The organism is Shewanella salipaludis, assembly GCF_012911865.1.
In the GTDB taxonomy this organism is placed as follows: domain Bacteria; phylum Pseudomonadota; class Gammaproteobacteria; order Enterobacterales; family Shewanellaceae; genus Shewanella; species Shewanella salipaludis.
Genome location: NZ_JAAXYH010000014.1, coordinates 1 through 101,596 on the forward strand (window position 1 = coordinate 1; position 101,596 = coordinate 101,596).

Annotated in this window: 88 protein-coding genes and 2 pseudogenes; 51 read left to right on the forward strand and 39 right to left on the reverse strand. The window is 55.5% G+C overall.

Annotation, left to right across the window (positions count from 1 at the left end; translation table 11 throughout):
• Positions 1 to 180: 180 nt before the first annotated feature.
• Positions 181 to 642, reverse strand: coding sequence for a hypothetical protein (locus HC757_RS15620; protein WP_169565317.1), 462 nt, complete (start codon positions 640 to 642; stop codon positions 181 to 183).
• A gap of 910 nt (positions 643 to 1,552) precedes the next feature.
• Here HC757_RS15620 and HC757_RS15625 point away from each other — a divergent pair.
• The 4 genes from HC757_RS15625 to HC757_RS15640 all read left to right on the forward strand — a co-directional run bounded on the left by HC757_RS15625 (position 1,553) and on the right by HC757_RS15640 (position 4,465).
• The gene (locus HC757_RS15625; RefSeq protein ID WP_169565318.1) at positions 1,553 to 2,059 is read left to right on the forward strand and encodes a hypothetical protein; all 507 of its coding nucleotides are present in this window, start codon (positions 1,553 to 1,555) and stop codon (positions 2,057 to 2,059) included.
• 121 nt (positions 2,060 to 2,180) lie between these two features.
• Positions 2,181 to 2,486, forward strand: coding sequence for a GrpB family protein (locus tag HC757_RS19120; RefSeq protein WP_280520985.1), 306 nt, complete (start codon positions 2,181 to 2,183; stop codon positions 2,484 to 2,486).
• Positions 2,487 to 2,754: 268 nt separating this feature from the next.
• On the forward strand, positions 2,755 to 3,435 hold the full coding sequence (locus HC757_RS15635) for a hypothetical protein (RefSeq protein ID WP_169565319.1): 681 nt from the start codon (positions 2,755 to 2,757) through the stop codon (positions 3,433 to 3,435).
• Positions 3,436 to 3,682: 247 nt separating this feature from the next.
• Positions 3,683 to 4,465, forward strand: a complete 783-nt coding sequence (locus HC757_RS15640) for a TIGR01458 family HAD-type hydrolase (protein WP_169565320.1) — start codon at positions 3,683 to 3,685, stop codon at positions 4,463 to 4,465.
• Here the strand turns inward: HC757_RS15640 and HC757_RS15645 are convergent.
• Positions 4,439 to 4,651, reverse strand: coding sequence for a hypothetical protein (locus HC757_RS15645; RefSeq protein ID WP_169565321.1), 213 nt, complete (start codon positions 4,649 to 4,651; stop codon positions 4,439 to 4,441). The two genes, HC757_RS15640 and HC757_RS15645, sit on opposite strands and share 27 nt — an antisense overlap.
• A 71-nt stretch (positions 4,652 to 4,722) precedes the next feature.
• Between HC757_RS15645 and HC757_RS15650 the strand changes: the two genes are divergently transcribed.
• Positions 4,723 to 5,925 carry a tetratricopeptide repeat protein gene (locus HC757_RS15650; RefSeq protein ID WP_169565322.1) on the forward strand — a complete coding sequence of 401 codons (1,203 nt, stop codon included), beginning with the start codon at positions 4,723 to 4,725 and terminating at the stop codon, positions 5,923 to 5,925.
• Positions 5,926 to 6,196: 271 nt separating this feature from the next.
• Here HC757_RS15650 and HC757_RS15655 read toward each other — a convergent pair whose 3' ends face one another.
• Entirely contained in the window at positions 6,197 to 6,529 is a 333-nt protein-coding gene (locus tag HC757_RS15655; RefSeq protein WP_342343076.1) for a DUF1840 domain-containing protein, read from the reverse strand.
• Between the two features lie 505 nt (positions 6,530 to 7,034).
• Here HC757_RS15655 and HC757_RS15660 point away from each other — a divergent pair.
• The 4 genes from HC757_RS15660 (at position 7,035) to HC757_RS15675 (ending at position 10,519) form a co-directional block, all read left to right on the forward strand.
• A complete protein-coding gene (locus HC757_RS15660) occupies positions 7,035 to 7,676 on the forward strand; it encodes an outer membrane beta-barrel protein (RefSeq protein ID WP_169565323.1) in 642 nt (213 codons plus the stop codon).
• A 287-nt stretch (positions 7,677 to 7,963) separates the two neighbouring features.
• Entirely contained in the window at positions 7,964 to 9,448 is a 1,485-nt protein-coding gene (locus HC757_RS15665; RefSeq protein ID WP_169565324.1) for a hypothetical protein, read from the forward strand.
• Between the two features lie 60 nt (positions 9,449 to 9,508).
• Entirely contained in the window at positions 9,509 to 9,748 is a 240-nt protein-coding gene (locus HC757_RS15670) for a RebB family R body protein (protein ID WP_169565325.1), read from the forward strand.
• A gap of 81 nt (positions 9,749 to 9,829) precedes the next feature.
• Positions 9,830 to 10,519: an arginine N-succinyltransferase gene (locus tag HC757_RS15675; protein ID WP_169565326.1), complete on the forward strand. Its 690-nt coding sequence runs from the start codon at positions 9,830 to 9,832 to the stop codon at positions 10,517 to 10,519.
• Positions 10,520 to 10,555: 36 nt separating this feature from the next.
• On the opposite strand, the gene pdxR (HC757_RS15680) is transcribed toward HC757_RS15675, so the two are convergent.
• Positions 10,556 to 11,947 (reverse strand): MocR-like pyridoxine biosynthesis transcription factor PdxR, encoded by a 1,392-nt coding sequence (gene pdxR, locus HC757_RS15680; RefSeq protein ID WP_342343077.1) that lies wholly within the window; start codon positions 11,945 to 11,947, stop codon positions 10,556 to 10,558.
• A gap of 110 nt (positions 11,948 to 12,057) precedes the next feature.
• On the opposite strand from pdxR (HC757_RS15680), the gene HC757_RS15685 reads away from it, so the two are divergent.
• From HC757_RS15685 to HC757_RS15710, 6 genes are all read left to right on the forward strand, one after another.
• Complete coding sequence (locus HC757_RS15685; RefSeq protein ID WP_169565327.1) at positions 12,058 to 12,666, forward strand: FMN-dependent NADH-azoreductase; 609 nt, start codon at positions 12,058 to 12,060, stop codon at positions 12,664 to 12,666.
• Between the two features lie 34 nt (positions 12,667 to 12,700).
• Positions 12,701 to 13,180 carry a carboxymuconolactone decarboxylase family protein gene (locus HC757_RS15690; protein ID WP_169565328.1) on the forward strand — a complete coding sequence of 160 codons (480 nt, stop codon included), beginning with the start codon at positions 12,701 to 12,703 and terminating at the stop codon, positions 13,178 to 13,180.
• A 95-nt stretch (positions 13,181 to 13,275) separates the two neighbouring features.
• Positions 13,276 to 14,193: a redoxin family protein gene (locus HC757_RS15695; protein WP_169565396.1), complete on the forward strand. Its 918-nt coding sequence runs from the start codon at positions 13,276 to 13,278 to the stop codon at positions 14,191 to 14,193.
• A gap of 252 nt (positions 14,194 to 14,445) precedes the next feature.
• The gene (locus HC757_RS15700) at positions 14,446 to 14,880 is read left to right on the forward strand and encodes a hypothetical protein (RefSeq protein ID WP_169565329.1); all 435 of its coding nucleotides are present in this window, start codon (positions 14,446 to 14,448) and stop codon (positions 14,878 to 14,880) included.
• 77 nt (positions 14,881 to 14,957) lie between these two features.
• Complete coding sequence (locus tag HC757_RS15705) at positions 14,958 to 16,298, forward strand: amidohydrolase (RefSeq protein ID WP_169565330.1); 1,341 nt, start codon at positions 14,958 to 14,960, stop codon at positions 16,296 to 16,298.
• Between the two features lie 207 nt (positions 16,299 to 16,505).
• Positions 16,506 to 17,030, forward strand: a complete 525-nt coding sequence (locus HC757_RS15710) for a DUF3087 family protein (RefSeq protein WP_169565331.1) — start codon at positions 16,506 to 16,508, stop codon at positions 17,028 to 17,030.
• Positions 17,031 to 17,255: 225 nt separating this feature from the next.
• On the opposite strand, the gene fre is transcribed toward HC757_RS15710, so the two are convergent.
• Together fre and ubiD are read right to left on the reverse strand one after the other, a co-directional pair.
• Positions 17,256 to 17,954 carry an NAD(P)H-flavin reductase gene (fre, locus tag HC757_RS15715; protein WP_169565332.1) on the reverse strand — a complete coding sequence of 233 codons (699 nt, stop codon included), beginning with the start codon at positions 17,952 to 17,954 and terminating at the stop codon, positions 17,256 to 17,258.
• A gap of 53 nt (positions 17,955 to 18,007) precedes the next feature.
• Entirely contained in the window at positions 18,008 to 19,489 is a 1,482-nt protein-coding gene (gene ubiD / locus HC757_RS15720; RefSeq protein ID WP_169565333.1) for a 4-hydroxy-3-polyprenylbenzoate decarboxylase, read from the reverse strand.
• Positions 19,490 to 19,685: 196 nt separating this feature from the next.
• On the opposite strand from ubiD, the gene HC757_RS15725 reads away from it, so the two are divergent.
• Entirely contained in the window at positions 19,686 to 20,321 is a 636-nt protein-coding gene (locus HC757_RS15725) for a hypothetical protein (protein ID WP_169565334.1), read from the forward strand.
• 9 nt (positions 20,322 to 20,330) lie between these two features.
• Here the strand turns inward: HC757_RS15725 and HC757_RS15730 are convergent, their stop codons facing one another.
• The 6 genes from HC757_RS15730 to arfB form a co-directional block, all read right to left on the reverse strand.
• Positions 20,331 to 21,161 carry a hydratase gene (locus tag HC757_RS15730; protein WP_169565335.1) on the reverse strand — a complete coding sequence of 277 codons (831 nt, stop codon included), beginning with the start codon at positions 21,159 to 21,161 and terminating at the stop codon, positions 20,331 to 20,333.
• A 48-nt stretch (positions 21,162 to 21,209) separates the two neighbouring features.
• Positions 21,210 to 21,875 (reverse strand): SDR family NAD(P)-dependent oxidoreductase, encoded by a 666-nt coding sequence (locus HC757_RS15735; protein WP_169565336.1) that lies wholly within the window; start codon positions 21,873 to 21,875, stop codon positions 21,210 to 21,212.
• A gap of 51 nt (positions 21,876 to 21,926) precedes the next feature.
• Positions 21,927 to 23,279 (reverse strand): acetyl-CoA carboxylase biotin carboxylase subunit, encoded by a 1,353-nt coding sequence (accC, locus tag HC757_RS15740; RefSeq protein ID WP_169565337.1) that lies wholly within the window; start codon positions 23,277 to 23,279, stop codon positions 21,927 to 21,929.
• A 37-nt stretch (positions 23,280 to 23,316) separates the two neighbouring features.
• The gene (gene accB / locus HC757_RS15745) at positions 23,317 to 23,745 is read right to left on the reverse strand and encodes an acetyl-CoA carboxylase biotin carboxyl carrier protein (protein ID WP_169565397.1); all 429 of its coding nucleotides are present in this window, start codon (positions 23,743 to 23,745) and stop codon (positions 23,317 to 23,319) included.
• Positions 23,746 to 23,788: 43 nt separating this feature from the next.
• Positions 23,789 to 24,241: a type II 3-dehydroquinate dehydratase gene (aroQ, locus tag HC757_RS15750; RefSeq protein ID WP_169565338.1), complete on the reverse strand. Its 453-nt coding sequence runs from the start codon at positions 24,239 to 24,241 to the stop codon at positions 23,789 to 23,791.
• A gap of 116 nt (positions 24,242 to 24,357) precedes the next feature.
• Positions 24,358 to 24,774, reverse strand: coding sequence for an alternative ribosome rescue aminoacyl-tRNA hydrolase ArfB (gene arfB / locus HC757_RS15755; RefSeq protein ID WP_169565398.1), 417 nt, complete (start codon positions 24,772 to 24,774; stop codon positions 24,358 to 24,360).
• Positions 24,775 to 24,927: 153 nt separating this feature from the next.
• On the opposite strand from arfB, the gene HC757_RS15760 reads away from it, so the two are divergent.
• From HC757_RS15760 to HC757_RS15780, 5 genes are all read left to right on the forward strand, one after another.
• On the forward strand, positions 24,928 to 25,293 hold the full coding sequence (locus tag HC757_RS15760; RefSeq protein WP_169565339.1) for a SpoIIAA family protein: 366 nt from the start codon (positions 24,928 to 24,930) through the stop codon (positions 25,291 to 25,293).
• 94 nt (positions 25,294 to 25,387) lie between these two features.
• Complete coding sequence (locus HC757_RS15765; RefSeq protein ID WP_169565340.1) at positions 25,388 to 25,582, forward strand: DUF3012 domain-containing protein; 195 nt, start codon at positions 25,388 to 25,390, stop codon at positions 25,580 to 25,582.
• Positions 25,583 to 25,673: 91 nt separating this feature from the next.
• On the forward strand, positions 25,674 to 26,051 hold the full coding sequence (locus tag HC757_RS15770) for a hypothetical protein (RefSeq protein WP_169565399.1): 378 nt from the start codon (positions 25,674 to 25,676) through the stop codon (positions 26,049 to 26,051).
• Between the two features lie 144 nt (positions 26,052 to 26,195).
• Entirely contained in the window at positions 26,196 to 27,308 is a 1,113-nt protein-coding gene (locus HC757_RS15775; protein WP_244623579.1) for an efflux RND transporter periplasmic adaptor subunit, read from the forward strand.
• Between the two features lie 9 nt (positions 27,309 to 27,317).
• Positions 27,318 to 30,572 (forward strand): efflux RND transporter permease subunit, encoded by a 3,255-nt coding sequence (locus HC757_RS15780; protein ID WP_169565342.1) that lies wholly within the window; start codon positions 27,318 to 27,320, stop codon positions 30,570 to 30,572.
• Positions 30,573 to 30,729: 157 nt separating this feature from the next.
• Here the strand turns inward: HC757_RS15780 and HC757_RS15785 are convergent, their stop codons facing one another.
• Positions 30,730 to 31,290 (reverse strand): phosphatase domain-containing putative toxin, encoded by a 561-nt coding sequence (locus HC757_RS15785; protein WP_211164454.1) that lies wholly within the window; start codon positions 31,288 to 31,290, stop codon positions 30,730 to 30,732.
• A gap of 84 nt (positions 31,291 to 31,374) precedes the next feature.
• Between HC757_RS15785 and HC757_RS15790 the strand changes: the two genes are divergently transcribed.
• Positions 31,375 to 33,063, forward strand: a complete 1,689-nt coding sequence (locus HC757_RS15790) for a hypothetical protein (protein WP_169565343.1) — start codon at positions 31,375 to 31,377, stop codon at positions 33,061 to 33,063.
• A gap of 247 nt (positions 33,064 to 33,310) precedes the next feature.
• Positions 33,311 to 35,620, forward strand: a complete 2,310-nt coding sequence (locus HC757_RS15795) for an isoamylase (protein WP_169565344.1) — start codon at positions 33,311 to 33,313, stop codon at positions 35,618 to 35,620.
• A gap of 64 nt (positions 35,621 to 35,684) precedes the next feature.
• On the opposite strand, the gene HC757_RS15800 is transcribed toward HC757_RS15795, so the two are convergent.
• Positions 35,685 to 37,637, reverse strand: a complete 1,953-nt coding sequence (locus tag HC757_RS15800) for a hypothetical protein (protein WP_169565345.1) — start codon at positions 37,635 to 37,637, stop codon at positions 35,685 to 35,687.
• A gap of 225 nt (positions 37,638 to 37,862) precedes the next feature.
• Complete coding sequence (locus tag HC757_RS15805; protein ID WP_169565346.1) at positions 37,863 to 38,882, reverse strand: response regulator; 1,020 nt, start codon at positions 38,880 to 38,882, stop codon at positions 37,863 to 37,865.
• A 164-nt stretch (positions 38,883 to 39,046) separates the two neighbouring features.
• On the opposite strand from HC757_RS15805, the gene uvrD reads away from it, so the two are divergent.
• The 3 genes from uvrD (at position 39,047) to HC757_RS15820 (ending at position 42,969) form a co-directional block, all read left to right on the forward strand.
• Entirely contained in the window at positions 39,047 to 41,224 is a 2,178-nt protein-coding gene (gene uvrD, locus HC757_RS15810) for a DNA helicase II (protein ID WP_169565347.1), read from the forward strand.
• 110 nt (positions 41,225 to 41,334) lie between these two features.
• On the forward strand, positions 41,335 to 42,204 hold the full coding sequence (gene ubiA / locus HC757_RS15815; RefSeq protein ID WP_169565401.1) for a 4-hydroxybenzoate octaprenyltransferase: 870 nt from the start codon (positions 41,335 to 41,337) through the stop codon (positions 42,202 to 42,204).
• A 468-nt stretch (positions 42,205 to 42,672) separates the two neighbouring features.
• Complete coding sequence (locus HC757_RS15820; RefSeq protein WP_169565348.1) at positions 42,673 to 42,969, forward strand: hypothetical protein; 297 nt, start codon at positions 42,673 to 42,675, stop codon at positions 42,967 to 42,969.
• Between the two features lie 28 nt (positions 42,970 to 42,997).
• Here HC757_RS15820 and HC757_RS15825 read toward each other — a convergent pair.
• Positions 42,998 to 44,066 (reverse strand): annotated as a pseudogene (locus HC757_RS15825) (IS3 family transposase).
• 313 nt (positions 44,067 to 44,379) lie between these two features.
• Positions 44,380 to 45,261 carry a LysR family transcriptional regulator gene (locus HC757_RS15830; RefSeq protein ID WP_169565349.1) on the reverse strand — a complete coding sequence of 294 codons (882 nt, stop codon included), beginning with the start codon at positions 45,259 to 45,261 and terminating at the stop codon, positions 44,380 to 44,382.
• A 115-nt stretch (positions 45,262 to 45,376) separates the two neighbouring features.
• Between HC757_RS15830 and HC757_RS15835 the strand changes: the two genes are divergently transcribed.
• The 5 genes from HC757_RS15835 to HC757_RS15855 all read left to right on the forward strand — a co-directional run bounded on the left by HC757_RS15835 (position 45,377) and on the right by HC757_RS15855 (position 53,116).
• A complete protein-coding gene (locus HC757_RS15835; RefSeq protein WP_169565350.1) occupies positions 45,377 to 46,066 on the forward strand; it encodes an FMN-dependent NADH-azoreductase in 690 nt (229 codons plus the stop codon).
• A gap of 545 nt (positions 46,067 to 46,611) precedes the next feature.
• A complete protein-coding gene (locus tag HC757_RS15840; RefSeq protein WP_169565351.1) occupies positions 46,612 to 49,449 on the forward strand; it encodes a TonB-dependent receptor domain-containing protein in 2,838 nt (945 codons plus the stop codon).
• Between the two features lie 872 nt (positions 49,450 to 50,321).
• On the forward strand, positions 50,322 to 50,711 hold the full coding sequence (locus tag HC757_RS15845) for a VOC family protein (RefSeq protein ID WP_169565352.1): 390 nt from the start codon (positions 50,322 to 50,324) through the stop codon (positions 50,709 to 50,711).
• A 117-nt stretch (positions 50,712 to 50,828) separates the two neighbouring features.
• On the forward strand, positions 50,829 to 51,872 hold the full coding sequence (locus tag HC757_RS15850; protein WP_169565353.1) for an NAD(P)H-dependent flavin oxidoreductase: 1,044 nt from the start codon (positions 50,829 to 50,831) through the stop codon (positions 51,870 to 51,872).
• Between the two features lie 239 nt (positions 51,873 to 52,111).
• A complete protein-coding gene (locus HC757_RS15855; protein WP_169565354.1) occupies positions 52,112 to 53,116 on the forward strand; it encodes a LysM peptidoglycan-binding domain-containing protein in 1,005 nt (334 codons plus the stop codon).
• Positions 53,117 to 53,215: 99 nt separating this feature from the next.
• On the opposite strand, the gene pdxR (HC757_RS15860) is transcribed toward HC757_RS15855, so the two are convergent.
• Complete coding sequence (gene pdxR, locus HC757_RS15860; RefSeq protein WP_169565355.1) at positions 53,216 to 54,670, reverse strand: MocR-like pyridoxine biosynthesis transcription factor PdxR; 1,455 nt, start codon at positions 54,668 to 54,670, stop codon at positions 53,216 to 53,218.
• A gap of 191 nt (positions 54,671 to 54,861) precedes the next feature.
• On the opposite strand from pdxR (HC757_RS15860), the gene HC757_RS15865 reads away from it, so the two are divergent.
• Both HC757_RS15865 and HC757_RS15870 read left to right on the forward strand, forming a co-directional pair.
• Positions 54,862 to 55,443 carry a GNAT family N-acetyltransferase gene (locus tag HC757_RS15865; protein WP_244623580.1) on the forward strand — a complete coding sequence of 194 codons (582 nt, stop codon included), beginning with the start codon at positions 54,862 to 54,864 and terminating at the stop codon, positions 55,441 to 55,443.
• Positions 55,444 to 55,486: 43 nt separating this feature from the next.
• Entirely contained in the window at positions 55,487 to 56,167 is a 681-nt protein-coding gene (locus HC757_RS15870) for an FMN-binding negative transcriptional regulator (RefSeq protein ID WP_169565357.1), read from the forward strand.
• On the opposite strand, the gene HC757_RS15875 is transcribed toward HC757_RS15870, so the two are convergent.
• Together HC757_RS15875 and HC757_RS19205 are read right to left on the reverse strand one after the other, a co-directional pair.
• The gene (locus tag HC757_RS15875) at positions 56,164 to 56,742 is read right to left on the reverse strand and encodes a nucleoside triphosphate pyrophosphohydrolase family protein (RefSeq protein ID WP_169565358.1); all 579 of its coding nucleotides are present in this window, start codon (positions 56,740 to 56,742) and stop codon (positions 56,164 to 56,166) included. The genes HC757_RS15870 and HC757_RS15875 overlap by 4 nt on opposite strands.
• A 1,593-nt stretch (positions 56,743 to 58,335) precedes the next feature.
• Positions 58,336 to 58,629, reverse strand: a pseudogene (locus HC757_RS19205) (winged helix-turn-helix domain-containing protein); the annotation flags it as partial.
• 311 nt (positions 58,630 to 58,940) lie between these two features.
• Between HC757_RS19205 and HC757_RS15885 the strand changes: the two are divergent.
• Complete coding sequence (locus HC757_RS15885) at positions 58,941 to 60,500, forward strand: peptide MFS transporter (RefSeq protein ID WP_169565360.1); 1,560 nt, start codon at positions 58,941 to 58,943, stop codon at positions 60,498 to 60,500.
• A gap of 23 nt (positions 60,501 to 60,523) precedes the next feature.
• Here HC757_RS15885 and HC757_RS15890 read toward each other — a convergent pair whose 3' ends face one another.
• Both HC757_RS15890 and HC757_RS15895 read right to left on the reverse strand, forming a co-directional pair.
• A complete protein-coding gene (locus tag HC757_RS15890; RefSeq protein WP_169565361.1) occupies positions 60,524 to 62,143 on the reverse strand; it encodes a methyl-accepting chemotaxis protein in 1,620 nt (539 codons plus the stop codon).
• Between the two features lie 187 nt (positions 62,144 to 62,330).
• On the reverse strand, positions 62,331 to 62,984 hold the full coding sequence (locus HC757_RS15895) for a cytochrome b/b6 domain-containing protein (RefSeq protein ID WP_169565362.1): 654 nt from the start codon (positions 62,982 to 62,984) through the stop codon (positions 62,331 to 62,333).
• A gap of 128 nt (positions 62,985 to 63,112) precedes the next feature.
• On the opposite strand from HC757_RS15895, the gene HC757_RS15900 reads away from it, so the two are divergent.
• Positions 63,113 to 63,628, forward strand: a complete 516-nt coding sequence (locus HC757_RS15900; protein WP_169565363.1) for a helix-turn-helix transcriptional regulator — start codon at positions 63,113 to 63,115, stop codon at positions 63,626 to 63,628.
• Positions 63,629 to 63,802: 174 nt separating this feature from the next.
• Here the strand turns inward: HC757_RS15900 and HC757_RS15905 are convergent, their stop codons facing one another.
• Positions 63,803 to 64,180: a SirB2 family protein gene (locus HC757_RS15905; protein WP_211164455.1), complete on the reverse strand. Its 378-nt coding sequence runs from the start codon at positions 64,178 to 64,180 to the stop codon at positions 63,803 to 63,805.
• 331 nt (positions 64,181 to 64,511) lie between these two features.
• Between HC757_RS15905 and HC757_RS15910 the strand changes: the two genes are divergently transcribed.
• The 3 genes from HC757_RS15910 (at position 64,512) to HC757_RS15920 (ending at position 68,419) form a co-directional block, all read left to right on the forward strand.
• Entirely contained in the window at positions 64,512 to 66,635 is a 2,124-nt protein-coding gene (locus HC757_RS15910; RefSeq protein WP_169565365.1) for a M13 family metallopeptidase, read from the forward strand.
• Between the two features lie 415 nt (positions 66,636 to 67,050).
• The gene (locus tag HC757_RS15915) at positions 67,051 to 67,755 is read left to right on the forward strand and encodes a hypothetical protein (protein WP_169565366.1); all 705 of its coding nucleotides are present in this window, start codon (positions 67,051 to 67,053) and stop codon (positions 67,753 to 67,755) included.
• 145 nt (positions 67,756 to 67,900) lie between these two features.
• The gene (locus tag HC757_RS15920) at positions 67,901 to 68,419 is read left to right on the forward strand and encodes a hypothetical protein (RefSeq protein WP_169565367.1); all 519 of its coding nucleotides are present in this window, start codon (positions 67,901 to 67,903) and stop codon (positions 68,417 to 68,419) included.
• A 177-nt stretch (positions 68,420 to 68,596) separates the two neighbouring features.
• Here the strand turns inward: HC757_RS15920 and HC757_RS15925 are convergent, their stop codons facing one another.
• Positions 68,597 to 69,037, reverse strand: coding sequence for a hypothetical protein (locus tag HC757_RS15925; RefSeq protein WP_169565368.1), 441 nt, complete (start codon positions 69,035 to 69,037; stop codon positions 68,597 to 68,599).
• Positions 69,038 to 69,748: 711 nt separating this feature from the next.
• Here HC757_RS15925 and HC757_RS15930 point away from each other — a divergent pair.
• Both HC757_RS15930 and HC757_RS15935 read left to right on the forward strand, forming a co-directional pair.
• Positions 69,749 to 72,277, forward strand: coding sequence for a putative bifunctional diguanylate cyclase/phosphodiesterase (locus HC757_RS15930; protein ID WP_169565369.1), 2,529 nt, complete (start codon positions 69,749 to 69,751; stop codon positions 72,275 to 72,277).
• 112 nt (positions 72,278 to 72,389) lie between these two features.
• Positions 72,390 to 74,492, forward strand: coding sequence for a COG1361 family protein (locus HC757_RS15935; RefSeq protein ID WP_169565370.1), 2,103 nt, complete (start codon positions 72,390 to 72,392; stop codon positions 74,490 to 74,492).
• Positions 74,493 to 75,009: 517 nt separating this feature from the next.
• Here HC757_RS15935 and HC757_RS15940 read toward each other — a convergent pair.
• Entirely contained in the window at positions 75,010 to 77,001 is a 1,992-nt protein-coding gene (locus HC757_RS15940) for a TonB-dependent copper receptor (RefSeq protein ID WP_169565371.1), read from the reverse strand.
• A gap of 522 nt (positions 77,002 to 77,523) precedes the next feature.
• Here HC757_RS15940 and HC757_RS15945 point away from each other — a divergent pair.
• From HC757_RS15945 to HC757_RS15960, 4 genes are all read left to right on the forward strand, one after another.
• Positions 77,524 to 78,465, forward strand: a complete 942-nt coding sequence (locus HC757_RS15945; protein ID WP_169565372.1) for a multicopper oxidase domain-containing protein — start codon at positions 77,524 to 77,526, stop codon at positions 78,463 to 78,465.
• Positions 78,466 to 78,563: 98 nt separating this feature from the next.
• Entirely contained in the window at positions 78,564 to 79,262 is a 699-nt protein-coding gene (locus HC757_RS15950) for a cytochrome c family protein (RefSeq protein ID WP_169565373.1), read from the forward strand.
• An 11-nt stretch (positions 79,263 to 79,273) separates the two neighbouring features.
• On the forward strand, positions 79,274 to 79,636 hold the full coding sequence (locus tag HC757_RS15955; protein WP_169565374.1) for a c-type cytochrome: 363 nt from the start codon (positions 79,274 to 79,276) through the stop codon (positions 79,634 to 79,636).
• Positions 79,636 to 80,697 (forward strand): multicopper oxidase domain-containing protein, encoded by a 1,062-nt coding sequence (locus HC757_RS15960; protein WP_169565375.1) that lies wholly within the window; start codon positions 79,636 to 79,638, stop codon positions 80,695 to 80,697. The genes HC757_RS15955 and HC757_RS15960 overlap by 1 nt, the downstream gene beginning before the upstream one ends.
• A 31-nt stretch (positions 80,698 to 80,728) precedes the next feature.
• Here the strand turns inward: HC757_RS15960 and HC757_RS15965 are convergent, their stop codons facing one another.
• Positions 80,729 to 81,766: an MBL fold metallo-hydrolase gene (locus tag HC757_RS15965; RefSeq protein WP_169565376.1), complete on the reverse strand. Its 1,038-nt coding sequence runs from the start codon at positions 81,764 to 81,766 to the stop codon at positions 80,729 to 80,731.
• A 193-nt stretch (positions 81,767 to 81,959) separates the two neighbouring features.
• On the opposite strand from HC757_RS15965, the gene HC757_RS15970 reads away from it, so the two are divergent.
• Together HC757_RS15970 and HC757_RS15975 are read left to right on the forward strand one after the other, a co-directional pair.
• The gene (locus tag HC757_RS15970; RefSeq protein ID WP_244623581.1) at positions 81,960 to 82,802 is read left to right on the forward strand and encodes an AraC family transcriptional regulator; all 843 of its coding nucleotides are present in this window, start codon (positions 81,960 to 81,962) and stop codon (positions 82,800 to 82,802) included.
• Positions 82,803 to 82,980: 178 nt separating this feature from the next.
• On the forward strand, positions 82,981 to 83,652 hold the full coding sequence (locus HC757_RS15975; protein ID WP_169565377.1) for a LysE family translocator: 672 nt from the start codon (positions 82,981 to 82,983) through the stop codon (positions 83,650 to 83,652).
• Between the two features lie 101 nt (positions 83,653 to 83,753).
• On the opposite strand, the gene HC757_RS15980 is transcribed toward HC757_RS15975, so the two are convergent.
• The 6 genes from HC757_RS15980 to HC757_RS16005 form a co-directional block, all read right to left on the reverse strand.
• Positions 83,754 to 84,335 carry a NapC/NirT family cytochrome c gene (locus HC757_RS15980; protein ID WP_425313982.1) on the reverse strand — a complete coding sequence of 194 codons (582 nt, stop codon included), beginning with the start codon at positions 84,333 to 84,335 and terminating at the stop codon, positions 83,754 to 83,756.
• A gap of 47 nt (positions 84,336 to 84,382) precedes the next feature.
• Positions 84,383 to 84,979 (reverse strand): c-type cytochrome, encoded by a 597-nt coding sequence (locus HC757_RS15985; protein ID WP_169565378.1) that lies wholly within the window; start codon positions 84,977 to 84,979, stop codon positions 84,383 to 84,385.
• A 36-nt stretch (positions 84,980 to 85,015) separates the two neighbouring features.
• Positions 85,016 to 87,136: an MtrB/PioB family decaheme-associated outer membrane protein gene (locus HC757_RS15990; RefSeq protein WP_169565379.1), complete on the reverse strand. Its 2,121-nt coding sequence runs from the start codon at positions 87,134 to 87,136 to the stop codon at positions 85,016 to 85,018.
• Between the two features lie 40 nt (positions 87,137 to 87,176).
• Positions 87,177 to 88,094 carry a DmsE family decaheme c-type cytochrome gene (locus HC757_RS15995; protein ID WP_169565380.1) on the reverse strand — a complete coding sequence of 306 codons (918 nt, stop codon included), beginning with the start codon at positions 88,092 to 88,094 and terminating at the stop codon, positions 87,177 to 87,179.
• 148 nt (positions 88,095 to 88,242) lie between these two features.
• Positions 88,243 to 90,420 (reverse strand): OmcA/MtrC family decaheme c-type cytochrome, encoded by a 2,178-nt coding sequence (locus tag HC757_RS16000; RefSeq protein ID WP_169565381.1) that lies wholly within the window; start codon positions 90,418 to 90,420, stop codon positions 88,243 to 88,245.
• 371 nt (positions 90,421 to 90,791) lie between these two features.
• Positions 90,792 to 91,271: an aminoacyl-tRNA deacylase gene (locus tag HC757_RS16005; RefSeq protein ID WP_169565382.1), complete on the reverse strand. Its 480-nt coding sequence runs from the start codon at positions 91,269 to 91,271 to the stop codon at positions 90,792 to 90,794.
• Positions 91,272 to 91,507: 236 nt separating this feature from the next.
• Between HC757_RS16005 and HC757_RS16010 the strand changes: the two genes are divergently transcribed.
• Entirely contained in the window at positions 91,508 to 92,299 is a 792-nt protein-coding gene (locus HC757_RS16010; protein WP_244623582.1) for a phosphatase PAP2 family protein, read from the forward strand.
• Positions 92,300 to 92,485: 186 nt separating this feature from the next.
• Here the strand turns inward: HC757_RS16010 and HC757_RS16015 are convergent, their stop codons facing one another.
• From HC757_RS16015 to HC757_RS16035, 5 genes are all read right to left on the reverse strand, one after another.
• Positions 92,486 to 92,692, reverse strand: a complete 207-nt coding sequence (locus HC757_RS16015) for a hypothetical protein (RefSeq protein ID WP_169565383.1) — start codon at positions 92,690 to 92,692, stop codon at positions 92,486 to 92,488.
• A 56-nt stretch (positions 92,693 to 92,748) separates the two neighbouring features.
• Complete coding sequence (locus HC757_RS16020; protein WP_169565384.1) at positions 92,749 to 92,967, reverse strand: hypothetical protein; 219 nt, start codon at positions 92,965 to 92,967, stop codon at positions 92,749 to 92,751.
• Positions 92,968 to 92,991: 24 nt separating this feature from the next.
• On the reverse strand, positions 92,992 to 93,210 hold the full coding sequence (locus HC757_RS16025; RefSeq protein WP_169565385.1) for a hypothetical protein: 219 nt from the start codon (positions 93,208 to 93,210) through the stop codon (positions 92,992 to 92,994).
• Positions 93,211 to 93,234: 24 nt separating this feature from the next.
• Positions 93,235 to 93,453 (reverse strand): hypothetical protein, encoded by a 219-nt coding sequence (locus HC757_RS16030; protein WP_169565386.1) that lies wholly within the window; start codon positions 93,451 to 93,453, stop codon positions 93,235 to 93,237.
• Positions 93,454 to 93,544: 91 nt separating this feature from the next.
• Positions 93,545 to 94,810, reverse strand: coding sequence for a DUF6895 family protein (locus HC757_RS16035; RefSeq protein WP_169565387.1), 1,266 nt, complete (start codon positions 94,808 to 94,810; stop codon positions 93,545 to 93,547).
• Positions 94,811 to 95,099: 289 nt separating this feature from the next.
• On the opposite strand from HC757_RS16035, the gene HC757_RS16040 reads away from it, so the two are divergent.
• Complete coding sequence (locus tag HC757_RS16040) at positions 95,100 to 96,389, forward strand: DUF6895 family protein (RefSeq protein WP_169565388.1); 1,290 nt, start codon at positions 95,100 to 95,102, stop codon at positions 96,387 to 96,389.
• A 10-nt stretch (positions 96,390 to 96,399) separates the two neighbouring features.
• Complete coding sequence (locus HC757_RS16045) at positions 96,400 to 97,317, forward strand: hypothetical protein (protein ID WP_169565389.1); 918 nt, start codon at positions 96,400 to 96,402, stop codon at positions 97,315 to 97,317.
• 455 nt (positions 97,318 to 97,772) lie between these two features.
• Here HC757_RS16045 and HC757_RS16050 read toward each other — a convergent pair whose 3' ends face one another.
• A complete protein-coding gene (locus HC757_RS16050) occupies positions 97,773 to 98,366 on the reverse strand; it encodes an acyl-homoserine-lactone synthase (protein ID WP_169565390.1) in 594 nt (197 codons plus the stop codon).
• 238 nt (positions 98,367 to 98,604) lie between these two features.
• Here HC757_RS16050 and HC757_RS16055 point away from each other — a divergent pair, with 238 nt between their 5' ends.
• Positions 98,605 to 99,555 carry a hypothetical protein gene (locus HC757_RS16055; protein ID WP_169565391.1) on the forward strand — a complete coding sequence of 317 codons (951 nt, stop codon included), beginning with the start codon at positions 98,605 to 98,607 and terminating at the stop codon, positions 99,553 to 99,555.
• Here the strand turns inward: HC757_RS16055 and HC757_RS16060 are convergent.
• Positions 99,552 to 100,292, reverse strand: coding sequence for a LuxR family transcriptional regulator (locus HC757_RS16060; protein ID WP_169565392.1), 741 nt, complete (start codon positions 100,290 to 100,292; stop codon positions 99,552 to 99,554). The two genes, HC757_RS16055 and HC757_RS16060, sit on opposite strands and share 4 nt — an antisense overlap.
• A gap of 254 nt (positions 100,293 to 100,546) precedes the next feature.
• Here HC757_RS16060 and HC757_RS16065 point away from each other — a divergent pair, with 254 nt between their 5' ends.
• Positions 100,547 to 101,458, forward strand: coding sequence for an ATP-binding cassette domain-containing protein (locus tag HC757_RS16065; protein ID WP_169565393.1), 912 nt, complete (start codon positions 100,547 to 100,549; stop codon positions 101,456 to 101,458).
• The last annotated feature ends 138 nt before the right edge of the window (positions 101,459 to 101,596 follow it).

A 101,596-nucleotide genomic window follows, 5' to 3' on the forward strand; every position in this document is an offset into this window, starting at 1 on the left:
TCGCAAGACCGCCAACCATTAACAACCACGCCCTATTGTGAAAGGTGAACTATCGAACGACGCAAACGGATTTGGACAAGAAATGGACATTAACCTTGCTAAACCCAAGGTGACCATATATGTCCCGCCTTTCTATGCTGTGTTGCGCTGTTGTGTGAGTTGAATTCGTGCCTGGCGCTATTAGTTACAGGCGCACTTGGCGGATTGTTCGCAGGGCGGCGCCGCGGCGACGGCACAGACGCCACCTTTCTGGCCCTGGGCGATGCACCAGACATGGCAGTCGAAGGTATCAGGATGGCCAAGATCATCACTGTGGCTATGCAATTCATCCTTTCCCGGGTTGGATTCGACCAACAAGCCGCTGGGTAAGCAGGCTTCACCGAACATGCGACCGTTGGGTACGCCTTTTTCATCTGTGCCTATGTGGCACCCCGCGACACCGGGGGCAATCCCATCGGTGTCTTTCCACCAACTTCTTTGACCCTGAAGCCAATCGACGGGTTTAAATGCAAAGGTGCCTTCGGTGCCGGCCATTTCCCTGGCGCCGCCGGACGGTTCACCTATCTCGCCATGGGCGCGTACCTGACTTGCGAACAGCAGGCAACAGGACACGAGTAAAACCAAGCCATTAATTTGTTTCATACTATCTCCTTATAGTCAGCGGGATTAAGCTTAGTCGCAGCGACGGCTTCCGTCACTTTTTGTGTCCATGCTGAGCACCCACTGGTTATGAGGCGATCTTCTATGTGCCGTCTTTCTTTCGCTGGACTCAGATTAATTCCTAATGGCTGGGTAAATTTGTCCTTTAGAGTGATGTATACCGCGGTTGTTGCACACAGGAGAGCATTCAGCCCCGGGTTACCCAGGCAACTGCCGACAGTATATAGGATAGACCCCGTTGGACTATATGCGAGGATGACAAGACATGGGACGTATATGGTCACCTTGGGTTGAGCAAGGTTAATGTCCATTTTTTATAGGCGAGTGTGTTTGAACAGTTAGCCATTGAGGTGTAAAGGTTTTACCTGTATCGTTGGAGCAGACTATTGTGCCTAGAAGGCCTTAGTCGGGATGAAGTTGTTTCCTTTTTCATTGTGATGATTAAGTTAGGTTTTTGTATTCAGTTTTAACACAGGGAGGTGGTTATGAACAAATGTTCACCGATTGTCGGACTCAAGTTTGATGAGGAAAGTAAAAAGGGCATTGAGGAAATTAATGAGATTTACGATCTAAAAAAAAATTGGTAGATTTGCTTTGCTAATTGGGCAGTTTTACTCAATTTTTGGTGGGCTTAGTGTTCGAGGTGCATCAGGTTCGGGAGTCAGGTTTCTGGATGATACACTTGCTTTTCAAATTGCTGGTTCTGATGCCGCTCAAACTGAGTATGCAGTTAGCCAGGCTAATTGGCAGTATTTTTTTGAGTCATTCGGAGCGTTTGACTCTATAGCCATGGAGTCAATAGAAAAAGTTGCATATCTCCAGGCCAGGAAACATCAACGCAGTCCTAAAGAATATATGTTCTGGAAATCTATTTATGCGGGGTGCAAACCTTATGTTAAGTAGACTCCTCATTCTTTGTTTTATGTCGACATCGGTCTCAGCAGCTGTATCGGAAGATGGTAAGTTTGCTTCACTCATGGTGCAGGTTAATTTGACCAAATATGAACGTAAGAGTGGCTTATGTCATCAGCAGATGAGGAACTTTAAGCTTAGAGAAGAAGATAAAATACAACTTAAAGCTCTTCCTCATGAAGCCAGTGATGCTTTGGGTAAACTCCTTGATGATGCGCTTAATAGTTGCGCTCAACCAGAACTGTTTAATTTGTCAAAATCAATATTAGTACTGGAAGAGCAAAACAAACTTGATAATTCAACAGCCATAACCAGTCAGATAGAAGGGATCCGTAAACTTATTTTCTCAAAAAACATAATCGCAGAAGAACGTGCATATGATAACCTGCCAATAAGTCTAAAGGAAAAGTTGGAAAAAATTGAATTCTTAAAAAAGCCTTTCGATTTATTTGAGGTTATTGAACAGGCTTGGGATGCTCCTCAGTAAATAGTTAGAACAAGAGGTGTATTTTTTTGATTCAGTTAGCAATACAACAATTATTGCTAACCATTAAAATACACCTGGCAAACTCAAACAGCACGCGTGCACTGAACCTGGCTACGCTCGGATGCTATGTTGCGCGGGGAGAGAATGGCATTGGGGGGCGTCGTTATTTTCACAAAGGCGGGGAGCAACGCAGTCATCATCTCCATGCCTTCAGGCGTGGGGATATCTCATGCGCCACAGGGCCTTTCGAGACTATTTGATGGCACATCCTGATGTGGCCCAAGCGTATGGGGCAATCAAACGAGTGGCTGCCATCGAATGTAAAAATGATATGGCTGCCTATATGCAGCACAAGAATCGTTTTATTCAATATCACCAACAGCAAGCAATTGCATGCTATGGCCCTATGGCTGGGGCAAATCTTTAACGTCGAATCCTATGCGGAACAGCAGGTTTTATTTGTCATTAGATTGATAAATAATGAAAATTCTTTAGTGCCTCCATCTAATGCTCAGGACGGAGGCGCGAGGGAGTTCGATTAGGCTATGCTTCTCTTGCAGCTGTAAACTGAGTGACACCAGGGGCAGCAATATCTCAGCTAGGTTTCCGCCTATGAGGCTTGCATAAGGATTTGGGCTAACCCGGTTTATTTCCGGCTGGCCCATCGATAACATTGAACTTTCAAGGATCCAGAAATGAGCATGCAATATAGAATAAACGTGACCAATAAGTCATCCAGCACTCAATCTTTCTTTTTCTTTCAGGCGCAGGGGCGCTATAAAGGCGATCCTACCGTCTATTCGAATAGTCTCTACCAGGCTTCACTACCACCCAGCTTCGGATCCGGTGCTGTACTCACGTTTGAGATAAATGCGCAGCCCTGCGCCGGAGCCCAAACACAAGTCAGCGCACCGACCCTGGGCCGCGCCTCCGGGAGTACTACAGCCTGTCAGCCGATTGAGCTGGCCACAGCGTCGGGGGCCAACACCAATGACTGCACCTACCTGAGCGTCTCGCCACTGGGCTTAAGTACGCCAGAGCCGGCATCCGGGGTCCAAGCCGGGGCATTCCGTATCGTTGCGCCTGTCTATAATCCCAATACTGTCGGCAATTTCAACATAGGCTTGGCAATGCAAGATACCGACGGCGGCCCGGCCATTATCTCGAACTTTGTGGTGGCACAACCTAATCAATCGATCGATTGTCAGCCAGTGTCGAGCTTCTACGTTCAGGTTGGCAAATATGCCCCGGGTCAAATATTCGACTTCGCCTCCGAGTCTATCTCAGCGGCAAGGTGCGACATGTCCATGGGGTATACCAGCTTCAATGTGGTCTACAATGTCGATGGCACTTGGGCTGTCATGCCCGCAAAATAACCAACGGCCTTATCAGCTTACTCATGGTTCAACTTGCAGCCAGGTATCGAGTCCCGATAGGCAAGTTGAGCCTGCGAGGCACTCGGTGCATGAATATTGGCGTGCAGCTTACTCGCTCCATCGCTCTATCCCCCAGATTTAATACCGCCGCAGTGAGTCCCCTTCCTTGGCAGGTGCACGGGAGTTTGGATCGGCTTGGCCGCCGAGCCTATATACTCAAGAGAGATGGGAGTTGCGGGAGACGGGCATGTTCAAGGCGGTATTTGTTGATTTAAGCGGCGTGCTGTACGAAGGCAAGCGGGTGCTGCCGGGTGCGGTGGCAGCGGTGAACAGGCTGCAGCAAAGCCCATTGACAGTCAGGTTTGTCACTAATACCTCCAGAATGAACCGTGGGCAAATATTGCACGGATTGCAGGAGATGGGATTCAGCCTCGAATCTCGGCAGTTGTTTACGGCGCCGGATGCGGTCAAAGCGCTGGTGGAGGCCAACAACTGGCGTCCCTATTGTGTGGTACACAGCAATATCGAAGCCGAATTTTCGGTGTTGGACAGGCAAAATCCCAATGTGGTCATCATAGGGGATGCCGCCGAGGGCTTCAGCTACCCGAGCCTGGATCTCGCCTTTCAACTCTGCCAGGCCGGTGCGCCGTTAATTGGCATAGGTCGCAACCGTTATTTCAAGCTCGATGGCAGTTTACACCTGGATGCCGGCCCTTTTATCTATGCTATCGAATATGCCGCCTCGGTCACTGCGCTGATAGTGGGAAAACCCTCCCCCGAGTTCTTCGCCCAGGTGATAGCTTCTACCTCGGCCAAGGCGAGCGAGATCTTGATGATAGGCGATGACATATTCGGCGATATCGAAGGCGCGATAAAAGCGGGAATGCAGGGATGCCTGGTTAAAACCGGCAAGTATCAGAGGGGCGATGAAAGGTTAATTGGCGAAGCTTGCCACTGTGTGGCTTCCATAGTGGAAGCCGTCGAATTGGCCCTCGGCGGGAGTTCACCGCAGCCTGTGTCGCATAGATAGCGAGCTCCAGTGCGAGGCCGGTGGTTCTGCCATGAAGTCGAGGAAGGCCCTGGCACTGCCCAGGCGCCGGCTGGCATGCTGCGCCCACACCTCCACCTCCTGGCCGGGCAAGCGGCCCCAGTCTGCCAGCCGGCCGCAATTCCGCCGGGCCTTGGGGAATAGGATGCTATGCTTGGATTTATCCATTTCGCGCCTTGTCCCTTGTTCCCAGTCCCTGAGGTTGCAGGCCAATGCGCCAACGCCACTAAGGAGTCTCTATGCTCGACGCGCGCACGGGTAAGCCATTATCGAGTGAGTCTGCAGAGGCCGCCAGGCTCTACCTACAGGCAGTCGATCTCATTCTGGGATCTGAATCCGGTGCGGCCGCAGCCCTGGACAGGGCGCTCGAGCTGGACAAGGATTTTGCCATGGCCGCCGCGGCCCGCTATTACGTGGCGCTGGATGTCGGCGAGACAGATGCCGGGGTGTTTCGGGAGTGGGCGGTACGGGCAGCATTGCAGGCTAGCGACTGGGAACGTGAACATATAGAAGTGCTGATCGGCCTGATGGCGCCGACCGCGGCGGCCAGGGCGAGGGCGCTGAGCTACATAGAAACCATGCCTGGTGATCTGTTGGTGATATCCCAGCTGACGCGAAATATGTTTTTTTACGACGGTCCAGAGAAACTGCAAACAGTGCTGGCGGTATTCGAGTCCGTCGAAGCGACGTTAGCCCATGATTGGGCCTTCCTGGCGCGGCTGGGGTTTGCCGCCAGTGAAGCCGGACAGCGCCGGCGTGGGCGCGCGCTTATCGAGCGGGCCTTGGCTATTCGCCCCCAGGCGCTCTATTCCATTCATGCGTTGGCGCACCTGCTCCATGATGAAGGCGCCGCCGCAGAGTCGGCGGCGCTGCTCCGGGACTGGCTCAAGCGCCATGAGGCCGGAGCCCGCAACGGGCAGATGTATGGCCACGTTCAATGGCACCTGGCCTTGTCCGAATGGCAGATGGGCGATCGCGACGCCGCCATGGCACGCTACCTGGCCTATTGTGCGCCGGCCACCACCACCTGTGGCCCCATTCTGACGTTGGCCGATTGTGGCGGTTTCCTGCTCAGGGATTACCTCAAGAGCGGCCAGCCGAGGCCCCTGGGGAAGGATGTGCTGGATCACATAGAGACAGTCTGGAGCATGCTGGGCCATCCCTTCGTCGCACTCCATGTCGCCGCTCTCTATGCATCCGCAGGCGATATCGCCGGACTCAAACGCTGTGAGGCTGGCATTGCTGCCGCAGCCGAGGGAGACAAGCTGGCTGTGTCACTCGCCCTGGTGTCTTCATTGTTGTATTACGTCAAGGGTGAGTATCTGCGCGCGGCGCAGACGCTGGCGGGCATTTCCCCCGGGGCGCGCATAGGCATCGGCGGCAGCAATGTCGAGCGCATACTGGTCGACTTGCTGGAGGCGCGTTGCCAGGCGCGCCGCTGAAAACTGTCTGGCTATTCAGGGCCAGAGCAAGCTTGTTTATGCCTTTGATTGTTAAGATGAGAGTCAGAGAAGTCATGGCTCGCCGCCATTGAGCCGTAGCAGAGTCCCGTCATGCCCTTGGGCGCGCTGTCGGCAGCGTGGCTCCAAGTAAAAGCCACTCTAGGTAAAGCGCTCTAAGTAAAAGCTGATCTAAGCCAAGCTGCTCTGGGTAACAGTTGCTCTAAGTAACAGTGACTCTAAGTAAAAGCTGCTCTAAGTAAAAGCGGCTTGGTTATTCCCACATCACGTTCGATGCCGACGCCGCGGCGGATTTCAGCAGTTCTATGAGCGGCAGCGCCCTATGCCTCAGGCTCACCAGGGGGGCCTCGTCGTCTTCATCCGTTTCTGTCGGCGCCGGCGGAGCGCTCGGCTCATTTTCGATCGCCTTGGACAATCTTTGCAGCGCGGCGGGCACATCGGCCGCCAGTATTGCCCCCGGCACGGCACCACTATGACCCATGATCTTCAAAAATGTGCGCGCTATGTCTCCAAACATGGTGATGTCTGAATAGTACTTAGTCTTGAAGGTGACCAGCATGTCGCGTTCCTCTTCTATGGACCACATGGCCGAAGCCCGGGTGCCCAACTGCTGTTTGTTGCCTTAGTTTCATTGTAGTCAGGCCGGCGCCATTGTCGCAGGGCAGTGACGCATGTCGGAGGAGAGCCTGTGGCGAGGATGCCCTGATGGTGACGGGTTTGGGTTAGCCATTTTAGCGAGCTTGATGCTGATGATTAGCCGTTTTTTGTCCGGGTTTATGGCGGGCCGACCTGAGTGAGTGACACCCTTGCAAGCAGCATCCTCCGGCAAACAACTGGGCGCTTTTATGTTTTTCATGCTCAAAAAGCTTGAAAATATCCATCAACACCAGTAGCTTGACGCACTTCGTCGGCTGACGCCGCGCATGTGCAGCATGCTGTTGTTCCAGGGAGTACGAAAGTATTCCGGATAGCATTCCATGCAGCGATTAAATAAAAAAGCAACCAGGACAGGTTGGACTCTCATTGGAGTGAGCAAGGCTTTTGCGCATTATATCTGCGTTGGGCCTGATGCATTTCCTATAAGGATATCAATGAAACTATTAGCTAGTACTATCGTCGGGGCACTCGGTATTCTGTCAATGAACGCCTTCGCAAGCGAACTCAATGAGTTTGACTATCTAGGCATCAATCTTCAGCATAACAGCTATGACAAGCTCAATTTCGCCCCCAATGTTGATACCGCCGGGTTAACCCCTCTTGTATATGATGCAGATTCTGCGGCGACAGGTTTTCGTGGGTTTGTCGGACATCAATTCAACCGCTATCTGGCCGTTGAGGCCGGCGTGACTTCATTTGGTGAGGCAAGCTTTGCTGTCATGGAAAAGCAGACGGATTCAGCCGGCAAAACCAAGAATAAGACAATTCACAGCGGCGATTTCAGTACGTTAGCCGGGGATATTCGTATGATAGTCACCTATCCCTTGAGCGGCAGCCTGTTTCTGAAAGCCCATCTTGGGGCTCTGGTATGGGACAATGAATTCAGCACTCTGGTGCAAGGCAGCGACGGACTGGTGGTACAAAAAACGAGTGACAACGGGGTGTCGCTACTGACAGGCATTGGTGCTGGATACGGTTTTAATAAAAAGTTCGCCATGTCTCTGGACTTTGAAAGAACTGACATTGCCAGCATAACCACCCAGAACTTGAGCCTGGCGTTTATCATGCGCTTTTAAATAAAATCCACACTCTAACCTTGTCGTCATGAGGCGTGCCAGACACGCCCATGCCATCTGCCTTAATGTCAAACGCGCTCATGTCAGAATAGCGGCAACCAGGGGCAGGCGTACTTTTTTACTTCCAGTTTATCCTGTCCTGTCTGATCCCTGTTCGATCTAAAATTCCCCCGATGCCAGACGTATGTGCGCCGGCCTGTGAGGCGTAATGGAGTGTAATATCTGAAGTCGCATAAAAAGGCTAGGCTCTGGACTCAGGAAATAATCAGGATCCTATGGAGAGCCCCATGAGCAAAATCCATTTCGCCCTCAGTGCCGTGTCGGCATGCCTCTTGAGTCAGGCCATAGCGGTAACTGTCTCGGCAAAAGAATTCATTCCCGCGAACGTAACACACAGCTGCTATATAGCCAAAAGTGAGCTGGAGACCTGGTCCGGCGGCAAGGCGCTGCGGCCGGACAGTGTCTTTACCCCGGCAGACAGCGTGACATTCGATGATGCCACCGTGTGTAACTTTTACAAATGGTCATGGCAGATGTTTCTCTGGCTGACCTCGGCCGACAGCCGTTATGGCGCTGCCGAGGATCTGGTCTTCGATGGCCAGTTATTCTTCGATGTCGATGCAAACAGCGGCAAGATCTTCGCGCAGGATTCGGATGTCGGCCTGCTGCGCGGCGGCAAGAGTGTCAGCACAGAACAGGCGGGCTCTCCCAGCGGGGTATTGCTGGCACAGGACGGTTCTCTGGTGTATTACACAGTGCATATCAACAATGTGTATGACGCCATGACTCGGCTGCAGGCCAAATACGCTTCCGGCCCGGCTTCCGCCAGCGGCGCGCTGTTTGACGAATTTCCCACCACCCAGAAGCAATTGGATGCCCTCGCCGCCGCGGCCGGGGTGACAGCTTTTGCCGAAGGTCAGGCCTTGACCATGGAAACAAAGGTCTCCTGGGTCGAAATAGACAAACGTGATAAAGACAAGTATCTCACCATGATGGCCTCTATCCCGGATTACCGGAAAAGCGCCGCTAAACCCGACGATATCTGGATCTGGGACGGCAAAACCCAGAGACAGGCGCTGTTGGGGCTGGTTGGTTTCCATGTGGTCTCGCCGGTCAAGGGCCACCCCGAGCTGGTATGGGCCACGTTCGAGCACAGCGACAATTCCCCCAACAATGGTTTCTATTACACCCCCACGGATTCCGGCACGCCCGTGCTCTATTCCTCTTTCAACGACCAGGGCACCCTGGATAATGCCATGACCTTTTTCGCCAAGGGTGGAGCCCAAGGCGCGGCCAACAGCCAAATGGCCAGTCAATGCAGCCAGGATAGCGCGCACAAGTACAAGGTCGCCGCCTGTATCCAGGCCGAAGCCGGTGAAAACATAGCCCCAAGCGACACCTTCCGCGAATACGCCTGGGGTAGCTCGCCAGGGCTCGACGGACTGGACAACAACAACGACGTCTTGTCTGCCAATCTTGGGGTGCAGCAGAATCTGGCCAAAGGCGATGTGCGCAAAAACTATTCGCTGATAGGCGGCATCTGGACCAACGATGGCAGCATTCCCACCTACAGCAGTGCACTCTATGATCCCCATCTGCGCGGCTCTGTGCATCTGGCCAACTCGACCCTGGAAACCTATACCCAGAACGATAACTGCTTCAGCTGTCATGCCCTGTCCGAATCATCCGACATCGCTTATCCCGCCAATCCAGGGACAAAGATCAGCCATATCTATGGTGAGATAGTGGACTATTATCAGAGCCAGCCCTGAGCCAATGCCCAGAGGCGTTACAAAAAGCGTGTTATTCAACCATGAATAGAGGAAGAGACCATGCCCGTTAATGTTAATTCACAAATTACAGATTCAGTCACTCAGGTAAACACCAAGGTTTTAGGTGATACTCCGGCAATGGCCATGGGCAATCTGATGCAGACCCCGAGTCAGGCCCCTGTCAGTGATAGGCAATATCAGGGGCTGGCCCCGCCATCCGCCACCGCAGGGAGTCTGCCTGAGGAAATCAGTCTGCCTGAGGAAGAAAGTCTGTCAGGGGTGAAAGTGGCGAAGCCCTAGGTCAGGCAATGAAGTCTTTGCCTTTACTGCACCGGCCACAGTACCATTCAGTCAAGAAGCAGACTGAATAGAGGCGAGCCAATGCGGCAATTTCCTTCCAATCCGGGCCAGGCACAATCCAGACAAGGCGGTTTCAGCGGCGTGCAGTTGTTGCTGATGCTGTTGCTGACGGTGTTGCTCAGCGTCGGGGCGAGCTTTTTCATTATCCGCACCTACATCTTTCCGGCGCCGCTGACGCCCGTGACCCTGAGCGCCAAGGAGCAGCAACGGCTGGAGCATAAGTTGGGTCGATTGGGCTGGCAGGGGGAGGCAGGCCCGCGCGCCGCAGCCAATGCCGAAGAGGATTTTGCGCCCGAGGCCTACAGTGAATCGGATGCCGCCCGCCGGGTGACCTTCAGCGAGAAGGAGGTCAATGCCATGATAGGCCGCAGCCCAGATTTCGCCCACAGGATCGCCATCGACTTTGCCGATAACCTCGCCAGCGCCAAGATTTTGCTGCCTATCCCTCAGGATTTCCCCATCATGGCGGGGCAGATCTTGCGGGTCAATGCCGGCCTGGACATACATCTGGATCGGCACCGCCGCCCCGTGGTGGCCCTGGTGGGGGTCAGTCTGATGGGGGTACCCATTCCCAATGCCTGGCTGGGCAACATGAAAAACGTCAACCTGGTCAGCGAGTTCGGCGATCGCGGTTTCTGGAATACCTTTGCCGATGGTGTCGAGGACCTGCAGATCCGCGACGGCGAGCTGTATATCAAGCTGCGCCGGTAGGCCAAGACAGAGACAGAGAAGCCGAGCCACAGCGCGCTAGGCCGTCGCCAGCAGCGCCATGGTTTCCCGGTAGGGCAGGGAGACGAGCCGCACCGCTTCCTGCTCCGAGGGCACATTGGTATAGCCCATGATTAAGCCGTAGCGGCGGCTGGTGCCGGCATACCAGGCCGATAAGGGGAATACCATCAACCTATGTGCCTGCCAGAGGTTGGCGAGCCTGTCATCCTGGGTGCCTTGCTTCAGGTAGGCGATGATGTGCATGCCGCCATCCGTCTGCTCAAATTCAAACAGATCCGGGTAGACCCGCTGCAGGGCGTGATACAGCATCATCCTCCTGGCCTGGTACAGGGAGCGCATGGTTTTCAGGTGTTTGAAGAAATGCCCGTCGGACAAGAAGGCGGTCAGTATCTTCTGTGGCAACAGCGGCTGGCCGGTTTCCACTATTTCGCCTGTCTCGGTAAATTTGCCTACCAGACTCTTGGGGAGCACCAGATAACTGACGCGTATCGACGGCATTATGGTCTTGCTGAAGGTGCCGACATAGATGACCCGCTCCTGGGTATCCAGGCTTTTCAGCGCCGGCTGCACCTTGCGGGTGTAATGAAACTCGCCGTCATAGTCGTCTTCAAGGATCCAGGCGTTCTCGCTCTGGGCCCACTGCAACAAGCGGTTGCGCCGCGGCAGTGACAGGGTGACGGCCAGCGGGCTGTGATGGGACGGGGTGGTAATCACCAGGCGGGCATCGGCGTGGTGGCGCAGCAGGAAGTCGACATCCAGCCCCTGGTCATCCACGGGCACATAGTGCAGGTTCTGCACCATGCGTTTGAGCAGTTTCTGACCGAAGAAATAGCCGGGCTCTTCGAACAGCACCTTGTCCCTGGCGCCTGTCATGGCTTGGAGGATCAGCGCCAGACTGTGTTTGTAGCCACTGGTGATGAATACCTGTGCGGCGCTGCAGTTCAGGCCGCGGGAAATGTTGACGTAATTGGCTATGGCTTCACGCAGCGGCCCATAGCCCATGACGGGCGGGCTCATCATCTCTTCCGGGCGCATGGCACGTATCGCCTTGCCCGACAGCAGCAACCACTTCTTATGGGGAAAGGCGTCCAGCGCCGGAATGCCCAGCCGCAGGAAGCCGGGGTTATCCCTCAACTCGAGCAGCTCTTGCAGCCGCGGATCCTCCAGTGGTTGCGGCGCCTCTGGCGGCGTTTCCCTGAACTTCAGATCCGGGTTGACCAGGGTGCCCTTGGCGCCGCGGCTGACCAGATACCCCTCGCCAATCAGAATGTCGTATGCCGCCTCCACGGTTTTCTTGGCGACCCCGAGATCCTGTGCCAGCACCCGGATTGAGGGCACCTTCTCGCCCGGTTTCAGACTTCCCGACAGAATGCTCTGGGTATAACGTTGGTATATGTCTTTATAGCCCACGCCTATGTCCTACCTGTTTTTTGCTTTTTTGTATCTTTTTAATATGGCATAGAAGCCTAGACTGGGCCACATGAAACACAAGGCGCCGGCGCGGCGCACCGGAGTCGAGTATGAAACTGTTGCATCTTACCGTCAGCCCGAATCTCGAAGGCTCATCCTCGAGAAAGGTCGCGGCCCGACTGCTGGCGCGGCTGGCAGACAGTTACCCCAGGCTGGAGGAAACCCTGTTGGACCTGTCGCAGCAACCATTGCCGCATCTGGATGAGCTGACCACCAGTGCCTTTCTGACCCCGGTGGCACAACGCACGCCGGCGCAGCAACAGGCGGTGCAACTGTCCGATCTCATGGTCGACATGCTGCTGGACTGTGAGCTGCTGTTGCTGTCTTCACCCATGTGGAACCTGGGGTTGCCGTCGGTGTTGAAGGCCTGGTTCGATCATATTACCCGTGCCGGTCGCACCTTCGGCTTCACCGACCAGGGTACCAAGGTGGGACTGGTGCCGAACAAGAAGGTGTATCTGGTGGTCTCCAGTGGCGGTGTGTTCTCCAGCGGCCCCTGGGCACAGGATGACTGCTTCACCCCCTATGTCAGAAAGGCATTGGCCTACATAGGGATCACAGATCTGACTGTCATCCGGGTCGACGGGACCCATGACCCGCTCACCCGTGACACAGCACTGCAAAATGCGTTACAGGCAGTAGATTCACTCCATCTATAAATGTTTTTCACATGTACCAGCAGAGGATAAGACCATGAGCAACAGACTGAACCATTTCGTTACCGCCCCCAAGCTGACTCAGGCACTGAGCGACGCCTCCATGGCAGGTTACAAGACCTCGATCGACCCGCTGATCAAGAGCCTGATAGATATCCGCGCCTCGCAGCTGAACGGCTGTGCCTTCTGTCTGGACATGCATGTTAAACAGGCAAAGATAAAAGGCGAGCGTGAATTGCGCCTGTATCATCTGGCTATCTGGCGTGAATCGCCGCTGTTTACCGCCAAAGAGAAAGCGGCACTGGCGCTGACCGAGGCGCTGACCAAGCTGGCAGACACGGGTGTCAGCGATGAGCTGTATCGTTCGACGCTGGCGCATTTCTCCGAAGTGGAGATCTCCGAGCTATGCTACCTGATAGGCATCATCAATATGTGGAACCGGCTGCAGCTAGTGTCGCTGGCGGAACCCGGCTCGGCGGACGCGGCCTTCGGTCTGGCCAAGGCAGATCTTAACTAGGCTGATCTTAACCGGACTGGGATAACGGCGGCAGTAACAACGACCCCAGGGGCGTTTTTCTGTTGCATCAAGTTGTGTTAACGAGAGAAAAAATGATGATATTGAATCGATTATGCCTATCTGTGTTGCTGCTGTTGTGCCTGTCTGTGCAGGCAAAGCCACTGGATTACCGTGAGGTGCAACTGGGGCAGTTAGACAGTACGGACACTGTCAGCCTCGCCGACCTGGGTACAGGCAAGCCCAGCTACATCAAGCTGTGGGCGACCTGGTGCCAGCCCTGTATGGCGCAGATGCCGCACTTCGAGGCGCTGCAGCAAGAGTTCAAGGATAAGCTGAACTTTGTCGCGGTCAATATCAACATCAATGAGAGCCGGGCGCAGATCGATGAGGTGATCGCGCGCCATAAGCTGAGCATGCCCGTGTTGCTGGACAACGAGGGTCAGCTGGCGCAGGCGCTGGGGCTGGTGGGCACGCCCTACAGCGTGCTGATCAACGGCGACGGTGAGCTGGTGTATACCAGCCACGAGTCCGACGCCAATCTCGAGCGCTTCCTCGGCATGCTGGCCAAGGGCCAGAAGCTGCATGCAGCCGCCACGGAGGCCATGGATGAAGCACAGCAACAGGCCCTGTTGGCTCCCTGGTTGCAGGGCGAGCAGCTGCTGTTCTTCACCGCCACCTGGTGTGACTGGTACCTGCTCGATACCCGACCCGAGATGGCGAAGCAATGCAAGTTGGCACAGGCTGGTTTGAACGGTTTGCAGCAACGGCTGGCCAACAGGTCCTGGCATGGTTTCGTCAATCACCTCTGGACCGACGGGCAGGCGCTGGCCGAGTTCAATCAGCTCTATGACATGCAAGTTCCCTTCAGTGTCGATAATGGCGGCGTCTTGTTCACCGAGTTCAACATCAGGAGTATTCCGACGCTGCTCAGGCTGAAGGACGGCAAGGTCACGGCCCGTATCAGCGACTTCAGCGATCCCGACGCCGTGGTCAGGCAGTTGTCTGCCGAGTAAAGGCCTGGCCTGGAAGCTGGGGGAACAGGGTAAAGCAGCATGGCCAAGTGACATTAAAATAACCTGGCCATGCCTATCGACTCTTGTTAGCCGGCATGCTGAGGCGCAGTTGTTTTTATACTGCCGGCCTTTCGCTGCCAACCAAGGTCTTTATTTATAAGTCAATTGTGTTTTTTTCGGACGAGGCATGACGTATGCTTGGTTTTAATGGCATAGATAAGTGACTTAGGGATGACAATGAATATACAGGGAATGAGACAGAATCTTGCCGTAGCTATCGGCGGCACCACAGAAGCGAAGCAACAGCATGACATGGCGGGTCAATACGTTGAAGCCGGCGTCGGTGCCAAACCGCCAAGCTCGGGCAACCAGGCCAAAGTGAGTATCGACATGCACAACATATCGGCCAATGAATACAATGAACTGGTCAGATCCGGGATCACTGACTTGCCCGTGCCACTGGTGCTTCCCGGTGGACGTGTGCAGCTGGATGGTCAGCAATCGGAGATGGGCGAGGTCAAGACGGATTATATTGCCCAGATAACCCAGTCGATAGAATTTAAAAAAAGTATCGGAGATATCAGTGGCGTCGACTTCTTGATGAAGCGGCTGGCACAGGTCGAGGAGCTTCATGGCAAGGAATATACCCCCACCCAGGCCGGCACGGGCATAGATCAACTTGCCTGATCTAATCAAAGCATGAGTCGCTTGCTTGTTAAGCCGGCTGTTGAACACCATTCGCCATCGAGAACAGGAATATCCCCATGAGACTGACAAAAACTGCCGCACTGGCCCTGCCGTTTATCTTGGCGACGGCCCCCTGGCTGACGTTCAACAGCCAGGCCGGCGAACTCGATGCGTCCGTGACCCAGGCACTGCCGGCGCTGGAGCGACTCTACCTGGACCTGCATCAACATCCCGAGCTGTCCTACCGGGAGCAGGCCACGGGCAAGCGCATGGCCGGGGAGCTGAAGCAGCTGGGGTTTGAGGTGACAGAAGAGTTCGGCGGCCATGGGGTGGTGGGGATCTTCAACAACGGCGCCGGACCCGTGGTGATGATCCGCGCCGATATCGATGCCTTGCCTGTGACGGAGGAAACGGGCAAGCCCTATGCCTCGACCGTCACCGCTTTGGATGCCGACAACAAGCGCGTCGGCGTCATGCATGCCTGTGGCCACGACATACACATGACCAGTCTGATAGGCACGGCCCAGCAGTTGCTCAAGCATAAGGCGCAATGGCAGGGCACCCTGATGCTGGTGGCCCAGCCCGCCGAGGAAGTGGGCGGCGGCGCCAAGGCCATGCTCAAGCAGGGGCTGTTCAGCCGTTTCCCGACGCCGGACCAGGTACTGGGGCTGCATGTGAGTGCCGCCATTCCCGCCGGCAAGGTGGGCATAGTCTCGGGTTATGCCCTGGCCAGTGTCGACTCGGTCGACATCAGCATCAAAGGCAAGGGCGGCCATGGCGCCTATCCCCAGCTCACCATAGATCCCGTGGTGCTCGCCGCCCGTACCGTGTTGGCGCTGCAGACCATAGCCAGTCGCGAGGTGTCGCCGCTGGAGCCCAATGTGGTGACCGTCGGTTCGATTCACGGCGGCGCCAAGCACAATATCATTTCCGACGAGGTCAAGTTGCAGCTCACCCTGCGATCCTACAACCCCAAGGTGCGCGAGCAGCAGATTGCCGCGATAAAACGCATCAGCAGGGGGATCGCCATCAGCGCCGGCCTGCCCGAAGAGCTGATGCCGGTCGTCTATGTGCATGAGGATGAGACCATTCCCTCGACCTACAACGATCCCCGGCTGGCCGCCAGGGTCAAGGCCAGTATCGAGGCCGAGCTGGGCGCCGACCAGGTGCTGGAGGTGCCGCCTGTGATGGCGGGCGAAGACTTCGGCCTCTACGGCCGTACCCAGGAGCAGCTGCCTATCACCCTGTTCTGGCTCGGCGGGGTCGCCCCGGCGGCCTATGCGGCCAGCCAGGCCTCGGGTGAGAGCCTGCCGTCGCTGCATTCGAGCAAGTTCGCCCCGGATTACCCGCTCACCATAAGCACAGGGGTGCGCGCCATGAGCCGCAGCGCCATGGATCTGTTCAACGCCGCCCGTTAACGCCGGCTGCTGGCAGAGGCGGATCTGGTAGCGCCGCGGCACAGCGCCCTGCAAGGTGCGGCAGCTAAGACCCGTCACGACGAAATTGGGCGCCGGGTCACTGTGGCTGTGATGCTTGCCCCGGCGCTATAGGGTACACTGCCGGGCTTGAGCCAGCCGCTATTCCGGCGGCGTGTTTTTGTCCGTCAGCGAACCGAGAGCCGTAACATGAAATTGATATCGATAGATAAACAGCTGTATCGCAAGCGTACCAATAGGTTGCTGCTGGGGCTGGTGGCGAGCCTGAGCCTGTTGTCGCTCTCGTTTGGTGCCGGCCTTATCGCCGCCTTCGGCGCCGCGCCGGTCGCGGGCGAGCCGACCGGCAATTTCCACTGGAATTTGCTCGGGGTGATACTGGCGCTGCTGTTGCTCTCTTGTGTGCTGCACGGCCAGAGGAAACGCCCCTGGTTGAAGGAAATCTATTATGTTTGGCAACTCAAGCAGTTGCAGAACCGGATTTACCGCAAGTTGGCCAAGATCAAGCTCGCCGCCGCCAGACAGCAACCGCAGGCACTGATTATCCTCAGCTTCTACTATGCCAGTCTGAAACAGGTCTATCTGCTGGATGACAACACCCTGACACTCTCGACCCTGGAGCAGGACATGGCCACCCTGGCCGAGCTGATAAGGCAGCAGGACAGCGAAGTGTCGCCGGCCCTGTTTGACGTCGGTATGCTGAAGTCCATCGGCTAGCGCCCGGGAGAGACGCCCCGGCCATCCTCTGGTAAGTGGCCGGAGAGCCAAATTCTGCGCTGATTGAGCATGCGCCCCGAGAATCCGAAGTTCCGGGCATTTACAGCGCTGCAGCTTTGGAACGCCATGGCGACGGCGGCTAAAAATAAACCCCGGCATCGACCGGGGTTTATTTTTGCCTATCGCTGGCCAAAGAGCCGCTTGCGCCACGGGTGGCGCCGGCTGTTACTTGATGAAGGCGAAGGCATCGCCATAGAGATGGGCTTCTTCGACGCCCATCTGGCGGAACATTTCCCTGGCGGCCCCTACCATGTCGAAGCGGCCGGCGATATAGATGTCATAACCGCTGAGGCCGATGAAGTCCTGCTTGAGTTGCGTCAGCAGGTTGGCCGTCTTGCCTTGCCATTCTTCGGAAGCCTGCTCGACCACAGGCACGAAATGCAGCCAAGGGTGGGCCTCATGCCAGTCGCGAGCCAGGCTCTCGTAATACATGGCATCCTGGGTACGGCAACCCCAGTAGAGCAAGGTTTCTACCTTCTGCCCCAGGGCGATTTGCTGCTCGACCAGGCTCTTGATATAGGAGAAGCCGGTGCCGCCGGCGATCATCAGCCTGGGTCTGTGGCTGTCACTGCGCAGGAAAGCCTCGCCGCCCGGGGCTTCTATGTCGATATGGCTGCTATTCTGCAGGCGCTCGACCACCTGCATAGGGTAGCTCTCGTTGACGGCGGCGCCTATGTGCAGCTCCAGGGTATCCTGGTTGGGAGCAGAGGCGATAGAGAAGGGACGCTTGTCTTTTTCTCCCATGACGACGCATAGATATTGTCCCGCCTGGAAGTCGAGCGGGGTTTCGGGCTTAAGGATCACCCGGTAGACGGCGTCATTAAACGGGGTAACTTTCTCAATCTGGCAACGTATGCTATTCATCTAACTTCCTTTTCACCTCTGTACTAAGCTTGCACTCTCTTAAGATAACGGGATTATAGGGTAGGGCTCTCGTCTATGCCTAATTGATCCCAAATCGCATCGATTTTTTGCTTAACCGCCTCATCCATGACTATGGTGGTGCCCCACTCGCGGTTGGTTTCGCCTTGCCACTTGTTGGTGGCATCCAGGCCCATCTTGGAGCCCAGGCCCGCCACGGGGGAGGCGAAGTCCAGATAGTCTATCGGGGTGTTGTCTATCATGACGGTATCCCGGCTCGGATCCATGCGGGTGGTGATGGCCCAGATCACGTCCTGCCAATCGCGACAGTTGACGTCCTCATCGACCACCACGATAAACTTGGTGTACATGAACTGGCGCAGGAAGGACCAGGCGCCCATCATGATCCGCTTGGCGTGCCCTGGGTACTGCTTGCGAATGGAGATCACCGCCATCCTATAGGAGCAGCCCTCGGGTGGCAGGTAGAAGTCGACTATCTCGGGATATTGCTTGCGCAATATGGGCACGAACACTTCGTTGAGCGCCACCCCCAGCATGGCGGGTTCATCGGGCGGCCTGCCTGTGTAGGTGCTGTGGTAGATGGCATCTTTCCTGTGACTTATGTGAGTCACGGTAAACACGGGGAATTTGTCTGTCTCGTTGTAATAGCCTGTGTGATCCCCATAGGGGCCTTCCTCGGCCATTTCATCCGGATCTATGTAGCCTTCGAGAATGATCTCGCTGGTGGCCGGCACTTCGAGATCGCAGCTCAGCGCCTTGCAGACCTCGGTGCGTTCGCCCCTGAGCAGGCCGGCGAAGGCATATTCGCTCATGGAGTCCGGCACCGGGGTCACGGCGCCGAGAATGGTGACAGGATCGGCACCCAGCGCCACCACCACGGGGTAACGCTCGCCCGGGTGCTGTTGCTTGAAGTCGGCAAAGTCCAGCGCCCCACCCCTGTGGGACAACCAGCGCATGATGAGCTTATTCTTGCCGAGCAGCTGTTGGCGATAGATGCCCAGGTTCTGCCGCTTCTGCCGCGGCCCCTGGGTGATGGTCAGGCCCCAGGTGACCAAGGGGGCCACATCGCCGGGCCAGCAATGCTGGATCGGCAGCCGGGTGAGGTCCACCTCATCGCCCGTCTTGACCACTTGCTGGCAAGGGGGATTGCGTACCGTCTTCACCGGCATGTTCAGTGCCTGTTTGAACAGAGGCAGCTTGGTGAAGGCATCCTTGAAGCCGCGCGGCGGCTCAGGCTCTTTCAGGAATGCCAGCAGTTCGCCCACCTCCCGCAGCGCCATGGGATCTTCCTTACCCAGCGCCATGGCGACCCGCTTGGGAGTGCCGAACAGGTTGACCAACACGGGCATATCATGGCCCTTGGGATTTTCAAACAGCAAGGCGGGACCGCCGGCGCGCAGCACCCGATCTGCTATCTCTGTCATTTCCAGGTGAGGATCGACCGGATAGGCGATACGCCTCAGCTGACCATTGGCCTCCAGATGCTCGATAAAGCCGCGTAAATCCTTAAAGCTCATGGGGAAATAGCCTCTGTAATGAAAATCCATGAATGGCGCGCACTATAACATTATTCCCATTGAGGGTTAACCTATTCGCCTGTTCCGGCGTTTGGCTCATGGGCCTGGGCGCCGCCCATGTCTTTGGCACGCGGGCGGGTTATACTCAAAATATGGGTTCCTGAAGTGTATGCCAAGCGGGGCAGGACGGAGGCAGATGATGGCGAATGACGGTAAGGGTCTGTGGCTGAGCCTGGGTTTTTGCGCCTTGGTGCTGCCCTTGGCCGTGCAGGCCGGGCCACAGCAGGGCTCGCATCCAGGCAGTCAACATAAGCCAGGTCAACATCAAGTTGGTCAACATAAGGCAGGGCAGCATCAGCCTGGACAGGGGCACCAGTGGCGCAATCAACAAGGGCGGCAGGATCCGCAGCACCTGAGCCATAGGGATAGACACAGTGGGCATGGGCGACACTTTGCCTCCCACAGGCGACACGCCTGGTACCCCTGGGGTTTGGGTTGGAATAGCGGTTGGGGCTGGAATGCCGGCTTGGGATGGAATAGCGGTTGGGGATGGAATGCCGGCTTGGGCTGGCATGATGCCTGGGGCTACCCTTATTCTGGGATCGCCTTGTCTGTCCCCCTCAATTATGGCATGGCGCGGCCCGAGCCGGGCGCCGCGCCCAGGGCCCTGCCCGCGCGGGTGACCACCAGGGTGCAGCAGGCGCCGCCCGGCCTGAAGCGTTTGCCCGACAACGCCAGGGTGATACAGCAAGATGGCCGCACCCTGTATGAGTGGCAGGGGGTGAACTACCGTTTCGACTGGCAGACCCAGACCTACCAAAGCGTTAAGTGAACCGGCTTGTCAGCGAGTTCTGGCGGTGAAGCTCAGCTCGAAGCTGCCAAGTTCGCCGTAGCTCAGCTGCAGTCGGGTATCGAGCGGCAGTGTCAGCACCCCGGCGTAAGAGCCGGTGATCACCCTCTGTCCCGCCTGCAGGCCTATGCCCCTGGCCGATAAGAAGTTCACCAGCCAATAGAGCCCGGCCCTGGGATCCCCGTTGGGGTGCCTGGCGGCCTGGGTCCGTATGCCGGCGGCGCCCCCCTCGGCTGCATCGACACAGGCAACAGTGAGTTCGAAGCGACCGAGAATCAGCCCGGCGGCATCATTCAGCCTGGGTCCCAGCCAGAGCCCCTGGTTGACCAAGCCATCGGCCAGGGCGTCGAAGAAACCGGCTTGCGCCGGATTTTGGTAACGGCTCTGGATAAGCTCGAGTGCCAGCCGGGTCTCGGCTATGGCGGCATCTATCTCGGCCTCGGTATAGGGCTCAGGCCTGGGCGGCAGTTCGTGCCCCAGGATGAAGGCCAGTTCCGGCTCGACCCGCGCCAGCCCCTCGGGCGATGGCCAGAGTGGGCATGACTCGCCGCTGTGGCAGGTGCCGGCATAGATTGGGGCGACGACAGTTTTTACCTGCATGGCATCATCCGTGCTCGGCAGCAGGCATTTCCAGCCGGCTATGGCATCCGAGTGTTCTCTGGCGTAGATGTCGGCCACGGCCTGCTGAATGGCGAAACCGGAGTCGAAATCTTCCGGCCTCAAATGGGGCGGCAGCAGGGGGCCTGTGCTCCCCGAGCTGCGTCTGGCGGCGAGTATCCGGGCGGCCTCTGCCACCTCGGCTGTGTGAATGGATAGTGACACTGAATGCTCCTGAAAAGCTGTGGGGTTGCGGGATGATACCGGCTGGCATTAGCCCCGGCTGATGCCTATGTCCGAGATGTAGCCGTGTTCGCTGCTCTGCAGCGCCTGTTTGAGCATGGTGGCGGCTTCGTCGGCGCTCATGAAGCCCGAAGTATCCTGGGGCTTGCCGCTGGTTTCCCAGAACTCGGTAGCCATGCCACCCGGATAGACGGCGATGAGCTTCATTGGGCTGCCCTTGAGTTCCAGGCGCATGGATTCGATGAAACCGCGCACCGCCCACTTGGCGGCGCAATAGGTAGATTCGCCCGCCTTGGCGACCTGGGCCGCCGTCGACATGACAACGACCAGCTTGAGCTGTTGCTCCTTATAACGCTGAACCAGCGCCTGGATCAACAAGATGGTCGAGGTGACATTGTTGTCCAGCAAGGCTCGAATGGCATCTGGAGTTTGACTCTCGAGCGGACCGAAATAGCCGCTGCCGGCACAGTGGATTACTGTCTTGGGGGGACGGGGCAAGCCATCGAGCAGATCGCCAACCTGCACAGGATCTGTCAGCTCGGCGGCCTTGGCCTGTGTGCCGGCCGACAGCCCGTCGGCGACCCGGCGCAGACGTTCCCGGTTGCGCCCCGTGATGACGACCGCCTGACCATCCTGATCATAGTGCCTGGCCAATGCCGCACCCAGGCCACTGCTGGCTCCCGTGATTAATATCATGCTGTTTTCCTTGTTGATTATCCGGCATGCCGCGTGCTCAGCCCACAGGCTCTAGCGGCTGGCCTCGAGCCCGAGCATGTGTTCCAGATAGTGAATGTTGCAGCCGCCGGCGATGAAGTTGTCATCCCGCATTATCTCCTGCTGCAACCCTATGTTGGTTGCTATGCCGGTGATTTTCAGTTCGCTCAGCGCCTGGCGCATCTTGGCCATGGCACTGGCCCTGTCGTCGCCATGGCAGATGAGCTTGCCGATCAGCGAGTCATAATGGGGCGGCACCCGGTAACCCGCATACAGCTGTGAGTCCCAGCGTACCCCGTTGCCGCCCGGGGCATTGAAGCTGCGGATCTGTCCGGGCGAAGGCAAGAAGGTGTGTCCCGCTTCGGCGTTGATCCGGCATTCTATCGCATGGCCGCGGATCTGTATGTCCGCCTGGCTGAGGCTCAGTGGCTCGCCCGAGGCAATCCTGAGTTGTTGCTTGAGCAGATCGACCCCGGTGATCATCTCGGTCAGCGGGTGCTCGACCTGAATGCGGGTATTGACCTCGATGAAATAAAATTCCCCATCCTGGTAGAGGAATTCGAAGGTACCCACGCCGCGGTAGCCAATCTCCAGGCAGGCCCGGACGCAGCGCTCGCCCAGATCGCGGCGTTGCCGCTCATCTATGCCGGGGGCCGGCGCCTCCTCTGTGACCTTCTGCTGCAGTCTCTGCATGGAGCAATCGCGCTCGCCCAGATGGATGGCCTTGCCTTGACCATCGGCCAGCAGCTGGAATTCGATATGCCGCGGTTGCTGCAGAAATTTTTCCATGTAGACGACCGGGTTGTTGAAGGCCGCCGCAGCCTCGGCTTGGGTCAGTGCTATCGCCTGCAACAGCTCGGCTTCTTCCCATACCTGGCGCATGCCCTTGCCACCACCGCCCCCTGCGGCCTTGATGATGACCGGATAGCCCAGGCGGCGGGCCAGCGCCAGGTTGGCCTCGGCGTCGGTACCCAGGGCAGCGTCCGAGCCGGGCAGCGTCGGCACGCCGGCTTGTCTCATCAGCGCCAGGGCCGAGACCTTGTCGCCCAGCAGGCGTATGACCTCACTGCCTGGGCCTATGAAGTTGAGGCCGCAGCGCTCGACCAGCTCGGCGAAGTCGGCATCTTCGGCCAGGAAGCCGTAACCCGGATGTATGGCATCGGCGCCACTGAGATCTGCGACCGAGATGATGGCATCGGCCTTGAGGTAACTGTCTTTGGCGGCCGGCGGGCCTATGCAGTAGCTTTCATCCGCCAGGGCCACATGCGGCAGCGCCTTGTCGGCGCTGGAGTAGAGGGCAACCGTCTGTATCCCCAGCTCGCGGCAGGCCCGCAGAATACGCAGTGCGATTTCGCCGCGGTTGGCTATCACCACTTTCTTCAGCATGGACTCAGCCTCCGCCCCGACCGGCATTCGGCCCGGGTTATTCCAGGATGAACAGGGGTTGGTCGAACTCGACCGCTTCGCCGCTCTGCACCAGTATCGCCTTGACCGTGCCGGCGGCGTCGGCCTGGATCTGATTCATCATCTTCATCGCCTCTATTATGCCCAGGGTGTCACCCTTGTCGACCTTCTGGCCCACTTCGACGAATGCCTTGGCCTCTGGGCTCGGCGCCAGGTGGAAGGTGCCGACCATGGGCGCCAGCACCCTGTGGCCGGATGGCATGGGCGTCGCAGGCCGGCGTTGCTCGTCCGCCTCCTCCCTGCCGTCCTTGTCGCCTGTGGCCGCCACCGGCTTGAGGCCATTGCCGCTGCGGATCCGAATCGAGTCTTCGCCTTCGGTGATCTCCAGCTCGGCAATGCCGGATTCCTGTACCAATTCTATGAGTTTCTTTACTTTACGTATGTCCATCGTCATCGATGCTTTCCTTGTGCGGCAAAATGCCAGCCTGCTTTCAGGCCGGCGCTTGGGTCTTGAGATGGGCCAGTGCCGCATCCAGCGCATACTGGTAGCCCCTGGCGCCCAGGCCACAGATCACTCCTATTGCCTTGTCGGAGAAATAGGAGTGCTGCCGGAATGGCTCGCGGGCATGCACATTCGACAGATGTACTTCTATGAAGGGCAGGGCGACGCCGAGTAAGGCATCCCTCAGGGCCACGCTGGTGTGGGTGAAGGCCGCCGGATTGATGATCACGAAATCGGCCTGGGTAGCATGAATGGCGTCGATCAGTTCATGCTCGGCATTGGACTGGATATGTTCCAGGCTGGCGCCGGCTGCCGTCGCCGCCTGTTGCAGCTCGGCCACTATCTGCGCCAGGGTGTGATGGCCATAATGGCCCGGCTCGCGGCGCCCGAGCAGGTTGAGATTGGGGCCGTTGACTAAGAGTATCTTGGCTTGGCTATTCATGTTCTATTTCCTTTCAAAACCTATTCGTTGGCTGATGTGGCGCCGGCTGTGGCGCTGTCTTTGGTTGCAACAAGACCCGCCCCTCTGTCGCCTCCCAAGCTTAGTGCCGATAGCCTTCAGTCATGGGATTTCTGTTGGCGCATGGCCTTGGTGGCCCCCCTCTGCTTCTTGCTCTCCAGTCGCCTGAGCTGGCTGCCGCGGGTCGCCTTGGTGGCGAGGCGTTTCTTCTGCACTTCGCCGACGCTGGCCACCAGGGCGATAAACTGCTCCAGCGCCGTCTGGCGGTTGGCATCCTGGCTGCGACTGGCCTGGCATTTGATGATGATCTTGCCGCTCTTGGTGATCCTGTGATCTGCCTTCTGCAGCAGCCGGGTCTGGTAAAACTCGGGCAGAGACGAGCCCTTGATATCGAAGATCAGCTGGGCGGCGGTGGAGACCTTGTTCAGGTGTTGGCCACCGGCACCGCTGGAGCGGATGAATTGCCACTCTATCTCATTGTCCTGAATCTCTACCCGGTTGGAGATTTTTATCATGGTCATCTTAAACACTTTTTTCGGTTAACGGCTATCGGGTGCTGCTGGATGATTTATGCTTATGGCCCGCAAGCGAATTTGCTATCATCCGCCATGGGTTGCTTGCTTATGTCTCTGAGCGGCACGGCCAATTTTCCGATATGGAGTCGCCCTATGTTATGCCAAATCCCGGATATTGCTAAGGGAGTTATCAGTCTTTTTGCCAGTGGTCGCCTTTCCGCCGCGGATTACCGCACCCGCTTGCTGCCTGCCATCAAGCGCTATCGTGAGCATTGGGGCCAGGTCTGTCTCTACATAGAGGCGGATGTGTTGCTCGAAGGCTGGGAGCTGCAATCGCTGAGCGGTTGTGGTGAAGTCCAGCTGCCCGACTTCGATGTCCTGGTGTTTGTCGGAGGTCCGGACTGGGTCGGCAATGCGGTGCGCTTGCTCGGGCCTTTCATTCAGGCCGAGGTCGCCTGGTTCCCGCTGGAGCAGAAAAATCTGGCCTTGAGCTGGCTTGCCAAGCGATCCCGGGTATAGTTTTTCATTCAAGGGTGTTATTTTATGGCTGGCGCATCCGGCCCCATTTTATTTTTTCAGCTATTGATAGGCTACCAAGCCATGAGGATTTTTTATGAGATTATTTAACCTGGTTTCTGGCGCCCGGCTGGGCACTGCGGCATTGGCCCTGACCCTGGTTGCCGGCCTGAGCGCCTGCGCCCCCGAAGTGGGCAGCGATGCCTGGTGTAAACAGATGAAGGAAAAGCCGTCCGGTGACTGGACGACCAATGAAGCCAAAGATTACGCCAAGCACTGCGTCTTTAAATAATTCACCCGCATCATGCGCTGCCGGTGGCGGTGCATAGATGCCAGGAGGGGGCTGTTTGCCAAGGTTGTTTTCGAGGTCATTCCACTCTAGCATCAGCATGCTGCTGCTCGCCCTTGTGCTGCTGCAATTTGCCGGCGCCAATCTGGGCGCGCATCAGCTGCATCCTGGAAATGCCCGGGAAGAGGCCGACAACCACCCTCATCTTCAGTTCAGTGTCCTGACGGACGGTCAAGCTATCGCCCTTGCCGGCCAGGCCGCTAGCCATGAGCCCGGCAATGGGGCTACTGCACAGACAGCAACCCAGGTGTACGATCTCTGCCTCGACTGCCAGTGTCATGGCGGTCATGTGACCCTGGTGTCCGCGCCGGCCCTGGCCTTGAGCCAGGTCCCCCTGGATAATCCCAATGCCAGGGTTGAAGCTTACTTACCCCCGGACGCGAGTCCGAGTTACCGCCCTCCCATCGCCTGAGTTTTCATTTCCACGTATTTCGGCAGGCATCCCCGCCGACATTCTTGTCGTTACTCGCCATGAATGTCCGGACTGGGCCAGGTTTGTTGCCCAGTTCCCAGCGGCTGCCTGTCATCACCCAGAATTGAATTTTTAGGATATGCGATGAAATACCTTATTCTCGTCGGTGGCTTGCTGACATTTCCCGCGCTGGCGGCACAAGAACACGCCGATGTCGGGCCAGCAACCGCCCACGCGGCAGCGAATGATGAACAACCCCATGCCCTGGTGCTCTCGGCGCAACAACGTGAACTCGCCGGCATCAGGGTGCAGGCGTTGGCGCCCAGGGCATTCAGCCTGGACAAGGTTGCCAGCGTCACCCTGGTGGCCGACAGGGACGCCACCCTGACTCTGGCGCCCCAGTTGGAGGTGCGGGTGTTGGCGCGCCATGTGGTGCCGGGCCAGGAGGTGAAGGCGGGCGCGCCTCTGCTGACCCTGGGCGGGGCCGCAGTGGCGCAGGCGCAGGCCGATTATATCAACGCCGCCGCCGAGTGGGACAGGATACGCCGCATGGCCGAAGGGGCCGTCAGTGCCAGCCAGCGGATGCAGACCCGGGTCGATGCCGAGCTGAAGCGGGCCATACTCGAGGCGCTCAAGATGACGCCGGCACAGATAGCCGCGCTGGCGCTATCCCCCGAAAGCATAGGCCAATACCTGTTGTTGGCGCCGATAAGCGGCAGGGTGCAGCAGGACAAGGCCGTTTTGGGGCAGGTCAGTGCCGCGGGCAATGCCCTGCTGCAGCTGACAGATGAGTCCAGGCTCTGGGCCGAGGCGCAGCTGAGCGCCAGCCAGGCGGCCGATCTCAGGATAGGCACCGAGGCGCTGCTCAGGGTGGGCGACGCCAGCCTGACGGCCAAGATCATCGGTCGCTCCCATGAGCTGGACAGTCTCACCCGCACCGAGGCCGTGCTGCTGAGCCTGGCCAACGCCGGCCATGGCCTGCATGCCGGGCAGTTCGGCGAGCTGTATTTGCCGGGTGCCGAACGCGAGGGCCTGGTGTTGCCGGATGCGGCCCTGACCCGGGGCGGCGATGGCGACTGGCAAGTCTTCATAGAGACGGCCGAGGGCTTCGAAGCGCTCGAGGTCGAGGTGCTGCAACGCCAGAGGGGGATGAATCTGGTGACCGGCCTGCCGCCGGGCAGCAGGGTGGTCATGGCCGGCGCCTTCCTGTTGGCGTCCGAACTGGCCAAGGCCGGTTTCAGCGTACACAACCACTAGGAGGCGGCCATGTTGCATCAAATCATAGCGGTCGCCATCCGCCAGCGTCTGCTGGTGCTGCTGGCATTGGTTGCCATAGGACTGGGTTGCGGTTTCATCTTGCCCAGGCTCAATCTGGATGCCTTCCCCGATGTCACCAATGTGCAGGTGACGGTCAACACGGCCGCCGAAGGCCTGGCGGCCGAGGAAGTGGAGAAGCTCATCAGCTACCCGGTAGAGTCGGCCATGTATGCCTTGCCGGCCGTGACCGAGGTGCGCTCCCTGTCGCGCACCGGCCTGTCGATAGTGACTGTGGTGTTCGCCGAAGGCACAGACATCTACTTCGCCCGCCAGCAGGTGTTCGAGCAACTGGCGAGCGCCAGGGAGATGATCCCCCGGGGACTCGGGGTGCCAGAGATAGGCCCAAATACCTCGGGCTTGGGGCAGATCTACCAGTACATACTCAGAGCCGCGCCCGGGTCGGGAATAGATGCGGCCGGGCTTCGTAGCCTGAATGATTACCTGGTGAAGCTCATTCTCATGCCTGTGTCCGGGGTGACGGATGTATTGTCATTCGGCGGCGAGGTGCGCCAATACCAGGTGCGGGTCGATCCCAACAGACTGCGCAGTTACGATCTGACCCTGGCCCAGGTGACTGAGGCGTTGCAGAGCAATAACCGCAACGCCGGCGGCTGGTTTATGACCCAGGGCCAGGAACAGCTGGTCGTGCGCGGCTATGGCCTCTTGCCCGCCGGCCAAGCCGGGCTGGATGCCATAGCCCAGACTCCCCTGACTCAGGTGGATGGCACCCCCATCAGGATCGACGATGTCGCCCGGGTGGAATTCGGCAGCGAGATCCGGGTCGGCGCCGTGACCATGACCCGGCGCGATGGGGCCGGTGTGCCCCAACAGCTGGGGGAGGTGGTCGCCGGCGTGGTGCTCAAGCGGATGGGGGCCAATACCAAGGCCAGCATAGAAGATATAGACGCCAGAGTCGCCATGATAACAGCGGCCTTGCCCCAGGGGGTGTCGTTCGAGGTATTTTACGACCAGGCCCGGCTGGTGGAACAGGCGGTGGCGACGGTGCGCGATGCCCTGTTGCTGGCCTTCGTGTTTATCATAGTCATACTGGCCTTGTTTCTGCTGAATGTCCGCGCCACCCTCTTGGTGCTCCTGTCCATCCCTGTCTCCATAGGCCTGGCCTTGATGTTGATGGCCTATTTCGGCATGTCGGCGAACCTCATGTCACTCGGTGGCCTGGCGGTCGCCATCGGCATGCTGGTCGACGGCTCAGTGGTCATGGTGGAGAATATCTTCAAACACCTGACGTCGCCAACCGGGCCAAGGCCAAGCCGTGATTCCCTGGGTTCCGGCGTCGTCATGGGCGTCCTGTCGGCGGCGAGGGAGGTCTGCAGCCCCATCTTCTTCGCCACCGCCATCATAATACTGGTGTTCGCCCCCCTGTTCGCTTTGGAAGGGGTCGAAGGCAAGCTATTCCAGCCCATGGCCGTCAGCATAATACTGGCGATGATATCCGCGCTGCTGGTGGCCCTGATTGTTGTCCCCGCCTTGGCCGTGTACCTGTTTCAACCCGGCCGCTTTGTGGGGGCCGTGGTGGCAAGGGAGAGTCCGTTGCTGAGGCCGCTGGAACTGGGTTATCGCCGCCTGCTGAGCCTTACCCTGGCCAAGCCCAGGCTGGTGAGCCTGGTTGCGCTGATCGCCTTCGTCGGCGCCATGGCGCTGGTGCCGCGTCTGGGCACTGAGTTTGTTCCCGAGCTCGAGGAAGGCACCATCAACCTGAGGGTCACCCTGGCGCCGACCGCGAGCCTCGACACTTCGCTCGAGGTGGCCCCCAAGCTGGAGGCCCTGCTGCTGGAATTTCCCGAGGTGGAGTATGCCCTGAGCCGCATAGGCGCGCCGGAACTGGGGGGCGATCCCGAACCTGTGAGCAACATAGAGATCTACCTAGGCCTCAAGCCGCTCGCCGACTGGCAATCGGCCAAGAGTCGGCTCGCGTTGCAGCGGCTGATGGAGGAGAAGCTGAGCATTTTCCCCGGATTACTCTTCACCTTCTCCCAGCCGATCGCGACCCGGGTCGATGAATTGCTGTCCGGGGTCAAGGCCCAGCTGGCGATCAAGATCTTCGGCCCGGACCTGGCGCTGCTGTCGGAGAAGGGGCAGCGGCTGACCGAGCTGGTCAGGGGGATTGCCGGAGCCGTCGATGTGTCTCTGGAGCAAGTCAGCGGCGAGGCCCAGCTGGTGATCCGCCCCAGGCGTGAATTGCTCGCCCGCTACGGCATCAGCGTGGATCAGCTGATGAACCTGGTCAGCCAGGGCATAGGCGGGGCGAGCGCCGGCCAGGTGATAGAGGGCAACGCCAGGTATGACATCAATGTGCGCCTGGCGGCCGATTATCGCAGCGCCCCGGATGTGTTGCAGGACCTGCTGCTGACGGGGGCCAAGGGCGCGAGTGTCAGGCTGGGGGACGTGGCCAGCGTGGCGGTCGAGATGGCGCCGCCCAACATCCGCCGCGACGATGTGCAGCGCCGGGTGGTGGTACAGGCCAATGTCGCCGGCCGCGACATGGGCTCTGTGGTGCAGGACATCTATGCCCTGCTGCCCAAGCTTGAGCTGCCTGCGGGTTATACCCTGATGGTCGGTGGCCAGTATGAGAATCAGCTGCGGGCGCAGCAGAAACTGATGTTATTGGTACCCGTGTCGGTCGGCTTGATCGCCCTCCTGCTGTATTTCTCCTTCGGATCGCTCAAGCAGGTGGGCCTCATCATGGCCAACGTCCCCCTGGCCCTGATAGGGGGCGTGCTCGCCCTGTATGGCAGCGGCACTTACCTGTCTGTGCCCAGCGCCATAGGTTTCATCACCCTGTTCGGGGTGGCGGTGCTGAATGGGGTGGTGCTGGTGGATGCGATCAACCAGCGCCGGCGCAGCGGCGAAGCCCTGGTTGTCAGCGTATATGAAGGCACGGTCGGGCGGCTGCGGCCTGTGTTGATGACGGCACTGACCTCGGCATTGGGGCTGCTCCCCATCCTGGTGTCTTCCGGGGTGGGCAGTGAGATCCAGCAGCCCCTGGCCGTGGTGATCCTGGGTGGCCTGCTCAGCTCGACCGCCCTGACCCTGCTGGTGTTGCCTACCTTGTACCTCAGGCTCTATCGCGGCGCGCAGCACGCGCACGCGGCCGAGCCTGAGCTTAAACAAGAGCTTAAACAAGAGCTTGAGCCAGGAGCTAAGCCAGAGCCTAAGCCAGAGCCGGCCGCAGTCCAGGCCTGAGTCTCAAGCCGGCATTGAGCCGAGCGAACCGGAAGCAGAAAAGGAGCCCAGGCTCCTTTTTTCTTGCCTGACAGGCGAGGGCGCCGCTGCTGCCGATCACAAGCACAACTCAGGCCATTCATGTGCTCTATGGCTGAGGCAGGTGTTTGGGGCGCTATCAGAGCCGTTCCAGGGTGTCGACCAGGTTCGAGTAGATCGAATGGAAGCCATAACCGCCATGGAGCAACTCATCTATGGCCACCTGCTTGCTCCAGCCCTGTTTCAGGATGCGATAGGCGGCGACTACGGCACCGGTTCGGTCCGAACCATGCCAGCAGTGGACCAGGACAGGGCCATCCAGACTGTCTATCAGGGCAACGGCCTGGCGTAATTGTGTGGTGCTGATGTCGCCGGCATCCATCGCCAGTTTATGGAGTGTCAGCCCGCTGCCTTGGGCGGGTTTGGCATCCGAGTGATAATTTCTCAGATTCAGTACATGTTTGATGCCCAGGCGCTGCAATTGTTGAAAGCCGGCGGCGGTAGGCTGGGCGCATCTCAGCAGTTTGTCATCCACGGTGAAACAATTTTCCAGCGCTGTCATAGGCAGAGGCTGAGCCCATTGCTGTGGTCGGTGCTGCGGTGCAATGGCCTGGGTGCTGCATGCGTTCAGTATCAGACAGGACACCAGGCCGAACAGGAGACAGCAAAGCGGATGCCGAGATGCCAAGATATTGATCAAAATAAGGATCCTAAGAGGCCAATGCTATTTACCTCGGCTCGCTAGCCTGGGTATACTCCCGTGTTAAATTAAAGTTAATTGGCTATGAAATCAATGATTATCAATACAGGCTACCCTCGACTGGGCGCCATTTTGCTCAGTACGCTGTTGTTATGCTCGATGGCCGGCTGCGCCAGCAAGGGCAAGCAGCCCAAGGCGATGCCACCCACGCCGAGCTTTGGGCCGCCCAAGATCATCCAGATGCGGGATATAGGGGCCATAGCTCCGACGGGAAATAGCGTCGCCGACATGGCTTCGGACGGTAACATCTACCCGGGAGAATGGCTCGCCATCGAGGGGAAATTCATAGCCGAGAGCCAATTTCAGATAGATGGCCAGACCCTGGTGCCTGCACACCTCGCGGCCAACGCTATGTTGGTGCGGGTGCCCGCCGGCCTGTCACCGGTCAAGCTGCATAAGCTGGTGCTGAGCAATGCACATGGCACAGCTACGAAAGAGTTCCATACCAGGCACTATATTGCCGCCACAGACACGGACGAGAACCGACTGCACTTTTTGCGCACAGATCCCGCCACCAGGGGCTACATAGAGATGGACAGCGCCTACGGGATGGAATTGACGCAGAAGCGGGCGCTGTTGTCGCAGATTTCCCCCAGCCATGGTTTTCTCTACTCCTTCGGCATAATCTCGAAAGAAAAAGTCTCGAAAGAAAAAGTCTCGAGGGAAAAAGCCTCGAAAGAAAATACTGCAACGGGAACAGGCATGGCTTACAAGGTGTCGTTGCAGACGATTCATCTGGCGGCTGCCGGTATGCCGGCGGTCATAGACGAGACTGAAATAACCCTGTCCTCGCAGCCGACCTCGGTCAGCATGGACGACAAAGGGCGCCTGGTGTTGCTCGGCGCCCGGGATCTGGTGTTTATCGATGTCAGTGAAGAAACCCATCCCAAGATCATGGCCAAACTTGCCTTGCCTGCGACCAGCGGCAAGGAGCTGTATATGGATGCCTTATTCCTGAACCAGGGCAAGCATCTTGCCCTGATGGAGACGACCCAGAACCGGCTGCTGATCTATGACATAGCAGATCTGGCCCGGCCTGCTTTAGTGGCACAGCAACGAGTGTATCCCAAGGCAGATATGCCCATGTTGGTGGATATTCTGGCCGATCCTGCCCGGTCCAATCGCTTCTGGGTACTGGCCGGTGCCAATCTGCGGATCTTGGACGAACAGCTGCGAGACCTCTATAGCCGGGTAATGGATGGCTCTCAGGCCGATGAGGCGCATGAGGTGTCGGAGCAGCTCATCGCCTTCGAATTCGAGGACGGTGCGCTTATCCAGGGGAAAACCCTAGACTTGCCGGAAAATTTCGTGCCCTTCTTCGGCATATCCGGCCCGGATAAGCGCCTCTATGTGTCGGGTTTTAACGGTGAATTTTTGGATTTCAAAACCCTGACCCTGGACATGGCACTGGTGAAGAATATGTTCTTGAGCCTGGTTAACACAGTGCAGTTCGGCCGCATTCTGGCGATCGATCCTGAGTCGGGGCAGATACAAAATCAGGCGCAGGGGCTGGGGCTCTACTATCACCTCGATTATATGCCGGATCTTGGCCCCGTATATGCGCTGTATAAGCTCTCGGGGAAGATGTTTGCGCCCTTCGTCAAGGTCAAATGGGGCATAGGCGTCAGCAGCAGGGGCACCTTCTCGATCCGCGATGGCAGTGCCAACTCCATCTTTCCTCCCTATTCCGTCGGCTATATCAGCCTGCAATAAACCCAGCCTGATCTGCACGCGGGATAACTTAAGCCCGCCAGCCGAATCATCGCAATTTGCCTTGATTCGGCTGCGCCCGTGCTCCTAGCACAGGCGTATGAATCTATTGTGATTTCTTCAGGTTCTATCCTTGTTTTCCTGCGCGCACTTCCTGGTTTCTGCGTATGAATACGTATGCAGTAGATTGTGGTTGTTTATTTTTTGTTAAATATTGGGCCCAGGTAATCAACAACAAGAGATAATAATAATGCCTGCCTTTACCCCTGAGTTTTGTGTCCGCCTCTGCCTGGCACTGTCCCTGATGCTGGTTTCATGGACAGGTTCCGCCGCCATCGACTCCCATGCGCTGGGGGCGAGTTACAGCCAAGATCTGCAACGCATAGATTTCAACCTCTATTCGGCCAACGCCAGCCGCATCGAGCTGGCGCTGTTCAATCAGGCCAGTGGTCAGGCCGAGGTCGCCACCTATCTGCTCAGCAAGGATGCGCAAAACATCTGGTCGATTTCCCTGCCGGTGGCGCAGCTGGACCCGCGCTTGAGTGGCACCATCTACTATGGCTATCGGGCCTGGGGCCCCAATTGGCCCTATCAGGCCGGCTGGCAGAGGGGCAGCCTGACGGGTTACATAAGTGATGTGGATGCCGATGGCAACCGCTTCAATCCCAATAAGTTATTGTCGGATCCCTATGCCAGGGAAATCAGCCATGATCCGGCCAATCCTGTCTGGCAGGATGGCACCGTCTACGCCAGCGGCGCCTTTCGCCAGCTGGACAGCACCCTGGTCGCCCCCAAGGGGATAATACTCCAGCCGGACGGCCAGAGCGTCGGGGTGAAACCTGCCAGGGCCTTGAAAGACGACATAGTCTACGAGGTCAATGTGCGCGGCCTGACCATGGAGGATCAGGCCATCGCCGCCCAATATCGCGGCACCTACAAGGGCGCGGCGCTCAAGGCGGATTATCTGGCGAGCCTTGGGGTCACGGCCGTGGAGTTCCTGCCGGTGCAGGAGACCCAGAACGATACCAACGATCTGGACCCCAGCTCGACCCAAGGGGATAACTACTGGGGTTACATGACCTTGAATTATTTCGCGCCGGACAGACGCTACGCCAGCGACAAGTCCGCCGGTGGCCCGACCCGGGAGTTCAAGGCCATGGTGAAGGCCTTCCACGATCGCGGCATCAAGGTGATGATCGACGTGGTCTATAACCACACGGGGGAGGGCGGAGCCTGGTATGCCGGCGACAGCAGCACCTATAACTTGTACTCCTGGCGCGGGCTGGACAACAGCAGTTACTATTCTCTGACTGCCGACAAACAACATTCCTGGGATAACACCGGCGTCGGCGGTAACTACAACACGGTCAACCCAGTGGCCCAGGATCTTATCGTCGATTCTCTGGCCTACTGGAGCAATGATCTGGGGGTCGATGGCTTTCGTTTCGACCTGGCCTCCGTCTTGGGCAATACCTGTGAGCATGGCTGTTTCAACTTCGACAAGATGGCGCCAAACAATGCCCTGAATCGCATCATAGCCGAATTCACCGAGCGGCCGTCGAGCGGCGGTGCCGGCATAGACTTCATCGCCGAACCCTGGGCCATAGGCGGCAATTCCTATCAGGTGGGCGGCTTCCCTGCCGGTTGGTCCGAGTGGAATGGTCTGTATCGCGATACCATACGCAAAGATCAGAACCAGCTGGGGCTGGAGGCCGTTACCCTGGGTCAGCTGGCCGACAAGCTCAGCGGCTCGGCCAGCCTGTATCAGGACGATGGCCGCAAGCCGGGCAATTCGGTCAACTTCCTCGTCGCCCACGATGGCTTTACCTTGAAGGATCTCTATTCCTGCAACGACAAGAATAACCTCCAGCCCTGGCCCTATGGCGAGTCGGATGGCGGCGACGACAATAACCACAGCTGGGATCAGGGCTGGGTCAACCAGGCTCAGCAGCAGCGCAAGGCCGCCCGCAACGGTTTCGCCCTGTTGATGCTCAGTGCCGGTACCCCCATGATGACGGGCGGCGACGAATATCTGCGTTCGCTGCAGTGCAACAACAACCCCTACAACCTGGATTCCGAGGCCAACTGGCTGAACTTCAACTGGAGCTCAGATCAAGCCAACTTCAATACGTTCGTTAAACGTTTGCTGGCCTTCAGAAAAGCCCATCCGGCGCTGCGTCCGGCCGACTTCTATCGGTCCTCTGACACCAATGCCAATGTGATGGAGCAGTTGCGCTGGTTCATGCCCAATGGCGCCGTGGCCGATGGCAACTACTTCAACGATGCTAACAACCATGCCATCGCCTATCGCATCGACGGCAGCGAATTCGGTGACAGCGCCTCCGCCATCTATGTCGCCTATAACGGCTGGTCGGATACGGTTAACTTCAGCCTGCCTTGGCCGGGCAATGGCAAGCAGTGGTACCGGGTGACAGATACCTCAAACTGGAATGAAGGCGCCGACACGGTCAAGGCGGCCGGCAGCGAAGACTATGTCGGCGGTGAATACAGCAACTATGGCCTCAACGGCCAGGCGCTGCTGTTGTTGATCGCCAAGTAGTGGCTCAAAAAACCTGAATAAAAAGCGCCGGACAGCGGAGGATGCTGCCCGGCAAAAGCCGATTTTATTGTCCGGCCGGCGTCAGCTCGCTCTGCCATAGAGACAGGTTGCCTGCGGCCCTCGTCAGTCCCAGCAGGACCCTGAGGTTGCCGGCGCCGGCATCACCCGTCAGGGGCGCCAGCGTCATCTGATGTGTACTGCCGTCCAGGTAGCTCAGCTCCAGGGTGCCGGCCGTGTTGATCCGCCAGCTGGCGTCGAACTGCGCCTGGCTGTAGATGTCGGTCACTGTGGCCGTCCCCTCAGAGTCTTCGCCCGGGGCGCTCGGGAAGGCGAGCTCCAGCGTGCTGCCGCACTCAGTCTCGCTGAAGTCGACCCGGCAACGTGATTCCGTGTCCTGGCCATAGATCAGATCCAAGCGCCAGGGGTGAGTCATCAGCATCTCGGCGCTGAAGCCGCTGAGATCCCGATTGGCGAAGATTTGCCCCAGGCTGGTGCCGGCCGCTTCCTTGGGTTGGTCTATCAACTCAGTGGTGAAACTGCCCACTCGGCTGAGGCCGAAGGCGTCCTCATCTGCTTCGTTGAACAGCAGATCGCCCCAAGGGGTGAGTCTCAGGGTGCCCTCGCTCTGCTCGGCCGTTTCTCCGGCGTCGAACAGACCATCTGGGCCATCGGTATCGACACTGGCAGAGAGGGTTCGATAGGCATTGCCGGTCAGGCTATAGCGGCCATATTCGCCGGACAAGGCCTGTGGGTTCAGGCCCTCATAGGCTTCGAGGTTGTTGGTATGCGCCAGCACATATTCACTGTCGGACAGGAAGATGACTATGCTGAGGTTGTCATCTTCGGGTTCGAACAGATGCCAGGCACCTACGAGGGGGTTGAGCGGGTCTATGATGCGACTGAAATCGACCGTATCGGCGGCCTCGTCAGCGAAAGTCAGGGTCAGGGTGCCGAGATCGACTTCGGCCTTGGTGACCGAGCTGCCGTCATCGTAGAGGCCGCCGGAGGCATCCGATTGGGCCAGCAGGCCGATGCCGATGGCCCCGGTATCGGGATCCCAGTCGTAGTGGCCATACTCCACCGAGCCGGCGGTCTGATCGCCGTCAGCGTCGGCATCACTATGCTCATGTATGATGAGGTAGCGGTCGGCGTCTATGAAGGTCAGTATGTTGCGTTTGCCTTCACCTTCGGATAATAACCAGCTGCCCAGCAACAGCTGACGCCTGGAGGCCTGATAGTGGGCCTTGGCCTGCTCCTCACTCACCAATGTCAGGCCGGTATTGGCAGCGGCCAATGCCGTATTCATGGCCGCATCGAAGCCGGCACTGGTGACATCGGCCTGGACATTGGCCAGGGCCAGGGCCAGTGTGAGCTCGGCCGGGATCTGGATGCCATTTTCCGGATCGCCGTCACCATCCAGGGTTTGCAACAGCTGGAGTATGTTGGTTTCTGTGACTTCCTCTCCGCCGGCGAGTTCGGTCGGGGTGATGAGTGCCGCGGCGGGAGCCGCGGGCAGGGTTATGCCGCCTATGTTGAAACTGATTTGTTCACCGCCCAGGAATTCAAATTCGCCGCTGGCCGAGGTGGTACCCGAATGACTGGGCGTTTGATAGCCAATACCCGCCACCGGACTGTCGCGAAATACCCCTGTGAGCACAGTGTCCTGGCAGCTGACCTCGGCGGCCATGGCATTGTCGGCGCTCAAATTGCCGCTGCCGTTGTTGACCTCGCAGTGCTGGCCGCTGGGTTGGGTCTGCACGCTGATCCCGAAGCCTGTGCCCTCATCCAGGGCCTGGGTGAAGCTGAAGTTCAGCGCTGCACCCGTGCCCGTGACTTCCTTGGACTCCTGAGGCTGCCCATTCTTGCTCAGCAGCAGTGTCATGGTGCCATTGAGGCCCTCGATCGTGCCGCCCAGGGTGAAGAGTTGGGTTTCATTCGATTTTCCATCGCTGCCACCGCAGCCGCTTAGGGTTAAGCTGCCGAGCAGCGAGAGTGTCACAAGCCGATTTACACGCATGGCGGGTTCCTTCTTTTAGTTTGGAATGTTCCTCGAGCATTGGCCTGTACCGGCTAACACTGTCCGCAGCAAGGTATAGCCCTTGACGAATCCAGTTGTCTTTGAAACCTTTTGATAAGAATTGAAACCATTAAAAATCAGCTAATTGCAGTTTTTTCTGGCGGGCGGAGACAGGCACGTTAGCTCTGGGGGGCGAATGCAGATTTCGGGTTAGCGAGTGAAGCGTTAAGCCTGGGGGCCGGCGCCATCGGCTTGGGTTGGCGGAGCGGCGCGTTGCAGTAAGGGTTGCAGCAAGAGGTATAAGGTCTCAGAGTCCACGGCTATGCCCTGGGCACCATGGGCCAGCACCAGCTTCCGCTGCGCCTCGGATGGCATTATGGTGTAGAGATATATAGGGGTGTGATTGCCGCCGGCGCGCACTGCCTGTGTCAGTTTTAAGCCTGCCAGCGGTTCCTCGCCCCGGCCCATGTCCGTGATGATGGCATCATACTTGTACATGGAGAGCAGCATCATGGCCTCTGCCGTGGTGCTTGTGATATAGACGGCCAGGTGATGGCGCTGCAGATATTGGCGTTCTGCCTCGTTGTTCTGTGGATGATCGTCTACCCAGAGAATACGCCCCTTGACCCCTTGGGGCTCACCTATCTCCAGCCTATCTCGTGTCTCGCCAGGCCAGAGTGCCATGCCGCCAAGCAGGGCGGCGAGCAGGCCGCCGGCGATGAGCGCCGGTCGCAGCAGGCGGCGATATGTTGCGGCGCTTGCCGAGGGAGGTGCAATTTGCTGCGCCGAAGAGCCGGCTCGCTGAGGCCGAGTCAAGCCGGCGTCGGCATGGCTCTCGACATAGTTTTCAGCATGGGTTTCGGCCTGGCTCTCGGCATAGGTTTCGGCATGGCTTTCGCTATTGGGCGCGGCATCCAGGACTGTGCCCGGCTGCAAACGGGTCGCGACTTCGTGGGACAGGCGATAACCCCGACCATGCAGCGTCTGGATTAGCGGCACCTCCAGCCCGGCGGCCTTGAATAGCTTGCGGCTGTCTGAAATCAACCTGGCAACCGACCAGTTGCTGACCACGGTATTGGGCCAGATCCTCTCCAGCAGCAAGGCCTGATCGCAGTGCGCCGGGTAAGCCTCAATCAAGAGCTCCAGCAGGCTGATCACCCGATCGTCACAGTTCATGGGTGTCCCGTTGCAACTTAGGCTGCGGCGGGTAATATCGATACTGAAGGCGTCGAATCGGTAATGCATGGCGATCCCGAATGAGTACGGCATGTTAATTAAATGTTGATTCGATATTGAAGCGCAAAGAGGACCCCAGAGTCAAATACGTTGTCGGGTTTTTAGTGGCGCAGGAGGGGCGCTCAGGGTGGGATTCTTCTGTTATAATGCCGGCTCATTTTTTGGAGGCGAGAATGGACGTATCTACTTTACTGGACGGCCTGAACGATAAACAGCGCGAAGCCGTGGCGGCGCCGCAGTCGAGCATGCTGGTGTTGGCGGGCGCAGGTAGTGGCAAGACCCGGGTCTTGACCCATAGGATCGCCTGGCTGATGCAGGTCGAACAGCAGAGTCCCTATTCCATTCTGGCGGTGACCTTCACCAACAAGGCCGCGGCCGAGATGCGCGAGCGGGTCGAGAAGGTCGCCGGCAGCAACATGGGACGCATGTGGATAGGCACCTTCCATGGCCTGGCCCACCGCTTGCTGCGCACCCACTTTCAGGACGCCGGTCTGCCCCAGAGCTTCCAGATCATAGACTCGGACGATCAGCTGCGGCTGCTCAAGCGTATCCTCAAGAGCCTGAACCTGGACGAGAAACAGTATCCACCGCGCCAGGCGGCGGGTTATATCAACGCCAAGAAAGATCAGGGCCTGAGACCCAAGCACATAGACGCCGGCGGCTTCCCCATAGAGCAGAACCTGCTGAAGATTTATCAGATCTACCAGGAGTCCTGCGATCGCGCCGGGCTGGTGGATTTTGCCGAAATTTTGCTGCGGGCCCACGAGCTGTGGCTCAACAAGCCGCACCTGCTGGCCCATTACCAGGACAGGTTCAAGCACATACTGGTGGACGAGTTCCAGGACACCAACGCCATCCAATACGCCTGGATCCGGGTGCTGGCGGGCAACACGGCCAACGTCATGATAGTGGGCGACGACGATCAGTCCATCTACGGCTGGCGCGGCGCCCAGGTGGAGAACCTGCACAGATTCCTCAAGGACTTCCCCTCGGCCAGCACCATACGCCTGGAGCAGAACTACCGTTCAACCGGCAATATTCTCAAGGCTTCCAACGAGCTGATCGCCAACAACCCCGACCGTATGGGCAAGGAGCTGTGGACCGACGACAAGGATGGCGAGCCCATCTCCCTCTACTGCGCCTTCAACGAGATGGACGAGGCGCGCTTCATCGTCGGCCGCATCAACGACTGGCAGGACAAGGGCGGCGCCTTGAGCGACTGCGCCATCCTCTATCGTTCCAACGCCCAGTCGCGGGTGTTGGAAGAAGCCCTGCTGCATAAGGGCCTGGCCTATCGCATCTACGGCGGCCTGCGTTTCTTCGAGCGTCAGGAAATCAAGGACGCCATGGGCTATCTGCGCCTCATCAATAACAAGGATGACGATGCCGCCTTCGAGCGGGTGGTCAACACCCCGCCACGCGGCATAGGCGATCGCACCCTGGACATACTGCGCAGCACCGCCCGCCAGCAGGACCTGACCCTGTGGCAGGCCTGTTTGCGGCTGCTGGAAGAGAAAGTGCTCGCCGGCCGCGCTGCCAACGCGGTGCGCGGCTTCATGGACTTGATAGTCACACTGCGTCAGGAAACGGAAGAACAGCCCCTGTATCGCATGGCGGATACTGTCATTCAGGCCTCTGGCCTCAAGGCCATGTACGAGGCGGAAAAAGGCGAGAAGGCCCACGCCCGTATCGAAAACCTCGAGGAATTGGTCACCGCGGCGCGCACCTTCGAGATGCCCGAGGAGCTGGAGGACATGGGCGAGCTCAACGCCTTCCTGTCCCACGCGGCGCTGGAAGCCGGCGAAGGCCAGGCCGACGCCTTCAGCGACGCGGTGCAGTTGATGACGCTGCATTCGGCCAAGGGACTGGAATTTCCCATGGTATTCATGGCCGGAGTGGAAGAGGGCATCTTCCCCAGCAAGATGGCGCTGGAAGAGGGCGACCGCCTCGATGAGGAACGCCGTCTCTGTTACGTGGGCATGACCCGCGCCATGCAGAAACTCTATATCACCTACGCCGAGTCGCGGCGCATCTATGGCCGCGAGGACTACGCCAGGCCATCGCGTTTCATCAAGGAGATCCCCGCCGAGTTTGTCGAGGAGATCCGCCTCAAGGCGCAGGTGTCCGTGCCCATGGCCAACAGCCGCTTCAGCAACCAGAGCAACGCCAGGAGTGCTGCCGGCAACGACACCGGGTTCAATGTCGGTCAGCGGGTGCGTCATCCCAAGTTCGGTGATGGCAAGGTCACCAATTTCGAGGGCAGCGGCGCCCAGGCCAGGGTGCAGGTGAGCTTCAGCGATTTCGGCAGCAAGTGGCTGATGGTGGCCTATGCCCGCCTGGAGGCCTGCTAGGCCCACGCCGCCGGCACGAAATCGACAGTAAGAAATCGACAGTAAGAAACTGGTGCTACTAGCTGATGTTTAAACAAAAATATAATAAAGCCGCAGGGAGCCGAATGAATATGAATGCCAAGTTGAGCGCCAAACTGGATGCCTACGCCCGCCTGTCGCGCATCGACAGGCCCATAGGCACCTTGCTGCTGCTCTGGCCCTGTTTGATGGCGCTGCTGTTGGCGGCGGGCGGCATGCCGGATCTCAAGGTGTTGTTGATCTTTGTCCTCGGCGTTTTCATCATGCGCGCCAATGGCTGCGTGATCAACGACTATGCCGACCGTAACCTGGATGCCCATGTGGAGCGCACCAAATCGCGGCCATTGGCCAGCGGCGAAGTCGGCAGCAAGGAGGCGCTGCTCCTGTTCCTGGTGCTCGGCCTGTTGGCGCTGGGCCTGGTGTTGCTGCTCAATCCCCTGGTGCTCAAGCTGTCCGTGGTCGGCATCATACTCACCATAGCCTATCCCTTCACCAAGCGGGTGACCAACATGCCGCAGATGTTCCTCGGCATTGTCTGGAGCTGGTCCATTCCCATGGCCTATGCGGCGCAGCTGGGCGAGGTGCCGCCCGAGGCCTGGTGGCTGTTTGCCGCCAATTGGTGCTGGACCGTGGCCTACGACACCATGTACGCCATAGTGGACAGGGATGATGACTTGAAAGTGGGCATCAAATCCACCGCCATACTGTTCGGTCGCTTCGACAGGCAGATCATCGGCGCCTTCCAGCTGGCCGCGCTCTTGTGCTTTGGCGCCGCAGGTCTCGCCGCCGACCGTGGCCTGACCTACGGCCTGGGACTGCTGGCCTTCACAGGCTTTGGCCTCTACCAGCAGCGGCTGATCTTCCGCCATGAGCGCGCCGCCTGCTTCAAGGCGTTTCTGAATAACAACTGGGCCGGCATGGGATTGTTTGTGGCGCTGGGCGCCGACTATCTGCTGGGCTGACAGCTGAGTCGGGTTCTGCTTAGGTCAGGTTTGTGGCCTGGGAGTGTATTTTTCAAACTGAGTTTGGATATAAAGCGCGGGCTTTCAGTGCCATCTTTAAAGAGCGTCGACCGAGAGGGGAGCAGCCATTCCCTCTTGCCTCTCTGTTTATCTGTTTATCTGTTTATCTGTTTACGTGAGTCCTTATCGCCCCGATTTTGTGGTATTCCCCGTGCTATGGGCCCTGAGTCAGCGCTTATTGCTTCCCATCCCGGGTTTACCTGGGGATTACAGCGGCTTGTGACGAAAGACGCTGATGGCTATGACTTGTATTTGGAGCATGGTTGGACAGGTAAACCAAGCCTTGAACTTCCCATTAAATTTAAGTAAGGGCTTGGAATTGAAGAAAGCCATGTAAAATGAGCTTAGGTAAGATAACCATACAAGTTGCTTGCGATTGTTGCGAGTGTGAGTTCATAAGGGAAAATAGTGAACAAACCTGATTACTCAACTTATTCGATGGAAGAGCTTCTCGACTGCCAGGAGATGATTGACAAAGAGGCGTGGCCTGAACGCTATCAAGAGATATTGGCTACAATCGAGCCAAAGGTTAGTGCAAGCCCATCGCAAGCCGCAGTGAATAAACGTATTCGCTTTGAGAATTTTTGCTACGAATTATCCAGAGAGTTATGCTGGAGCTTGAGTGATGAATTTTCATCTATTGCTTCACTCTTCTCTGAACATTACAGGAATAAGCTACCAAATGTGACCTTTCCCCTGAATTAGTACCAGTCATCCTGTGAGAATTCCTTCATTATGCCACTCGTTTTGCAAATTCACTTGGTGGCAGATAATTCAGTGAGCTGTGCGGGCGCACTTCATTGTAATGTGTCCGCCAATGCGCTATTTCTTGCCTTGCTTCGTGCAAATCCCTAAACCAATGTTGGTTGAGACAGGCATCCCGAAACTTACCGTTAAAACTTTCTACGAAGGCGTTTTGTGTTGGCTTACCCGGCTGGATGAAGCTCAGTTTTACGTCCTGCGACTTTGACCAGAAGAACATCGCCTTACTGGTAAACTCGGGGCCGTTATCACAGACTATTGATTGCGGGCGTTGACGCTGTGCTATTAGTTGCTTCAAGAAACGCGATACCTGCTCGCCAGAGAGTGACACGTCGGCAAGCTGTCCGATGCATTCACGACTGTAGTCATCGACGACATTGAGTACCCGGAAGCGTCTGCCACTTGCCAGTTGATCTGAAACGAAGTCCATCGACCAGCGTTCGTTGATACCATTGGGTAACGATATGGGAATGCGGGGGCGTATCAGCTTCTTACGTTGCTTGGTACGAACCTGGAGGCCCAATTCGGTATACAACCGGTAGGTACGCTTCTTGTTGTCGACCAGGCCTTCCGCCTTGAGCAAGCCATGCAGCAGCAAATAACCATAGCGCGGATAGCGTACTGCCAACTCTTTCAAGCGGGATTTCACTGCCTCATCATCCCGGGAAATACCAACATAACGCGCTGTCGTCCTGCCGCTGCAAAACAGCAGGCTCTCACTCATGTTGTGTATTGTCTTCGCCGGACTAACCCCTGCTTTTTAGCCGCTGGCGTCACCACTTTTTTGAGACGACATCTTTCAACACGGCATTATCCAACATGGCTTCAGCCAACAGTTTTTTCAGCTTAGTGTTTTCGCTTTCCAGTTCTTTCAGGCGCTTGGCGTCGCTAACCTCCATGCCACCGTACTTGGATTTCCAGCGATAAAAGGTGCCTTGGGCAATGCCGTAACGCCGGCAAATGTCTTCGACCTTGCAGCCGGATTCATGCTCCTTGAGGGCACCGATGATTTGCTCTTCCGTAAAACGTTTCTTCTTCATTGTCAGATCTCCTGGTTACTAGCGTAATCGGAAATCTCACATTCGTCATGGTGTTAAATCTGGGGGAAAGGTCAAATGTTTTAGCCTATGAACTGTGTCCAATTTGTAATGGGGCTATCTCCGGCAGCAAAGGGTTTATAGGCTGGAAGATTAAGTGTGATAATTGCAAAATTGTCGGTAGAGTTGCTCAAATTGTTCGAAGCTCACCTTCCGCAACAGGGAGTGATTGTTAATGGCTGGCTGTCACATGAGTAATAAAAATATGTTAAGTTGCTAATAGTATAGTCATTTTTCTCCTTTGCTATTGAGTATTCTAACAAGCAATTCTATTTTTAAGCCAGTCCAAAAAACCGAAAGCAGTTTGGTTGTGCCTGCTTCTTTCAGGGATAATGCAGTAGTAATCAAGGCCTGTTAGGGTATTTGAAACTTCATCGAGTCCTTGTCGCAACCATCCTTGAGATAACGGCATTTTAACTAAAAGCTCACTAAGAATTGCAATGCCTTGTCCGGCAAGTGCCGCCTGTAAGATCTGATTTTCATCATTATAATATCGGATAGTAAAATGCTTGTTGTCAGGGACAACACCTTCTAGCAATTCTTGATAGTTTTGCTGGGTTAGCCTGGTATTTTTCCATTTTACACATAAAAACGTCCAGTCTTCTCGCTTGTTCAAATCCTGCCAATATCTTGGGGTTGCAAAACATCCCTGGGACTCGTTGATGAGTAATTCTGCCTCCGGCTGATTGGTGAATGTGCCATAGCGGATGACCATATCAATCCCTTTGTCAGCTTCTAGATTATTGAGCTCGTCATTGGCACGAATTTGGATATCAATCTTGGGCACCATATTGTGAAAATCCCCTAAATTAGGCACCAACCACATGGCCGCAAATGAATTTGTTGTGCTTATTCGTAATGTATCCGCTGTCTCTGTGATGACATTGACGGTAAGCATCAATTCTCGCAGTACTCTGGTTGCAGTATCTGCAAGTAGCTCACCCTCTGATGTCAGTGACACCGAACGCGTATGACGTAGAAATAGCTTTAAATGCAATGCATCCTCAAGGCTTCTTATCTGATGAGAAATTGCTGTCGGTGACACATTCAGCTCTTCAGCTGCCAGCTTAAAGCTCTTCAACCTCGCCGAGGCCTCAAAAGCCTTGATACTGGTTAATGATGGGAGGTGCTTAAACATTTGAGATGACTATAGATGAATAAAATGAATCTATAGTAAAAATCTTATCCTTTGTCAATGGAGAGTCGTAAATAGACAATGCTCAATACCTTATGTTTAACAATAGAGAGTACGTATGAAAAACCTACTTAAAATAGATGCAAGCGCACGATGTTATGATAGCGATGAGAGACGTCATAATTCAATCTCAAAAGAACTTGGTCATTTGTTTGTTGATGAATGGATGAAAAATAATCATCAAGACAGGATTGGCCAGAGAGATTTAGGGTTAACTCCTCCAGCCTTTATCTCACAGAGCTGGATAGCGGCAGTGTTTACGCCTCTTGAAAAGCGAACATCAGAACAGCATGAGTTGTTGGCTGAATCTGATACTTATATTGATGAGGTTGCCCAAGCCGATGTCATCATCATAACGGCGCCTATGTATAACTACGGAATGCCAGCCGTACTCAAAGCTTGGTTTGATCAGATAATACGGGTCAACAAAACTTTTACCTTCGATCTGGCAAGAGGTGATTTCCCACTTGAGCCAATTATGTCGGGTAAAACACTCATTCTTTTGTCATCTTGCGGTGAGTTTGACTTTGGACCCGGTGGGATAAGAGAGCAGATGAACCATCTGGGTCCACACATACGTGTATTGAGCAAATATCTGGGAGTTGAACATTTCTATGAGATACGCTCTGAATATCAGGAGTTTGCCGATGAACGCCATGAACTATCGCTATTGAGTGCTAAAAATTCCATTATTGAACTCGTGGATAAGTTAAATGCGGAATGCCATCACAGGCATAAATTTGCTTAGCCTCCGAAGTCAGCCTTACTCAATGCCGCAATAGAGCAAAACAGGCACAGTTGCCTCACTTGCCTCAGTGCCCGTAGAGGTAATATCTTCTACATTTTTCTCCGCTTTCTCTGGGAACAGTGCCTCTTAGCCCCATTATCTTCGGCGGGGCGTGTTCTCCTTTTGTAATCGGCAGATAAGCCGCAGCTGATTGGGGCCATCTGGGGGATTACCTTTTAATTCTATTCAGTAAGCATTGCAAGCCACTGCATACGAAATTGAAGTGGCTTGGATGAGGGAAATACGTATGGAAACGCAGTAAGGTAAAGAAAGGAGCGAGAGCATCCATGTGTTTTATTGAAGCTAGTTCGAAGATGAAACTGCAGTTATAAAGCTCCTGTCTATAAATACCACCATCCCCATAGAGCTGTTGACAGATTGTATCAAAGTTGTTATTTTACTGGTGAGATTGAGGTGTATCACTTTGATTTTTTTGCGTTAAAAACAAATAAAAGCTCACGCAATATTAGAAAATGAGCAAAACAGATAACCAAGGGAATGATAGCATGACACCAACGAGTAGTTTAGCAAGGGCTGTGAGAGTTGCTTTGATAGCAACGAGTGGCACAGCACTAATGGTTAGCTCGAATTTGTACGCGGCCGAGAAAGAAGAGCCACAGATTGAGCGCATGGAAGTCACGGGTTCAAAAATTAAGCGTATTGGTGAGCTATCTCCAACGCCGATAACCGTGATCACCGGTGCCGATATGATGGATATGGGTATCACCAACGTTGCCGATATTTTAAATAAACTGCCATCCTCGACAGTAGGTATTTCTCCAGAGACCTCAAATAATACCATTTTCGCCAACGGCCTGAACCAGACGAACTTACGTGGCTTAGGTAGTGATCGTACCTTGGTTCTGGTTAATGGCCGTCGCTTCGTCGCCGGCGCAAACGGTGCTTCGGCAGTCGATTTGAATACGATTCCAACTGCCATGGTTGCACGTATCGAGGTTATCACTGGTGGCGCCTCAGCAGTCTACGGCTCCGACGCTATGGCCGGTGTAATCAACATTATTACCCGCAAAGATGTTCAAGGCGTGGAGCTGGATGTTTCATACGAGCAGCCTGAACAGAGTGGCGGTGAAGAGAGTCAGTTTTCGCTAACTGCGGGTGGTGACTACCTGGATGGTAAGCTGTCTACGGTATTTAACTTTACCTATGCCGAGCAGAAAGAATTACGCAAAACCGACAGAGATTTTCTGAATAACCCTGTCAACAGCATCTATAACCCAGATACTTCAGAAGGTGCGCCTACTCGTATTCCCTATGTGGGGCGTAAGCCACTGTCTTGGCTCAACGAGGCAGGCACTTTCTTTGCCGATGATGACCTCCAGTATACCTTCGACAAAGACGGTAACATGAAAGTATTCGATTATGGTGAAGGCCTGATCGAGGGACCCGGCAACAACGGTAACTATTGTGGCCCCAGCTGTGAAGGTTATGATCCTGTTGACTATGGTTTCGTTCGTACGCCGCTGGACCGTAAGGTATTTACCCTAAATACCGACTATCAAATCAATGACGACCACAAGATAGTTACCGAAATTACCTATGTGGATTACCAATCCAATGGTGAGAGTACCCCGGTATTCCACACCCGTAATTTTATTGAAGGGGACAATGCCTTCCTTCCCGAAGCGACACGTCAGCTGATGACTGATACAGGTATGGAGTCTTTTAACCTTTATCGCATCGATAGAGAGTTTGGGAACAGAACTTACAACCAGGATCGTGAAACCTTGCGTTTCCTCGTTGGCATCGAAGGCGCGATCAGCGATGATTGGGATTACTCTTTACATGCGCAACGTGGTCAGCTGGATGAAACGACTGTCTGGGGCGGTGAGATCTGGGGTGAGCGTTATGATCAAGCCAAAGATGCCGTATTCGCAGCCGATGGCAGCATAGTCTGTCGTGATGCGGATGCAAGAGACGCTGGCTGTGTGCCGTTAAATCTACTGGGCGAGAATCAGGCGAGTCAAGCTGCGATCGATTGGGTCAGCACTACTGCAGGTCAGACGGCCAAGACGACTCAGACCAGTGCCGGCCTAGTGGTAAACGGTGCGCTGTTTGATGTGCCGGCAGGCTACGTTAGTGCGGCATTCAGTGCCGATTACCGTAAGGAAGAGTCTGAAACCAATCCAGATCAGGCGCTTATCGACGGTACCATCTTCGGTAACAATTCATTGGCGATGAAGGGCGAGTACGATGTGACCGAGTTAGCCGCAGAATTTAATATTCCTCTGCTGGCAGACATGTTCATGGCTCATGATCTCGGACTCGATCTGGCATATCGCTGGATGGATTACAGCACAGCCGGTAATGATGATGCGTGGAAGATAGGCCTGAACTGGGCTCCTATTGAAGACCTTCGTATCCGTGCGACTCGTTCTAAGTCGGTTCGTGCACCTAATATCGGCGAGCTGTTCGATCCGGGTGGGCAGACGTTTGAGAGCTTTACCGACGTGTGTGACCTGATCAACGTCGAGCTGGGACCTGATGCAAACCGTAAGAAGAACTGTCAAGCGGCTGGCTTGCCACAGGGCTGGAATCCTACACCTGCTTGGTATCAGGGTAACCGTCCTGGTAGTAACGCGGGTAATCCAGATCTGAAGGCCGAGACCTCGAATGACTACACTATCGGACTGGTGTATACCCCGTCTTATGTCAAAGGCCTGTCACTTACACTCGACTATTGGGCGTTTTCCATCACGGATGCGATTGAATATATCGATGTTGATGTTGCAGTTCGTTACTGTTACGATTCAGCATCACTAGACAATGTTTACTGTAGTCGTTTCACTCGTGATGCGACAACTGGCGACATCACAGATTTTGTTCAATCACCAGTTAACTCGGCTTCATTCGACGTCAAGGGCCTGGATATTGAGGCTCAATATGATATTCCTACAGATAGCTTCGGTGACTTCAATATTCACCTCATAGCCACTTATCTTGAGCAGTGGCAGACTAACCCTACGGGCTTTGCCGAAGACCTCCAGGTTGATGTGGGTGAGTATACCGATCCGCGCTGGAAGGCTATGTTTAGCTTGGGCTGGAAATACGAAGCCTTAAGTCTGGAGCTTCGCTCTAACTATCGTCATTCTGCCGTCGAGGATAATGAGTGGAAACCAGAGAACAACAACTATAATGATATTCCATCGCATACCGTTTGGGATTTAACCGGTTCGTATGATTTCTCTGATAACCTTTCTATGCGCTTCGGTGTGAAGAATGCGTTCGATCTCGAGCCACCACGTAATCCTTTTGTATATGATGGTGATGGCTATTACGATACTCAGGGCCGTTCGTTCTTCCTGGGTGCTAACTACAAGTTCTAACCTTCTGGTTGATTAAAAAAAGGGTGCAGATTTCTGCACCCTTTTTTATATTTGACTTGTAACCTAGGCCGGTACAGCAGATGGATTAGCTCCTATAACGAATGCCTGTATGCTCGAGATAGATAGAAGACTTTGGTGTACTATGTTATTACTCAAAGATAGTGGCTCAAGACAGTCATTTGCGGAAGGTTTAAAGGTCACCCTAGACTTTGTGCAATCCAGTGGTAATCAAGACCTGTTTAGGGTATTTGAAACTTCATCGAGTCCTTGTCACAACCATCCTTGAGATAACGGCATTTTAACTAAAAGTTCATTAAGGATTGTAATGCCTATGTGGCGACTCTCTATCCCTGGGAGGTTGCCTTTTAAGGCCGTTAGCCAGGCATAACCGCCGGGTCTGGGGGGACTCCAGGCCTGGTGCTCATCCTGGTTCTTGCTATCTGGATTTGTATGCCGGCTCCCGCGAGCAGGCTGTCTGGCGGCGGCACTCCTGGTGTTTATCCTCGGCGGACAGCTTAGCTGGTTGGCGGGTTTATCATGGCCGCAGGCCAATGGATAGCTACCGGATATGGCTAGGAGCCGTGCAGCTCAAAGGCAGTAGACTGGTTAACCCCATACTGCTGGCCGTTTGCCTCATTCCGGTGGCCAAGATGCTGTACGGCCCTGGCTTCGGCTGAAAGATTTGGCTATACATAAGCCTATGTAACCATTCATTTCCTCGACTGGTCTGCGGACTTTGGCTTGCACTCTAGTGATCTTCACCCTCCAGGTAGTACAATGCCGGGCGTGTTGTTGGCTCATAGCTTTGTCGGCGGTCGGTTTGATCATAGCCTCTGTGAGTCGTGGAACTGTTGAATTAACAAGGAGTCGTTATGTATATTCCACCCGGTTATAGCTGTATTTCCCCCTATATGTTGGTCGAAGGTGCCGAGGGCTTGGTGGCTTTTCTGACCCAGGCCTTCGATGCGGTCGAGACGGGCCGTTCGCTGCGCGCCGACGGCAAGATTGCCAATGCAGAGATGCGCATAGGCGACTGCATCTTCATGCTGAGCGAGGCGACCGAGATCTGTGCCCCCATGCCGGCTTCCTATTATCTTTATGTCGAGAATGCCGATGCCAGCATGGCCAAGGCGTTGGCTGCCGGCGCGACCCAGATCCTGGGGGTGGCCGACAGGCCCTATGGTGACCGGCAGGGTGGGGTGCGGGATTGCTGCGGCAATCTCTGGTGGATCTCCCAGCACCTGCAGCCGGGTGCCTACTGACACAGCTTCAGGGCCTGGGATTGTCACGGGAGCGACGATTGTGATGGCTATTGGCCAAGAGAAGCGGGACGACACGGGCTCAGGCGTTGGCCAAGCCCGGAATAGGGAGACGAGTCTATGATATTGCAGACATTGCTGGGGATAGAGCTCCCCATCATTCAGGCGCCCATGGCCGGGGTGCAAGGGGGAGCGCTGGCGCTGGCGGTTGCAAATGCAGGTGGCCTGGGGTCTTTGCCCTGCGCCATGTTGTCCCCGGATGCGCTGAGGGCGGCACTGGACCACTTTCGCGCCGCCACGGATAAGCCGCTGAATGTGAATTTCTTCTGCCATAGCATGCCCGAGGTAGATGAAACTCGGTTGTCAGCCTGGCGAGCGAGTCTGGCATCTTATTATCAGGAATTCGGTTTGGATGCTCAGGCTCGGGGCGGCGGCGCGCAGCGTCGTCCCTTCGATGCTCAAACCGCCGAGCTGCTGAGCGAGTATCGGCCCGAGGTGGTGAGTTTTCACTTCGGCCTGCCGTCGCTGGAACTCATGCTGCAGGTCAAGGCCTGGGGGGCCAAGGTGATGTCGACGGCCACCAGCGTCGCCGAGGCTTGCTGGCTCGAGGCGCATGGGGTGGATGTCATCATAGCTCAGGGATTGGAGGCCGGCGGCCATAGGGGGCACTTTCTGAGTGATGATCTCAGCGAGCAGAGCGGTATCTTTGCCCTGTTGCCGCAGATAAAGGCCGCCGTCTCTGTGCCTGTGGTCGCGGCCGGGGGCATATGTGATGCCGACTCAGTCAGGGCTGCCATGGCACTCGGCGCCGCCGGGGTGCAGGTCGGCACCGCATACCTCCTATGCCCTGAGGCCGACACCAGTGAGGTGCATAGACGGGCGCTGCAAAGCGAGGCCGCCCGCCATACGGCGCTGACAAGCCTATTTTCCGGCCGTCCCGCCCGCGGCATAGTCAATCGCCTGATGCGGGAGTTTGGGCATGGGCCTGAGGCTGTGCCGCCATTTCCCTTGGCCTCGGCCGCCTTGGCCCCCTTGAGAGCCGCGGCCGAAGCCAAGGGCAGGGGCGATTTCAGCCCCCTCTGGTGCGGTCAGAATGCCAGTGGCTGCAGGGCCATTGCGGCTGCCGATCTGACCCTGCAACTGGCTGAAGGCTTGGTGGGTTGAGGTTGGTATGCGCCGGGTTTATCGCGTCCTGTGAATTCAGCTGTGCGCTCTTCTGTGGCATCGACTCAGGGGGCGAGGCCATGGCGATGGCGGCGAATTGGGCTATGCTGTTTTAATCCTATAGTGACCAGGATGGACAGCAAATCATAACTAGAGTGGAGTCTGCTTTCTGCTTATTGTGATGTAATTTATGATTTTATGTGGATATGTTTTGTTTGGAACAGGAATAAGGAAATCCCATGAAAACAGCATTAACCTATACAGTGAATTCGGGTGACAGCATTTCCAATCTCGCCATGGCCCTGTCGGGCGCCGCGGGCGTGACGGTCGAGGAGGTGACGGCTGCCAATCCGGATATCAACCCCAATGCCTTGCAGATCGGCTCGGTATTGAGCATCCCGAGTCAGGGCGAGCGCCTCAACTATACAGTGCTGCACGGGGATACCCTTTCGGGTATTTGCGCCGGCTTAGCCGAATGTACTCATATGACGGCTGCGGCGATCGAGACCAGCAATCCGACGGTGTCGCCGAACGCGATATTTCCCGGACAGCAACTGAAAATCCCGCAAACCCATGGCACAGCAGCGCCCATGCCGGTGACGAACGCCGAGTATCGGGGCTATTGGGCCTGGACCTACTCCCAGAGTGCGGTGCCGGCCAATGCCACCATGAGCATGGCGTTCAGTGGTTGGGCCGATGTGCAAACCGCATTGCAGGACAGTGCACCCAAGCTGGCACATCTGGTGGGCACCAAGTTCCTCTGTGTCGGCGGCGGCAACCAGAGTGGCGCCTTTACCAGCGCGAACTTAACCGCCCTGACCGCGGCGATCCAGGCGGGGGAATGTGTGGGCTATGACGGTATCGCCTACGATGTGGAAGAGGGCTACTCTGGGCTGGAGAGCCTGTTTACCGCTTCGTTCGCCACGGCGAAGAGCAAGGGTTTCAAGGTGCTGGTCACGGTCAGCCATTCGGCCCCTTACGGCATCACAGACAGTGCCGCGCTGATGAAGAGTTTCTTCGCCGATGCCAATATCGATTTTCTTTCGCCACAGCTCTATACCAGTGGCAAGGAAACCGGTAACGACTACAGCACCAGCCATGGTGTCAGTTGGTCCGACTATGCCGCTTGCAAGGCCAAAATAGTCCCCAGCCTAGTCAATGCCTCCATGTATGACGCCGCCAAAGACTATTTTGCCGGGCAAGGTGTCAGCATCCGAGGTTTCGTCCAGTGGGCCCAGAGCTAACGCAAGCCGGGTGAGCCAGGGCGATTTTAGCTCGGCTCCTGTCGACAGGGCTGGTATGCCGGCCCTGTCTTTGTGGCTTTCAGCCTTTCTCCTGCTCGGTTAGCGGTTGAAGAAGCTAAATACCCTGGCCAGGCCCTCTGTGATTTGCGCCGGTTTCATGCCGGCAAACCCCAGGCGAACATGCCTGTTGCGATTGTTTTCTGGCTTGAGATGAAAATGGGCCTCGGCTAGCAAGTAGACATCCTGTGATTGGCTGTATTGCTCCAGCTCGCTGGCATCCCGTTTCACATCCAGCCAGATTGCCATACCGCCGGCGGGAATGCTGAAGTCGATATCCAGCCCACCTTGTTGGTATTGCTGCAGCTCGCTGACCAAGTGATCCCGGCGCTGCTGGTATAGCTTGGTGGTCCTTCTCAAGTGGCGTTCAAACGCCCCCTCTTGCATCCAGCGGCCGATGGCCTCCTGCATCAATACATTCGGTTTATGGTTCATCACACTGCGATAGTTGATGAGCGCCGGGGCCAGCGAGGCATCCACGGCTATGAAGCCGATGCGACAGCCGGGAAACATGATTTTGGAGAAGGTCGACAGATAAATCACCAGCCCCAATGGATCGTCGGCGGCCAGCGGTGCCAGGGGCTGACTCGAATAGTGGAATTCATGATCATAGTCGTCTTCAACTATGGCCACATTATGCGCCGCCGCCAGGCGGTATATTCTGTTTCGCTCATGCACAGGCAGGGTCACAGTGGTGGGATATTGGTGCAGGGGGGTCAGGTAAATCAGCGAGATGCTGCGACTGCTGATGAGCTCCGTCAGGTGGTCCATGTCTATGCCGCCGGCGTGTTGTTTGATGGCGACCAGCTCGGCCCCTGCGGTCTCGAAGGCATTCCATGCCGGTCGATAGCCCAGGGATTCGACGGCCACCTTGGCCCCCGGCTGCAGCAGTACCCGGGAGATGATATACAGGGCTTCCTGGGAACCGTTGACGCTAATGATGTCTTTATTGGTGATGGAGCGGACCCGTCGCAGATAGGTCATTATCTGCTCTATGAACTGTGAGTTGCCGCTGTTGTTGCCATAGGACAGAGTTTTGGGATCCGGTCGTGACAGGCAGTCACTCATGAAGGGCTTGAATTCATGGAAGGGAAAGGCGGCTATGTCCGGGTGACCACCGGCGAAATTGTATTGATATTCATGCGCCGCCTTGCCTGTCTTGGCTATGGCAGGCTGCGGAGCCAGTTGCCACTGGAATTTTGCCCGACTGACGGCGACAGGCGCCTGGGCATGACGACTCGACTCTATGGGGAAATGGTCGACGACCCGGTAGCCTTTGCGCTCGACAGATTCCAACCAACCCTGCGCCACCAGCTCCTGGTAGGCCGCCATTATGGTATGGCGATTGACCTGCAACTGCCCTGCGAGTTGACGGGCCGAAGGCAGCGGCTCTTTGGCCTTGAGCTGCCCCGTGTGGATGGCGGAGCGGATGGCCCGTGCAATCCGCAAGAATTGGGGTTTGAGTTGTGCATCCAAGGTCAGGGACAGGGTTCTCATTACTGGTATAGGTACTTTTTGAAATCTGGGTGTTTAACTTATACCAGAAGCTGCAAGACTATCCCAGCAGAGAGCCCATGAATGCATCTCATCCGAGATTTCCATTCCCAAACTGTTGGAGCCATAAATTGAACCCCTTAAGCCTTCCCTTCGACCCCCAACCCCTTAGCTTATCCACAGAGGATATCTGCTTGAAACCCCTCAGCCTGGATGATGCCGAAGGCTTCTATCATGCCGGCAATCATGCCTGCCTCTGGCAATGGGTCACGCCGAATCGTTGCCAGACTCTGGCAAGCGCCCAAGACTGGATTGAAGAGTCACTGGCGATGCAGCGTCAAGGTCAACATCTGCCTTTCGTGATCCTGGATAATCCCAGTCAAGAGATCATCGGCAGTACCCGCTATTGCGCTACCAGAAAGGCCGACCGGATCATAGAGATTGGTTTCACCTTCATTACCCCAAAATTCCAGCGCACCCATGTGAACACCCAGGCCAAGTATCTGTTGCTGCAGCATGCTTTCGAGCGGTTGGGGGCCGTCAGGGTCGAACTTAAAACCCACGAGAACAATCAGCAATCGCGCCGCGCCATAGGCCGGATCGGCGGCCACTTCGAAGGCGTGTTGCGCAACTATCGCCTCCTGCCCGACGGCAGCAGCAGAAACACCGCCATGTTCAGCATTACGGTGCAGGAATGGCCGCGGGTGAAGCTGGAGCTGCAGGCAAAAATGGTGCCGGCCAGAGGCCAGGCCGAAGCATTACAGCCACTTGAATAACGACAGACGCCGCAATAGCGGCTAATAAATGAGGCATTAGCAGATGTATATTCCGGACGCAATGAAGATGGGCTCCATGGAGAGCATTCACAGCTTCATCGAAGAATTCAGTTTCGCCGTCTTGGTTTCAGACCGGCTCGAGGGGGAGCAGCTGCCCTTGTTGCTGAAGAAAACTGAGGGTGACAAAGGCACCCTCTATGGGCATTTTTCCCGGGCCAACAAGCACCTGAACGCCCTGGATGGCAAGCAAGTGCTGGTGATATTCCAGGGGCCCCATGACTATATCTCTCCCCGTTGGTATGCATCCAGACCCGCGGTGCCCACCTGGAATTATGCGACCGCCCATGCGCTGGGGGAAATGCACTTGTTATCCGCCGGGGAAACTGTGGCAGTCGTCGAAGAGGCGGTACATCAATATGAGCCGTCGTTGACGGAGAACCAGGATATCATTCCGGATGAATACCGGGACATGTTAATCCGGGGGATTGTTGGTTTTAAAATTGCGATCACTCGACTGGAGGGCAAACTGAAACTGGGCCAGCACAGGAAGGCTGCGGATCAGCGCGGTGTCGTCGGCGGCCTACAGGCATCCGCCTCGCCGCAGGCCAAGGCATTGCTTGGCTATATGCAAAAAATTGCCACCGGCATGGGGGATCAGTGTGCCGGCTCGGTTGGAAATGCTCAGGACAGCCTGACGGACAATCCTGAGCCGGGCAGGGCCTAGGCCTTGACCAATGGGCTGAGATCCGCCGGCCGATAGTAGACGGATTTCAGCACCTTGCCCTGGCGCACCGTCTTGCCGGCCATTTCCACGTCCCTGGCACACTTGGCTATGATGAAGTCGCCTTGTTTGCTGCCAACGATTTCCACCCCTTGTTTGGCGTAGAAGGCGACTGTCTCTGCCAGCTCGCTCTCGTTGCGGCATACCTTGCTCATGTTGCTCGAATGCACTTCATTCCAGCAGTCGATGAAGTCTATGTCACGATTCCTGGCGACACTCAACAGCAAGTCGACCAGGTAGCTGATTTCCTGTCTGTCGCTCACCCGCGCTGCGCCCAGGTGCACCAGGCGGCCCATCAGCACATAGACAGAGTCGACTATGGCATCTGCCTGTTCTATGCGGCTGTCGGCTTCGGCCAGTTCGGTCAATTCTTCGATGATCAGCGAGCTGTGCAGGGTGTCGGCCTTGGCATCGAGCGAGTCCGGGTCATTCACCGGCAGATCGAAGGTGGTGCGGAACTCGCTGATGTCACGATAGAGGGTGTCGTAGAGGGGTTGATCTAATACTGATAGTTGCATCTGGCCTGGCCTTGAGTCTTAGGTGTGAGTCTGGGGTGGATTGCTTTCGATTAGCGCCGGGCAATTTTAATGAAATGCCGCCAAGAATACAAAGCCGTCGCTGCCGCCACCATTTCGCCCCCATCTTGGCTGTGCTGGGGCTCGCCCGGCTCAGTCATTGCCCAGGCCTGCGGCCGTGCGCTGTTGCTGCCGCAGGGCCCGCATCTCTGTTATCAGGCGCCTGAAGCCCGGGTCCTGCAGCATATGGGCGAAGCTCGGGTGCTTGAGGGTCAGCTCGACGGCTAACCAGCCTTGGTTAATCGCCTGAATGAGGTAGCGACGGCTGGTTGCCGTCTCCCCCAGAGCGGCATAAATTTGTGCCAGTGCCCAACTGTCGCCGGGTTTATCCGAGCCCTGGCTGAGGGCGTTCAAGAAAGCCTTGGCCAGGGTTTGCACTTCAGTCTCGCTCGGCTCTGACTCGGTGAGCAAGGCCAGCAGGGCCCCTTGGCGCACCGAATTGCTGTTGAGATTGCTGTTGAAACTGCTATTTAGACTGCCTGTGGCGGCACTGGCAGCGATAGCATTGTCAGCGACTGCACTATCAGCGACTGCACTGGCAGCGCCGGCGTTGTGCAAGCCCAGGGCCAGGGCCCGGCTCTGCTGCAGTTGCCCCAGATAGAAGAGGTTCTCGGCCAGGCCGAGGACGAACGCCGGCTGCTCGGGTTGCACTGCCAAGAGCGTCTGATGGTGAGTGCCCGCTTCGCTGAATTTGCCCTGCCACATATACCAGTGACCCAAGGCCTCGTTGGCCAGCTGTGAGTCGGGCTGCAGCAGAAGGGCCTTGTCGAGCAAGTCTCTGGCCCCAGGGTAGTCGCCCAGGGCCGTCAGGGTTTGCGCCTTATGCACCAGGCTGACGCTATAGTCTTTCTTGGCCTCAAGCGCCCTATTGGTCCAGTCGAGCGACAGTGCCAGCTGTCCCATTTCCCGATAGATATAGCCCAGGTTCGACATGGCCTCGTTGTAATCCGGCTGTTTCTGCAGCGCCCTGAGATTGGCGCTGGTGGCCTTGGCCAGCCAGCCCTTGTTGTAGTAGGCCAGGCCCAGGGCCTTATAGCCCTGGGCGAGATCCGGCTCCAGCGAGATGGCCTTGTAGGCGCTGTCTATCGCCAGTTGCTGCCACTGCGGCGGGGCGTTGAATTGGAATACCCCCTGGCTGTAGGCATCGGCCAGGCCGGCATAAGCCCTGGCCATCTGTGGCTCTATCTCTATGGCGGAGTGAAACAAGTCTATGGCGTGGCGGTTATCCTCGGCCCTGTACCTGTGATAATACTCCAGGCCCTTGTCATACAGCTCATCAGCAAAGCTCTCACTCTGGAGCCGGGTGGTTTGCGTTGCCTTGGGCGGGGCGGCGAAATAACTGCTGAACAGGGCAAGGGAGAGCATCAGCAGCAGCATGCCGAGCAACAGGGCCGAGGTGACGCGCCAATTGAGAGGATAGGCCCCGCCGCTGAGGTTGGGAATGTGGGAGTCTATCACCAGATCCAGGGGACTGATGTTCTGTCCTCGCGCCGGGACACGCTCCAGTGCCTGCACCTGTGGCAGCATGCGATAGCCGCGGCCGCGGATCGCTTCCAGGTATTTGGGCTCTGTGGCATTGTCGCCCAGGGACTTGCGCAACAACTTCACCCTCTGCTTGAGGGTCTCATCGCCTATCACAGCATCGGGCCAAACGGCTTCGATCAATTGTTGTTGGCTGACTATGGCCGGCGCCGCCTCGCATAAGACACATAGCAGCCGATAGCTGAGCCATGGCAGTTTTATCTCTTCCTCGGCATTTCTGACCAGGGTGCCCAGACGCGTGTTGAGCACGAGATCGGCGAATTGGTAGCTGTAATTGATCTGCTTCATCCTGTTATTTTTCTGCTGTTCCTGTCGGGGTCTCTATCCGGCTCAGATAAGAATATTGCCCGTTTCACATTCACTTTACCGTCGATTCACCATTAAACAACTGCTTTCACCAAACTTCACCGACTATTACATGAGCTTTCACCGAAGCTTCAAGTAAGGCCGTCGCCCCGGGCGTAGCTTGAATGACTCAGGTTGTTGCCCTTAACCCGTCGCTGCGGTTAACGGGGGCGACCATTAGGCTTAGACCAAAACACTTAAACCAAAACACTTAGACCAAAACACTTAGACTAAAACAATAACAAGAGGTTGATATGGAAAGCACAGTCACCATCCCAGGCGTCATGGACTCGCCGGCAAGGGCCCACCCCAGAGGCCTGTACGTGTGTTTCTTCACCGAGATGTGGGAGCGTTTCAGCTTCTATGGTTTGAAGGCATTGTTGATCTTCTATCTGACGGAGCACTTCCTGTTCAGCGATACCCAGGCGACCAATATCTTCGGCAACTACTTCGCCCTTGTCTATGCCCTGCCCATAGTGGGTGGCGTGGTGGCCGACAAGTATCTGGGCAGCAAGCGGGCCGTGACCCTGGGGGCCATCTTGCTCTGTCTCGGGCATTTCGGCATGGCGTTCGAGGGGACGCCTGCCTACATAGATGCCGCAGGCGTCAAGGTCGAGAGCACGGGCCTGACGGCCTTCTACTGGTCCTTGTCGCTGATCATAGTGGGGGTCGGCCTGCTCAAGCCCAATATCTCCAGCATCGTCGGCAAGCTCTATGAGGTAAACGATCCGCGCAAAGATGCAGGCTTCACCATCTTCTACATGGGTATCAACCTGGGGGCCGCGCTGGCGGCACTCCTCTGCGGCTATGTGGGTCAGACCTATGGCTGGCCCTATGGTTTCGGCTTGGCGGGTCTGGGGATGTTGCTCGGCCTGCTGGTGTTTCTCTCGGGCCAGTCCTGGTTGCAGGGCTATGCCGAAGCGCCGGACTCGGGGGCCTTGAAGCTCAGGGTCTGGGCCTGCTTCACCCGTGAACAGCTCATCTATCTGGGCAGCCTGGTGATGGTCGGCCTGGTGTCGCTGATCATCGAAGATCATGCCCTGGTGGGAGGCTTACTTGGGCTGACCTTCATAGGCATAGGACTCTGGCTGCTGTGGTATTGCCTGGCGGAAGTGTCCCAGTCGGTGAAGCAGAAACTGTATGCTGCCGTGAGCCTGACCCTGATGTCGACCGTGTTCTTCCTGTGTTTTCTGCAGTCCGGCAGTTCGATGAACCTGTTTGCCGACAGGATCACCGACAGGCTGGTGTTTGGCGTCGAAATTCCTGCGCCCATGCTGCAATCGCTCAATTCGATCTTCATCATCCTGCTGGCGCCGCTGTTCGCCAAGACCTGGCAGTGGCTCATTGCCCGGGGCAGGGCGCCGAGCACGCCGATGAAGTTTAGCCTGGGGCTCTTGCAGGTGGGCCTGGGCTTCGCCGCCTTGGTGGCCGGGCTGCACTTTGCCAACGGCAACCAGCAGGTGGCGCTCGGCTGGTTGGTGCTCGCTTACTTGCTGCATACTTCGGGGGAGCTTTGCATCTCGCCCATAGGCTTATCCATGATCACCAAGCTGTCGCCGCCGCGGCTGGTGGGGCTGATGATGGGGCTCTGGTTTCTGGGGTCGGCCATCGCCGAATATATCGCCGCGCTGCTCGCGGGCAATGCCGCCGCCAATGCCGCGCCGGCTGAGGTTGCCGCAATCGGCGCGCCGCTGAGCCAGCACCAGATTTTCACCTCCCTGTATCTGGACATAATGTGGATCGCCTTCGCCGGGGCGGCGTTGACCCTGGCGCTCACCCCCTTGCTGAAGCGCTGGATGCGGGATATCCACTAGGCCTGCTGCGGCATGGGCCCAGGTCAGTCGTCGGCATGGCAAGCTTGGCTGTCATGCTGCTTGGCGCTGCGCTCTATGCTCAGTTGCCAAAACTGACTGGACAGCAGCTGCATCTCGGTGCTGAGACGGGACATGTGTTCGCCTCTGGATTCGGCATTGAGGGACAGCTCCAGGCTGTCGGAGGCCAGTTCGTTGATGGTTTGCAGGGAATGACTTATCTCATCCGCGACCAAGGCCTGCTCCCTCATGGCCTGCGCGCTGTGCTCGCTCATGCTGTTGATGCTGTTGATCGTCTCCCGCAACGCCTCGAATGCCTGTTCCGCCTGCTGGGCCAGCTCGACGGCCTTCTGGGCCTGGGATTGTCCTGCGCCCAGGGTGCTGGCGGCACGACTGGTGCTTTGCTGAAACTTGTGCACTATGGCTTCGATCTGGTTGGTGGACTCGCCGGTTCGCCCAGATAACTGGCGCACTTCATCTGCGACCACGGCGAAGCCCCGGCCTGACTCACCGGCCCTGGCGGCTTCTATGGCCGCATTGAGTGCCAGCAGGTTGGTCTGCTCGGCTATGGCGCCTATCACCTCGAGCACCTTGTTGATGGCTATGCTGTCCTCTTCTATCTCTTTGACCACGGCGGCGAAGTTGCCTACCTGGGTGTGCAGCGCATCTATGGCGTTGATCACCGCATCCAGGTGACCGTATCCCGTCAAGGCCGCCGTTTGGCTGATTTCCACTTCGTTGGCCACCCTCTGTATGTTGCGACTGACGGCATTGAAACTGGCCGTCATCTGTTCCACCGCGGCCGCCGCCTGGGCCGTCTGCTGGTGTTGGCTGTCGGTGCGATCCCGGGTGGCGGCTATGGCACCCAGCAGGTTGCCGCTCTGGATGGCTATGGTATTGGCCGAGTCCGCCATTCGCCCGACGACGCCGGCGGTCTCTGAGGTCAGAAACTCCTGTGCCAGCCCTATGCTGCCCAGTTCATCCCGCCTGCCCGTGTATATGCCCTGGGCCAGGGGATCTGCCACTATCTCCCTGGCCCTGAGCCCGAGTAACCTCAGTGGCGCCAATGCCAGCCATAGGAGCCCGCCGCCAACCAGTCCCCCGGCCAGCCAGGCCAGCAGCGGCGACTGCTGCGACTGCTGCGACAGCGCCGCCGTCAGCGTGATGCCGCACACCAGGGTCAGCAGCAGCTTCTGGCCATAGCCTATGGGAAGGCGGAAATTACCACCGGCTTTCTTGCCGGCATTGAGCCTGGCATAGGCGGCAGCGGCGTTGCGCACTTGGGCGCTGCTGCCCTTGCGGCGCACGGATTGGTACTCGTGGAGCACCCCCTGGCTATAGATGGGGGTGACATAGGCATTGACCCAGTAGTAGTCGCCGTTCTTGCAACGATTCTTCACCATGCCCATCCAGGGCTTGCCCTGTTTGAGTCGCTGCCACATGGCCTCGAAGGCGGCCGGGGGCATGTCCGGATGACGTATTATGTTATGGGGCTGACCTATGAGCTCCGCCTCGGTGAAGCCACAGATCTCACAGAAGTCGCCGTTGACGTATTTGATCCGTCCCCGGAGATCCGTGGTAGACAACAAGATGGAATCTTCACGCAGGTGGATTTCGTTGTCGGTAATAGGCAGATTGGTGCGCATAGGCTTGTGTTATCCAGTCCATTGAGTGGCGCAAGTCTGCCAGAAGCCAGGGTGGGCAAAATTGATTCAGTTCAATAAATGGGCTGAGTTTGGGTAAAATTGTTAGAAATTTGCGCGACGTCAAACCTGTGCCGACTCATGCACCGGGCTGCCGTTGCGGCAGCCCGGTCGCATCCCCAAGGCCCGGCTAGTCGGTGGTCTTTTTGCCTGTGAACATGGCCTTGACCAGGTTCTCGTCATGGAGTTTGCTGGACACTAGGACCCCGGCGACATGGAACAAGACCAGCAACAGGGTGAAATTGGCGAAGAATTCGTGGATCTCTTCCCAGACACTCTCCTGTTTGTCTTCATGCTTGGCGGTTTTTATCTCATGCGCGCCGGCCTGGGCTGGCGCCTTGGGGATGGCCGACTCGTCAGACTCGGCTTTATTGAAGGCATTCTGGCCGATGAAAGCCAGCGGGCTGGGATTTTCCGCCGTGTACAGCAAGATACCGCTGACAGTGGTCATTGCCAGCGATCCCAGCAGGAGCACCACCATGAGGCCACCCAAGGGGTTATGGCCCAGATAGTGCGGCGGTTTCTTGCCATCGCCGGAAACCAATGCCCGTGCATAGCGGATGATTTCCCTGGGTGGCTTGATGAAGTCGAGGAAGCGCGCATGTTTGCTGCCAACCAAGCCCCAAACCAGCCGGCATACCAGCAAGATCCCTATGTACCAGCCGGCGTAAAAGTGCAGCTGGTACTCGCCCTCGCTGAGATAACTTGCGATGAAGGCAGCGACCAGGGTCCAATGAAAAAAACGGATGAAGAAATCCCAAACTTGGGTAGGTGAATGATTCATACATGTGCTCCAAAACAGACTGTGCTAAGTTAGTGCCAGCGTATTGCACCTGGGGTTATGTATGAATGGGTATTCTGTCCTAACGTAGCAAATCCAGGGCAGTTTTTTAGTTTAGGACATTTGTCACTATGGCGTCGCGAACAGAGAAGATACTGCAATCTTGGTTGCCTGTAGGTTTTTTTATTTTGGTGGTGATGGCCAGTATCGCCGACATAGCAACGGATCTGAGCCAGGGGGCCAAGCTGCCTCATCTGCTGCAGGAAGCCATCATATTGCTCATGGCGCTGTTTATCCTGTATCGCCTGTATCTGGATGGGTTAAGCCATCGCAAACAGAATAAGAGATTGCGTGAACAAGTCGCCGAGTATGCCGAACTCTCCAAACAAGCCTCGGCAGAGCTGAGCAGGGCCAAGAAAGAATTCGGCGAAGTGATTGCCAAGCAGTTTAGTGATTGGCAATTAACCGAGAGCGAGAAGCAGGTCTCCTGGCTATTGCTCAAGGGGTTCAACAGCAAGGAAATTGCCAACTTACGGGAGCTATCCGATAAGACGGTGCGCAACCAACTCTCCAGCGTGTATAAGAAGTCGGCCTTGAGAGGTAAGCAGGCGTTCATCGCCTGGTTTATGGACGGCTTGTTTGAGTGAGGAGTAAGCCCGGCATTCGACCCTGCGCCATCCCTGGCGCAGAGGGCCTGCTCAGCGATACCCGCCCGTCCCGGCAAATGAGCTGCCATTCGGCACGGCTATTGAGAGGCGCCCCGCATGCGTTGGCCCGTCTGTTAGCCAAGCTGTTAGCTAACAGTCAGTTAACCACCAGCCTTAGCCTAGCAGCAGCGGGCTGTGGCTCTTGGCGATGATCAAGATGACGGCGAACAGGCCACAGGCGATACCGGCGAAAATATAGCGTTGTTTGGCCAGCGCATAGGGCTTGAAGGCCAGCATGGCGAAGCCGACATAGGCGGCCAGTAACAGGAGTTTCTCCGTGAGCCAGGCATCCGTTATCGGGTACTGGCCCACGGCAACGCATAGCGCCAGGGCACTGAGCAGCATCAGCAGGGTCACCAGCTTATGGGCCTTCAACGCCGGCACACTGGCGAGCATGGCCGAATGGGCCAGGCCCCAGTAAGTGCGCAGCAGGAAACTCAGGAAACAGAGCGATACCAGCCCCAGATGCAGTTTGAGCAGAAGTGGGTACATATACATCCTCATGATACTAGTGTTAAAGGGGATTAAACGGCTGTTTAAATTAGCCGCTACCGGCTGTCGCCGCGTTGATCTGCATCAAGTGCGGGTCGGACACGGCGATTCGGCCATGGCGGTGCGAAGTCTGGGGCGGTGCGAAGGCTGGGGCGTCCCGAGCCCAGGCAGACTGGGAAAATGGCCGGCATGGCTCGGTTGCGATTTACTTATGCGTCCCTGGACGGCTACACTGCTGCCAGGCTACTCGTCTTTAACTGCATGTTTTGAAAAACAACTCTCAAATGAGGCGCTTTCAATAGTGCCTGTATAACAAGAAAAGGAGAACACCATGTCGGACCGTCTATTGCCCCTGCTGTTGCTGTCTGCCTCAGTGCTGACAGGGCTCAGCGCCTGCGGCGATCAATCTACCGAAGCCACAGGCGGCAAGCACGCCGCCAACCCGGAACAAGCCATGCCAAGCGCTGAGTCTGCCCAGGCCGGGATAGGCATCAATGTGGCGGGCATGAACCCAGCGGCCAAGCCGGGCGATGACTTCTATGCCTATGCCAACGGTCAGTGGATGCAGACCACGGAGATCCCCGCCGATCGCTCCAGCACAGGTTCCTTCCTGGTCGCATTCGAGGCGACCGAGAAACACAACCGGGAGCTGATAAAAGATCTGCTGGCGTCGGCTCACCCCGAAGGGTCGGATGAAGCCAGGATTGCCGACTTCTACAAGGCCTACATAGATGTTGCCGCCATAGATGCCGCCGGGATGCAGCCGGCCCAGGCAGATCTCGCCCGCTTCGCGGCGATCAAGGACAAGCATGAGCTGTCGGCGGTGCTCGGCGCTAACCTGCGTGCCGATGTCGATCCCCTCAACGCCACCGACTTCTACACAGAGAACCTGTTCGGCATCTTCGTGACCCAGGGCCTGGCGACGCCCGGCACGGTATTGCCCTATATTCTCCAGGGCGGCCTCGGCATGCCGGAGCGGGAATACTATCTGTCAGACGATCCCAAGATGATGGAGATCCGCACCCAGTACCGCGCCTTCATAGAGAAGCTGCTCGAGAGTGCGGGTATCGATGATGCCGCTGCCAAGGCAGAGCGTATCTTCGCCCTGGAAACCCAGATAGCCAAGGCCCACGCCAGTCGCGCCGACAGCGAGGATTTCTCCAAGTCGTCGGGCGTTTGGAGCCGTGAGGACCTGGAAGCCAAGGCGCCTGGCATAGACTGGGCATTATTCCTGGAGGCCGCGCACCTGGGGCAACAGGACAAGTTTGCCGCCTACCATGCCAATGCCATCACAGGCCTGTCGGCATTGGTGGCCTCCGAGCCGCTGGACGCCTGGAAAGACTGGCTGGTGTTCCATCAGATCAACAGCCATGCCCATGTGCTGCCCTCCAAGGTGGATCAGACCGCCTTCGACTTCAACGGCACCACCTTGTCCGGAACCCCTGAGCAACGCAGCCGCGACAAGCGTGCCCTGAGCGCGCTGGATGAGTACCTGGGCGATGCCGTCGGCCGTGCCTATGTCGAGCACTATTTCCCGGCTTCGGCCAAGGCGGAAGTCAGCGCCATGGTCGACAACATAGTCACCGCCTTCGGCAAGCGCGTCGAAGCCATCGACTGGATGGCACCTGCGACCAAGAAGGAAGCCCTGGCCAAGGTCGATTCCATAGTGGTGGGAGTAGGTTATCCGGACAAGTGGCGTGACTACAGCAGCTATCGGGTCGATGCCCACAATGCCTACGCCAATGTCGTCAACGGTGAAAAGGTTGAATACGCCCATCAGCTCGCCAAGATAGGCAAGCCGATGGACAAGGGTGAGTGGTGGATGACGCCCCAGGTGGTCAACGCAGTGAACCTGCCGGTGCAGAATGCGCTCAACTTCCCCGCCGGCATACTGCAGCCGCCCTTCTTCGATGCCAAGGCGGATCCCGCCTATAACTATGGCGCCATAGGTGCCGTCATAGGCCACGAGATCAGCCACAGCTTCGATAACAATGGTGCGGCCTTCGATGCCACGGGTGCCATGCGCAACTGGTGGACGCCACAGGACTTCGCACAGTTCGCCAAGCAGGGCGATGCCCTGGCGGCCCAGTTTGACGCCTATGCGCCTTTCCCCGACCTGCATGTCAACGGCAGGCTGACCCTGGGAGAGAACATAGCCGACGTCGCCGGCCTGTCGGCGGCCTATGATGCCTACCACGCCTCGCTCAATGGCAAACCTGCGCCTGTCATAGGTGGTTTCAGTGGCGATCAACGCTTCTTCATCGGCTTCGCCCAGACCTGGGCCACCAAGATGCGTGACGCGGCTCTGCGGGCCAGGGTCGCCACCGACGGCCATGCCCCCGGCATGTACCGTGCCCTGACGGTACGCAACCTGGATGCCTGGTATGAGGCGTTCAACGTCCAGCCAGGGGATAAGCTGTATCTGGCTCCCAATGAGCGGGTTAAGATCTGGTGATCTGCTATCAGCTCTAGCTAGCCCAAGGGGTGGGTCTTGGTGTAACAGGCTCACCCCAAGGACTGGTTTCCAAACTAGGTTTGGAGTAAGACTTAACGTCGTGGGGCTTCAGCCCCTGATTTAAACAGAGGCAAGAGGGGGCTGGAGTGCAAGCCCTCTCTTGCCCCTTTGTTAACAATAATCCGTGCCGTCGCAATAGAGTTGCAGTGAGCGCTCCTGAATCCAGTTCCTAATAGGGTTCAGTTAACCTGCACCGAATTGGCGGCGATAAGAAATAATGACTCTGTTTCAACCTTAGTGAAACAGGAGTTCCAACAGACACAATAAACAGCCGGTTTGCAGGTCTATTATGCCCCTAGCAGCAGATGGCAGCTTTTATTGAACACTATGTGTCAGCTATTTGGAGAAATAGTAAATGAAAAAATGGATGAAAATACTGTTATTACTGCTGGTTTTGGTTTCACTGACTCAGATAGATTTCAAAGGTTCCACAAATTTAAAGGAGGCGCATCCTATCATCTTCAAGACTGGCCTTAGTGTCGATGCAAACAGAGAATTTGCCGATAAGATTCTGAGTCTGGATAACGCATATATGGCCAAACGAATTAATCTTGAGGATAACACTAAATTAGCCGCTATTCAGATGTACCCAACTTCATTTGATAATGGAGAGGTTAAGTTTGTAGTGAAATTCAATATGAACGCATTTTCACGGGATGAAGTTGCGGAGCTTAAAAGAAGAATTGCTTATGAATTTGGTATTATGGCCAAGCTTCAGCTGGAAAAAACTGATGAGTTGGCTGTTTATTTACAAGACAAGCTGAAGTTTGTAGAGCAATTGGTTACCCGCGGCGAAGCGCATGCGCTTTATGAGCAGCTGGATGATGACACAAAGCAGGAAATCACCTATGACACTTTTTCCTCTGTCGCCGAAAAGACCCGGAATTCTTTGTCAGGCGCAATTTCTGTGGCGCCGTTATACAGCCAGGCATATGAGAAATACAAAAACCTGCCAGACCATTACGATTTGTTCTACCGGGTTAACGCCGATGGGGAGCCTAAGCTGACAGTTAAATTGGTCGTGAATCCGGAAAATGGCAAAGTTTTTGGTATTTTTTGATACCTGGTGTTGTTGTTTAATAGCCGGCAAGTCTAGTGCCAACTGAGGGTAGGAATGGCACCCTATGTCATAGCTTGTTGCTTGCCAATATGAGCCGGCTGAAATTCAAATTGCAATGCTGGATATTGTGAATTAGGGATGAGATATGAAAAATTTCATTAAAGTGATAGATATTGGCAGGAAGTTCGATCCATACCACGAGATAGAGGGGCTGGTTGAAGGGGGGATCGATGAGGTTGCCAATGTATTCTCTGGGGCGTTAATTGGAAATTTAATGAAATATGACTGGTATACACAACATAAGATCTCAAAAAATGTGGTTGCCATTGGATATGATGAAGTTGAGCGCTTTCCTTTAGATACATTATCTGTAGAAGACTATTTAGGTTTCTTAAATGATGTACTGGAGGCTGCCAGGGGAGTTAAAGAGAGACATTTAGCCATTTTTGAGCCTTCCACTGGTTATGTTATAGATCCAAGAAGAGTCGCCAGCATAAAAAAACTTGAAGAATATGGTGCTGCTGTGAGTGACACAGACAACATCTATGATGTGCTGATCGGTCTTCCGGAGGAACATTCTGTCGAGGATGAAACCCAGTATTGGGAACCCAAGGAAGCGAAAAGTAAACCAACAGCAGCCAGGAAGTGGTGGCGGTTTTGGTGATGGCGTGGCTTGCGCCTTGTTGAAACTGTAGGTTAATTTTGATTTGGATAGTTTGTCATCTTCGTATGGCATGAGTGCCGTTGAGGTGCACAAACAATAACCCGGCATTGGGGGTATTGTTTGTGGCTCATGCCTGTGCCTGCTTGCTATAGCGCCTCTATGCCGGCACTTGGAGCACTATTTCTTGTATGTCATGCCGGTGTTATGGTGCTCGCCCTTGTCCAGAACCTTGACCGTCAGCATGTTTTTCCCCGTATCTGGTGATTTAACAATTTTGTACTCTGTCATATAGGTGTGGCCAGCCTTGGCTTCAATCACTACATCGGCAGAATGCCAGCCAAGTCCGGATGGATTGATTTTCCTGAATTTCACCTTATGGTTGCCTGGTAATACATAGGCTTCAACGGCATAGCCCATGGCATCGGATGAGCTCTTATGATCTATCTCTGTTATCAGTAGCTCGGGGAAGTTCTCGCCGACATATTCGTGGTACCCGGATATCAGGGCGACGTTTTCCAGGGGTTCCTGTTGCTCATAGATTGTCACGGGGCCTGTACGCATGGCGCAAGCGGACAAAATGGTGGTGAGTGATGCGGCTAAGAGTAGTTTTTTATACACGAATATCTCCAGGGGTATAGAGCGCGAATTAAGGGGGGGCCTATCGGCGTTTACCCTATGTCGTGCCAGATGTCCATTTCTATTGGGTTGTTAATATAATGGTTTTAAGCTTGTTATTCAATGAGATATTTCCGGACATGTACACCTTCCCGGGTGTGGCTAAGCGGGCTTAGGTGCTTGCTGTGAGCCTGGGTATATGATGCCTTGCTCATAACACTGTGGTCAGTCTTAGTCGGCTACTACAAGCAGCGAGACTCGTAAAACAGCAACTGTTGCGCCAATGACCTTCGGCGAAAGGGTGAGCATTGCGAAACGATAAGCTGCGAACGAAAGCCATGGTCGTTCCCGTGCTTCCCTGCACTTCACTACATTCAGACGTCCTGCCTATCAGATGGCGAACTGGCCCTTGTGCATGGAGGCATTTGTCGCCGCAGAGCATTCAGGGACGAACTTGCTGCGTGTCATTGGTGCAGCAGTGCGGGAGTCCACTCATAACTCACTATTCATCTCACAATCTCGCAATCTTGCTCTGTACTTAAAGCGTTGGAAAAGACGCGGCTCACCTAAACCTTGATCTGGATTAAGCGGCGGGCGCATCGGCTGATTTATGCTGTTACTCAGGTGTTTTTCAAACATTTTTGACCTGTGGTGCATGTCTGGGGCGACTCAGGGCGCAAATGACTGCCTGACTGTAGGGTAACGACAGATTTTATGGATAAATGCATAGTTGAACTGAGTCAGAGACTCAAGCATAGTGCCGGGGTGGAATACTTATCCGATCTCGTGCAGTGGCTCAATAGCAGGCTCGATGCCTGTTATATCGCCATCTCAGTGGTGGACGAAGTGCTGCTGCAGGCAAAAGTGCTGGCAGGGGTGAGGCAAGGCCAGCCTATTGCCGAACTCGAGTACAGTTTGGTCGGCACCCCATGCGCCGTGGCCTTCGAGCATGAAGGCGTGTGCATCTTCCCGGAGCAGGTACAGGAGCTATTCCCCGACGACCCTGAGCTGGTCACACTGGAGGCGAGCAGCTATTTGGGCTGCGCCATCTACAGCGAGCAAGGCCTGCGTCAGGGCCTGTTGACGCTGGTATTCACCCGGGAAGCATCTCGGCTCGAATTGCCCGAGTTGCGACCCTTGATCGATTTTTGCGTCTTGCTGATCCGTAACGAACTCAGCCGGATCCGATCTGAGCAGCAACAGCTGCAGGAGCGGGAATTGCTGCTCGAGGCCCAGCGCCTGGGGAAGATGGGTAACTATCGCTGGGATCTGATCACCAACGAAGCCTATTGGTCGCCGCCCCTATGCCAGATTTTCGGGGTGGCGGAAACTTGCCAATTTAGCCATCAGGAATACAAGGCGCTGGTCCATCCCCAGGATTGGGAAAAAGTAGAGCGGGTGATCGCCGCCTGCCTGGCCAACCCGGGTCAGGCCCATGCGGTGCAGTACCGCATCCACACCCCGCAGGGAGAACTCAAGTATCTGAGCTCCAAAGGGGTGGTGACAGTGGATGGCAAACAGCCGATCCGCATGGATGGCGTGACCCGGGACATCACGGATATCCAGCTGCAAAATGAACAGCTGGGGCTCGCCAAGCTGGTGTTCGATAACACCTCTGAGTCGATACTCATCTGCGACAGACACAATAGGATCCTGGCGGTGAACCCGGCCTTCAGCGAACTCACGGGTTACAGCGAAGCTGAGGTGCTGGGAAAGAATCCGGCCATCCTGAGTTCGGGACGGCAATCGGCGCACTTCTATCAGCAGATGTGGCAATGCATACGCCAGCAGGGGCATTGGTCGGGGGAAATCTGGAATAGGTGCAAGGATGGCGCCATCTATCCCGAGTTCCTGCGCATCAACATCATCTATGATGCGGACCACAACATAGACAAGTATGTGGCTATCTTTACCAACATCAGCAGCCAGAAAGAGGCCGAGGCCCAGATACGCTTTCAGGCCAGTTACGATGCCTTGACGGGTATCCCCAACCGGTTTCTGTTTCGGGACCGCTTGGGGCAGGCGATAGAGCAATGCCAGCGGCTGGAGCAGCATAGCGCCTTGTTTTTCATCGATCTCGATCTGTTCAAAGGGGTGAACGATTCCCTCGGCCATCTGCAGGGCGACAGCCTGCTGAAGGAAGTGGCCGCCCGTTTGAACGGTTCGGTGCGCCAGGGCGATACTGTGGCCAGGTTGGGCGGTGACGAGTTTGCCGTGATAGCCCATGGCATGCGGGATCATGACAGTGCCGGACTGATAGCCCATAAGATCCAGCAGGTGCTGAGCAAGCCCTTCGCGCTTGGGGAGCTGCGTTTGCATATGACCGCCAGCATAGGCATCGCCCTCTATCCGAACGACAGTGACACCACAGAAGGCCTGATGTCCCATGCGGATCAGGCATTGTATCTGGCCAAACACAGCGGCCGTAATACCTTTCGTTTCTTCACCCATAGCATGCAGCAAAGCGCGAACCGGCGTTTGCGGTTGAAGACGGCGTTGCATAAGGCCATAGACGAGCAAAGGATCGAGGTGCATTACCAGCCGATCGTCGATTGTCAAAGCGGCCGTATGGTCAAGTGCGAGGCCCTGGCGCGCTGGCATGACGAGGAGTTCGGTCAGGTGTCGCCGGCGGAGTTTATCGCGGTGGCGGAAGAGTTTGGCTTGATGCCCGAGTTGGGCAACCTCATCCTGCACAGGGCGTTGAACGATTGGAAGACACTGCAACAGCTGGGCTTTGGCGGCATAGGCCTGAGTATCAACCGTTCGACCCTGGAGTTCGTCAATGTCGAGTTCGGCGCCTTGAAAGTCCCCGAGTTGGTGCTGCTCTATGGCTTGGATCCCAAACTTATCACCATAGAGATCACCGAGTCGCTGTTGATGGAGGAGCATCAGGGCATGCGGCCGGCGCTGTATGAATTGAGCGAGCTGGGCATAGAGGTGGCGATCGATGATTTCGGCACAGGCTATTCATCCCTGTCCTATTTGCGCAATTTTCCGGTCAAGATATTGAAAATAGACAGATCCTTTGTCGATACCATGGTCGGGGAACTGGCCGACTATGCGCTGGTGCGTGGCATCATAGAGATGGCCAAGGCCCTGGGGATCGCCGTGGTGGCAGAGGGAGTGGAAACCGAGCAGCAGTGGTCTCAGCTGCAGCAGCTGGGGTGCCAGTATTGCCAGGGCTATTTATTTGCCAAGGCCATGAGCGTCGAGGATCTGCAGCTGCGGCTGGAGGCGGCCTGAGCTCGACAGGCACGATTCGACAAGCGCGGTCCGCCAAATAGGGGGGATAAAAAATAGTCTTGGCCTGTTGTGACTATACTTTCAGGGACTTTTATAAAACAAAGGAATGATTATGAAAGCATCAACGTTTTTACTCAATCGATGGGTCTGCGCCGCGTTTTGGCTGACAGGCTCTTTCTGTTTTAGCTCCTCTGTATTGGCCGGCGACACCATAGAGACCGGGTGTATGCAGGACTTGGCCGGTTTCGCTCTGAGTTGTACCGCCAATGATGTTGCCGTTGCCGGGGTCGCCACCAATCCGGACGGGACACCCCAGTTAACCATTCATGATGATGGCTGTGCTTATCAGGGAGACACGGTTAATTTCACTGCGACATTCGACCTGGAAGTGACGGCCAAGGAGCGTCATGACATAGGGATTTACTTCGTGACAGATGGCGATCTCAATGGGGATGGTGCCATATCGGGTGCCTGCAGCGTGTCGACCCTGGATTATCAACCGGATCCGCCCTGGTTGGATTTGGATGGCACCACAGATCCCTTCCCTGGCACCAATATCATTTCCAACATTCAAGATACCTGCGGCGATATAGATAAACCTGACCATAATCCACTACACCCAACCGTGACCCTGACCGCCGTATGTAAAGATGATGATAATGATGGTTTCTTGAACCTGCCCAATTGTACCAGTTGGCGACAAAGCGGTGCCAACGAGCTGTGTACTTCGCCGGAGAATGCGTTTCCCGGCTCTCCTTCCAAGTGTCGTTGTGACGATGGCTTCAATGTCCCCATTGCAGTACCGCCGGCGGAACTCAGGGTGGTAAAAACAGCCGCCCCAACGACCTTGGCTGAACCCGGAGGCACTGTGAGTTTTTCCGTCAGTGTGACCAACATAGGAGTAGACCCCAATAATCCGGTAACACTGAATTCGCTGACAGACAGCATATACGGCGATATCAGCACGTCGGGCCATGACGGCATCATAAGTACCGGCTGCGCCGTACCGCAACAGATACCTGTGGACGATCAAAATGTCGGTGGCATAGATACTTACAGCTGCAGTTTCCAGGTGAGCCTGGTTGGCAACAGCGGTGACTCGGAAACGGATCTTGTCACAGCAACAGGTATCGATGTGCATAACAAAACCATCAGCGGTCAGGACGATGCGACTGTGACGCTCACGGATGTACTGCCGAGCATTGCGGTCACCAAAACCGCCTCGGCAACCGAAATCCTGGAGCCAGGGGCCAATGTCACCTTTGCCGTCACCATAGAGAACGTGAGTTTAGCCGACAGCGATCCCGTGGTTATCGGCAGTTTGCTGGATTCGATTTACGGCGATCTGAATGGCAAGGGCGGCTGCTCTGTGCCGCAAACCTTGCTGGCTGCCGAGAGTTACAGTTGCAGCTTTACCCAATTTGTCGCTGGCAATGCGGGCAGCAGCGAGACCGACATAGTCACGGCAACCGGGAGCGACGATGAAGGCGATGTGGTGAGCGATTCAGATTCGGCCACTGTGATGATCAACGATGTGCCTTCGAGCATCACCCTGACGAAAATCGCCAATCCCACCATAGTGCCTGAGCCGGGTGGCAATGTGACCTTTGCCCTGGTGGTGAATAATACCTCCACCGTGGACACTGTCACTATTTCCAGCCTGATGGATGATGTCCATGGCGATCTCGATGGCTTGGGCAGTTGCTCTATGCCGCAGATACTGCAACCAGGACAGAGTTACAGCTGTAATTTCAATGTCTATGTGGCCGGGGATGCCAACGGCTCGGAAACGGATGTGGTCACAGCGTCCGGTACCGATGACGATGGGGATGCCTTGATGGCGGCGGATGATGCCACTGTCGATTTTGAGAATGTTGCCCCGGCGGCAACCTTGATCAAGACAGCCACCTCGGCGACAGTGGTTTACCGGGTGAGTGTCCGCAACGATTCATCGGCAGAAGCCTTGACACTCAGCCAGTTGAACGACGATCAATTCGGCGATATTACCCAGGTGCAGGGCCAGATAGTCAGTACTGACTGCGCTGTACCCCAAACCTTGGGAATCAATAGCCAGGACAGCGATACTTACGTTTGTACCTTCAGTGCGATCGTCTCCAACAGCCCCCATACCAATCTGGTCACGGCAACAGTGACAGATAACGATGGCTCCTCGCCCGTGACGCCGACCGACAGCGCCAGGGTAACCTTGGAATAGCAGGCAAACCCAGGACGTCCCTGCGGGACAAACTGCCGCGCCAACCAGCAATAAGCCAACCTTCGGGTTGGCTTATTCATATGGGCTGAAACCGGCCAGGCTCTGACGCCAGGGTTCTTGCAATGAGGGGAATGCGATGGACTTGGCGATGGGCATGGCGATGGGCTTGGCTCGCCGGCATAAAAAAAGCCGGTGATGAAGGCCGGCTTTGGTGCAGTGGTGTATAACAAACAGCTTGAACTTACTCTTCTTCGTTTGGATTTTGGGTTTGCACCTCCTCTTCCTGGGTTTCATTCTTGGGTTCGTGGGCTTGGCCACCACATCCGCCGCAACAACTCATATTATGCTCCTTCGCATCTCGGGTGAGTGGCAACAGAATACTTGATTGAATTACTCGGTTATTTGATCTCGATCAGATTTGGCGACATCTCCATGAGATGGCACCCAAAGCCGCTCTGTCATTATCACTGTCACTGGCCTGGCAGAGCGGCGGCCTGGGCTCGCGCCTGAGTCGGGCCTAGAACTCGTAAGTCAGCTTGGCCCAGGCATTGCGGCCCGGCTCATTGACCTGGAACATGGGTTCACTGCCGGGTAAATCGTTACCGCTGGCGGCCTTGCTTATGTGTTCGGCATAGGTGATATCGAACAGATTCTCTACGCCCAGAGTGAGACGCAGTTGCTCCTTATATGTCCAGGAGGCGTTGATGGCAAGGGTACCGAAACCGCTGGAAGGGGCCAGATCCTGGCCGGCTATGTTGCCCTGGCCCAGGCCTATCTTGTCCTGCGCCGCGACCAGGCGCCACAGGATCCCCGCCGACCAGGCTTGGTGCGCATAATTGAGCGATAACTTGGACTCGAGCGGCGCGATTTGGCCAAGGTCGAGATGGTCGCTGTCATTTTTTCCGCGGGTATAGCTCAGGGTGACCTGGGCCGACCAGCTGTCATCCAAGTCATAATCTATGCTGGCTTCACCGCCGTAGAGACTGGCATCTATGTTGCGCGCCACCGTGCTTGGACCCCTGGCATCGATCAGAATATAGTCGTTGATCCGACCATAGAATAGCGAGGTGGAAATCTCCACGCCATGGCTGTAGATCCAGCCGATATCCGCCTGGTTGGTTGCTTCCGGGGCAAGGTTGAAGGCCTTCTGGCCTGGGCTTGTGTCGCTGGCCTTCATGATTTCCCAATAGTCTGCGATGCGTTCCGCATGACCCATGCCGGCATAGTATTGGCTGCTGCCATCCCGATATTCATAGCGCATGAAGCCACTGAAGAGCTCATCCCTGCGGGTGCCTGTTTGCGCCACCGACAACTCGGTATCCCAGTTATCATAGCGCAGGCCGGCGTAGAGCTTGCTGTAGTCCAGATGATAGACAGACTCGACGAACAGCCCCCAGTTGCGATAGCGCATGTCTTCCATGAAAGCCTTGTGCAACAAGTCATCCAGCCCCTTATCCTTGGTCTGGTTGATGAAGCGTCCCTCGTGCTGGCTGCGCATCAGATCCACCCCCAGGCTGAGATCCCAGTTGGCCCCTGGGGTTAGCTCCAGCCAGAGGTGACCGCCGCTGGTGCTGCGGCGCACGTCGGCGCCGGCGTTGACGCCGCGATCGAACTGATCCATCAGATGATCATTGTCATTGCTGTAGGCCTGCAATTCTATTTTGCTCAGCCAGTCCAATTCGAACTCATGCTGGAGCAGCAGACTATAGCTGTCGCTGTCTATCCGGCGGGCCTTATTCAGGCGATCGGCATACTCGGCTTCCCCCCTGGATTGACCCACGGCCAGTTCCACCACTGTGTTCTCCGAAGGGGTCCAGCCCAAGGCGAAGTTGGTGTTGTCGCGATCGTAACTGGACTGCACTTGGTTGTCATTGCCGTCCCGGTAGTGATCGCTGCTGGAGCCATTCATGTCGAAGTCGAGATAATAGTCGGCGTTGCCTGCGACCACCTCTATTATGCTGTCTCTCCTGTCGAAACTCCCGGCCGTGACACTGGCGCGGCCCATGAGGCCGGCTTCGCTGAAACGATGGCGATCTTTTTCGAACAGCACGGTCCCCGCCGATCCCACGGGGCCATACTTCACGGTTTGCGGCCCCTTGATGACGGTTATTGCATCATAGGACTCGGGATAGATGTAGTTGGTCGGCGGGTCCATGCGTCCACCACAGGCACCGTAGAGCTGCTGGCCATCATCGACTATCGCCAGCCGTGACCCGCCCTGACCCCGAAACGTGGGGTCACCACCCATGCCGCCCTTACGGGTCACGCTGAAACCTGGAATTGTCTTCAGAAAACCGGAGCCTTCGAAGGCGGGCAGGGGCAATCTGGGTTTCTTGGGATCGCTGACCACATTCACAGGTTCACGCATCACATCGCCCGTGACCACCAGATACTCGTTGCACTTTTCATTGTCACTGCAATTGAGTTGCGCCTGGGCGAATCCCGCCGGGTGTATGGCCAGGGCCAGGGCGCCAACCAACAGTTTCAATTTAAATGTCTTAGCTTGCATGAGATCACCTCTTAATTTGCTTACAGCCTTATTTTGGAGGCGATTCTTCACTTATGGCCCGAGTATTCAATGGGTTTATTCCGCTTTGCGACATTGTGTCGCACCCCAGGTAAGTTGCTGTAATTCAATGGCTAAAACTTTGATCTGGGTCGTGACTCTCGGGCTGCTATCCGGGGTAATATCGGCGAGCCTGTCACTTGTTCCCTGGTGGCCCCCTGTCTCTTTGGCCCCTCAAGCCCGCCCGGGTCAGACTCTGCTCAAACCCCGCGCCTTAGGCTTTCTCCGGCGTTTATGCGCGCCGATCGCTGCCATGGCATTTCCTCCCAGGTTCATTTATCGCGAGTCGTTATGACGCGCAGGGGTCTTTTTGTGCGGCGTCATATGGACGCATGTCGGCGCTGTTGTCCGGCCAGTGACAGGCGGCAGGGCGCATTCCTGCTGGTTTTTTGCGGACGCAGCACGCCTGGCATGACTCTTGTTATAGCGGGGGTGAACCGAAAAAAAACGATACGGGAGATGTACATGAAATTAGCAAAACTAACCACAGGCATTCTGGCGTCTCTGGCACTGCTCGGCAGCCAAACGGCGGCCGCCAAGGTGGTCAGAGTCGAGATGTCGGTCGTCGAGAAGCAGGTGGTCGTGGATAACGCCGGCACCAAGAATAAGATGTGGACCTACGGCGGGACCATTCCCGGCCCCGTGGTGCGTGTCACCCAGGGGGATACAGTGGATTTCTCCTTGCTGAACGAGAAAGGCAATAAACAGTCCCACTCCATGGATTTCCATGCCGCGATAGTCGATGTGCTGGATGAATTTCAAGGCGTGCGTCCCGGCAGGAAAAAAGACTTCAAGTTTGAGGCCAAATACCCTGGGGTATTCATCTATCACTGTGGCGCCGATGCCATGTCGGAACACATCTCCCGTGGTATGTATGGCGTCATCATAGTCGACCCCAAAGAAGGCTACAGCGACGCATTTCCCAAGCCGGATCGGGAATACGTGATAGTCGAAGGGGATCTGTTTGAAGACGACGCGACGCCCAGCGAGAGAACCAATAACGACAAATGGAAAGGGGCGCTAATCAACGGCAAGCAATTCCATTATGATCCTGTGCACGACCAGAATGCCTCCATGGTATTGGAATCCAAGCCGGGTGAGCGGGTGCGGATCTTCTTCGTCAATGCCAAAATCAACGAAAGCTCCGCCTTCCACCCCATTGCCGGGATCTGGGACAAGGTTTGGGACAATGGCAACCCCAAGAATGTCAGATACGGCATGCAAACCATCAATGTTGCCCCGGCTCACGGTGTCATAGCCGATCTGATAAGCCCGGAAGGCCGCTCCTCGAACAATGCCTTGGTCGACCATCAGATGAAGTCTGCACTCAATGGCGCCATCACTGTACTGATGAATAAACCCGATGCCGATCCCAAGAAAGGGAGAAACGGCAATCTGGTGCTGTAGATCGGCTGAGCACAGGCCGGATAGCTGCCGCGACGGGCAGGGTATCGGCATGTTGATATTTTCATAAGCAGGGACGCTTATCAAAATGGAGTAAATCTATGAAAGAGCCAAGCTTCACACTGAAGTTGCTCACCTTGGCGCTGCTGCCGTTTAACTTCGCCAGCCATGCCTCAGATGCGGGCCGGGACCTGTTCAACCAAAGTTGTGTTGCCTGCCATTCGGTGCAGGACAACAGCAACATCAGCTTGAGTCAACGCCTGGAAGAGAAGGCGCCGACCCTTTTCTATGCGGGTAACAAATTCAATGCGCAGTGGCTGCAGAAGTGGTTGGTTGCGCCCAGCAACATCAGATCAGGTGGCCATTTCTTCCTGAATCGGGTCAAGGTTACCGATGATGGCGATGTGATAGATGAGAGTGCGGTGCCGCAACACCCGGCCGTGAATGCCGAACAGGCGAAACTGCTGACCTCATACCTGATGCAGCAAAGACCCAAGTCTGAGTTGCTCGCCAGGGAGCATATGACCCCGGGGAAAATCAGCAAGACCTTGGGTGACAATGATTTTCACAAGTTCAAGGGCTGTGGCGCCTGTCACCAGGGCGGCGATGCTTACGGCGGCGTGTCGGGACCCGAATTGTACACTGCGATAGACAGATTGCAGCCAGAGTACATTTCCTCGTACATACGTTCGCCCGAGCTGTGGGATCCCAAGACCCTGATGCCCAATCGGCATTTGAATGACAGTTCAATCAAGAAGTTGCTGGACTATCTCAATACCATATCGCTCAACACCCAATAGGAGTGAAGAAGATGAAATTACTCAGTTTTACTGCGTTGTTCCTGGCCCTGTTCGGTGCGGTAAACACCCATGCCGCAGACGTCGGCAACGGCGAATTGTTGTACCGGGCCTATTGTACCCAATGCCATGGCAAGAATGGCGATGGCTGGGGGGTTAATGCCGCCACCATGGACGTATTGCCTAAAGATCACACAGACACCCAGGAAATGATCACCCGCACGGATGCGGATATTTTTAAGGCCATCAAGGAAGGCGGTAAGGCAGTCAGCAAGTCCAACCTAATGCCGAACTGGGATGCCAACATGACGGACGAGGAAATTAAAGATCTCGTCGCCTATGTCAGAAGCGTTTGTTGCGCTAAGGAGAGCTCTTGATGAATAAAACACTGAAGATCTTTGGGCTGGTATTGGTCATGCTGGCGAGCCATTCACTGAAGGCGGAAACCCTGAGCTTCCAGATGACCATAGATGAGATGGAAGTGGAGGTGGCACCCGGCTTCAAGAATAAGGTCTGGGCCTTCAATGGCCAGGTGCCGGGGCCACTGATCCACGCCAGGCAAGGTGATCGCCTGTTGGTGACGGTGCAAAACAACACCACCCTGGCGCACACTGTGCATTGGCATGGCACCCATCAGATGAATAGCTGGAAGATGGATGGGGTGCCCAACGTCACCCAATTGGCCATCCAGCCCGGCGAGTCCTTCGTATATGACTTCATCGCAGGTAGGCCGGGCAGCCTATGGTATCACTGTCATGTCAATGTGCCCGAGCATGTGGGCCTGCGCGGCATGTGGGGGCCCATGGTGGTCGATCCCAAGGAACCGACGGAGATAGAGAAAGAAGTCACCAAGGAAGCCTTGTTGATGTTCTCCGGCTGGGACTCCAAGGTGGCGATGGAGTATGGCAAGGGCGGACATCCGACCGACAAGAATGACTACTATTCCATCAATGGCAAGTCGTTCCCCATCACCCAGCCATTGAGGGTGAAGGAAGGGGATGTGGTGCGGTTGCGCCTGTATGCGGTCAGTTCGGATGTCTCCTATCACATGCATGGTCACGATGTGCTGGTCACCCATAAGGATGGCTTGCCGTTGGACAGCCCCTATCTGGCCGATGTCGTGTATGTGCCTCAGGGGGGACGCATGGACGTCATCGCCCGCATGGACAACCCGGGGATCTGGATTAACCATGATCATATCGAGAGTCACACCTCCAATGCCGGCAAGATGCCGGGCGGTGCCGTGACCATCATCGAATATGAAGGGGTAAAACCCGAACCTTGGTATGCGTGGAAAGACAAGGAATACCAGCCGGACTTCTATATGAGCGAGAGCATGAAGCAGGACTATGGGCTGCATAATGTCGATGCGTTCAAGGCCCAGGCCCAGGTAGTCGAGCGCACCAAAAAGAGAAAGAAAAAAACCACAGCCGAATGAGGCTGCTGACAAGGATGTCGGCCGGGCAGGGTTAAGCGCCGGTCTCAAGGGGATAGCCACTCGCTTGCCAGCTGCGGATGCCGGAATCGAGTGCTATGGCGTGATTGAAGCCCATGTCCTTGAGTGTCGCCGCCGCCAGGGTGGATATCTTGCCGAACTCGCAATAGAGCAGGACGCGTTTGGTGGGATCCGGCAGCAGCTCGTTGACCCGCAATTCCAGCTGCCCCCTGGGAATGTTAATGGCACCGGGAATATGGCCTGCATCGAAGGCCGTCCGCTCACGCACATCCAGCAGCAGCAGATCCGCCGTCGCCGACTGGATACGCTGAAACACCTCGGCCTGGGACATGAAGGAAATTTTCTGGGCCGCCTCGTTGATGAGTTGGTTGACCGTCTTGCCACCGCTGAGGTTGGTGCGCAGGGCTTCGGTGAGGTGAGTCGGCATCTTGAGATCCAGCGCCCGCATCTGGGAGACAAACTCATCGCGCTGTTTTTTCTGCAATCTGGGATTGGTGGCGATTTCCTCGCCCAGGGTCGAGTGGGTCCGCTCCGAGTAGATATGGGCCGGGTAGACCAGGAGCGCCGGATCCAGTTTGAGCAGGGCGTTGAACAGGCTGTCGTAGAGTTGCTCAGGGTCGCCGGTCGGCAGATCCGTCCTGCCTGTGCCGCCTATGAGCAAGGTGTCGCCGGTAAAGACCCTGTCTTCCATGATGACGCAGATGGAGTCCGCAGTATGGCCCGGGGTGTGCATTATCCTCAGCCTGAGATCCCCCACCAGGAGCATTTCTCCGTCGTCGACGCGAATGTCGACGAAGGGGGCCGGGCTGAGGTCATGCATGACCAACGGCACCCCCAGCTTGGCCGCCATGCGCTTGCCGGCGGAGAAATGATCCGCATGGGTATGGGTATCGAGCAGGTACTTGAGTGTCAGCCCATCCTGGGACGCCAGCCCCTGGTAGTGCGCCAGCTGGCTGATCTCAGGATCTATTATGATGGCCGCACACTGCCGCCGACAGCCCAGCATATAAGACTGGCAGCCTTGCTCGGTTCTTATTTGATGAAAAATCATCTCCATCTTTCGGCCTCTCTCTCGTTGCGGACGACTTTATTCACTATAGCAACAGAAACGCCGAAGGATGCCGCCAGGCGGCTCATGGCATCAGGCGCCGTGATGTAGGTTGCATGTGGGCCGCATCCCCATATCGGGCGCACTGCAATTATTTACTATTCCGCCATTCGTCTTGGGCGTTAGAATGGGATAAATGTCGTTATTTCATACTGCCATGCACACAGAACACATAGATTATTGGCACCACCCTGGGCTCGCAGGCATAGCGCTGAGCCAGGCAGATCTGCGGCAGTTCAGTTTCGATAAGCATGTGCATCTGGATTACCACCTTGGGGTGGTGACCCGCGGCGGCCAGCGCTTCATCCACAGAGGCAGCAGTTACCGGCTGGGGCAACAGGGGATATCGACCCTGAATCCGGATGAAACCCATGACGGTCAGAGCCTCGGGGAAGAGGGCTATCATGTCAAGGTGATGTCGCTCCCATACAGCATGATGCAGGCGCTGAGCGGGGAGCTGGGCCTGGGCCTGGTCCATTTCCAGGCGCCCATGGTCGAAGACCCACAGCTGTATCAATATTTCATTCGTTTGCATTGGCTCCTGACCCAGGGGCACTGCTCCAATCTGGCGGCGCAAACCCATCTGCTCAACTTCGTGCAGCTGACATTGCAGCGCCACCTGGGCGGGCCACTGCGGCAGGCATCCAGAGCATCGGGTTTATCCGAGTCGCAGCTCGCCCTGTGCAAACAGCAGTTCCATGATGAACCCTGGCAAAATTACCAGCTGGAGACGCTGGCCGCCGAGGTGGGTTTGAGTAAGTTCCAGTTTTTGCGCCAGTTCAAACACAGCACAGGGATCACGCCTCACGCCTACCTCAAACGGCTGCGGTTGGAATACGCCAAGAAGTCCCTGATGCGAGGGGACAGGGTGGGCCAGGTGGCCCAGCAGGTGGGGTTCTTCGATCAGAGTCACTTCAACAAGGCGTTCAAGCAGGCCTTTCTGGTCTCGCCCAGGCAGTTTCAGCAACGCATGCTGTGATTATGCCGCGCTGGCAGATGCGGGACATGGCTGCAATTTAATACAAGCCCGGGCGGCGCGTCTCTGGGATACTCTGTCTCATCTTGGATGCTGCACATGCACATGCTCGTGCTGATACAGCTGCAATATTGCCCCGCCGGCTATCCCGGGTCGGGATAACCAGTTAACCGGAGTCGTTATGGATTTGTCGTTATTGCTTACCCTGGGGGTGATCCACAGCCTCGCCCTGATAAGCCCAGGGCCGGACTTTGCCATCATGGTCAAAATCGCCACCCAGCAACTCAGGAGCACGGCGCTCGCGACCGCGGTCGGCATTTCCCTGGCTATCCTGGTGCATACTATCCTCAGCCTGACCGGGGTCAGCCTGCTGATCAAGAGCTCGCACTTCTTGTATCTGGCGGTGCAGCTTGGGGGGGCATCTTATCTCGCCTGGATGGGCTTTGGCGCCCTGAACTCTGTGGTGCGCCGGGTCTCATCTGCCGAGGTTAAGACCCCCGCCGCGGCTGAGCATGCCGGGCAGCCTGCGCCTCACGCCCATGTTCGGCCCATGAGCCGCCGCCAGGGCTTCTTCGCCGGCCTCTATACCAACTTGCTCAATCCCAAGGCGATGGTCTTCTTTTTAACCCTGTTTTCGGCCTTGATCACCCCAGAGGTCAAGGCCGATACCAAGATGGCGGCGGCGCTCCTGTTGCTGCTGTTGTCGCTGGCTTGGTTCGGTTTCCTGGCCCTGGTCTTGTCCAAGCCCAGGGTGCAGCTGGGCCTGGAGAGGTTCATGCCTGCCATAGACGGCATCATAGGGGTCATCTTCATCACAGTCGCGGCGGCGATCATCTATGGCTTGCTGGGCTAAGGTTTACGGCGAGAGGGTTTACAGCGAAAGGAGTTGCGGCGAGAGGCTTTAGCTAAGCGTACGCCTTGGCCGCGCTCTGCCGCATCTGAAGCCGCCCGGGATCAGACATCTTCCGGCAGCTTATGGGCTATGCCTTGATGGCAATCGATGCAGGTCTCTCCCCGCTCGGCCAGTCGCTTGGGATCGTGTTTCTTCCTGGCTTGTTTGGATTGGGTCTCCAGTGCCATGGCGCTGAAGCTATGACAGTTGCGGCACTCCCTGGAGTCGGTGGCCTTCATGGTATCCCAGACATGCTGTGCCAGTTCGGCGCGTTTCGCCTCAAATTTCTCCGGCGTATTTATGGAGCCAAGCAACTTGTGATAGAGCTCGTTGCTGGCGCGTATCTTCCTGGCGATCTTATGGATCCAGGGCCGGGGCACATGGCAGTCGGGACAGGAGGCCTTGACGCCGGCATTGTTCTTGGCGTGTATCGTCTCCTTGTACTCCTGATACACAGTATCTTCCATCTCATGACAGCTGATACAGAAGGCCTCGGTGTTGGTCAGTTCCAGCACCGTATTGAAGCCGCCCCAGAAGATAATCCCGGCGCCAAACATCAGCAATGCCCCCAGGGGCAATCCCAACATCCATTTTTTGCGACTCACGACCCAGAGCCTTTGCCACATAGTTCTTATTGTGCCCATGGCGGTTCCTTATCCGGCTTATGCCAGGCATTGCTGTTGGCTGGTGTTCATTGTTGACTGGCGTAGTAATGCAGCAGGGCCTCGACCTCTTGGTCATCGAGTTGCTCCATCTTGACTTTCATCTTGTCGATCATCACACGTTCGCCGCTGCGATAGAGCTTGAAGGCCTGCTTCATGTAGGGCGTCCATTGCCCGGCCAGTATGCCGGCATCATCGTCAGCCGAGCTGCCGCCATCTTCATGGCACTTGGCGCACTTGATGGTGTGGATCTTCTCACCCTGGGCGGCCAATCCAGGATCGAATGACTGCTTGGCCGCGATAAATTTCTGTTGCGAGAAATAGCCGGCGATGTCGGCTATCTGCTCCTCGCTCAACTCCTTGGCGATTTTCTGCATGTCGGTGGCGGGACGGGAGGTATCGCCGTGACGGTATTTGGATTCGACGGCAATACGTTCCCCCTCGCGGTAGGCGAACAGTGAATCTGAAATGAACACATCCGATGCGCCGGCAATGGTCGGCACATCCGACTCGCTGCTGATCCCCTTATCGCCATGGCAGTCGGCACAGACGGCAATGTGTTCGGGTAAATCGTTGGCCAGTACGTTGCAAGACAGCAGGACGAGCAGGGGGAGTAAGGTTTTCATCATGATTCCTCGGGTTTAGCCTCTAGGGCATATTGGTTAAAATTTATAACCGACAGACACTAAGCCATAGCTGACATTATAGTTGTTGCTCGAGGTGCCGAAGGTGAGCAGGTTGGGCAGGCTGCCCGGTGTCACGCCATCTATGGCGAAATCGGCGCTGTCGAAAGCCTGGTATTGGTAGCTGAAGCTCAGCTCTGTATGGGTGGAATATTGATAGAGCATTTTCAGTTCTCCATGACTCCAAAGGCTGGCGATCGTCGGCAAGGCATCGCTCCCTCCGGCTTGGTCGAGACGGATATAGGTATGGGCATCGGCGCGGTCGAAATTGATGAACAGGCTCAACTTGTCGTCCAGCAACTTGCGCAGCGCCAGGCTGATACCATAGCTGGTGATCTTGTCCTGATTGCGTGCCTGCCAGCGCGGGCCGGAAAAGTCGTCGCTGCCGGCCAGGCGGGTCTTTATGTCTTCCTGTTGCAGGAAGAGGCTGATATCGAAGGTCTCATTTGGGTGCCAGCTGAGGTCCAGGTTGGCATTGTGCAGCTTATTGTCCTTCAGCCCCAGTTCACTGGCGACATAGTCCTGGTGGGAATATTGCCCCGAGACAGTGGCGGACACTTGCTCGGATGGCGTGTAAAAGAGCTGCAGCCTGGCGCTGTCTTGCTGCCGGTCGGCGACATTGAAGCGCCGCATCAGGGGATTCTCCTCGACCCCGAGGAAGTCCAGTCGCTCCGGGGTACTGCTGTCGCGGTTGAGGCGCTCGCCACTGAGTTTCAGCATCCATTCGGGGGAAAAGGTCGCCGCATAATTGGCGTTGAAGCCGGCTTCGTTGGTGTTATGCACGGCTTGCAGGTTACGTTCTTTTTCCTCGTTCTTATAACCCAAGTTCAGCAAATGCCCCGCCATCGGCCGGTACTCCAGGGTCGCACTGGCGGATCTCGTGCTGTAGTCGTAGGGCAGGGTCATGAGTGCGTCGGCGACATACAAGTCCGAGATGACGGGGCGCAGCAACAGGGGAGCCGTCTTATTGTCACGCTCACGATAACGGTATTTTATTCTGACCGCCCAGGCCCTATCCCATCTGTGGTTGAGCTGTGCCGTCAGATCCGAGGTATTGACCTTGCCTTCGAGATCCGTCTGCGGCAGGGCCGTGAGCAAGTTGGCATTGTCCGTGTAGGGCACGAAGGCCTGATCCTGGGTCAGTTTGCCAAAGACATAGTTGAGTTTGACGAAAGAGTCTCTGGCGTATCTGTATTGGCCGTGGAGAGTGAGTTTCAGGGCGTTGTTATCCGGCGCTAAGGCTAACTGGCCGCTGTCGGCACCAGCGGCCAGGGGCTCATAGGGGTTGGCGAACCTGAGGCTATCGAGCTCGTTGTCGAAGCGTGAAAATGCCGCCGAGAGGGACAACAACCAAGACTCCCTGTTATAGCTCATCGAAGCGCTTAAATCCTGGATGGTCTGATCCACAGGCAAGGGCAGGTAGCTGGCGTTTAGCAGCTGCGCCGCCGAATATTCCAGGGTGCCCGTCTTATGCCAGCGCTGATAACGGCTGTCGAAGCTGAAGTCGTCGTCTTCATTGAGGCTCAGCTCCAGCCCCAGGCGCTTCCAGTCCGTGCCTGTTGCCAGGGGCCGGTATAGGCTCAGATCCGCGAAATCTCTGGCATCGGCACTCGTTGGCCAATCGCCGGGCAATTGTAACATTCCGCCTTTGTTGCTGTAGGGGGTCAGCAGATGCGCATATTTTCGGACGGGTATGGCCAGATAATCTACGCCGAGCCGGTAGCTGCCCTGTTTGCCATAGGCAGAGTCGAGTGCGAGCGAATCCAGTCCCAGGTTGCGAAAATGCGTGCTCCAGTAGTGGCCATCCTCAGTCTGCATCTTGATATCGCCGCTGAAAAACAGCTGGGATTGCCGGTCCAGGCCCGTGTAGTTGGCGAAGCGGTAAACCTCCTCGTCGGTTACCCCAAAATGGACCGCCAGACTCATGTCCCAGACTTCCGGCTTGGGGCAATATTCACATTGCCAATCCTCCAGCTTGACCTCGGCGCGCTTGTCGCCTTCGAACCCCAGACCCTGGGCCCGGGCCTGGCTCAGGCAAGTGAGCATCAGCGCGCTCATGATTAACACTGTTATCTTGGGTATGCAGATTATTTTGTTCATAAAATCCTGCCTAATGAATGCTGCGTCATAGCGTCATCTATTACCGTTGAAATCGACTTCCCGAGGGGTGGTTGCTGCCGTGAATACTGCTATGGCAGTTGGTACAGCTCCTGCCCAGCAGTAATGCCGAGGAAGAAGCATAAGGCGTGCTTAACCTGCTGCTGTCCTGAGCCAGGCTGGGATGCCCCGCGGAACTGTGGCAGTTTTGACATAGGAAGGGCACCTTCTGCGTCAACATGGCCGGCTGATTGCTGCCATGGGGGTTGTGGCAGAGGGCGCAGTTCTCGCTGGCGGGTTCGTGTTCCCAGGCAAAGGGGCCACGCTTCTCGGCATGACAGCCGAAGCAGGTATCGTTAATGGTATCTGCCACCAGGAGTTTGTCAGCGTTCGAGCCGTGGGGGCTGTGGCAGTCGGTGCAGCCCATCTGGCCGTATTCAAGCGGGTGGGTCGAGAAACGTTTGCTCGCCAGTTTCTCGGCCTGGTGACAGCTGCCGCACACCTGAACTTGCAGTTGCTTGAGGCGGATGGGATCTTCTTTCACATGTATCTTATGGCAATCGCTGCAGGCGACCTCGCCGGTCTGGTGACTGCTGCCCGCCCAATGACGCTTATCCAGTTGCTCATGGCAGCTGCTACAGATGGCATTTTTCTCGGCGACGGGGATCTCATTGCCCCTGGTAAAGGTGATCATCGCCTCGCGGTTTTCGCCTTTCCTGAGACGCTTCTTGCCATGCTCGCCCACTGGGCCGTGGCAGCTCTCACATTGATATTGGGCCAGGGGGGAATGGGGATCTGTCCTGGAGCCGTGCTTGGTCTTGAAAATGCTCAGCACGGGGAAAGCCGAGTCTTCGTCGTGGCAGCCCAGGCAAGTGTCGGCCCCGTCCTTGGAGTAGTCGGCCGCCTGTTTCAGCTCCAGGGTCGATACCGGGGACGCCTGTGGCTCCGCGGCATCCGCCATGGCGACAAGCGGCAGTTGGAGGCAACAGGAAAGCAGCGCCAACCTAAGATACCTAAATGAATGCAATCTGTTATATGAAGACTTAACCATATCATCCCCTGAAATTCGGTTCGGGGCCATGGAGCAGCCCCGAACCTCTCCGTTTTAGTTATTGGATTTTATGCACGGTTTTGACATCCGCGATACCACCGGCACCATGACAATATTGGCAGGTTTCGATCACGCTGAAATTATCTATATCCGCTTGGCTGGTATCGAAGGAGGCGCCGCCATTCTGGGTCATGTGCGCCTTGGCCAGGATGGAGTCATGGCAGGAGGAGCAGACTGCGGCGCTGGGGCTCACATTGACATCATCGCTGGGATCCGCCAACAGTGGCCCGGTATCCAGGGTCGAAGCCAGCACGCCGGGTGCCAGCGGCAGCTTGTAAGCCTCGTCGACATGACAGGTCTCACAATTGCTGATGATGCCGGGGAAGCTCACCTCACCGAAGTTGTGTACCGAGTTGCCAAAGCCGTAGACGATGAAGTCATTCTCGCGTTTGGCGGCACCGTGTATGCCGTGGATCAGGCGTTTGAAGTCGATCGAGCGTTCCTTCAACCCGTCGAGTGCCATGGCGGGATCGGCCGGACGTCTGCTGATATCCGTGTTATTGGGGTTGTGGCACATGACGCAGAGTTGTACTTCGCCGTTGCGGGAGCCGCCATGCAGGCTGAGTTGCTGGTGGCAATTGTTGCATTTGGCGTTATCCACACTTTGGCGCCTGGGGATCGCGGCCGAGTCTGTGATGGGGAAGAAGCCCACTTCGCTCTTCACCGGCAACCTGTCGCTGTAGACATTGTCGCCGTCGAAGTCGGCTGCGGGACGTCCCTCTATGGCGACGGCGCCGGTGCCAACCGCCGTCGCCGGCAGGGCCACGGTCGAGGTGGCACTGAAGCTGCCATCGGCGTTGGCCACCGCAGTCGTCAGGGCGTTGAAGGAGATGACATTTGCCGCGCCGGAACCCGAACCCGTGTTGTGGTAATCCTTGGTATCCCAGGCCAGATCGATAGACAGACGGGCATTGGCCGAGAATGCCGGGTGGGTCTTGATGTCGTAGCTGGCGTTATCCTGGTTGGGATTGACCACAGAGAAGGTCACGGTCGGGAAATTTCCCGGCGCCGTGTTGCTGACATTCAGGATATTCCATTTGAAATCTTTGGCGGCATCGGCATTCAGGGTCGCATGGGACGCGACAACGCTGCCGGCGAAGCCCCCTTCCTTATGGCAGACGGTGCAATCGGCATTGTCTGTCATCACGCCGCCGGGATGGCCGCCGTCGACGCCCTTGGCGAAGTCGACGTCGTCATGGCAGGAGCCGCAGGCCTGGATAGTTGGCCGCTCCTGCCAGCCTATGGCCTCCGGGGTCGCCGCATCGTTGGCGTCATGGCATTTACTGCAATTGCGAATGTCCTGGGGTAAGACCACGTCTGAATAGTCGTGTTTGGTATCCCTGAAACCATAGATGGCATATTCTCCCCCCTGGACGACGGAGGGAAGCGCTTCACCTCTGTGGATCTTATGGATCATCACCTTGAAATCAACAGTGTTGCCGCTGTTGGCATCCGTCGACCCAGGGTTGTGACAGGTCACACATAGCTTGGTCTCTATGCGTCCACCACCGTGGAGCGCTAGCTTGCCGTGGCAGGAGTTACAGTTTTCAATCTTGACGACTTCCCGGCTGTCCAGGCCCATGGTTTCGCCATCCGCAGGACGAAAGTCGAACACTGTGTTGGCGACGGGTTGATCGTTGCCGCTGAGTTGCATGCCCAGCCTGTGGGTCAGTTCAGGTTCATAGACCACAGCCAGGGGGCTGGTGATCGCCGTGATGTCGGTTCCGAAGGTGTAGGTGTAACTGCCATCCTGGTGGTTTTCCAGGGTGCCGCCGCTGTCGGACGTGGCTTGTATGGTCTCTTGGGTGCCAGGGCCGACGCCGTTGGGTGCCTCGGTCCTGTTGATATAACTTTGCCAGGCACTGGAGTCACCATTCTTGCTCGGGAGCAGTTTCGCCAAGGTGAAGCGGATGGAGGGCAGGTCGACGTAGGGCAAACCATCCTGATCGACCACATTGAACTCGACGACGGGCGCGCTATTGATAGTGACCGAGGTGACAGTCGGCACCAAGGCGGTCGGATTTTCGGAGACTTCGATGGGAGGCGGTGCCGCCGGACCCTCAGGGCCAGCGGGGCCGGCAGGACCGGTTTTACCGTCACTGCAACCGAAGAGGACAAGCAAAGTGAGGAGAGCAGCTATTCTGCCCATGCGTCCCAATAATAATGTGCGCTTCATGTTCCCGGCTCCCTTGGTAACGTCAGTCGTTCAATGATGATGGCTGGGCGATTTTGCTATCGCTCGATTCAGACATCGGGCGGCTCACCCCGCCGTGCTACAGCTCGAGCCATAGCTTTATCTATAGCTTGAACCATAGTTTGATCAAGAGCTTGGCCAAGATTCAGTTTAGTCAGTTTTTTTTACCTTGTTTTGATCTAGTGCATTAAATACACAAAATCGTGTCAATCTGTGTGGGTATTTATGGCAGGGTCCATTCACGGGCCGAAGGGGGCCTCTCCCGGGGCGGCAGCGAGCCGGGAATGAATGCAACAGCGGCCCGCTAGTGCATGGGCTGCTGTTGCTGGCTTCTGTTAACCTCAGGCAAGAGATCAGTGGAATACTTCGTGGCTGAATCTCAAGTGCTTGGCGCCGCTGACTAACCTAGAAAAGTCCTTGTGGCTTACGTGTACCAGGTGGCTATGATCGCCGGCCTCAAAGTAGATGTCTTTGGACTGGAGCAGGAGATCGTCGTAGACGACATCCATGTTGTAGGCGGCAGCTACGGGGGGAATGGCCCCGTGTTCGCAGTCGTCGAACATAGGATAGACGGCTTGTTCCTTGGCCAGGTGCAGACCCCGGTTGAGGCTGTCACTGAGTATGCTCAGGCTGATCTTGTTGATCGCCGGCAGCACGGCCATGAGCTTGCGGCCCTCGTGATCTTCCAGGATCACCGCCTTGGCTACCTGCATCGCCGGCACATCGGCGGCGATGGCCGAACTCAGGGAGTTGAGGCTGTGAGTGTGCTGCACCAGTTCGTAATCCACCTTCTTATCTTTGAGGTAGTTAGTTAATCGTGTCGACATGCTCATAATTACACCTCATCAATCATGTTTGACTCTTAAATTATAGTTTATCCCTCCTTGACCGAGATGCCGCTGTGGGGTTTTGAGGTAAATGGCTGGGACGCCGGGCCTGACACATTGGACTTTGGCCAAGCTGAGGCCAAAGCCCTGCCAGTGTTTGGCCGCCATATTTTAAGTTTGTCATAAGAATGGGCAGCCATAATTAATCATTGTATTTATGATGCCGGGGTTGTTGGCGCTTTATGGAAAATGTGTATCCCAAGCCTGCCATGTGGCAGAAAAATGTCTCCTTCGGCTGTGAATGCCAGCCATCTTGGTTTGCCTTTCATCTGGGATTGCCTCTGGTGGTATTTCTGTTGCTGCTGGCCTGGTTGGAAGTCTTTGGTTTGGATATGGCATTGTCCCAATGGTTATTCAGGCTCGAGGGTGGCGTAACGCATTGGCCGCTGAGAAATGCCTGGTGGACAGATACCCTGATCCATTCTGGTGGGCGGAATTTGGTGATCTTCTTGGGGCTGGCCGTGATTGCCGGCCTGATAGACAGCTATTTCAGCGCAACCATGAGGCCGTTTCGGCGGGGCCTCTGGTATTTGCTCGCCAGTGTGGTGACGACTCTGGTGTTGGTTAGAATAGGAAAAAATCTGAGCCATATCAGTTGTCCCTGGGATTTGACCGATTTTGGCGGCAAGTTTGCCTATAGCAGCCTGCTTGAGCCGCTGGCGCTCGGTGCCGAATTCGGCCAATGTTTTCCCGGCGGCCATTCCAGTGGCGGCTTCGCCTGGATTGCCTTGTACTATTTCGCCCTGGCCTGTGTGCCCAGGTTGCGCTGGCGTGGTTTCGCCCTTGGTTTGGGAATGGGGCTGGTATTCGCCATGGGTCAAGAATTGAGGGGGGCCCATTTCCTGTCCCACGATCTCACCAGCCTGGCCATCGCCTGGAGTGTCGCCAGCCTGCTCTATTATGTGATTTTCATCAGAGCCGCTCGGCCGTCATCGCGGGAGACCTTAAGCCTCGGCATTGGGAAATATCAATAGGTGGTGTGCATCTATGGCCGGAGATCGAGCCGGCCGTAACTGCGGCTGACGGGATTTATCCATCCGTTCTTGAAATAACTTGGCATGTCTCTTCAGGGGGGATGGCGCTAGTGTGAGTGTTTGTCGCCCCATAATGATCAGGTTTGGGGCGACAAGCGCGTCTTGCTTTTATCGCTGCAGCAGGTATTAAGCGACTGTCGTCGAACTGATAATATCTGATACGTTGTTGGCTATTTCCAGGAGGGAAGGGTCGATCTTATCAGATAGGTGCCCCAATAAATCATGGTTGAGCACTGAAGTGATAGTATCTATTTCTTCGGTTTTGACTATGAAGTAGTAGTTGGTCATGGAGTAGATGTGTACGCCATTGATTTCAAAAGTAGTACCTTTCAAGTGAAGCTCCTTGTTAAATAAAGGCGGCAAACGCCGCCGATTCATGCATGGGGGATTTAGCTTAGAGTCGAAACGCTGTTGGCTATGTCGCTGACAGTGCTGGCGGCCTGATGCGCGGCATCCAGGATGGCGGGATCCAGCTTTTCGGCCAATACGTTCATCAGATCGCTGTTGACTGCGGCGGTCAGATCGCCGATGGCTTTGGCATCGTAGATGAGGACATAGTCGGTTAAGGCAACGAAGTTAACGCCCTGGGTTTCGAAGTTCATTTGCATGGTCTTGCTCCTGTTATGGGTTGATTAGCTAAGGGTAGAAACGCTGTTGGCTATGTCGCTGACAGTGCTGGCGGCCTGGTGTGCGGCATCCAGGATGCTGGGGTCCAGTTTTTCGGCCAGCACGTTCATCAGATCGCTGTTGACCGCGACAGTCAGGTCGCCGATGGCTTTGGCATCATAGATGAGGACATAGTCGGTTAAGGCAACGAAGTTAACGCCCTGGGTTTCGAAGTTCATTTGCATGGTCTTGCTCCTGTTATGGGGTGATTAGCTAAGGGTAGAAACGCTGTTGGCTATGTCGCTGACAGTGCTGGCGGCCTGGTGTGCGGCATCCAGGATGCTGGGGTCCAGTTTTTCGGCCAGTACGTTCATCAGATCGCTGTTGACCGCGGCAGTCAGATCGCCGATGGCTTTGGCATCATAGATGAGGACATAGTCGGTTAAGGCAACGAAGTTAACGCCTTGGGTTTCGAAGTTCATTTGCATGGTCTTGCTCCTTTGTTGATATAACTTATTTAAAATTACCGCTAGGTTTACGGCTCAGAATAATTAAGGTAATTTTTCTGGTCCTGTTATCTTAGTGCTCATTGAATGTCAGTTTATTCCAATTGATGCACCGGTCGATTTTTTTGATGGACTCTAGTACTGAACTCTCGAATTTGTGTTGATTCTCTTTGTGTTTGCCTTTCTCATCATGAAAGTAACCCAGGTAGTTATCTTCCCGTCTCTGGGAGTCGATAAAGTTCTTTGTGTTGTTGACTATATGGCCGAGTCCCATGCTGTTAATTATTTCGCCCTCATTTTCAATGGAGTTAAATAATGCGAGTAATAAAGGCAGGTTATACTCGGCAGCGAGCCTTTGCATGTGACCAAGCGAATTGAGTGTACCTAGGTCGAATATGCTTTCGTCAGCTGTTATGTCTGACAGTTGGTCGTTGATAATACGTAGACACATGGCAGCAACCAGCATGGTGTGATAATTCTTTGCCCAATGATGGAACTTATCACCATGTAATTCCTTTACATCATCTCCTATACGCCCCACTGGCCCCGGGATCACATCGTCATTCTCCATGGACTGAGTTATTGCCGAGAACACCAGTTCTATATGCCATTTCTTACAGTGTCCAATCAAGGCCAGAGAAGCCAGCAATTCCAGAGATAAGTCTAAGTCTTTCTTGGCGATATACTTCAGCAACAGGGCCTCCAGCACCTTGTTAACCCCGTGGTCGAAATCAACATTCAGGGCTAAAAAATCTGCCTTTCTCTGCATGCCTGTCAGATAAAATATGTTGTGTGTCAGTGCATAAGCCTGTGACTCATCCGCCAGAATAGGATCTGGAAGGCGGTAGTAATTGGACATCTTGCTAAGCTTTTTCACCGGGAATATGTGCTCTATGTCACCGAATATCTGGGCCGCGAACACATAATCCATCATCCTGAAAGGTACCAGTTCGAGAGAGCGGGAGTGCTGTGAGTTCAGCTCCTTGGTGAAGTATTCGCTTAGTGACGGCGTAACACCATAGAGGTGTTTCGCTATGGCTATGGGTAAGCCGAATGCCAGGAACAGTTCTCTGTGGCGTTTGGCTAGTTGAAGAAACCTGTCATCGTTCAGATGGTCCAGGAATTGTGTCTTCAGTTCATGGCTCTTGTCTTTAATCCCGTGCTTATCGCACACATATAAATAAAGTGAATACTCGCAGAATGATTTCCGGTAGAGGAACGTCGTATCTTTATCTGAAATATTATATGGATTGAAGAACTCTTTGTGGTTATCTAGCCACAGGTCTATGCCCTTAATCCTGTCATTGATAAAGTTTTGATAGTGATTAACGCAAGTCATTTGCTTTCTCCGATTTTCAAGTGTCTCAATCATTCACTATTTTTTTATGTTGATTAACTGCAAGAAGTATCAGGTAGTCATTCGATGTCTATTCTTTGTCAAATGTATTAATTCTGATGCTTGTAGGTTTTCTAGAGTGAATTTGATTTCAGGTTGAGTTTCAATAAGAAGTTGATAAACCTGATAGATGTTGCAGTTTTTTTAAATTTTCAGCATTAGCTGGTAAATATAACAGTTAATTAACTTCAGGTATGAGATAGCATTTATTTTATTTGTCGAGGGAAGGTGTATGCAAAAACATGATTTTGGATGTCAACAGGTGGCCAGGGACTATTTGGGTGAAAGAATAAGCAATATCAACCAATGGTTAGATGAGCATGTTGAATGCTTCACACCAACAGTGGCAGACAGCCCCAAGGCGATTGACTATCGCCGTAAAGCCTTCGGCGAGGCTGGTTTATATCTCTATGTTGCAGATAAATATCCGGCTTTTTCTGGTCCGACTCTGCTCCAGCAACATTATTGGCAAGTCTTGTCGTCACCGGCTTATCTTGAGCTGGCTCACCGTAATCCGGCAACTTATGGCTTGTATGCTTTTCCCGTTGCGGTAGCTAAGTCGCTTGGAAGAAGTAATAGCAAGCTGGATCAATACTTTGAAAGTACTTATCAATCCAGGCACTTACGCTCAATTGAAATGCCACCCTTCAGATTGTTGGATAATTTGTTCTTTGCCCGCATTTACGACTTGGCGAAAATGCCTTATGCGGCAGATGACGTCATGGCTCTTACCAATATACGGAGACTGCCGGATCTCATCATGGCCGATGAAACCCAGGCTTATGCCTTGACCCATAACATATTTTATTTGACGGGGATGCAACAGGGGCAAGATTTCCTGGGATTGAATCCCGAGTTTGATCGCTCACATCTACAGGCGTTGGAAGGCTTGTTTGTACGCTATATGGCGAATAACAATCTGGATCTGGCCTTGGAGTTGCTGATGTGCCTGATACTTACGGGTCTATGCAAGAAGTGGCATCTGCAATACGCGCTGGAACTGGTAGAGAAAAACTTACTCGATGGCTGCATAGTGCCGGGTCCCGGAACCCCGGATGGTTTCGAGCTGCTGCAGGAGTCTAGTCAGGGCTTCCAGACTTGGGTCAAGCATTATCACACCATGCTGGTTGCCGGAATGGCATTTCGGTTAGCGGCTGCACATCTACAGGATATCTGGCAGGAAGGGTCTAGTTTACAACATTTTGCTGCTTACGGCTGTGGTCAGGTACTGCGATTGCTGCATGATTACAACCTGCCTTTGGCCTTGACCGTACTCAAGACACTCGAACAGCATCTTCCCGATATCAAAGAGCTGGAGTTGGAGTACTTGCTGGAGCTATCCATAGATTTCATCGAGGAACAGAAACAAGCGGATGGCAGCATAGGCTTTTACTACGATGAATATTGCACCTTAAGTGCCAAGGGGAAGGATTGGCAGGCCGCCAAAGATGCGATTCAGCTGCCACTCAGTCAGGTGTATAGGCAGATCGATTGGCCAAAATTACAGTCTGTTATCGCTTGAGGAGGCAGTGATGGAATTATCAATTAAAGAGTTCAACCTACTCATAGCCACAGTCATTGCCCTGAGCTTTGCGACGCAGCTCGGTGCTTATTTTTTTCAATACTCGGGAATAGGGCTCTGGTTATTGTTCGCTACTCTCTGGGTACCTGTCATAGCCTGCTTGCTCAACGGCGGCACAGCCAGGCGCATCATGCGCCGGAGTTTGACTTCCTTGAGCCTGAAGTGGACGCTTTTGGGGCTGTTGTCGGGTCTTTTGTTGCTGGGTGCCGAACAAGCCGTGTTGTATCTATGGGATCTTGGGCAGTTGAATGTACAGGCCTATTACTTTGACATAACAGCCAAAGAGGTATCGCCCTATGGTGTTGCATTGCTGCTGGGTAATGATCCTCAGGGATATCTGCTGTTTACCATTAATATCATGTTAACCATGGTGATTGCCGGGATGTTGGCCAGTTTGATCTTTGTCGTAGGCTTTGAAGCCTGTTGGCGAGGCGTGCTTTATCGTCAGTTGGCTGCGTTGATGGGCATACACAAGGCGCCGATTTTTATCGGCTTGCTCATAGGCATATGTTTTATTCCTCTGCATGTGACGGGTTACTATAATGTCGAGTCTCCCTACTTGACCGCATTTGTGTACTTTCCACTGATCTGTATTGGGGTCAGCTATGTCATGGCGGGATTGGCGGTGGATAACATCAGCGTCTGGCCTACGGCCATTGCCTTGGGGGTGTATATTGCAGGCTCAGGCAATCTCTTCCTGGTGGCTGAGAATGCGGGGTCCAGCCTCGAAGCCAAGGCAATAGTCTTGACGATAGTGAGTCTATGGGTGCGCAGTGCCTTGATTAGTCGCTACCAAGACAATGAAGCCATGCAGCAGGAGTCGCTAATGGATGCGGAACCACTCTTGTTACCATTCAAGACAAGTTGATCAACTGCGGGAGCCGTGTGCCTGTTCCCGCTCTGACTCTGTCTTATATGCATAGGCAGTTGCTTTAAGTTTCTATTCGGGAGGGGTTCCCTGCATGGGATGGGAAAGCAGTGTATTGAGGTATGGTGTTAATTAGTGCTGTTCCGCAGGGTATGGTTATGGCTGATGCCAGTTGCTATCTTGATCTATGTTTTCTTGTTGCGCATGGGTGCTTGGATTAATAATGTTGCATGGAATGTTATCTATTTAATTTAAGGCTTGTTAATCTATTTCTTTATACCAATTAATATGGTGTTTTAATATTGTATTGTTTATTTGCTTTTAAAGGGGGATACAATTTTGCGGTTTTTATGAGTATTATTGGTACAGAGATATAGCTGCAAGAGTGTGGGGGAGGGAGAGGCCAGACTAGCTTAACATAAGTGTTGGCCCCATGTCCCTGGGAGGTTGGAGTACTAGTGGTGTTGGGCTATGTTCAAGTTGTCATCGACTTTTATCCACAACGCGACAGATTTTTCTATTCCTACTTGCATTGATTTCCCATCTCCCATTCTGCGCATTGTCACGCCCAAGTATTTTAATATTCTCTCGCAGGCGACAGTGGTGACCAGCACATAGTCTGTGATGTTGTTTTCTATGGCGAAAGTGTAGAAAGAACGAACCAGGGATGCGGTATCTTCACTGGCAATGGCCATATTCTTGCCGTCTCTGTTTTTGCTTATGGCAAAGCGGCTGATTTCAAATATATTGCTGTCTTCTGGAGGTGTTTCCCCTCTCAATAATTGTGGGAATACATCTTTCAGCATGTATTTGTTCGTTGTAGGCAAGGCTCTCCAACAACCTATTATGTTATTTTTATTGTTGCTCATTGTAATATAGCTTGGAGTTTGTTTGTCGAAGTTGTCTTTCTCCAAACCATTTGAGATCTTGACTTCCCATCCGAGTCTTTTGTTAAAAACTTCCCCTCTCAGCCTGAACATTTCTTCCAATAATGGAGCATTCTTGTTATCCGAAATGTTGTGGTCTTTGATGATTTGTATATTTCTCATTGTTTGAGCCTCATTTGACTTTTGATGGACTCAAATCCTATTCAAAGAGCTCGTTCTTGTTCAGCTATCAGATTTTACAGTCTGGGAATATGGCACCTTTAATTAGCTTAAAATTGAATTAATACAACTGTAAAAACTGACAGTTAATATCCGGTAACCAGTCATATCTGACAGTGATGCCTTCGTCATGCTCTGGCTATAATCTGCCAAGTGATTATCTTATTCGATGTGGTTTAGCATGATGATTGGAAAGCATGATGGGGTCGATCATTCCCATTATATGGCGCTGGTACTGGACAAGGCATCGAGCATATCGCCCAATGCCGGAGTCGGATGGATGTTGTGCCGTAATGGCCGGGTGCTGGCGATCAGAGGCAGCATGCACGGTGAAAGACTCGATGCCTTACTCGAGGATATTGACGTCTATGGCGAGGCGGCCGATCTCTATTTGTCATCCCCCCCCAATCCGCTGTTTGTCGATTCCCAGGTGTTGCTGGATGTGGCGATAAGAGGACAAATTAAGCAAATCCTGTTTCCACAGTTGGATGCGCACTTGTGTGCGCCTTTTGAGCCGCAACCCTTGTTGTCTCCAGCGGCAGTTGACATAGTACCCTTGCCCAGCTGGTTGCTGGAGATCCGATCTTACCTGACCTTGCAGACCTATATGCAGAAGCGCCGTCCCTGGGTGACCTGTGTTACCTCTGCCGATCTATGTGGGCGGGAAAGCTCATTGGATACCTTTGAGCATGAATTTGGGGCAATGGATTATCTGCGGAACTTGTTTCAGGGGGCGCACTTCATTGCGACTCAGCCCCACTCCATGCCCATGTCGCTGAACAAGCTCACCAATAACCTGGGGCATGATTTGCCCCCTTACTCTATGTCACACTTGCACGAGGCCAAGACTCTGCTGAGCCAAGGTTACGTCAATAAGCAAACGAGTTGTGTCCTGGTGACCTCGGTGGCGTTCGCTGCCAGCCTGGTGAAAGAGGGCTTAGTGGATGAAATAGTGTACCACTTGGGCCTGGGTCGGGGATTGCCCAATAAGCAGCCCATAAGGCTGCTTTCCGATGAGTGGGAGATATTCTCCAGTGCTCAATTCAGTAATGGCATCAGATTAAATGCCCGCCGAAAAGGGCTGTATGTCTGTGATAACCTCAGTAAGTTAAAGCTAGGTCGACTTAATTAAATATTGGGCTTAATCAGGTTTTTCTTTATCGCCAGTGCGACGGCATGTTGCCGGTTGACTGCGCCCAGTTTGGTGGTGGAATTGTTCAGATGAAAGAGGATGGTTCGCTCCGATATGCCCACTATTTGCGCTATCTCCCAGGCTGTTTTGCCTTCGCATGCCCAAAACAAACACTCTAATTCCCGCTTGGTTAACTCGGTCTTGACCGATGAGGTATTGTTTAACTCTATCAGCAGGTAACGTTCGAATAAGTGAGTGGCAAAGGTATGGCAGAACATCTGGGCATTATCCAGTATGCTATTGGCATCGGTTCTTTTGCCTATGGCCATGCTGAATACGGCAATATTTTCTGAAGAAGATTTCAGCGGAATGCTGATGCCATTGAATAAGCCATATTCGGCGGCATCTTTAAATACCTTTAAACCCGTAGCAGAATTAAAATTATCGGACGCAATTAATTTGTCCCAGCGTATGGGGGACTGGTGCTGGATAATATATTTAACCACGGGATCGGCCTGTTGCTTGCCCTCTTTGAAATAGCGTGCCAGCCACTCTTCAGGATAGTTAGAGAGTAGGCGTATGGTTGGTGCATAGGATGACTCCTGGCCTATGATACCGATCAGATAATAGGGGATATCGGTTAACTGACAGAATAGTTCACAACAAGCTTTAAGTTCATCAAAGCTGTTGCAAACATCGAGTTTGTCGGTCAGTTCGTAAAATTGTGCTACCTGCATCGTTAATATCCTTGTTATGCCTATCCTTGTACTCGCGCTCCATGACAGCTACTGCCAGCCCCCATGGGGATCAACCTGAATGATGCGATTCAATCGGTTAAGTTATCAAAATGTTAATGTAAATACAATCGATGTGACGAGAGGATGTACCAGTTATGCGGGATAGCAGGCGGGACACTGTCATTTCTGCCAACTTAGCCGTTCCTTTGTTTCCATGTAGGTTAAGAGTCTCACTTGTGGTATGGGGCAATAATATGGAAAGTAATTCTCGACGCGAAGAAGAACTGAGATTGGAAATTCATGGTTTGCATAAGGAATACGGCAACAATGTCGTTGCCTTGGATCAGGCCTGCGCCGTGTTCAAACCCGGCATTACCGGGTTGGTGGGCTCCAATGGTGCGGGTAAGTCCACTCTGATTAAGTTACTTGCACAACTCGAACGCCCTAGCCGGGGGGCGATTACTCTGGGCCAGCAGAATGCCACGGCTGATCCTGGTGTCATAAGGCGAACATTGGGCCTGCTCCCCCAGCACTTTGGCGTATATGAGCAGCTGACACCCAGACAATTCTTGCGCTATCTCGCGGCGGTTAAGCGGGTCGAGAACAGGAAGATAGAGCCAGAGATCGACGACTTGTTAGCGCGCCTGAATTTGACTCAGGTGCAGGATAGCCAACTCAAAACCTTCTCGGGAGGCATGCGTCAAAGGGTAGGCATAGCCCAGGCGTTGCTGGGGACGCCGGATATAGTGATCTTCGACGAGCCGACGGTGGGGCTGGATCCTCTCGAACGGGTGAGCTTTCGTAAGCTGTTGACTGACCTGGCAAAAAGTAAAATTGTGATTCTTTCCAGTCATATAGTATCCGATATTGCGTCTCTGGCAGATCAGATTATGGTGTTGAATAAGGGGCATGTCTCCGTGTTCGACACCCCGGAAAGATTGCTTGGCGCTATGGCGAACAGAGTCTGGTCCGTCCCCATTGCGGAGCAAGAGTTAGCCTCTTTCGAACGGGATTTCATGGTGTGTGATGTAGATCGTCACAGTCTGGGGCTGACGTTAAGAGTTGTCGCCGATGTGCAACCTACGTCAGCAGCTAAGGCGGTTGCCCCTAATCTGGAAGATGCTTACTTGTGTTTCAGTCGTGCCGATGCACTCGAGGTGCATTGATATGTTGAGTCACTGTAGTGGTCAACCTTTTTTGGCCACGGTTTTATACGCAAGCCAGAACCTTCTCTCTGACTCACTTGGTGTCAGACCGCCATTATATTGATGCGGCCTGACCTGGCTGTAATATCCAACGATATA

Bases quoted from the DNA above. Each gene is read 5' to 3' on its own strand.
- HC757_RS15805 (WP_169565346.1), bottom strand. From the start codon at position 38,882: ATGCATTACCGATTCGACGCCTTCAGTATCGATATTACCCGCCGCAGC.
- HC757_RS15835 (WP_169565350.1), top strand. From the start codon at position 45,377: ATGAAAAACCTACTTAAAATAGATGCAAGCGCACGATGTTATGATAGC.
- HC757_RS15955 (WP_169565374.1), top strand. From the start codon at position 79,274: ATGAAATTACTCAGTTTTACTGCGTTGTTCCTGGCCCTGTTCGGTGCG.
- HC757_RS15620 (WP_169565317.1), bottom strand. From the start codon at position 642: ATGAAACAAATTAATGGCTTGGTTTTACTCGTGTCCTGTTGCCTGCTG.
- HC757_RS16040 (WP_169565388.1), top strand. From the start codon at position 95,100: ATGCAAAAACATGATTTTGGATGTCAACAGGTGGCCAGGGACTATTTG.
- HC757_RS15855 (WP_169565354.1), top strand. From the start codon at position 52,112: ATGAAAACAGCATTAACCTATACAGTGAATTCGGGTGACAGCATTTCC.
- HC757_RS15945 (WP_169565372.1), top strand. From the start codon at position 77,524: ATGAAATTAGCAAAACTAACCACAGGCATTCTGGCGTCTCTGGCACTG.
- ubiD (WP_169565333.1), bottom strand. From the start codon at position 19,489: ATGAGCTTTAAGGATTTACGCGGCTTTATCGAGCATCTGGAGGCCAAT.
- uvrD (WP_169565347.1), top strand. From the start codon at position 39,047: ATGGACGTATCTACTTTACTGGACGGCCTGAACGATAAACAGCGCGAA.
- HC757_RS16005 (WP_169565382.1), bottom strand. From the start codon at position 91,271: ATGAGCATGTCGACACGATTAACTAACTACCTCAAAGATAAGAAGGTG.
- HC757_RS16050 (WP_169565390.1), bottom strand. From the start codon at position 98,366: ATGAGAAATATACAAATCATCAAAGACCACAACATTTCGGATAACAAG.
- HC757_RS15845 (WP_169565352.1), top strand. From the start codon at position 50,322: ATGTATATTCCACCCGGTTATAGCTGTATTTCCCCCTATATGTTGGTC.
- accC (WP_169565337.1), bottom strand. From the start codon at position 23,279: ATGCTGAAGAAAGTGGTGATAGCCAACCGCGGCGAAATCGCACTGCGT.
- HC757_RS15765 (WP_169565340.1), top strand. From the start codon at position 25,388: ATGAGATTATTTAACCTGGTTTCTGGCGCCCGGCTGGGCACTGCGGCA.
- HC757_RS15700 (WP_169565329.1), top strand. From the start codon at position 14,446: ATGAGACAGAATCTTGCCGTAGCTATCGGCGGCACCACAGAAGCGAAG.
- HC757_RS15980 (WP_425313982.1), bottom strand. From the start codon at position 84,335: ATGGGCACAATAAGAACTATGTGGCAAAGGCTCTGGGTCGTGAGTCGC.
- HC757_RS15965 (WP_169565376.1), bottom strand. From the start codon at position 81,766: ATGATTTTTCATCAAATAAGAACCGAGCAAGGCTGCCAGTCTTATATG.
- HC757_RS15915 (WP_169565366.1), top strand. From the start codon at position 67,051: ATGAAAAAATGGATGAAAATACTGTTATTACTGCTGGTTTTGGTTTCA.
- HC757_RS15890 (WP_169565361.1), bottom strand. From the start codon at position 62,143: ATGCGCACCAATCTGCCTATTACCGACAACGAAATCCACCTGCGTGAA.
- pdxR (WP_169565355.1), bottom strand. From the start codon at position 54,670: ATGAGAACCCTGTCCCTGACCTTGGATGCACAACTCAAACCCCAATTC.
- HC757_RS15705 (WP_169565330.1), top strand. From the start codon at position 14,958: ATGAGACTGACAAAAACTGCCGCACTGGCCCTGCCGTTTATCTTGGCG.
- HC757_RS15760 (WP_169565339.1), top strand. From the start codon at position 24,928: ATGTTATGCCAAATCCCGGATATTGCTAAGGGAGTTATCAGTCTTTTT.
- aroQ (WP_169565338.1), bottom strand. From the start codon at position 24,241: ATGAATAGCCAAGCCAAGATACTCTTAGTCAACGGCCCCAATCTCAAC.
- HC757_RS16000 (WP_169565381.1), bottom strand. From the start codon at position 90,420: ATGAAGCGCACATTATTATTGGGACGCATGGGCAGAATAGCTGCTCTC.
- HC757_RS15640 (WP_169565320.1), top strand. From the start codon at position 3,683: ATGTTCAAGGCGGTATTTGTTGATTTAAGCGGCGTGCTGTACGAAGGC.
- arfB (WP_169565398.1), bottom strand. From the start codon at position 24,774: ATGATAAAAATCTCCAACCGGGTAGAGATTCAGGACAATGAGATAGAG.
- HC757_RS15690 (WP_169565328.1), top strand. From the start codon at position 12,701: ATGAGCAACAGACTGAACCATTTCGTTACCGCCCCCAAGCTGACTCAG.
- HC757_RS15685 (WP_169565327.1), top strand. From the start codon at position 12,058: ATGAAACTGTTGCATCTTACCGTCAGCCCGAATCTCGAAGGCTCATCC.
- HC757_RS15995 (WP_169565380.1), bottom strand. From the start codon at position 88,094: ATGGCGGATGCCGCGGAGCCACAGGCGTCCCCGGTATCGACCCTGGAG.
- HC757_RS16045 (WP_169565389.1), top strand. From the start codon at position 96,400: ATGGAATTATCAATTAAAGAGTTCAACCTACTCATAGCCACAGTCATT.
- HC757_RS15905 (WP_211164455.1), bottom strand. From the start codon at position 64,180: ATGTACCCACTTCTGCTCAAACTGCATCTGGGGCTGGTATCGCTCTGT.
- HC757_RS15780 (WP_169565342.1), top strand. From the start codon at position 27,318: ATGTTGCATCAAATCATAGCGGTCGCCATCCGCCAGCGTCTGCTGGTG.
- HC757_RS16055 (WP_169565391.1), top strand. From the start codon at position 98,605: ATGATGATTGGAAAGCATGATGGGGTCGATCATTCCCATTATATGGCG.
- HC757_RS15695 (WP_169565396.1), top strand. From the start codon at position 13,276: ATGATATTGAATCGATTATGCCTATCTGTGTTGCTGCTGTTGTGCCTG.
- HC757_RS16060 (WP_169565392.1), bottom strand. From the start codon at position 100,292: ATGCAGGTAGCACAATTTTACGAACTGACCGACAAACTCGATGTTTGC.
- HC757_RS15870 (WP_169565357.1), top strand. From the start codon at position 55,487: ATGTATATTCCGGACGCAATGAAGATGGGCTCCATGGAGAGCATTCAC.
- HC757_RS15975 (WP_169565377.1), top strand. From the start codon at position 82,981: ATGGATTTGTCGTTATTGCTTACCCTGGGGGTGATCCACAGCCTCGCC.
- HC757_RS15920 (WP_169565367.1), top strand. From the start codon at position 67,901: ATGAAAAATTTCATTAAAGTGATAGATATTGGCAGGAAGTTCGATCCA.
- HC757_RS15735 (WP_169565336.1), bottom strand. From the start codon at position 21,875: ATGATATTAATCACGGGAGCCAGCAGTGGCCTGGGTGCGGCATTGGCC.
- HC757_RS15900 (WP_169565363.1), top strand. From the start codon at position 63,113: ATGGCGTCGCGAACAGAGAAGATACTGCAATCTTGGTTGCCTGTAGGT.
- HC757_RS15985 (WP_169565378.1), bottom strand. From the start codon at position 84,979: ATGAAAACCTTACTCCCCCTGCTCGTCCTGCTGTCTTGCAACGTACTG.
- HC757_RS15940 (WP_169565371.1), bottom strand. From the start codon at position 77,001: ATGCAAGCTAAGACATTTAAATTGAAACTGTTGGTTGGCGCCCTGGCC.
- HC757_RS16025 (WP_169565385.1), bottom strand. From the start codon at position 93,210: ATGCAAATGAACTTCGAAACCCAGGGCGTTAACTTCGTTGCCTTAACC.
- HC757_RS15990 (WP_169565379.1), bottom strand. From the start codon at position 87,136: ATGAACAAAATAATCTGCATACCCAAGATAACAGTGTTAATCATGAGC.
- ubiA (WP_169565401.1), top strand. From the start codon at position 41,335: ATGAATGCCAAGTTGAGCGCCAAACTGGATGCCTACGCCCGCCTGTCG.
- HC757_RS15840 (WP_169565351.1), top strand. From the start codon at position 46,612: ATGACACCAACGAGTAGTTTAGCAAGGGCTGTGAGAGTTGCTTTGATA.
- HC757_RS15725 (WP_169565334.1), top strand. From the start codon at position 19,686: ATGATGGCGAATGACGGTAAGGGTCTGTGGCTGAGCCTGGGTTTTTGC.
- HC757_RS15830 (WP_169565349.1), bottom strand. From the start codon at position 45,261: ATGTTTAAGCACCTCCCATCATTAACCAGTATCAAGGCTTTTGAGGCC.
- HC757_RS15790 (WP_169565343.1), top strand. From the start codon at position 31,375: ATGAAATCAATGATTATCAATACAGGCTACCCTCGACTGGGCGCCATT.
- HC757_RS16035 (WP_169565387.1), bottom strand. From the start codon at position 94,810: ATGACTTGCGTTAATCACTATCAAAACTTTATCAATGACAGGATTAAG.
- HC757_RS15645 (WP_169565321.1), bottom strand. From the start codon at position 4,651: ATGGATAAATCCAAGCATAGCATCCTATTCCCCAAGGCCCGGCGGAAT.
- HC757_RS15895 (WP_169565362.1), bottom strand. From the start codon at position 62,984: ATGAATCATTCACCTACCCAAGTTTGGGATTTCTTCATCCGTTTTTTT.
- HC757_RS15875 (WP_169565358.1), bottom strand. From the start codon at position 56,742: ATGCAACTATCAGTATTAGATCAACCCCTCTACGACACCCTCTATCGT.
- HC757_RS15960 (WP_169565375.1), top strand. From the start codon at position 79,636: ATGAATAAAACACTGAAGATCTTTGGGCTGGTATTGGTCATGCTGGCG.
- HC757_RS15655 (WP_342343076.1), bottom strand. From the start codon at position 6,529: ATGTGGTCCATAGAAGAGGAACGCGACATGCTGGTCACCTTCAAGACT.
- HC757_RS15635 (WP_169565319.1), top strand. From the start codon at position 2,755: ATGAGCATGCAATATAGAATAAACGTGACCAATAAGTCATCCAGCACT.
- fre (WP_169565332.1), bottom strand. From the start codon at position 17,954: ATGAATAGCATACGTTGCCAGATTGAGAAAGTTACCCCGTTTAATGAC.
- HC757_RS15935 (WP_169565370.1), top strand. From the start codon at position 72,390: ATGAAAGCATCAACGTTTTTACTCAATCGATGGGTCTGCGCCGCGTTT.
- HC757_RS16030 (WP_169565386.1), bottom strand. From the start codon at position 93,453: ATGCAAATGAACTTCGAAACCCAAGGCGTTAACTTCGTTGCCTTAACC.
- HC757_RS15675 (WP_169565326.1), top strand. From the start codon at position 9,830: ATGCGGCAATTTCCTTCCAATCCGGGCCAGGCACAATCCAGACAAGGC.
- HC757_RS15970 (WP_244623581.1), top strand. From the start codon at position 81,960: ATGTCGTTATTTCATACTGCCATGCACACAGAACACATAGATTATTGG.
- HC757_RS15950 (WP_169565373.1), top strand. From the start codon at position 78,564: ATGAAAGAGCCAAGCTTCACACTGAAGTTGCTCACCTTGGCGCTGCTG.
- HC757_RS15660 (WP_169565323.1), top strand. From the start codon at position 7,035: ATGAAACTATTAGCTAGTACTATCGTCGGGGCACTCGGTATTCTGTCA.
- HC757_RS15775 (WP_244623579.1), top strand. From the start codon at position 26,196: ATGAAATACCTTATTCTCGTCGGTGGCTTGCTGACATTTCCCGCGCTG.
- HC757_RS16020 (WP_169565384.1), bottom strand. From the start codon at position 92,967: ATGCAAATGAACTTCGAAACCCAGGGCGTTAACTTCGTTGCCTTAACC.
- HC757_RS15665 (WP_169565324.1), top strand. From the start codon at position 7,964: ATGAGCAAAATCCATTTCGCCCTCAGTGCCGTGTCGGCATGCCTCTTG.
- HC757_RS15625 (WP_169565318.1), top strand. From the start codon at position 1,553: ATGTTAAGTAGACTCCTCATTCTTTGTTTTATGTCGACATCGGTCTCA.
- HC757_RS15910 (WP_169565365.1), top strand. From the start codon at position 64,512: ATGTCGGACCGTCTATTGCCCCTGCTGTTGCTGTCTGCCTCAGTGCTG.
- HC757_RS16010 (WP_244623582.1), top strand. From the start codon at position 91,508: ATGGAAAATGTGTATCCCAAGCCTGCCATGTGGCAGAAAAATGTCTCC.
- HC757_RS15800 (WP_169565345.1), bottom strand. From the start codon at position 37,637: ATGCGTGTAAATCGGCTTGTGACACTCTCGCTGCTCGGCAGCTTAACC.
- HC757_RS15930 (WP_169565369.1), top strand. From the start codon at position 69,749: ATGGATAAATGCATAGTTGAACTGAGTCAGAGACTCAAGCATAGTGCC.
- HC757_RS15850 (WP_169565353.1), top strand. From the start codon at position 50,829: ATGATATTGCAGACATTGCTGGGGATAGAGCTCCCCATCATTCAGGCG.
- HC757_RS15650 (WP_169565322.1), top strand. From the start codon at position 4,723: ATGCTCGACGCGCGCACGGGTAAGCCATTATCGAGTGAGTCTGCAGAG.
- HC757_RS16065 (WP_169565393.1), top strand. From the start codon at position 100,547: ATGGAAAGTAATTCTCGACGCGAAGAAGAACTGAGATTGGAAATTCAT.
- HC757_RS15885 (WP_169565360.1), top strand. From the start codon at position 58,941: ATGGAAAGCACAGTCACCATCCCAGGCGTCATGGACTCGCCGGCAAGG.
- HC757_RS15795 (WP_169565344.1), top strand. From the start codon at position 33,311: ATGCCTGCCTTTACCCCTGAGTTTTGTGTCCGCCTCTGCCTGGCACTG.
- HC757_RS15710 (WP_169565331.1), top strand. From the start codon at position 16,506: ATGAAATTGATATCGATAGATAAACAGCTGTATCGCAAGCGTACCAAT.
- HC757_RS15670 (WP_169565325.1), top strand. From the start codon at position 9,509: ATGCCCGTTAATGTTAATTCACAAATTACAGATTCAGTCACTCAGGTA.
- HC757_RS19120 (WP_280520985.1), top strand. From the start codon at position 2,181: ATGCTATGTTGCGCGGGGAGAGAATGGCATTGGGGGGCGTCGTTATTT.
- accB (WP_169565397.1), bottom strand. From the start codon at position 23,745: ATGGACATACGTAAAGTAAAGAAACTCATAGAATTGGTACAGGAATCC.